Source organism: Pseudomonas sp. OVF7, from assembly GCF_030644265.1.
GTDB classification, from domain to species: Bacteria; Pseudomonadota; Gammaproteobacteria; order Pseudomonadales; family Pseudomonadaceae; genus Aquipseudomonas; species Aquipseudomonas gorinensis.
This window is the reverse complement of the sequence record NZ_CP128996.1, coordinates 3,601,528-3,716,870: the sequence shown is the minus strand read 5'-3', so window position 1 is coordinate 3,716,870 and position 115,343 is coordinate 3,601,528. Positions and strand designations below refer to the sequence as shown.

Below are 115,343 nucleotides of genomic sequence, written 5' to 3'. Positions count from 1 at the left end.
AGCGGTTGGCGACGCGCAAACGCGAGCAATTGCGAGGACAGCTTGGCACCGCGCTCCACCGCCGCAATGGCAGCGTTGACACGTCGCTGCACCTGGGGGTTTTCCGGCTCATGGCGGGCCAACAGGTGCAAATTGCCGGCGATCACTTGCAGCAGGTTATTGAAGTCGTGGGCCACGCCACCGGTCAGGCCGCCAATGGCTTCGAGTTTTTGCGACTGGCGCAGTTGCTCTTCGGCGACGGAGCGCGCCTGCACTTCGGCGGCAACGCGCTGCTCCAGGTTGTGGGTCAGCTCCTGGCGCAAGCGCTCGGAAATCACATGGGCGGTGGTCTCCACCACGATCGCCAAGACCCCGGCCGGCTGCTGGTCATCTCCGGCGACCGGACTGTAATACAGGTCCAGCCATACGTTTTCCGGCTGTCCGTTGCGCAGCAACACCAGCTCCTTGTTGTGATAGGACAAAGTGCCACCCGCCAGGCAAGTGTCCACGACATGCCGATTGAAGTCGGCGACTTCCGGCCAGCCCAGCTCCACCGGCGTGCCCAGCAAATACGGATGACGGCCACCGGCAAACACGGAATAGCTGTCGTTGTAGATCATGTAGCCGGCCGGCCCCCACAGCATCACCATGGGCACGGGCGACGCCAGCATCATCTGCACGGTGCAGGCCAGGCTGGTGGACCAGCGATCCAGCGGGCCCAGGTCGGTGTGCGACCAGTCGAAGGCACGGATTCGCTGGGCCATTTCACCGCCCCAGCCTTCACAGCCGTGGGTGTTGGATAAAAAAGGCATCGATAGGCTCTTGGTGCAGAGAAACATTGATCGGTGGTGCAGTTCCACTGATAAAAACTTGGAGCCTGACTGTAATAAATCGTTTCATTGCATATAGCTCATCCGTCGTGAACTGGGCAACTCCCCTCAGTGAAAATCCCGGCTGCGCACAGGAATGCCGTCCAACAGCGGCGTCAGGTCGGTCAGGCGCCCGGCGATCAGGTGCCGTACCTCGCCCACCGCTTCCCAGCGCCCGTCCACCTTGAGTAGCCGCGAATTCACCAAGGCTGCGCGCTGGCGTTCTGCCAGATCACGCCACACCACCACGTTCAGATTGCCGAACTCATCTTCCAGGGTGACGAAGGTCACGCCGCTGGCGGTGCCGGGGCGCTGGCGACCGGTCACCAGCCCGGCGACGCTGACATTGCGCCCATGCTCCACCGCCAGCAGTTCGTTCGAGCTGCGACAGCGCCGCTTGCGCAGCTCATCACGCAGCAACGCTAACGGATGGGGGCCGAGGGTGGTGCCGACCGTGACGTAATCGGCCTGCAAGTCCTCACCCACCGTGGGCACCGGCAACGCCACCCGCGCTTCATCGGGGCTGGGCAAGCCGGCAAATAACCCAAGTTGCTTGTGCACCCCCGCCACATCCCAGCGTGCCTGGTGCCGGTTGCCGGCCAACGCGCGCAAGGCACCGGCATCCGCCAGCAAGGCCTCGGCGCGGGCGTCCAGCCCGGCGCGTTCGTCGAGATCGGCCACATCGCTGAAGGCGCGGTGCTGGCGGGCCGCTTCGATACGCCGCCCATCCTCTTCGCGAAACCCGGAAATCATACGCAAGCCCAGGCGGATCGCCGGTTGCTGGCCGTCGATGGGTTCCAGGCTGCACTCCCAGTCACTGGCCTGCACGTCTACCGGACGAATCTGCAAGCGATGGCGGCGGGCGTCCTGCAGGATCTGGTCCGGGCTGTAGAACCCCATGGGCCAGCTGTTGATCAGCGCACAGGCGAACGCCGCCGGCTCATGGCATTTGAGCCAGCAACTGGCGTAGGTCAGCAAGGCGAAACTGGCCGCGTGGGACTCGGGGAACCCGTAGCTGCCAAAGCCCTTGATCTGCTCGAAGATCTGCGCGGCAAAGGCTTCGCTGTAGCCATTTTTCAGCATGCCGTTGCGCAGGCGCACTTGATGGGGTTCCAGCCCGCCGTGACGTTTCCAGGCGGCCATGGAACGGCGCAACTGGTCGGCCTCGCCGGGGGTATAGTCGGCGGCGACGATGGCGATTTGCATCACCTGCTCCTGGAACAGCGGCACGCCCAATGTTCGTTCCAACACCGTCTTGAGCTGCGGCGACGGGTAGGTGGTGGGCTCTTCTTTGTTACGCCGACGCAGGTACGGATGCACCATGCCGCCCTGGATCGGCCCAGGGCGCACGATGGCAACCTCGATCACCAGGTCATAAAAGTTCTGCGGCTTGAGCCGGGGCAACATCGACATTTGCGCCCGCGACTCGATCTGGAACACACCGATGGTGTCGGCCTTGCTGATCATTGCGTAGGTGGCCGGGTCTTCCTTGGGGATCGTCGCCAACGACAGGTCGCGGTGGCGATGGCGGCGCAGCAGGTCGAAACAACGGCGGATCGCGCTGAGCATGCCCAAGGCGAGGATATCCACCTTGAGCAGGCCAACGGCGTCGAGGTCATCCTTGTCCCACTGGATGATCGTGCGATCGGCCATGGCGGCATTTTCCACCGGCACCAACGTATCCAGCGGGTGTTCGGAAATCACGAAACCCCCGGGGTGCTGGGACAGGTGCCGGGGGAAGCCGATCAGTTGCCGGGTCAACGTAAGTACCCGGCGCAACGCTGGGCTTTCAGGGTCGAAACCACTTTCACGCAGGCGCTCCAGCGGCGGTGCCTCATCACTCCAGCGCCCGCAGCATTCGGCCAGGGCGTTGACTTGGTCGGGCGGCAACCCCAGGGCCTTGGCCACGTCGCGCACCGCGCCGGCTGCGTGGTAACTGCTGACCACCGCCGTGAGGGCCGCGCGCGTACGGCCATAGCGCTGGAACACGTATTGCAGCACTTCTTCGCGGCGTTCGTGTTCGAAGTCCACGTCGATGTCCGGCGGCTCATTGCGCTCCTTGGACAGGAAGCGCTCGAACAGCATGTTCATCAGGCTCGGGTTGATCTCGGTAATGCCTAAAGCAAAACACACCGCCGAGTTGGCCGCCGAGCCGCGCCCCTGGCACAGGATCGAACGGCTGCGGGCGAAGCGCACGATGTCATGCACCGTGAGGAAATAGCTTTCGTAGCCCAGCTCACTGATCAACTGCAGCTCGTGGTTGATCTGCTGCAAGGTCTTGGCGTCGACACCCTCTGGCCAGCGCTGGGCAATGCCTTCTTCGGTGAGGGTGCGCAGCCAGGTTTTCGCGCTTTGGCCTTCGGGCACCAGTTCGCGCGGGTATTGGTAGCGCAACTGGCCGAGGTCGAAGGTGCAGCGGCGGGCAATCGCCTGGGTTTCGTCAAGCAGGGCTTGCGGGTACAACGCGGCCAAGGCCTCCAGGCTGCGCAAATGCCGCTCGCCATTGGGGTGCAACCGCGTACCCGCTTCGGCCACCGGCACGTGATAGCGGATGGCGGTCATGGTGTCTTGCAGGGCGCGGCGGCCGCGCGCATGCATATGCACATCGCCGCAGGCCACTGCGGGAAGTTGCAGGCTGGCGGCCAGGTGCAGGCGTTGTTCCAGGAGGCGCGCATCGTCCTGGCCACAATGCAGATGCACCGCCAGCCACAGGCGCTCGGCGAAGGTGCGGCGCAACCATTGGATCGAGGCCTGGGTGTCGCTGTCTGCGGCGACCCATAGCGCCAGTAACCCAGGCAAGGGTTGCTCGAAGTCCTCTTGCAGCAGGCGATAGCGCCCCTTTTCCGCCCGCCGTCGGGCCAGGGTGATCAAACGGCACAAATGCTGGTAGCCGCTGAGGTTTTCCACCAGCAGCACCAGCTTCGGGCCGTTTTCGATGCGCATCTCGCTGCCGATAATCAACGGCAACTCCACCGCCTTAGCCGCCTGCCAGGCCCGCACGATACCCGCCAGGGTGCATTCGTCGGTGATCGCCAGCGCGCTGTAGCCCTGGCGCTTGGCCCGCTCGAACAACTCCAGCGCGCTGGAGGCGCCGCGTTGGAAACTGAAGTTGGACAGGCAGTGCAGTTCGGCGTAGCTCATGCTTGCAGCTCACGGTGGGAAGGTGGCGACAGCCTGCGGTGGTTCATGCGAACCAGCCTTGCAGCCACAACCCATCGTGTTGCCCCACGGTGCGGTAGGCCCAGCCTTGCTGGCCGGCGCGGGTCTGGATCAGGTAGTAGTCGCGACGGATATCGGCGCCATCCCACCAGCCGGATTCGATACGCTCCGGCCCCATCAAGACCTGCACGCCCTGCTCGGCCAGCAAGGTCGGTTCGTTGAGCAACCAGCCGGGGCGCTGCACCTTGTCCAGGCTTGGGCACGGGCGGCTGTCGGCGGCCGCTTGCCAGGCGCATTCGGGGCGGTGGTCGGCGTGAAAACGCAGGCCTTGCACCGCATCATCCCCCAGCCGTGCACGCAAGCGTTCGCGCAACTGCTCCCAGGGCAGGGTCTGCTGCGGGCGGTCGTCGAACAGGTCCTTGCGCTGCGGCACGAACACCGGCAGGTCCTGGGCCACCAGGCGAAAGCCGCGCACCGGTGACGTGACCTGCACGTGCTCGAGGCGACCGCGGGCCAGTTCGAAGAGCATCGCCGGCTCACGTTCGGCGCTGAGCAGGCCAACCTTGATCACGCTGTCCGGCGCCTGGGCGTGCTCCAGGTGCAGGTCAAAACGCTGTACGCCGCTGTCGCGGCCGCAGAGGAAAGCCGACAGGTCACCGGTCAGCCGGCGCAAGGGGAATAGCAACGCCTGGTGGGATTGCACGTCGAAGTTCAGCTCGATGCGTACATCGAAGCGGTCCGGCGGTTGATAGAACGCCAGAGCCAGCGGCCGGTATCCGCCAAGAGCATCCAGGTGCTTGAGCACGCTGGCCTCAAAGCGCCGCGCCAGGGTATGCCGGGGCAACGCCTGCACCTGGGCCAAGGTGCGCAGGCCCATGCGTGACAAGGCCATGGCGGCCTGCGGCTCGAGGCCGGCGCGGTCGATAGGCAACGGCGCCAGGGCCTGCATCAAGGCGTCATCGTCTACGGCCAACCCATCGTAGAGATTGGCCAGCACGCGCGCCGCCGCCGGGTTGGGCGCGGCGACGATGCGGTGACGAAAGCCCAGCTCGTTCAGTTCCTTGCGCAAGCGCGCTTCGAAACGCGGCCATGGCCCGAACAGCCCCAGGCTCGATTCGATTTCAAACAGCAGCGCGCGGGGGTAGAACACACTGACCTGGGAACTGAACTGGTAGGCCCAGGCCGCGAGAAACTGCTGCCAACGCTCGATCTCCACCGGGTCGTACTCGGCGCAGGCAAAACCCTTGGCCAGGGCCTGCGCCGCCGTCAGCGACTGGCCGGGGCGCAGGCCCAATGCACGGGCGGCCGCGTTGACGGTTTGCAACACGCGCCGCTGCGGCGTACCGGCCAGCAACGCCAAGGGCTGATCCGCCTCGGGATGCAGGCGCTGCACCCCGTCCAGCGCCAATTGCGGGAAGACAATACACACCCAGCGCATATCAACCTCAGTGCCCGGCCAGCGCAATCGGCGCCGGATGAGCAAGCCCGCCTCGACACTTGAGCACCCGCACTTGCGCGGGCTTGGCCTCCACGGCCAGGCGCAGGGCCGCAGGCGACGCATTGATCGCCTCGCTCAAGGCGCGCCAGGCAAACGCCAGGGTCTGCCCGGTTTCGGCCGCCACCTGCAAACGGCGCAATGCCCGGTCATCGGCCTTGCGCGGCCAGCACAACACGGCGCCGCAACTGCCGGAACGCAGGCACTGCTCCACCGCCCACAAGGCGTCGCGCTCTTCGGCCTGGACCACCGAAAGCTGACGCAAATCCACCCCGGCGTTCTGCCAGGCGTGGGGGTACGGCGTGTAGGGCGGCGCCACCAGCACAATGCGTTCCCCGGCGGCCGATAAGCGCGCCAGGGTGGGCAGCACCAGTTGCAACTCGCCCACACCGTCCTTGGCCATGAGGATTTCGCTCAGGGCCGACTCCGGCCAGCCGCCCGTGGGCAGCACCGCATCCAGCGCCGCCAGCCCCGTGGGGTGCACACTGGCCGGAGGCACGGCGGGCCGGCCCTTCCAGACGCGGCCGCCATTGAACAGCGAGTCCAGTGCTACGACGGCGCCCATCAGCCTTGCCTCACCAGGCCGCAGAACACCCCTTCGATAGCCAGGTCCTGGTCGGGGCCTACCACGATGGGTTGATACGCCGGGTTGCGGGGCAGCAGGCGGACATGGTCGCCGTGACGTTCGAAGCGTTTGATGGTGACTTCACCGTCCAGGCGCGCGACCACAATCTGGCCGTTCAACGCTTCGGCACTGCGGCGCACGCCGACCAGGTCACCGTCGAGGATGCCGTCTTCGATCATCGAATCGCCCTGGACCCGCAGCAGGTAATCCGGGGTTTTCGCAAAGGTGGCAGGGTCGAGTTGCAGGCGGTTGTGGACTTCGGCATCGGTGCCGATGGGCAAGCCTGCAGCGACTCGACCGAGAACGGGGACGTCCAGCCATTCGGGGCGGGCGGGTTGGTTGAGCAAGCGAATACCACGGGCCTGGTTGGGGTTGACCTCGATGAAGCCGGCTTCAGTCAGGGCCACCACATGTTTGCGTGCGACGCTGCGGGAGGCGAAGCCAAACGCCTCGGCGATCTCGGCGAGGCTGGGGGGTTGGCCTTGCTGCGCGATGCGGTCGCGGATGAAGGTCAGGATGGCGGTACGGCGGGGGGTCAGGTTTGTCATGGAGTACATTTGTACTCCTGTGGGAAATTTCTGACAATAGCCGGTAGTCGGGGGGAGTGTTAGTGGAGGCATCTGGTGGCTGACCCACTGCTATCGGGGGCAAGCCCCCTCCCACATTTTTTACCGAGTACACCAGGCACAACTCCGGTCGGCTTTCAGGCCGTCGTGCTTTGGCGCTTGATCTCAAATCGCCCCGTCAAACACGCTGGCCGAACGCATCCCCCTCACCAGCCCTCTTTCAACATCCGCAACTCCAAATGCTGCAGCAACATAATGGTCTTCCCATCCACAATCTCCCCCCTCGCCACCATCGCCAGCGCCCGCTCAAACCCCAGCTCCAGCACCTCGATATCCTCCCCCTCCTCTTCGAGCCCGCCGCCGGTCCCTACCCGATCCCCCGCCTGGTACTCACCGATAAAAAAGTGAATCCGCTCCGTCACCGACCCCGGGCTCATGAACGCTGCGTAGATCTTCTCTACGTGCCCCACCCGATACCCCGTCTCTTCCTCGGCTTCCAGGCGAATGCGCTCTTCTGGGCTGGCGTTGTCCAGCAACCCGGCCGCCGCCTCGATCAGGTAACCGTGGTAATCGTTGACGAAGGTGGGCATGCGGAACTGACGAATCAGCAGCACCGTGCGCTGTGTGCGGTTGTACAGCAGGATGGTCGCGCCATTGCCCCGGTCGTACACCTCGCGGGTCTGGGCCTGCCAGCTGCCATCCCGGCGGCGCAGGTCGAAGCTGTACTTCTTCAAAACATACCAATTGTCAGAGAGGGTCTCTTCGGCAGTGATGCGAACGGGACTGTTATCCATGGTCAGGCCTTAGCTCAAAGGAGCGTGAGCATGTCGTGATGGCAACACCAGCGTCAAGCGCGTCGCATACCGCTACAATCGCGCGCGGGGTGGGGATGGACTTTGTCGCGCTGCTCCTGGGCAATGGGGTATTGCTGCTCAGCGCGGCGATGACCTTTCGCACTTGCTGTCCCAGGCCGACCAGGCGCTGTACCTGGCCAAGGCGCGGGGGCGTAATCGGGTGCAAGTGGTCGAGACGGCCTGAGCACCATGCTGTAACACTTTGCAAGCAATCGCCCTTCGCGGCTGTCGAATTAATTCCTGTACCGACAAGCCTTCTGTTAAAAACCGTCCTTCACCTTTGCCTTGGAACCTTCGATGTCATCTCGTTTTATGTCGCGCCTGGGCCTACGCTGGTTTCCCCTGCTGTGCATGCTCCTGTTGATCGTAGGTTTACCCGTGGGCTGCTCGGTGCTGCAGCACAAGGAGCGCGAGCTGGTGTTTCGCATCGAGCCCGGTACCGCCAGTTGGTACAGCGGCTTGCCCAGGGCGGTGCAGGAATTCGAACTCAAGCCCACCCGTTTCAAATCAGGGCAGAACATTCATGGCTGGTGGTACCCGGCAGAGCACAAGGATGCTCCGGCGATCCTGTACCTGCACGGCGTGCGCTGGAACCTCACCGGGCAGTTGTTTCGCATCGAGCAATTACATGCGTTGGGCTTCTCGGTGCTGGCTATCGACTATCGCGGTTTTGGCCAGAGCCACGGTGACCTGCCTTCGGAAACCACGGTGTACGAGGACGCGCGCATTGCGTGGGAACGCTTCCAGGTGTTGCAACCCGACCCGAACAAACGCCTGATCTACGGGCACTCCCTGGGTGGCGCGGTGGCGATCGACCTGGCGGCCGAGCTGGGCAGGCAAACGCCGCTGCCGGTGCGCGGGCTGGTGGTCGAGTCCACCTTCACCTCCCTGGCGGATGTGGCCACGGCCGTGGCGAACACGTCGTTGCCCGTGCGCTGGTTGCTCTCGCAGAAATTCGACTCCATCGACAAGATTGCCGACATCCATATGCCGCTGCTGGTGGTCCATGGCCTGGACGATCGCTACGTGCCCCCGCGTTTCAGCCAGCAACTATTTGACGCGGCCCAAGAGCCCAAACGGTTGCTGCTGGTGCCCGGCGCCAGCCATAACAACAGCATGAGCCTGGCCGGCCGCAGCTATCGCCAGGCGCTGGACAACCTGATGCGGGCGAAGATGCCGGCACAGGTTGTCACCCACGCCACAGGGCGCAATAACGAGTCATAAAAAAGGTTTTCGGCACTGGGTTCGCGCGAGCCTGTCAAGCGCAAACCCAGCCCATGCTGGCCCTCGCCACAAGTTGATCAAATATTAACCTTGGGTTAAATCGCCAACCCTGCCGGGCCCCGGCAAAGTTATCCACAGAGATACCCACGGTTTTCGTGGACAACTCTTTTCACTTTTTTATGATTTTTTTGCGCAGCCTACCCCTTCGGGAAAGGACCCTGGCAGCAGAATCTCGCGATTCACATCGCGTATATCGTTATACCCGCACAGCGCCATCGACACGTCCAACTCACGGGCAATGATGTCCAGTGCCTTGGTCACCCCCGCTTCGCCCATGGCGCCCAAGCCATACAAATGCGGACGACCGATCATGGTGCCCTTGGCGCCCAAGGCGATCGCCTTGAGCACGTCCTGACCGGAACGAATGCCGCCGTCGAGCCACACTTCAATGCGCTCGCCCACCGCGTCGACAATCGCCGGCAACTGGCTGATGCTCGATGGAGCCCCGTCCAGCTGGCGCCCGCCGTGGTTGCTCACCACCAGCGCATCGGCGCCGGAATTGGCGGCCAGGCGCGCATCTTCCACATCGAGGATGCCCTTGATAATCAACTTGCCGCCCCAGCACTTCTTGATCCATTCCACGTCGTCCCAACTCAGGCGCGGGTCGAATTGCTGGGCGGTCCACGACGACAGCGAACTCATGTCCGCCACACCCTTCACATGCCCCACGATATTGCCGAAGCCATGGCGCTTGGTACCGAGCATGCCCATCACCCAGCGCGGCTTGGTCATCATGTTGAGGATATTTGGCAGGGTCAGCTTGGGCGGTGCCGACAGACCGTTGACCAGGTCCTTGTGGCGTTGCCCGAGTATCTGCAGGTCCAGGGTCAACACCAGCGCATCCACGCCGGCCGCCTTGGCGCGCTCGATCAATTGCTCGATAAACCCACGGTCGCGCATCACATACAACTGGAACCAGAACGGTTGGCCGACCTGTTCGGCGATGTCTTCCAGGGAGCAGATGCTCATGGTCGACAGGGTATAGCGCAAGCCAAAAGCGGCCGCAGCGCGGGCGGTGAGAATCTCGCCATCGGCATGCTGCATGCCGGCCAGGCCAGTGGGCGCCAGGGCGACCGGCATGGCCATGTCCTGGCCGATCATGGTGGCGCGGATCGAGCGCTCATCGATGTTGCGCGCCACACGCTGGCGGAATTTGATGCGGGCAAAATCGCTTTCATTGGCCCGGTAGGTGCTCTCAGTCCAGGAGCCGGAATCGGCGTAGTCGTAAAACATCCTGGGGACACGTTTCTGCGCCAGCTTGCGTAAGTCTTCGATGGTTGTGATCAACGACATCGGGGTCACCTCTCCCTGAACTGAACGTCGAGAGTAACCGCCCATCGCCCGCGCAACCAGCCATTGCGTTTATATCGACAGGCGACTAATCTCGCACAAACCCGCAAAAAGACGCACAAACATGCACAACACCCATCAAGCCGTTGACCTGCCTTCGTTGCGCAAACAAAAGATCCTGTTATTGCTGGAACGTGACGGCAAAGTCACGGCCTCCGACTTGGTGGAACACTTTGCCGTCTCCCACGACACCATCCGCCGTGACCTCGGCGAACTGGCCGCGGCCGGCCTGTTGCAACGCGTGCACGGCGGCGCCCTGCCCCGGCCCAAGGACAGCGGCAAGGACTTCTTCACCCGTGTCGGCGAGACCAACGAGGCCAAGCACCACCTGGCGCAACTGGCGGCCGATCGTGTGGAAGACGGCCAGATCGTGCTGTTCGATTCCGGCTCCACCACACTGCGCATCGCCCAGGCCTTGCCGCACTCGATCCGCCTGACCGTGGTCACCCCGTCACCGATGATCGCCATCGCCCTGGCCGATCATCCCCAGGTGAAAATCATCCTCGCCGGCGGCCAACTCAACCCTGCGACCTTGTCCACCAGCGGCCAGGAAACCGTGCGCCTGATCCAGGGCATCAAGGCCGACCTGCTGTTTACCGGGGTGTGCGCGCTGCATCCGCAGGTCGGCATCAGCTCGCTGCATTTTGATGAAGTGGCGGTCAAGCAAGCGTTGCTCGACAGCGCGTCCCATGTGGTGGCGGTGACCATGGCGGACAAACTCGGTGCCGTGGAACCTTTTGTGGTGGCGCCGTGCAACCGTATCCATACGCTGATTACCGAATGGCACGTGCCGGGTATCGAGGCGTATGAGCAGCTAGGGCTGGAAGTGATACGGGTCGAGGTCGAGTAGGAACAGGGGCACCCAATAGCACGGTGGCGAACGGGCCGTTGTGGCGAGCGGGCTTGCCCCGCGTTGGGCTGCGCAGCAGCCCCAAAAAACTGCCCCGGAGCTGCCTGGCACACTGCAGCGCTCTTATTGGGGCTGCTTCGCAGCCCAACGCGGGGCAAGCCCTAATGCCGTTCAGTTAAGGCTTTTTTGTAGGGGCGAGCTTGCTCGCGAAGAACTTACAGGCGCCGCGTTCATTCAGGAAACACGCGTTATCGTTGACGTTTTTCGCGAGCAAGAACTAGGCGTCCCCCTCGCTCCTACAGAAGGCGATGTACGCTTAACTGAATGGCATTAGGGCAAGCCCGCTCGCCACAGGTTACTGTTTGCGCTGCTCCGGCATCTCCCGCTTGGGCCCGAACATCGCCCAGGCAATCAGCCCCAGCAGCGGCACGAAAATCAGAATGACCAGCCACAGCCCCTTGGTCTCCCAGCCACTGGTACTGCGCAATACGATATTGATCGCCCACAATTCCAACAGCAGCAGAATCACCGCCAACGCGATCCAGATATATTCAATTTGCATGGTTCACCTCCTGAGGTCCATGCATTAGGTCAAGCATCTACCCCGAGGGTTCCATCGGATTTCGTGCAGCCGCTCACGCCCAACGGTTATGGCGCACTGGAGCCCCCCTGACCCAACCTCCGCTCCCTTCTTACTGGAAATGCCAAACGCTCAGGACGACCGGGTGTCCCTGCAGGCGTAAACCCAGTTGGCAATCTTCCAGTGCCTGGCCACCGAGAACTTCAAACACCGGAAAGTCAGGGACGGTGTAATGCAACCCGCTGAGGGCCCGACCATGCAAGCTGCACGATAAGCCGACGCATAAAACATACTCAACTAACTGATTAATAAGAAAATTTACCAATCAGCCATATTGGTACAGCTGATGCAATATCCCACTGGACGAGGCGCGCATGTCGACGCGCCCGAGCGCTATCCGTGAGGTTTCAACATGAATGCCATTGACCTTCTCAAGGCTGACCATGAACGCGTCAAAGCACTGCTGACTCAACTGAGCGAATCCACCGAGCGTGGCGTCAAGAAGCGCACCGAATTGCTGGCCAAACTGGAGATGGAAATCAGCCTGCACACCAAGCTGGAGGAAGAAATTCTGTACCCGGCCTTCCGTAAAGCCGGTGGCAAGGAACAGGACATCATGTACCACGAAGCCAAGGAAGAGCACCGCACAGTCGATGCCCTGGTATTGCCCGACCTGAAACAGACCGAGCCTTCCACCACTGAGTTTTCCGGCCGCGTCAAAGTGGTCAAGGAGCTGCTGGAGCACCATATCGAAGAAGAGGAAACCGAGATGTTCCCTCAAGCGAAGAAGCTGTTGGGCAAAGCTGTCCTCGAGGAGCTAGGCGCCGAAATGGAAGCCATGAAAGCCGCCTACAAAAAGTCGATGCAGACTAAACCCCTCGCAGCCTGAGCGCTGTGGCCCCTGACGGCTCGTCCGCGGCGGCGGGCTCCGGGGTAACGCCCCAATCGCCATGTTCGTACCAGTCATCACCGATCATCTCGGCCGGGTGCATGGTACGGTCGGCACCGTTGCCGCAGGCCAGGTCGGTGGCGGCGCAATAGCGGTCGCACCCCCAGCAGATGCGCTCGGGGTGCTTGGGGTGCAGTGGAAAAGGCTTGGCCATGACGAGGTTCCCTACCGGCGAACGATAGGTCCAACCTACGCCGATCACAGGTGCCTGGCCTTGACCGATATCAAGCCTGGCCAACATGAAATATCATCGAAACTTGACAAGAATCATTATTATTTACCCCTGACCTTCCTAGACTCGGGCTCTCTCCCCTCACCCGTCAGGAAGTCTCCATGCGTATCCCTTCTGCACTGCCCCTCATCCTGCTGTTGTCCACTTCTGCGGCGTTCGCCAAGGAATATCCCATCGGCGAACCGCAACACTGCCCAGGGCTGGAAATCGGCGCGGTGTACCTGCAACCCATCGAGATGGCCCCCGCCGGCATGATGCGCGCCACCGCCGATTCCGACGTGCACCTGGAGGCCGATGTACGCGCCACGGCGGACAACGCCCAAGGCTTCCAGGAAGGCAGTTTCGTGCCCTACCTGAACCTGTCGTTCTCCCTGAAAAAACAAGGCAGCGAGACGCCGATCAACGGCGACTTCCACGCCATGGTCGCCAATGACGGGCCGCACTATGGCGACAACGTCAAGCTGCAAGGCCCTGGCAAATACACCCTCACCTTCAGCGTATTGCCGCCCACCGGCCACCACTCCCTGGGCCGCCACACCGACAAGGAAACCGGCGTCGCGCCCTGGTTCGAACGCTGCGAAGTGCATTACGAATTTGTCTACGCCGGTATCGGCAAAAAAGGCGGCTACTGATGCGCCGCGCCCTGCTGCTGGGCAGCGTGCTGCTGAGCGGCACAGCCCTGGCGGCGCCGTTGCCCACGTATGAACTGAGCCTGCAAGACGGCCATTTCGACCCGCCGCAATTGGTGGTCAAGGCCGATGAGCGCTTCAAGATCGTGCTCAACAACATCGGCCAAGGCCCGGCCGAATTCGAAAGCACGCCGTTGCGGGTGGAGAAGGTGCTGTCCCCTGGCGTGACCACCTTTGTGGTCATCCATCCGCTCAAGCCGGGGGTGTACCCGTTCTTCGACGAATTCAACCCACAGTTGCCCGAAGGCAGCATCCTCGCGCAATAGGAGCCGTTGATGAATCAATCGATGTTTATCGTCTGGCGTGAAAGCGTCGAGGCGTTGTTGGTGATCGGCATTCTTCAGGTGTGGATCAGCCGCCAGGCCGAACACTCACGCCTGGCGCGTTTCCTGTGGGCCGGGGTGTTGCTCGGGCTGCTGTGCTCCGCCGGGTTGGCCGGCTTGATGCTGTGGGCCGGCGAAGCCATGAGCGGCTCCCAGGGTGAATGGGCACAAGCGGCGCTGACGTTACTGGCCAGCGGCTTGATGGTGCAGATGGTGTTCTGGATGCATCGCCACGGCGCCACGCTCAAACACAGCCTGGTGCGCGAAGCCGATCAGCGCCTGGCCCGCCAGGGTGGTTGGGGGGTGCTGTTGTTGGCGCTGTTGGCAGTCAGCCGTGAAGGCAGTGAAACCGTGGTGTTTTTGTATGGCGCCGGGGCGCGCCTTAACGGTCCGGCACTGAGCCTGTTCGCCATCGGCGGCCTGTTGGGCCTGGTACTGGCGGGCCTGACGGTGGTGCTGCTGCGGGGCAGTCGACGCTTTATCTCCTGGTCGCTGTTTTTTGCCCTCAGCGAAGCACTGCTGTTGCTATTGGGTGGGGCCTTGCTGGTGGCCGCCGTGGACCGTATCAGCGGACAACTGCTGGGCATGGACCTGCCCGAATGGGTGTATGGCGCCTTCGGTGAAAGCCGCTGGGACAGCAGCGCCCTGCTCAGCGACAGCCACGGCCTGGGGTCGCTGCTGGCCGATTTTGCCGGCTACCGTGCCGCGCCGAGCCTGGTTACCGTGCTGGTGCTGCTCGGCTATTGGCTGTGGGTCGGCAACGGCCTGCGTCGCTCGCGGCCAGCGGCATGACCTGGCTGCAGCGCCTGGGCGATGGCATGCGGCGCCATGGGCGGTTAATCCGTACCGTGCAATGGCTGGTGGTGCTGGTTTACGCCGTGCTGTTGGTGTTGCCGGCGCTGCTGCCCTTGCCGGGCAGCCAGGCGCGCCTGGTGAACAACCTGACACTGCTCGCGCAATTTATCTTCTGGGGCCTCTGGTGGCCGTTCGTGTTGCTGTCGATGGTGCTGTTCGGGCGCCTGTGGTGCGGGGTGCTTTGCCCAGAAGGTTCGTTGAGCGAATGGGCCAGCCAGCACGGGCGCGGCCTGGGCATTCCGCGCTGGGTGCGCTGGAGCGGCTGGCCGACGCTGGGCTTTTGCCTGACGACCCTGTATGGCCAGTTGATCAGTGTGTATGACTACGCCCAGGCCGCCTTGCTGATCCTCGGCGGCTCGACCCTGGCGGCCATGGTCGTCGGCCTGTTGTTCGTGCGCGGTAAACGCGTGTGGTGCCGTTACCTGTGCCCGGTCAGCGGCGTCTTCGCCCTGCTCGCCCGCCTGGCGCCGGTGCATTTCGCGGTGGATGAGCAACGCTGGAAGGCCAACACCGCACCGCGCCTGCCGCTGCCCAACTGCGCGCCGCTGCTGGATATCCGCCGCTTGCAAGGGGCCAGCGAGTGCCATGCCTGTGGCCGTTGCAGCGGACAACGCGGGGCCGTGCAATTGATCGCCCGGTCGTGCAATACGGAGATCCTTCAGGCACCTCGCCAACCCGGCTCGGCATGGGATGCGCGCCTGTTGTTGTTTGGCGTGATCGGCCTGGCAATGGGGGCGTTTCAATGGACGGTCAGCCCATGGTTTATCGCGCTCAAGCAAACCCTGGCGACGTGGCTGGTGAGTCATGACTGGCTGTGGCCCCTGCAAGACACTGCGCCCTGGTGGCTGCTCACTCACTACCCGCAACTCAATGACAGCTTCAGCTGGCTCGATGGCCTGTGCATCGTGCTGTACCTGTGTGGCAGCGCACTGTTGTTCGGTGGTGGCTGCTGGCTGCTGCTGCGCCTGGCTACCTGGGTGGCGGGGGATCGCGCACTGTTTCGGCCCTTGGCGCTGACACTGACGCCCCTCGGTGGTGCGGGGTTGTTCCTGGGGTTGTCGGCGACCACGGTGAAGTTGCTGCGTTATGAGGGGTTGGGGTTGGGTTGGGTGCAGTCGGCGCGGGCGGTGTTGCTGGTTGGGGCGGTTGGGTGGTGCTTGTGGTTGGGGTGGCGGCAGCTTCGGGGGTTGGGGGTGTTACGTGGGGGGGCTTGGTTTTTGTGGTGTTGAGTAATGGGTTGGTGGGGGTTGGGTGGTGGTTGCAGTTTTGGGGGTGGGGTTGATTGGGGGGCGGGTCTGGGTCCGTGTACATATCCGTTGCTGCGGTAACGGCGGCTGGCGGGTTGGGGTACATATCCGTTGCTGCGGGAATGGCCACTGGCGGTTCCGCCCTTACGGCGGGTCACTTTTGGAAAAGAGCCCCAAAAGTAACCAAAAGGGCTCCTGCCCCACCACTCGGCACCTCGCCTAGGCTCGGTGTGCCCTCACTCCGGCTTGAATCCGTGGGCCGCCGTCATGGGCCATCCCTGGCCCAGGACGGCTAACCCGGCGTCCTGCCGGGTTACCCACGGATTCAAGCCTGCGTTCGGCCAGCGTGGTTTAACGGGGCGCCTAAGATCAAGATCAAAAGCCAGAGCAAAAGCAGAGCAAAACCAGGCGAAGGTCTACCTGACCTATGGATATCTCTGACTTATGGAGATCCAAATGTGGGAGGGGGCTTGCCCCCGATAGCGCCGGGTCAGTTAACAAATAAGTGACTGAACTCCCTCATCGGGGGCAAGCCCCCTCCCACACTTAACCGAGTACACCAAGCACAACTCCGGTCGGTTCCAAGGCAGCAAAAGACAGAGCAAAAGCAGGCCAAGGTCTACCTGACCTATGGAGATCTCTGACCTGTGGAGATCCAATTGTGGGAGGGGCGGTGCGACGATTCGACTTGCCCCCGATGGCGCCGGGTCAGTTAACAAATAAGTGACTGACACGCCCTCATCGGGGGCAAGCCCCCTCCCACATTTTTTACCGAGTACACCAGACCCGACACCGGTCGGCTCTATGGCTGCCGCGCTTTGGCTTTTGATCTAAGCCACCCCGTTAAACCTTGAACCGCGCCACGGTCTGATGCAGCGCTCCGGCCATCCCTGCCAGGTCATGCCCCGCGGTTTCCGTATGCAAGGCCCCCTGCAATACCTGCTGCGACAAATTCCGAATCCCCACCAGGTTCCGATCCACTTCTCGCGCCACCAGCGCCTGTTCTTCAGTGGCGCTGGCAATCATCAAGTTGCGCTCGTTGATCTGCGAAATCGACCGGGTAATCTCCGCCAACGCCTCTCCCGACCGCTGGGCCACACCCAAGGTTGCCTGTACCCGCTCGCTGCTGCTGTGCATGGCGGCCACGGCGTGTTCGGTGTCCTGGCGGATATTGCCAATCATCTGTTCGATCTCCTGGGTCGAAGACTGGGTGCGATGGGCCAGTGCGCGCACTTCATCGGCCACCACTGCAAACCCGCGTCCGGCATCGCCGGCCCGGGCGGCTTCGATAGCGGCGTTCAGCGCCAGCAAATTGGTCTGGTCGGCAATGCTGCGGATCACTTCCAGCACACCGCTGATGTCTTGCACGCGGCCAGCCAGTTGCTGGATACGCTCCGAGGTTTCCACCACGCCGGTGGCCAGGGTGTTGATCGACGCCACGGTTTCCTGCACCTGGGCCTGCCCGCGCTGGGCGGTCTGCTCCGACAGGTGCGAGGCTTCGCTGGTGCTCACGGCATTGCGCGCCACTTCGTCGACGGCGGCGGTCATTTCATTGACCGCCGTGGCAGCCTGTTCGATTTCCTGGCCCTGCAGCTGCAAGCTGCTGCTGGTCTGGCTACTGACCGCGCTCAACTCTTCCGACGAGCTGGCCACGCCGTCCACCGACACGGCGATGTGCCGGACCATCTGGTTCAGACTCTGCTGCATCAGGTGCAGGTTGCGCATCACGCTGCCGTCGGCACTGTTGCCCAGCGGTACCTCGATGGTCAGATCACCGTTGGCGATATGCTTGAGCACCCGTGCCACCTCGTCCGGCTCGCCGCCCAATGGCCGGGTGACGCTACGGGTGACGATCACGGCGGCGGCCACCACCAGGGTCAGGCACAGCAGGAACAGCCCGATCATCGTGCGACGCGCGTCGTCATACAGGGTTTGCGCCGCCTGCTCACGCTCGGTGAACAGCCGGCCTTGCATGGCCATCAACGCATCGAGGCTCTTGAACACGTCCAGCTCGGCCGGCATCACCTGCTGTTTGAGCTGGGCCAGGCCCTGTTCGCGGGCACCCTGCTTGATCAGCGCCTGCACCTGGGTGAAGGCCGCCACGTAGGCTTCGCGATGGGATTTCAAGGTGGCATAGGCGGCCTTGCCTTCGGCGGTATCGAACAGCGGCTCCAGGGTTGCGAAGGCCTGGGTAATGCGCTCGCGCGTCGTGCCGATAGAGGCCTGCGCCTGTTGGTTATCCTGGTCGATCAGCAGGTCACGGGTGTTGCGGCCGTTGTCACGCACGCCGGTGGCAATCACCATGATCGGCGCGATGCGAGGCCAGTCCTGTTGTACGATTTGTTCGGATTGCTGCTTGAGCGTTGCCAGGTCGTGCAAGGCATAAAACACCAGACCGACCAGGGCCAACGGCGCGATCGCGAAGCCGATGACAATGCGTTGCGCCGTGGTTAACTGCTTCATTCCATTATTCCTTGATGAAAGCCTGCCCAAAACGGACAGCATCTTTAAAAATCCTGACGGGGGTGATCGGTCACCCTCGCAATACAAATGCCGGGAACAACTCCCGCAAACGGCCCCACAACTCTGGCAACGCCATCTGTACGGAGACACTGGGCAGTTGCGCATCGAGCATCGTCGCCGTGCGCACCATCTGCACGGCAAAGCGCTTGACACCATTGGCTTGCAAACGCTGGGCCAGCAGCAGCAACCGGGGTGGGTCAATCAGGTGCCAATGCACCGTGGTGCGGCATTCATAATCCACGCCACTGGCCAGCAAGGTGTCCAGGCTGCGCCAGTTGGCGGCACCGCTGCCCTTGACCTGGGTGATCAATTGGCAGTCCTCGGCCAGGGCCTTCACATCGAAGCCCACCCAGTCGGCATGGCGCAACGCATTGGCGAAGCCCGCCGGCTTGATCCCGGCACTGTGCAGGCCGACCCGAAAGCCCATCGCGCGCACTTCATCCATGGCCGCCGGCAAGCCTTCCTGCAAGGTCGGTTCACCGCCGCTGAACACCACCGCGTCCAACAGGTCCTGGCGCCGCTGCAAAAACAACAACACCCGGCGCCAATCGATCTCGGCGCTACCGCGCGGTGCGATCAGGTCCGGGTTGTGGCAGTAACGACAGCGCCAGGCACAGCCCTGGCAAAACAGCACACAGGCGAGCATGCCGGGGTAGTCGAGGGTGGTCAGGGGCACCATGCCCCCGACCCGTAGCGCTCGACTCATTGGCGCCCGGCCAGGGCGGCCGTTTCAGTGAAGTGCACACGCTCTTTGTGCTCGGACTGTTTGCCAGGGTTGAACGCCGACACCGGCCGGTGGTAACCCATCACTCGGGTCCAGACTTCGCAGCGCTGACGTTGTGGCTGGGATGCTTGCATGGTGGAGCTCCTTGCGAGTTGATAAATCGGTTCAAGAACGGGCCGCGAGCGCGAGGACTTCATCGCACTTGGGGCAGAACTCATGTTCGCCGGCGAGGTAGCCGTGGACCGGGCAGATCGAAAAGGTCGGGGTCACCGTCAAGTACGGCAGGCGGAAACGCCCCAAGGCTTTGCGCACCAGTTGCTTGCACGCCTGGGCCGAGGAAATCTGCTCGGCCATGTACAGGTGCAACACGGTGCCGCCGGTGTATTTGCATTGCAGTTCGTCTTGCAGCTCCAGGGCTTCGAAAGGGTCTTCGGTAAAGCCAACCGGCAACTGCGACGAGTTGGTGTAGTACGGTGCGTCCACGCTGCCGGCTTGCAGAATGTCCGGGTAGCGCTTGCGGTCTTCCTTGGCGAAACGGTAGGTGGTGCCTTCGGCCGGCGTGGCTTCGAGGTTGTAGAGGTGGCCGGTCTCTTCCTGGAAGCGCAGCAAGGTGGCGCGCACGTGGTCGAGCAACTTGAGCGCGAACGCACGGCCTTCAGCGGTGTGCATACCCTGCTCGTCCCCGGTGAAGTTGCGCAGCATCTCGTGCATGCCATTGAGGCCGATGGTGGAGAAGTGATTGCGCAAGGTGCCCAGGTAGCGCTTGGTATAGGGGTACAGCCCGGCATCCATATGGTGCTGGATCACCTTGCGCTTGACCTCCAGGCTTTCCATCGCCATGTCCATCAGGCTGTCCAGGCGTTGCAGCAAGCCAGAGGTGTCGCCCTTGAACAGGTAACCCAGGCGCGCGCAGTTGATCGTCACCACGCCCAGGCTGCCGGTCTGCTCCGCCGAACCGAACAACCCACCGCCGCGTTTGAGCAGCTCGCGCACGTCCAGTTGCAGGCGGCAGCACATCGAGCGCACCTGGTTGGGCTGCATATCAGAATTGAGGAAATTCTGGAAATACGGCAGGCCATAGCGCGCAGTCATCTCGAACAGACGGTCGGCGTTCTCGCTGTCCCAGGGGAAATCGTGGGTGATGTTGTAGGTGGGGATCGGGAAGGTGAACACCCGGCCCTTGGCATCGCCGGCCTGCATCACTTCGATGTAGGCCCGGTTGATCAGCTCCATTTCCGTTTGCAGATCGCCATAGGCGAACGGCATTTCCTCACCGCCGATCACCGGCACCTGCTCACGCAAATCTTCCGGGCATACCCAGTCGAAGGTCAGGTTGGTAAACGGCGTCTGGGTGCCCCAGCGCGACGGCACGTTGAGGTTGTAGATGAACTCCTGCACCGCCTGGCGCACTTCGGGGTAGCTCAGTTGGTCCTTGCGCACATAGGGCGCCAGGTACGTATCGAATGAACTGAACGCCTGGGCGCCGGCCCATTCGTTTTGCAGGGTGCCGAGGAAATTGACCATCTGCCCCAGGGCGCTGCTCAAGTGCTTGGGCGGCCCGGCTTCGACACGCCCCGGCACGCCGTTGAGGCCCTCGTGCAGCAGCGAGCGCAACGACCAGCCGGCACAATAGCCGGCGAGCATGTCCAGATCATGGATATGCAGGTCCGCCTCACGGTGGGCGCGGCCGATCTGCTGGCTGTAGACCTCGTCCAGCCAATAGTTGGCGGTGACCTTGCCCGACACGTTCAACACCAGCCCACCGAGGGAATAGCCTTGGTTGGCATTGGCCTGCACGCGCCAGTCTTCACGGTCGAGGTATTCGTTCATCGAGGTGGCGACTTCCACCAGGGTCTTGCGGTCGCGGCGCAGGCGGCCGTGTTGTTCGCGGTAGACGATATAGGCGCGCATCGACAGGAAGTAGCCGGCGTCCATCAGCACGCGTTCGACGCTGTCCTGGATCTGTTCGACATCCAGCTGTTCGATACCCCTGAGGCGGGCCAGGACGGCACCCAATAACAGGTCGACATCGGCGGCTTGGTACTCGCCGGTAGCGGTGCCGGCGGCGATCAGCGCCTGACGGATTTTTTCGGCATCGAAGGGGACCAGGCTGCCGTCGCGTTTGTGTAGGCGGGTGCTGACCAGCGGGGTGAGCGTGTTTTGCATTTCCGGGCTCCAGACACTACATATAGATGCTTTTAGATCGATAGACACAATATGCAGTGAGATTACGGAGAATGGGGTGGATTTCCCTTGATCGGGGTCAAGGTTTTTTGATTGGGGGCATATCCGTTTTTTCGGTAACGGCGGCTTAGGGTTCCGCTCTTACAGCGGGTCACTTTGGAAAAGAGCCGGAATGCCGGCCCAGCCCAAAGTAACCAAAGGGCTCTTGCCCCAACACTCGGTGCCTCGCCTAGACTCGGCAAGCCTGCGTTCGGCCAGCGTGTTTGACGGGGCGCCTAAGATCAAGATCAAAAACCAAAGCAAAGCCAGACCGAAATTTACCTGATGTATGCGGATCCAAATGTGGGAGGGGGCTTGCCCCCGATAGCGCCGGGTCAGTTAACAAATAAGTGACTGACACGCCCTCATCGGGGGCAAGCCCTAATGCCGTTCAGTTAAGGCTTTTTTGTAGGAGCGAGCTTGCTCGCGAAGAACTCACAGGCGCCGCGTTCACTCAGGAAACACGCGTTATCGTTGACGTTTTTCGCGAGCAAGCTCGCTCCTACAGAAGGCGATGTACGCTTAACTGAACGGCATTAGGGCAAGCCCCCTCCCACCTTTTTACCGAGTACACCAGCCACAACACCGGTCGGCTCTAAGGCCGCCGCGCTTTGGCTTTTGATCTTCGGCGCCCCGTCAAACACGCTGGCCGAACGCAGGCTTTGGAGCGTGGGTAACCCGGCAGGACGCCGGGTTAGCCGCACTGGGCCAAGGATGGCCCATTGCGGCGGCCCACGCTCCAAAGCCGGAGTGAGGGCACACCGAGCCTAGGCGAGGTGCCGAGTGTTGGGGCGAAGCGTTTTTGGTTACTTTTGGCGCTCTTCCAAAAGTGACCCGCTGTAAGAGCGGAACCCTAAGCCGCCGTTACCGAAGAAACGGATATGTACTCAGTACCACACCTCCCCTCACCCCCCACTCATATTCATAAACCGCACCACCTGCACCTCCCCCGCCCCCGTGAAATCATGGCGCAGCGGCTTGCCTTTCAAGCCCTTGTGCAACGCCGCGATCAAGGGCCCGTCATCCAGCGGATAGCGCCGCAGCAAAGCGCGAAAATCCAGCGCATCCTCCTGCCCCAGACACAACAGCAACTGCCCCTCCACCGTCATCCGTACCCGATTACAACTCCCACAAAAATTATGCGAATTAGGCGAAATAAACCCCACCCGGGTCCCCGGATGCCCCGCCAACCGCACATACCGCGCGGGGCCTCCGCTGTTCTCGGTGCTATCAATCAACCCATGCTCACGGGCAATCACCGCTCGCACTTCATCACTGGAGCAGAACGTCTCGCCCCGCGAGCGCCCCACATCCCCCAGGGGCATTTCCTCGATAAAACTGATGTCGATGCCCTGGTCGATGGCGAACTGCACCAGCGCCGGCACTTCGTCGAAGTTGCGTCCCTTCATCACCACGCAATTGAGCTTGACCCGTTCGAACCCCGCTTGGCTGGCCGCCTTGATCCCCGCGAGCACCTGCTGCAAGTCGCCATTGCGGGTAATCGCACGAAACCGCGCGTCATCCAGACTGTCGAGGCTGATGTTCATGCGCTTGACCCCGGCCTCCACCAACGGCTGTGCGAGTCGCGCCAGCTGCGAGCCGTTGCTGGTCATCACCAGTTCACGCAAGCCCGGCAGTGCCGCGATGTTGCGGCACAGCCCGACAATGCCCGGGCGGATCAACGGTTCGCCACCGGTGAGGCGGATCTTGCGCACGCCTTGGCGGACAAACAGCGACGCCAGGCGTTCCAGCTCTTCCAGGGTCAACACCTGCTGGCGCGGCAGGAACGTCATGGTTTTGGCCATGCAATACACACAGCGAAAATCACAGCGGTCGGTCACCGACAAGCGCAGGTAATCGATCGAACGGCCCACCCCATCCACCAGGCTCATGTCACTGCACCAACGGCGAGTCGGCGCCCTGCAGCGCGATGCCGCGGATGTCCGCCGCGCCGATCAGGGTTTGCAGATACTGCACCAATGCCTTCTGCCACACGCCCTGCTGCAACTGGGTGCGGATCGCGACCGCCACCGCTTCATACGGCAGCGGCTGGCCTTCGATACGTTGGTCGACACTGATCACATGCCAGCCATAACGACTCTCCAGCGGCTTGCCGGCCAGGCCCGGGGCCAGGGTGAACAGCTGGCGCTCCAGTTCGGGCACGGTTTGCCCCTTGCTCACCTGGCCCAACGAACCACCCTGGGCCTTGGACGGGCACGCCGAATACTTGAGGGCCAGCTCGGCAAATTGGCCAGGCTGCTCTTCCAGGGTCAGCAACAGGATTTCCGCCTGGGTGTGCGCCAGGCGGCGTGCGTCGGCATCGTCCGGCGCGCATTCAAGCAGAATGTGCCGCACTGCCAGCAGCGGCGCGCTGTGAAAACGCCCGCGGTTGTTCTCGAAGTAGCGCACACAGGTGGCCTCGTCACACTCAGGCACCTTGACCTCGCGCTCCAGCAACAGGCGCGTGGCCGCTTCTTCTTCGTTCTCGCCGGCGGCGATCTCCACCGCCAGGCCCAGCTCGGCGATCCGCTGCTGCAACAGCTCGCGGATCACCAGTGCACGGGCGGCCAGGTACACCGCTTCTTCGCGACTTTCAGCCGGGTGATATTGCAATTCCAGGGCCATGGCCTCAGGCGTGACTGGCACGCCGTTGACGCTGACGATCGGCCATTCCTGTTCACTGCTGGCGATCAGTTCCGGCGCCTTGAGCTCCTCGAACGAAGCCTGGGCCGCCACCTCGGCAATCACCGGTTCCTTGACCGACGAGCCGCAACCACCGCTGCCGCCATTCCCGCCACCACATCCGCATCCTGTAGTCATGACGTTCTCCTCAATACTTCTGCCGCACGATTTGATAACGACGCCCCAGGTACCAGATCGGCGCGCTGACCATGTGCACCAAGCGGGTAAACGGGAACAGCACGAACAGGGTCAAGCCCAACGCCACATGCGCCTTGTAGATCAGGCTGACCGGCTCGATCGAAGCCGCCGCGTCCATCGGCCGCAACAGCACCACGTTCTGCGCCCAGTCGGCGAGCATCACCATCACCGAACCGTCCATATGCCCGGTGGAGGCGACAATGGTCAGCAAGCCAAGCACCAACTGCGCGAGCAACACCAGCAGGATCAGGATGTCCGACGGGCTTGACGTGGCCCGTACACGCGGGTCACCCAGGCGACGCTTGACCAGCATCAGCAGGCCCACCAGGCACAGCAGGCCGAAGAAGCCACCGGAGACCATCGCCAGCAACTGCTTGTGCTCGGTGCTGATCACATGGTGATAGACCGACGCCGGGGTCAACAGGCCGACAAAATGCCCGGCCAGCACGAACAGCACGCCAATGTGGAAGAAGTTGCTCGCCACGCGCATGCCACGGTTGTTGAGCATCTGGCTGGAGCCGGCCTTCCAGGTGTACTGCGACAGGTCGAACCGCGCCCAGCTGCCCAACAGGCAGATCGCCAGGGCGACATAGGGATAGATCCCGAATACCAGCAAATTCCACTTAGACATTACCCACCTCCCCGGCCGGCGCTGTGGCCCGCCCTTCTTGCTGAAAATCCACCCAGTGCAACGGCACCGCGCTTTCTTCGCGGGCCTTGCCTGGTGCGCTGGGCATCGAACTGCAACGGTCCTGCTGCTCGGCCTGCATGAAGTCCACCGCTTCCTCTTCCCAGATTTTATCCAGGGCTTCGAGGGAGTCGTCACGCGGTTCGGCGGCGACCTGGGCACGCAGTTCGGCCACGGCCTGGTGCGGCTCGGCGCCGGCAATCTGCAACAGCGCACGGAAGCAACTGGCATAGCCGCTCTCGCGCTCTTCCAGCCGCGCGGCGAGCAAGGCCAACAGGTGCGCCACATCCGCCAGGCCCTCGCGGGCCTCGATGTCTTCACGGGTGGAGAGGAACTCCAGGTACAACGGGATGTAGTCCGGCAGCTCCTTGACACCGATGGCAAACCCGGCCTCTTCGTACTGGGCCATCATGTCGACCATGGCCTGGCCGCGGTCGCGGGACTCGCCATGCACGTGCTCGAACAACAGCAACGACAGCGAACGCCCCCGGCCAAACAGCGCACCGTAGTGTTCCTGACCGTCCATCAAGTCATTGGCGCAGATCAGCTCCAGCAACTCGAACAATGCGCCGCGCTGCTTGGGGCTGATTTCCCGCGATTCGATGATCGCCTGTTCCAGTTCGTCGCGGCCGTTCACCAGGGTGTCGGTGGGGTAGTCCAGCAGCAACGAAATCACTTTAAGAATGCGCATGCTCAGTCCTCCCAGATTTGTACGGTTTTCAGCACATCGCGGCGGTTGGCCTTCTTGGCGCCGAACATGTTGGTGTCGGAGCTGCCGCTGCAACCGCTGCCAAAGCTGAAACCACAGCCGGAGCGCTCGGCGAACGCATCGCTCATGGCGTCTTCACGGTGCGCACTCGGCACCACAAAGCGGTCTTCGTAGTTGGCGATCGCCAGGTAGCGGTACATCTCTTCCACCTGTTCCACGCTCAGGCCGACGTCTTCGAGCACTTGCAGGTCCTGCACGCCGTCGACTTGCTGGGAGCGTTTGTAGGCACGCATCGCCAACAGGCGCTTGAGCGCACGCTTGACCGGTTTCTCATCGCCCGCGGTGAGCAGGTTGGCCAGGTAACGCAGCGGAATGCGCAGGCTGTCGACATCCGGGATCACCCCGTTCATGCCCACGGTGCCAGCCGCCGCGGCGTTCTGGATCGGCGACAGCGGCGGCACGTACCAGACCATCGGCAAGGTGCGGTATTCCGGGTGCAGCGGCAGCGCGAGTTTCCAATCCACGGCCATTTTGTACACCGGCGAACGCTGGGCCGAGTCGATCACCGACTGCGGCACGCCATCGGCCAGGGCCTGGCGAATCACCGCCGGGTCATTCGGGTCGAGGAAGATTTCCAGCTGTTTCTCGTAGAGGTCCTGCTCATTGGCCGTGCTCGCCACTTCGCTGATGCGGTCGGCGTCGTACAACAGCACGCCGAGGTAGCGAATCCGCCCCACACAGGTTTCGGCGCACACGGTCGGCATACCGGCTTCGATACGCGGGTAGCAGAAGATGCACTTCTCGGACTTGCCGCTCTTCCAGTTGAAGTAGATCTTCTTGTACGGGCAGCCGCTGATGCACATGCGCCAGCCCCGGCACTTTTCCTGGTCGATCAGCACGATGCCGTCTTCTTCACGCTTGTAGATCGCGCCACTCGGGCACGACGCCGCGCACGCCGGGTTGAGGCAGTGCTCGCACAGGCGCGGCAGGTACATCATGAAGGTGTTTTCGTACTCGCCATAAATGTCGGCCTGGATCTGGTCGAAGTTCTTGTCCTTGCGGCGCTTGGCGAATTCGGTGCCGAGGATTTCCTCCCAGTTGGGGCCCCACTCGATCTTTTCCATACGCTTGCCGGACACCAGCGAACGCGGGCGTGCGGTCGGCTGGTGCTCGCCCAACGGTGCGGTGTGCAGGTGCTGATAGTCGAAATCGAACGGTTCGTAGTAGTCGTCCAGGCTCGGCAGGTCGGGGTTGGCGAAGATGTTCGCCAACACGCGGAACTTGCCGCCAATGCGTGGGTTGATCGAGCCGTTGGCGTTGCGAATCCAGCCGCCCTTCCACTTGTCCTGGTTTTCCCATTCTTTCGGGTAGCCGATACCGGGTTTGGATTCAACGTTGTTGAACCAGGCGTACTCCATGCCTTCACGGCTGGTCCACACGTTTTTGCAGGTGATGGAACAGGTGTGGCAACCGATGCATTTGTCCAGGTTGAGGACCATGCCGATCTGTGAGCGAATCTTCATCTCAGTTCTCCTCGATATCAGTCGGCAATGGGCGCGGCAGGTCATTGCCGGTGGAGCCATCGAGCCAGTCGACCTTGGCCATCTTGCGCACCACGACGAACTCGTCGCGGTTGCAACCGACCGTGCCGTAATAGTTGAAACCGTAGGCCTGCTGGGCATAGCCGCCGATCATGTGGGTCGGCTTGAGCACCACGCGGGTCACCGAGTTGTGGTGGCCGCCACGGGTCTTGGTGGTTTCCGAACCGGGCACGTTCACGATGCGTTCCTGGGCGTGGTACATCATCACCATGCCTTCCTTCACGCGCTGGCTGACCACCGCACGGGCAGTCAAGGCGCCGTTGACGTTGAAGCATTCGATCCAGTCGTTGTCCTCGATGCCGGCGCGCTTGGCGTCGATCTCCGAGAGCCACACAATCGGTCCGCCACGGCTCAGGGTGAGCATCAGCAGGTTGTCGCTGTAGGTGCTGTGGATGCCCCATTTCTGGTGCGGGGTGATCCAGTTCAGCACGATCTCGGTCTCGCCGTTGCTGCGCTTGCCCTTCACGCCTTCGATGGTGCGGGTGTTGACCGGTGGCCGGTAGCTCATCAACTGCTCGCCGAACGCCTGCATCCACGGGTGATCCTGGTAGAACTGCTGGCGGCCGGTGATGGTGCGCCATGGGATGTTTTCGTGGACGTTGGTGTAGCCGGCGTTATAGCTCACGTGTTCGTCTTCAAGGCCGGACCAGGTCGGGCTGGAGATGATCTTGCGTGGCTGCGCCTGGATGTCGCGGAAGCGAATCGCTTCGTGGGCCTTGGAGATCGCCAGGTGGCTGTGGTCGATGCCGGTGAACTCCGACAGCGCGGCCCAGGCTTTCACGGCGACCTTGCCGTTGGTTTCCGGGGCCAGGGACAGGATCACCTCGGCGGCGTCGATGGCGGTGTCGATCTTCGGCCGACCGTGGCTGATGCCCGCGTCGTTTTCGTGGTGGTTGAGTTCACCGAGGAACTCGACTTCCTCGTCGGTGTTCCAGTTGATGCCCTTGCCGCCGTTGCCGAGTTTTTCCAGCATCGGGCCCAGGGACGAGAACTGCTTGTAGATGTTTGGGTAGTCGCGTTCCACCACCGCCATGTTCGGCGCGTTCTTGCCCGGCACCGGCGCCACACCGGCGCTTTTCCAGTCGGTGCCGCCAAATGGCTGGGCCAGTTCGCCGACGCTGTCGTGCATCAACGGTACGGTGACCAGGTCTTGTTCCACGCCCAGGTGGCCGACCGACATGGCCGAGAACGCCTTGGCGATGCCCTTGTAGATTTCCCAGTCGGAGCGCGACTCCCACGCCGGGTCGATGGCGGCCGACAACGGGTGGATGAACGGGTGCATGTCCGAGGTGTTCATGTCGTCTTTTTCGTACCAGGTGGCGGTCGGCAAGACGATGTCGGAATACACGCAGGTGGAGGACATGCGGAAGTCCAGGGTGGTCACCAGGTCGAGCTTGCCGATGGCGCCGTCTTCGACCCATTCGGCCTCGGTGGGCTTGCATTCGGTGCTGTGGCCGATGTCTTCGTTCATCACCCCGTTCTTGGTGCCCAGCAGGTACTTGAGCATGTACTCATGGCCCTTGCCCGACGAGCCGAGCAGGTTGGAGCGCCAGATAAACATGTTGCGTGGGAAGTTCACCGGGCTGTCCGGCTGTTCGCAGGCAAAGCGCAGGCTGCCGTCCTGCCAGGATTGGACCACGTAGTCTTTCGGCGTCATGCCGGCGGCAGCCGCCTCACGGCAGATGTGCAGCGGGTTGGTGTTGAGCTGCGGCGCACTCGGCAACCAGCCGGCGCGTTCGGCGCGGATGTTGTAGTCCAGGGCGTGTTCCGGGAACTGCGATTTATCGGCCAGAGGCGAGAGCACATCGTGCATGCTCATCTTCTCGTGGCGCCATTGCGAGCTGTGGCCGTAGAAGAAGCTGGTGCCGTTCATCTGGCGTGGCGGGCGGTTCCAGTCCAGGCCGAAGGCCAGGGGCAGCCAACCGCATTGCGGGCGCAGTTTTTCCTGGCCTACGTAGTGGGCCCAGCCGCCGCCGGTCTGGCCGACGCAACCGCAGAGCATGAGCATGTTGATCAGCCCGCGGTAGTTCATGTCCATGTGGTACCAGTGGTTCATCGCCGCGCCGACGATGATCATCGAGCGCCCCTTGGTCTTGTCGGCGTTGTCGGCGAACTCACGGGCGATCTGGATGGCTTTCTCGCGGCTGACGCCGGTGATCGCTTCCTGCCACGCCGGGGTGCCCGGCACGCTGGCGTCGTCGTAGTCCTTGGCCACGTTCTGGCCGCCCAGGCCACGGTCGATGGCCAGGTTGGCGGCGGACAAGTCGAACACCGTCGCCACTTTGGCCACGCTGCCGTCGGCCAGGGTCACGCTGTGCACCGGCACGCGGCGGAACTGCACGGCATCGCCGGCCACGTGCTGGAAGTGTTCGTGGGCTTCGCCGGCAAAATACGGGAACGCCACTTCGGCGACGTCGTCACCGATCAGGCTGAGTTTCAGGTCGATGGCACGGCCTTCACCGCCTTCCTTCGCGAGGATGTTCCACTTGCCCTTCTCGCCCCAGCGGTAGCCGATGGAACCTTGTGGCGAGACCAGTTCGCCGCTTTCGTCGAGGGCGATGGTTTTCCATTCCGGGTTGTTGTCCTGGCCGAGGTTGCCGGTCAGGTCCGAGGCCCGCAGGAAGCGGTCAGGCTGGAAGCCGGCGCCGGGGGCAAAACCGGTCATCGGCTTGAGCATCACCAGCACCGGCAAGTCGGTGAAGCGCTTGGCGTAGTCGGTGAAGTAGGCGCTCGGTTTGTCCAGGTGAAATTCCTTGAAGATCACATGGTTGAAGGCCTGGGCCAACGCGGCGTCGGTGCCCTGCTTGGGGTTGAGCCACAGGTCGGTGAGCTTGGCCACTTCCGAATAGTCGGGGGTGATGGCCACGGTCTTGGTGCCCTTGTAACGCACCTCGGTGAAGAAGTGCGCATCCGGGGTACGGGTCTGCGGGACGTTGGAACCCCAGGCGATGATGTAGTTGGAGTTGTACCAATCGGCCGATTCCGGCACGTCGGTCTGCTCGCCCCAGACCATCGGCGAGGCCGGTGGCAAGTCGCAGTACCAGTCGTAGAAGCTCAGGCACACGCCGCCGATCAGCGACAGGTAACGCGAACCCGCCGCGTAGCTGACCATGGACATGGCCGGGATCGGCGAGAAACCGACGATGCGGTCCGGGCCGTATTGCTTGATGGTGTAGACGTTGGAGGCAGCGATGATCTCGTTGACCTCCTCCCAGTTCGAGCGAATGAAACCGCCCATGCCGCGCTTGCTCTTGTACGAGTCGGCCTTGACCTTGTCCTCGACAATGCTCGCCCACGCCTCGACCGGTGGCAGGGTCAGGCGCGCTTCACGCCATAGCTTCAGCAACGGCTTGCGGATCTTCGGGTACTTGAGGCGGTTGGCGCTGTAGATGTACCAGCTGTAGCTGGCACCCCGCGGGCAGCCGCGCGGCTCATGGTTGGGCAAGTCGTTGCGGGTGCGCGGGTAGTCGGTCTGCTGGGTTTCCCAGGTGATCAGGCCGTTCTTCACGTAGATCTTCCACGAGCAGGAGCCGGTGCAGTTCACGCCGTGGGTGGAGCGTACGATCTTGTCGTACTGCCAGCGCGAGCGATAGACGTTCTCCCAGTCGCGGGACTCCTTGCGGGTCTCGCCGTGACCCTCGGAGAATTCGTTTTGCTTACGGTTGAAGAACCGCAGTTGATCCAGCAAGTGACTCATGATGTTTTCCTCATCAGGCGTGCCGTGGGGTACGTTGCCCCGGCGAATTCGTGGTCGATCAGCAAGGAGTGGCGCAACCTTTGCGGGCGTACCACCACCAGGTCACGACAATGCAGCTCAGGTAGAAACCGACAAACATGTAGAAGGCCATCGCCGGGCTGCCGGTGGCGGCCATCGAGGTGCCGAAGGATTTGGGAATGAAGAACGCACCGAAGGCGCCCATGGCTGAACTGAAGCCGAGTACGGCGGCGGATTCCTTGCCGGCATCTTTGAGCGCTTGCTCGCGTTCGGCGGCGGATTTACCGGCGCTGGCCTTTTCGTGCTGGGTGCGGAAGATCACCGGGATCATGCGGAAGGTGGAGCCATTGCCCACGCCGGTGGTGATGAACAGCAGCATGAACATGCCGAGGAAGCCATAGAAGCTGCCGCCCTGGCCGTTTTCGGGCAGGAAGTGCAACACGCCGAACACCATCACGATCATCAGCACGAAGTTCCACAAGGTCACCCGTGCACCGCCCAACTTGTCCGCCAGCCAGCCGCCCAATGGGCGTACCAGTGCGCCGACCAGAGGCCCGAGGAAGGCGAATTTCAGCGCTACCACATCGGGGAACGAAGTCTTGATCAGCAGGGGGAACGCCGCCGAAAAGCCGATGAACGAACCGAAGGTGGCCAGGTACAACCAGCACATCAGCCAGTTGTGCTTGCGCTTGAAGATCACCGCCTGCTCGCTGAACGAGGCACGGGCGCTGGACAGGTCATTCATGCCGAACCAGGCCGCCACGGTGACGGTGAGGATAAACGGCACCCAGATAAAACCGGCGTTCTGCAGCCAGAGTTGACTGCCATCCGGCAAGGTTTGCGGTTGCCCGCCGACCAGGCCGAACACGCCGAAAGTGATCACCAGCGGCACGCAGAACTGCATCACCGACACCCCAAGGTTGCCGAGGCCGGCGTTCAGGCCCAGGGCCGTGCCCTGCTGCGACTTGGGGTAGAAGAAGCTGATGTTGGACATGCTCGAGGCGAAGTTGCCGCCGCCGAAACCGCACAGCAACGCGATCAGTACGAACACGCTGTAGGGGGTGTTGGGGTCTTGCACCGCAAAGCCCATCCACAGCGATGGCAGCAGCAGCGACGCGGTGCTCAGGGCGGTCCAGCGGCGGCCGCCGAAGATCGGCACCATGAACGAGTAGAACACCCGCAAGGTCGCGCCGGACAGGCCCGGCAACGCCGCCAGCCAGAACAACTGGTCAGTGGTGAACGTAAAGCCGATGGCGTTCAGGCGCACGATCACCGTGCTCCACACCATCCACACGGCGAAGGCCAGCAACAGCGCAGGGATCGAGATCCACAGGTTGCGGGTGGCGGTCTTCTTGCCGCTGGCGCCCCAGAACGCGGGGTCTTCAGGGCGCCAGTCGTGGATCACCGGCCCCGAGCCGGGCTTTTGCGCGATGGACATGTTCATTCTCCTTGGAGACGTTGGGCGGTTTTGCCCAAAAGCGGTTGCTTGCGCATTTCGCTGAAGTACATCCAGGTCAGGGACACCCAGACCACGCCGTACATCAACATGAAGCAGGACGAGCGCACGCCGGTGAGGTCCACCAGGGCGCCAAACAGAATCGGCAGTACAAAGCCCCCCAGCCCACCGGCCAGGCCGACGATGCCGGACACCGCGCCCATGTTCTGCGGGTAGTCATTGGCGATGTACTTGAATACGGAGGCCTTGCCGAACGCGAAGGCGATGCCCATCACGAACAGCAGCACGGTGAACAGGGTGGCGTTGAGGCCAATATGGAAATCCAGGGGGCCGTTGACGGTCTGCACCTGCAATTGGGTCTGCGGGTAGCTGAGCAGGAACAGGCAGATCCAGCTCACCCACAACACCCACCAGGTCACGCTTTGCGCGCCCCAGCGATCCGACATCCAACCGCCCACCGCACGCAGCACGCCACCGGGCAGCGAGAAACACGCGGCCAGCAGTGCGGCGCTTTGCAGGCTGAAACCGTATTCCTGCACGTAGTACTTGGTCATCCATAGCGCCAGGGCCACGTAGCCGCCGAACACAATCGAGTAGTACTGGCAGTAGCGCCACACGGCCGGGTCTTTCAGGCACAGCAACTGCTGGCGCAGGGTCGCGCCGCCGGCACTGCGGTGCGCCTTGTTTTCGCTGGTGAGAAACCAGAACAGCAGCGCGGTGATAAACAGGATTGCGCCGAACACCTTGGGCACCAGGTGCCAGGTGCCGAGGGCGATCAGCGCCGGGGCCAGAAACTTGGTGACAGCGGCGCCCGCGTTGCCGGCGCCAAATACCCCCATGGCGAAGCCCTGGTTGTCCTTGTCGAACCATTTGGCAACGTAGGCGATGCCCACCGAGAACGAGCCACCGGCCAGGCCGACGAACAGGCCCAGGACCAGGAACTGCCAATAGGCGGTGGCGTAAGTGATCAGGTACAGCGGCAACACACACGCGAGCATCAGCAGGAAGAACACAATGCGCCCGCCGAAACGGTCAGTCAGCAGGCCCAGCGGCAGGCGCACCAGGGAACCGGTCAACACCGGCGTGGCGGCCAACAGGCCGAACTGGGTTTCGTTGAGTTGCAACAGCTCTTTGATGGGGACGCCCAACACGGCGAACATCATCCACACCATAAAGCAGACGGTGAAAGCCAGTGTGCTCATGCCCAGCACCAGGCCTTGTCTTATACGGGGTTGAGTCACGGTACGCGCTCCAGAAAGTGATTCCATGAGCGCAGGTTAGGGGCGGCCCCCCCTTGGAACTTGACGCAGATCAACGTCCGCCTGGGGGGTATCGGGCTATGCTGGCCCCACCTACCTCTAAGGAGGTAGTTCGAACAACAAGAGAAAGTCTTTATTTATCAATGGATTGGTCTCTTGTGCCGGTGTTTTCCCGTGGGAGGGTTTGCCGGCAATTCTTTAGAGGTAGTGCGCCAGGGATTGCGGTGTTCCAGCCCTTTTTGCCCTTTTTGGTGCCGCCATGCAGACGTCCCCCCTCCTTCGATTACGCCGCCGTGTTTAGCTGGCTGCGCAGTTCCCTGCCCGCCCGCGCCGGCCTGGCCGTGATCCTGATCGCGATCCTCGCGCTCGCCAGTTCCTTGAGTGCCGGCTTGATCGCCTGGTTCAGCCAGGGCGACGCCGCCGCGATCAATACCGCAGGCTCGGTGCGCATGGAGACCTACCACCTGAGCTGGAAGCTCGCCGCCGGCGCACCGGCCGACGAGATCGACAGCATTACCCAAAGCCTGCAAGGGCGTCTCGATAGCCAGTCGCTCAAGGCCGTGCTCGAAGACGGCCCGCGCAGTGCGTTGTTGCAAAGCTACCAACAGATCCAGCAACGCTGGCACGACGACCTGCGCCCGGCCCTGGCACGGGGTGACGCCGCCCTGTTCCAGGCCAGCGCACCGGGGTTCGTCGAGCAATTGAATCAATTCGTCAGCCTGTTGCAGCAACAGAGCGAACACAAACAAGGCTGGCAACAAGGCATCCAGGGCCTGGCGCTGTTCAGCACCCTGATCATCCTGTTGATCGGCCTGTATGAACTGCAATACGGCGTGGTCAACCCCTTGCAGGAGCTGGTGCAGGCCACCCGGCGCTTTCGCGACGGCGACTTCAAGACCCGGGTCAACCACCGTTCCGAGGATGAACTGGGGCAACTGGCCCTGAGCTTCAACACCATGGCCGAAACCATCGAAGCCTCCCACCGCACCCTGGAAAGCCAGGTGCGCCTCAAGACCCTCAACCTGCAACAGGCCAACGCCGCCCTCGAGTTGCTCTACCAGAGCAGCCGCAGCCTGGCCACGCGCCTGGCGAATGCCGAGGGCCTGGATGAACTGATCCGACGCTTCCAGAAGCGCCTGCCAGGGCTGCGCCTGTCGCTGTGCCTGCAAGGCCACTTCCTCGCACCGGCCCAGCAGATGCTCGCCCTGCATGGCGGCGACAGCCGCAACGTCTGCGCCATCGGCGACTGCGCGACTTGCCAGAAACACAAGGTCGCGCCGCCCCAGGTGTTCAGCATCAGCAACCAGGGCTCGGAACTGGGCGAACTCAAGGCCCACTTCATCGACGGCCATGCGCCCCAGGACTGGGAGAAACAACTGATCCAGGCCCTGGCCAACCTGATCGGCACCTCACTGTCCCTCAAGCGCCAGCGCGAGCAGGACCACCGCTTGCTGCTGCTCGACGAACGCACCATCATCGCCCGCGAACTGCACGACTCCCTGGCCCAGGCGCTGTCGTACATGAAGCTGCAAGTCAGCCGCATGCAAACCCTGATCCGCCGCGGCGAACCGGTGGAGACCCTGGCCACCGTCACCGCCGAGCTGCGCGACGGCCTGAACAATGCCTACCGGCAACTGCGTGAGTTGCTCACCACCTTTCGCCTGCAAATCCACGATGCCGGGCTGGTGCAGGAACTGCAGGACACCGCTGAAGAGTTTTCCCGGCGCGGCGAATTCCAGGTCCACCTGCACGTCGACGCCCTGGCCTTCCAGCTATCGGCCAGTGAGCAGATCCACTTGCTGCAAATCACCCGCGAAGCCCTGTCCAATTGCCTGCGCCACGCCCATGCGCAAAACGCCTGGCTGCAACTGCGCCAGGAGGGCGAGACCGTCAGCCTGTGCATCGAAGACGACGGTCGTGGCTTTTGCGGCGACGTCGATCAACGTGAACACCACGGCCTGACCATCATGGACGAGCGCGCACGCAGCCTGCACGGCCAACTCGACATCAGCCCACGCGAGCCCCAGGGCACGCGCGTGCAATTGCGTTTTCACCCGGAATTCCTCGGGCAACCTCTACAAGGCACCCACGCATGAACACACCCACTCGCCACCGCATCCTGCTAGTCGACGACCACCCGATGATGCGCCACGGCATGCGCCAGATGCTGGAACTGGAAGACGACTTGCAGGTAGTCGGCGAGGCCGGTAATGGCCAGGAAGCCCTGGACCAGATCGACACGCTGCAACCGGACCTGGTGCTGCTGGACAACAACATGCCGCAAATGAACGGCCTGGAAACCCTGCGCCGCCTGCGGGCCATGAACTATGCGGGCAAGGTGTTGCTGTTTACGGTGTCCGACGCTGAAGACGATATTCGCGATGCCCTGCGCCTGGATGCCAACGGGTACCTGCTCAAGGACATGGAGCCGGAGTTGGTCGTCCAGTTCATCCGCGATGCCTTGCAGGGTGCCTTGGTGATCAGCCCTGGGTTGACGCGGGTCCTGGCCCAGGCCCTGCGCTCGCCGCAACCCCATGCGGCGGTGGAGTTGACCGAGCGGGAGCGGCAGGTGTTGAAGACGATTGCCAGTGGGCATAGCAACAAGGTGATCGGGCATAAGTTGGGGATTACCGAGGGGACGGTGAAGGTGCATGTGAAGAATTTGCTGCATAAGTTGGGGTTGCGGTCGCGGGTGGAGGCGGCGGTTTGGGCGATGGAGCATTTGCGGCAGGCGGGGTGAGGTTTTTTTGGGGTGGGGTTGAGTACATATCCGTTATTTAGGTGACGGCCACTGGCGGTTCCGCCCTTACGGCGGGTCACTTTTGGAAAAGAGCCCCAACGTAACCAAAGGGCTCTTGCCCCACCACTCGGCACCTCGCCTAGGCTCGGTGTGCCCTCACTCCGGCTTGAATCCGTGGGCCGCCGTCATGGGCCATCCCTGGCCCAGGACGGCTAACCCGGCGTCCTGCCGGGTTACCCACGGATTCAAGCCTGCGTTCGGCCAGCGTGGTTTAACGGGGCGCCTAAGATCAAGATCAAAAGCCAGAGCAAAGCCAGAGCAAAGCCAGAGCAAAGCCAGAGCAAAAGCAGAATGAGGTCTACCTGACCTATGGAGATCTCTGACCTGTGGAGAACCAAATGTGGGAGGGGGCTTGCCCCCGATAGCGCCGGGTCAGTTAACAAATAAGTGGCTGACACGCCCTCATCGGGGGCAAGCCCCCTCCCACATTTTTTACCGAGTACACCAGGCACAACACCGGTCGGGTCTAAGGCAGCAAAAGACAGCGCAAAACCAGGCCGAGGTCTACCTGACCTATGGAGATCTCTGACCTGTGGAGATCCAAATGTGGGAGGGGGCTTGCCCGCGATAGCGCCGGGTCAGTCAACAAATAAGTGACTGACACGCCCTCATCGGGGGCAAGCCCCCTCCCACATTTTTTACCGAGTACACCAGCTACAACACCGGTCGGCTCTAAGGCCGCCGCGCTTTGGCTTTTGATCTTCGGCGCCCCGTTAAACCACGCTGGCCGAACGCAGGCTTTGGAGCGTGGGTAACCCGGCAGGACGCCGGGTTAGCCGTCCTGGGCCAGGGATGGCCCATGACGGCGGCCCACGCTCCAAAGCCGGAGTGAGGGCACACCGAGCCTAAGCGAGGTGCCGAGTGGTGGGGCAAGAGCCCTTTGGTTACTTTGGGGCTCTTTTCCAAAGTGACCCGCCGTAAGGGCGGAACCGCCAGCCGCCGTTACCGCAGCAACGGATATGTACCCGATCTAATCCAAAAAAAATGGTCGGCCCAAAGGCCGCCATCGGGGCAAGCCCCCTCCCACACTTAACCGAGTACACCAGCCACAACTCCGGTCGGTTCCAGGACCGCAAAAGCCAGAACAAAACCAAACCGAAATTTACCTGATGGATGCAGATCCAAATGTGGGAGGGGGCTTGCCCCGATACAGTGGATCAGCCACAGGTGCATCAACTGACACGCCCACATAGGCTCACAACCCCCGCAAGAGGTACCCCCACAGAGGCATATCAACCCCGCGCCAAGCCCCCTACGCTACCCCATTGCGGAGGCCCAAACATGCTCACCCATCCCCACATTGTCCTCACCCTGCGTCGCCATCACCTGTTCAGCCAGCTCCCGGAAAAAACCTTCCAGGACGTCTGTACCCTGGCCAGCCTGAAGCGCCTGCCCAACCACACGCCACTCATGCACCAGGGCGATGCCGCAGACCGTTTTTTCCTGCTGGTCAGCGGTCAAATCAAGCTGCACCGTGTCACGGGTGAAGGCCAGGAACACCTGGTGGAAGTCATCCAGCCCGGCCAGACCTTTGCCGAAGCCCTGCTGTTCACCCAGGCCAAGGCCTATCCGGTGAGCGCCACCGCGCTCAAGGACAGCGTGCTGGTCAGCATCGAAGGCCAGCATTACCGCCGCGCCCTGGAGGACCAGCCAAAAATCTGCCTGGCGATCCTGGCGAGCATGAGCATCCACCTGCACCAACGCCTCAAGGACATCGACACCCTGACCCTGGCCAATGCCAGTCGCCGGGTGATCAATTTCCTGTTCCAGGAGCGCGATGCCGTCAGCGGCGAGGTGGTCTTGCAAGTGCCTAAGCGCTTGGTGGCGTCGAAGCTGGGTATCCAGCCGGAGACCTTTTCAAGGATCCTGCACCGGCTGGTGGAAGGTGGGATGATCGAGGTGCAGCGGCGTACCATTCGGATCGTGTGTGAAGAGCAACTGATGAGCTACCAGGCCGGCTGATTCAATGGCCGCTGTGGGCCATGCCCGCTGGCTGTTGCAATAGTGCCAGGTCGATCTCGGCAAAGCGCAACACGTGCCCGCCGGTGTCCGCCGCGACCTTCTGCGCCTTGGCCTCATCGGCAAACGAGGCCAGCACCACGCCCATTGCCCCCTTGAGCCCGGTGCCGATCACGTAAAAGGCGCTGCGGGCGTCGATCAGGTGCATGTCATTGGGCGAGTCCCACGGGCTGCGGCCCATGTCGTGCACATACAGCTTGGCGTCGTCACGGTGGTTCTCCGGTTGCAGCCACCAGCCGAGCATTTCGGCGGTGGAGCAGAATTTCTTCACCGCGCCCCGCTCCACCACCTGCCCCTTGGGCCCGGGGAATTCGTTGATAACCATGCCGCACACGTGGCACTCATCGTTGGGATGAAATGCCACCGGCGCGTCACTGAAACTCGACGCCTGTTCCTTATCGCACGCCGTCAGCAGCAAACCGACCAGCAAGGCCGTCAGTACCCGTGTCTTGAAACCCATATCACTTACTCCAGCCGTCAAAAAAATCGTCAAGCGCCGCGGCGCAGAAACATCCCATAGGCCAGCGCCAACGGCCCGGCCACCCAGGCCAACAAACACGCCCACAGGGCCTGCGGCGGTACGTCGAGGTCCGTGCCCAGGGCCATGACCCCGATGGACTGTGTGCCCGTGCCGAAGCCGGACAGGTTGATCAGCCGATACACGTCGGTAGGGTTGAGCAGCAACAGCCAGGGCAACCCCTGCGGGTTTAACTGGCCCTTGCCGACCACCAGCAGGGCCAGCAGCGCCAGGTCGAACACCAGCACAAAGAAAAACCACACGCCCAGGGCCAGGCCGGCAGCCGTGGATTTTTCCGCGCAACGGCTGCTCAGGGCATAGGCCAGGCCGAGAAACACCCAGCCCAATAACGTCGAGGTCAGCATGAAACGGCCAAACGCCCAGAGAAGCACGCCGAGTTCGACGTCATCCACCAGCAGCGCGATGGCAAGCATCGCGCAGCCAAACCCGAGCACCGTGGCCAATGCCAGGATCAGCCCGTGGCCGACAAACTTGCCCAGCAGGATCTGCCCGCGTCCCAGGGGATAGGTGAGCAACAGCAACAAGGTGCCGCTTTCGTCCTCGCCGACGATGGCGTCATAAGCCAGCAACAACGCAATCAGCGGCATCAAGAAGGTCGCCAGGCTGGCCAGGCTCGCGATGGTCGCGGCAATCGAGGTGAAGCCCAGTTGCCCGGCGGCGGCGGCCCCCAGCCACGCAATACCGATGGCCAGCACCGCGAACAACAGGCTGATCGCCAACAGCCAACGGTTGCGCAGGCCGTCGCAGAACTCTTTGCGCGCCATGTTCCAGACCGGGCTCATAACGCCGCCTCCTGTTCCGTGATCTGGTGGCTGTTCATGTAATGGCGGTAAAGGTCTTCGAGGGAAGGCGTGAGGATTTCCACATCACTGGGGCTGTCCTCGGCCAGCAACTGGCGCAGCAGTTCCACCTTGCTGCCGTTGCACGCCGCCACTTGCAGCCCTTCGTCGCCCCAGGGCCGGGTCACATGGCCGGCAGCGCTCCAGCGTTGTTGCAGCACCTCGACACGCTGCAAACCGCTGCCGCGGATCAGCGTCGGCAAGCCGGCCTCGGCACGCAGTTGTGCCAGGCTGCCCAGCGCCAACAGGCGGCCCTGGGTGAGGATCGCGGCGCGGTTGATATGCGCTTCGACCCCCGGCAGCACGTGGGAACACAGAATGATGCTGGTCCCCGCGGCGCGCAGGCGGTCGAGCAGGCGATACAGGTCTTGGGTCGCGAACGGATCGAGACCCACGGTAGGCTCGTCGAGCAGCAACAGGCGCGGCTCGCCGAGCAGGGCCTGGGCCAACCCCAGGCGCTGGCGCATGCCTTTGGAATAGGTCTTGACCCGTCGCGTGGCGGCCGCTGTCAGGCCGACGTCCTCCAGCAGGCTGTCGACCTGATGCATCGGCGCGCCCTTGAGCCGGGCAAAGTGGCGCAGGGTCTCCACGCCACTGAGCTGCGGGTAGAACGTGACGTTTTCCGGCAGGTAACCGAGCCAGCGGCGCACGTGGGGATCACTCGGTGCACGGCCGAACACCCGCACCTGGCCGGCACTGGCGCGCAGCAGGCCGAGGACCAGTTTCATCGCAGTGGTCTTGCCCGCGCCGTTATGCCCGAACAGCCCCAGCACTTCGCCGGGGGCCAGGTTCAGGTTCAGGCCGTGCAGCACCGTGGCACGTCCATAGCGTTGGCTGACGCCGTCGATCTCGACCAAGTTCATCAGGCAGGTTCCTTATGTGAGGGGGCTTGCATCAGGGGGTGGCTGTCCATCACCCCCGGCGACTTCATCACCGGGAACGCGCGTTGCACCCAACGCAGCAACTCGATGCCGGGGCTGTTGAGCAACAGGCGCACCTGGGGGTAGAGCCAGAGCAGGCGGTCGACGTTGTCATTGGGCTCGTAGGCCACGTCACCCAGGCCATCGCCGTTGCGGTCCCAGCCCAGGTAGTCGCTCCAGTAGTTGCCCCGCCCGTCCGCCGACCATTCTTGCAAGCGGCTGGCGACGTACTTGACCTGACGCTGGTTGTCGACAAACGCGTTGCCGGCAATGCGGTTGTCTTCTGAGCCGGCGGTGAGGTGAATGCCCACTGCGCTGCGCGCGAAGCGGTTGCCTTCAATGCGGTTGAACAGCGAGTTATAGATAAACAGCGCCTTGCCTTCGCCGCCGGCAATCATGGTGTCGCCGGTGGAGCCGTCGCGCACATCGGTAACGACGTTGTCCTGCAAGGTGGAATAAGTGATGTAGTTCATCAGGATGCCGTAGTTCTGGTCCTGTTCGGAGCGGTTGCCGGTCACCGTCAGTTGGCGGCTTTGCATCAAGGCATAGCCGGTGCGTGTGCGGCGGGTGGTGTTGCCCAGTACCCGGTTGTCGTTGGAGAACATGTAGTGGATGCCGTAGCGCAGGTCTTGCAAGGTGTTGCCTTGCAGCAGGTTGCCGTTGGAGGTGTCGATGTAGATGCCATCGCGGGTCTCGCGCACCTGGTTATCGATGACCCGAGCGCCGTGCACGGCGTACAGGTGGATGCCGTTGCCACGGTCCTGGGAGCGGATCGAGGGGTCGCCCTGGATGCGGTTGTCGAGCAGGCTGACGTCCGCGGTGCCGTCGACCCAGATGCCAAAGCCCGGGCCCTGCAGGCGATTGCCGCGCACCTTGGCGCGTTGGGCGTCGGCCTGGATGAAGATGCCGGCGTTCATGGCGGTGAGGTCACGCCCCCAATCCAGGAAGGTGCAGCCCTCGACGCTGACATCCGGCGCGCCGATGAGCAGGCCGTTGCCCTGCCCTTCAGCCTGGAACACGGCGCCGGGCGCGCAGGTCAATTGCAGCGGTTGGTCGATGTGGAACGCGCCCCGGTATTCGCCGGCCGGCAGGCGCCAGCGGTTGGGGCCGTCGGCTTGCAGGGGCAAGTCGGTGATGGGACGTACGGCAGCGTTCACCCCGAACGAGAGCAGTGCGAGCCCTATCAAGGTGATGAGTGATCGAGCCACAGTGATGTCCTTAAACTGAATGCAGTCCAATGTGGGAGGGGCGGTGCGACGATTCGACTTGCTCCCGATGGCGGTGAATCAGCCACGGATGCATCAACGGATACACCCCCATCGGAGCAAGCCCCCCTCCCACCTTTGTCCTGCGGTGTGCCTTGGTCAGGCGTGCTCGACCTTCATCCGCCCCACCATCTCCATATGCAGGGCATGGCAGAACCAACTGCAGTAGTACCAATGCAGCCCCGGCTTATCGGCGATGAAGGTGATGGAGGAAGTCTGCTGTGGGCTGATCTCCATGCTCACGCCGTGGTTGACCATGACAAAGCCATGGGTCACGTCCTCGATCATGTCGATATTGGTGATGGTCACGGTGACTTCATTGCCCTGCTTGACGGTGAATTCCCCCAGGCCGTAGGCCGGGGCCATTGAGGTCATGTACACACGCACCTTGTTGCCGTCGCGAATCACCCTGTTGTCGGTTTCCAGCTTGATCCCGTCCTTGGCGGCGATGGCCACGGTTTCGGCAAAGAATGGATCGTTGCGGTCCCAGATGGTCCTGGTCTTGATCTGGTCGCGGCGCGCCATCACGCAGTCATGGGGTTCGGCAAAGGCCGGGCCGTCGTGGACCAGTTTCATCTCGTCGCCGGAGATGTCGATCAACTGGTCGTTCTCCGGGTGCAACGGGCCGGTGGGCAGGAAGCGGTCCTTGGAGAACTTGCTCAGCACCACCAGCCACTGGCCGTCGGCGTCGCGGGTTTCGGTCAGCGACGCATGGTTGTGGCCCGGCTGATACTGCACATCGAGCTTCTGCTTGATGTAGTTGACCTTCTCGCCGCCGTAGGCGCGGATGGCTTCGGCGATGTTCCACTTGACCACCTGGCTGTCGATAAACAGCGTGGTGTAGGCAAAGCCGCGCCCATCGTAAGTGGTGTGCAGCGGGCCCAGGCCCAGTTCCGGCTCACCGACCACCACACCGCGCGGGTCGGCGATCTTGCCGCTGAACAGGTCGTCGAGCTTGTCGATGGCAATGATGGTGCAGGTGGGCGACAGCTTGCCGTTGGCGATGAAGTACTTGCCATCCGGCGAGGTGTTGCAGCCGTGGGGGTTCTTTGGCACCGGGATGTAACGGGTGAACTCGCTGTCCTTGCCGTCCTCGGATTTGCGCCCGTCCACCACCGGCACCTTGGCGCCGTCCACACTGATGAACTTGCCGGCCTTGATCGCCGCTTCGATGCGCGGAATGTTGAACACCACCACCCAGTCGCGCTCGTTGCGCATCATGCCGGCGAGGTCAGTGGCCTTTTCCGAGTTGTAGCAGGTGGCGGCTGCGTATTTGCCGGTGTAGTCCATATCGGCATTATCGAGGTTGCCGTCGACGATCACCTGGAAGGCCATTTCCATTTTCTCGGCGTCGATGGCGTTGAACATGGTGAAGGCGTTGCGGTCTTTCAGGTCGAAATTCTTGCCGTCATTGGGGTGCGGAATGATGAACTCGGCGTTGCAGAACACGTACTTGGTGTAGGGCACTTTTTGCAGGCGCAGGCCGTGGATGGCCTGGGCATTCGGTACGGTGAGGATCTTGTCGCACTTCATGATATCCAGGCGGATACGCGCCACCCGGGTGTTGGCCTTGTCGTTGATGAACAGGTACTTGCCGTCGTACTTGCCGTCGGTGGTGGACAGGTGCGGGTGGTGGCAATCGCCGTTGGCGTACTTGGCGCCCTCCCCCAGGATGCGCTTGCTCTCGTTGGTCAGGCCCCAACCGGTGGCCGAGTCGATATTGAACACCGGGATACGCATCAGCTCGCGCATCGATGGAATGCCCAACACCCGCACTTCGCCCTGGTGGCCGCCACTCCAGAAGCCGTAGTAGTCGTCCAACTGACCGGGCTCCACATGGATTTTCGACTTGGCATCCTTGGCCGCCGCGGCAAAGGATTCACGCGTGAACACCGCGCTGCCAAGGGCCGAAGCCCCGGCCAATACTGCCCCGGTCACCGCCCCCGTACCGAGGAAACTGCGCCGGGTCAGGCCGTCATGGTTGTCGTCTGTATCGTTCATGGGTCGCTCCTTCAAGGGTTGGGATTTATCTGCACTACGGGAATCTGTACGGGGGCCGCCTTGTTGCGCTTCTTGCGCTTGTTGATCAGCGGCGGGCACTTGTTTTCGTTGTGCCAGGTCATCTGGCAGTCGAGGCAGTAGTGGCATTCATTGGCGTTGATATGGCCGTCCGGGTGGATGGCCTGGATCTCACATTCCTTGGCGCACAGCTGGCAGGGGTTGCCGCATTCCTGGCGGCGCTTGAGCCAGTCGAACAAGCGGAATTTGCTCGGGATCGCCAGGGCGGCGCCGAGGGGGCACAGGTAACGGCAGTAGACTTTGCGCGTGAACAGGTTGATCACCAGCAATGCCACGGCGTAGAGCACGAACCACCACTGGCGGTCGAACTTGAGGGTGATGGCGGTCTTGAACGGCTCCACTTCGGCAAAACGTTCGGCGGTGGCCATGGACTCCAGCGACAGGCCGAACAGCACCAGCAGGATCAGGTACTTGATCGCCCATAGCCGCTCATGCACCGCGAAGGGCAATTCGAACTGGCGGATCTTCAGGCGGCGGGCGGCTTCGTTGAGCAGTTCTTGCAAGGCGCCGAATGGGCACAACCAGCCACAGAACACGCCGCGTCCCCACAGCAGGATACTGGCGGCGGTGAACACCCAGAGCATGAAGATCAGCGGGTCGGTGAGGAACAGTTCCCAGCGAAAGTCCTGGGCCAGTGCATGCACGAAGGTCAGCACATTGACCACCGACAGCTGCCCCAACGCGTACCAACCGATAAACCCCACGGTAAATACCAGGTAGCCGCGACGCAGCCAGTGCAATAGACGCGGGCGACGCGCCAGGCTGTCTTGCAGGAACAGGATCACTGTGAGCAGCACCAACGCAACACCGAGCACCAGCACCTGGGTTTGTTTCTGGTACCAGATGCTCAGCCACAACGGGCGGTTGGCTTCATCGATCGCCGCTTGTTCCTCGGCGGTGGGCGGTAGCCGTTCCAGGTATTGTTCCGGCAGCTGGTAAGGCAATTCGAAGCTGCTGAAGGTGCCACTGACCGGCCCGGTCTGGCGCCGCACCAGCAACTCCAGGGTCCAGGGCGAACCGGGGTCGAACGCCGCCTGTGCCCGCACAATAAACACCGACATCTCGGTGAAGTCCGGCATGCCCGCGGCGTAGGCATCATCGATGCGCCGGTGGTCGAGGTCGCGAAAGCTGATCACATTGCCGAACTGGCGCAACTGCACCCGATCGAAAATACCGCCTCGCACATAACCCGAGCCCTTGAACGAAAACAGCCCACGGCCCAGCACGGCGATGGCCTGTTCACCCGGCTTGAGCGCCTGCATCAACGTGGCGTAGTGCGCATCCCCCAACAGGTTGCGGCCGATACTCGACGGGTTGATGTCGGCCACATAGAGATCGATGAAAGTCTCATCGCCAGCCTCCCCCGCTTCGGCGGCGGTGTCCTTGAAGGCGGCGTCAACCTGGCCACGGGTCAAGAGCAGGCGGCGAATCGCGCCATTGCCGGTCAACTGCTCCCAGGTGGCGGGGGCAAATTGATCGGTGCGGATCAGCGCGGCTTTCTGTGGGGTCGCGGCCTTGCCGTCGATCAACTTGAGCGAGACCGCCACTTCATGGGCCGCGCGCATGACCACTTCGTTGACCACCATCGCGGTGACCGTGGCGCCGGCAATCGCATCCACCGTCACGGCCTTGGGGTCACTGGAGCGCCCCACCACGACGCGTTGACGCACGTCGACGCCGGCATAGTGGCCGGTGAAGTCGTGGAGTTTGACCTCGGGGATGCCGATCAACAGGATGGGTTCGTGGTGTTCCAGTACGTAGGCGTCACGGATGATGCCGGCGGTGTCGAGGATCACCTGGGTATTGATGGGTTTGCCTGAGTAGGCGGGGATCGCCATCACATCCAGGCTCTGGAATACGTAGCCGATGGGGGTGTTGGCTTGGGTGATGGTGCGGACGTTGAACTTGCCTTCGGGGGCGGAGACGGCGTCGTGCTGGGGGAAGGTTTTGTCGATGCGTTGCTGTTCGATCGCGCCGTAGGGTTGGGCGTGGGCGCTGGTGAAGAGGATGAGCAGCACCGACATGACCAGCCAGTGGAGTGTCAGGTGCGAGGAGCGGGCCATGGGATCCCTTTGTTGACGACGCTGAAGATGGGACCGATGGTAGGTGCGGTGATGGCGGGTAGCCCTTGATTGAAATCAAGTTGGTCAGAGGGGGGTGATTGGGGGTGGCGGTTGGGGGTTCCGTGTACATATCCGTTTCTGCGGTAACGGCCACTGGTGGGTTGGGGTACATATCCGTTGCTGCGGGAATGGCCACTGGTGGGTTGGGGTACATATCCGTTGCTGCGGGAATGGCCACTGGTGGGTTGGGGTACATATCCGTTGCTGCGGGAATGGCCACTGGCGGTTCCGCTCTTACAGCGGGTTACTTTTGGAAAAGAGCCCCAAAAGTAACCAAAAGGGCTCTTGCCCCACCACTCGGCACCTCGCCTAGGCTCGGTGTGCCCGAACGAAGGCTTGAATCCGTGGGCCGCCGTCATGGGCCATCCCTGGCCCAGGACGGCTAACCCGGCGTCCTGCCGGGTTACCCACGGATTCAAGCCTGCGTTCGGCCAGCGTGGTTTAACGGGGCGCCTAAGATCAAGATCAAAAGCCAGAGCAAAAGCAGAGCAAAAGCAGAGCAAAAGCAGAGCAAAAGCAGAATGAGGTCTACCTGACTTATGGAGATATCTGACCTGTGGAGATCCAAATGTGGGAGGGGGCTTGCCCCCGATGGCGCTGGGTCAGTTAACAAATAAGTGACTGACACTCCCTCATCGGGGGCAAGCCCCCTCCCACATTTCCAACCGAGTACACCAGCCACAACACCGGTCGGCTCTAAGGCCGCCGCGCTTTGGCTTTTGATCTTCGGCGCCCCGTTAAACCACGCTGGCCGAACGCAGGCTTTGGAGCGTGGGTAACCCGGCAGGACGCCGGGTTAGCCGTCCTGGGCCAGGGATGGCCCATGACGGCGGCCCACGCTCCAAAGCCGGAGTGAGGGCACACCGAGCCTAGGCGAGGTGCCGAGTGGTGGGGCAGGAGCCCTTTTGGTTACTTTTGGGGCTCTTTTCCAAAAGTGACCCGCCGGAAGGGCGGAACCGCCAGTGGCCGTTACCGCAACAACGGATATGTCCCCACCCCCCCCCCTCAAACCACAACCCCCCGCCCCGCCCGCTCAAGATTCCGCCACAACCAAGGCGGCAACACATCCGGATCCAGGCTGTCGATCAAATTCTTCAACCCCAACCCCAACTCCGTATCCCCCTCAATCACCAACCGGCGCCGAAAAAACAACGTATCCGGATCTTCCTGCCGGCTGGCGAGCAACAAGAACTCGCGCCAGTTACCACTGATGCTCACCTGCGCCTCGGCCTTTTGCGCAATACGCAATCCATCGCGCCCCAAGGTCAGGTACCAGCACAACCCCAGGTCAGGAATACGCAGACACATCCAGCGTCCGCGCAGCAGGTCAAACCCACCGTCGCGCAAAGGCTCGGCCAGGCAGCGGTTAAGGGCTTGCTGCAAGACCAGGCGCTGCACGCCAAACGGTACGCGACGGATCAATGGAAACAATTGGTCGGCGCCTTTGAGCAGCCATTGTTTACGACTCAGCACAGCCCCACCTCCTCAACCCGCAACATGCCCGCCTGGCCGTGCCAGTAGCCGTTGCAACCATCGACATACAGCGGCGGCGTAGCCCCCTGGCGCACCTGGTCGAAGGCTCGCACCACCTCGACCATGCCCTCGGCTCGCGGGCTCAGGCGCAACAGATCGGCACCACTGGTCACCAGGCCGGGGTAATCGGCCAGCAGGTTGGTCACGTCGGCCGACATGGTCTGGATACCGTTCAAGGTGAACAGCGCCTGCCCTTCCTGGCTGGTCAGCGCCATGCCGTCGGGGTAGTTGATGCAGCAGAACTGGCAGTCATCCTTGGGCCGGTTTTCGGCACGGGCGGTGAAGCAGCGCGCCGAATACGCCAGGGGCAAGTGGCCGTAGGCGAAGATTTCCACTTCGGGCAACGGCCGGCCCAATTCGCGTACCTGCTCCAGCACATCGGCGATCAAGCCCTGGGAGCATTCCACCGGCGGCACCCAGCGTTGCATGCCTGCATCGAGCAGTTGCACCAGGGCGTGGCCGTTGTAGAGGTTAAGCGCCGGGCCGCCGACAAAGGGCAATTTGCGCTCGATCAACATCTGCACCGCCCCCATGTCGTTGGCTTCCACCAACAGTTCGCCGTTGTCGCACAGGCGGCGCAGGCTCGACAGTTCGGAGGCGGCTTCGATCAAGGTCAGGCTCGATAACACGATCTGCGCCGAGCTGTACGTTTGCAGTTCCCGGCCCAGGCCCAACCAATGATCCAGGGTGAACGCGCGGCGTTTGGCGCACACGGTTTCGCCCAGGTAAATCACGTCCAGGGGCAAGCCGGCCATGTCTGAATAGAAGCGCCCCAGGTGTTCCTTATCCCAATAAAACAGCACCGGTCCCAGGCTGAGTTTCATCTGTGTCTCCTCACTGCCACGCACGATGGTAGGCGCCGAGCGTGGTCTGGCTGCCTTCGGATAACCCGGCCAGCACCTGGCGCCACTGGTCCTTGACCACAAAACTGGCAGGCGCATTGCGGTGGGCGTCCAGCGCGGCGCGCCAGACCCGGGTGACTTGTTCCACATAGGCCGGGCTGCGTTGCCGGCCTTCGATCTTGACCGCTTCGACGCCGATGGCGGTGAGCTCCGGTACCAGGTCGAGGGTGTCGAGGCTGGTGGGTTCTTCGAGGGCATGGAAGCGCTTGCCGCCCACCAGGAAGCGGCCCTTGCACAGGGTCGGGTAGCCGGCGGGTTCGTCCCGGGTGTAGCGGTCGATCAGCACTTCGCTCAGGCGCGCGCTCAAGCCGTCGGCGTCCTCGCTCCAGCGCACGGCCTTGGCCGGCGAACACACGCCGCAGAGGTTGGGCGACTCGCCGGTGATGTAGGACGACAGGTGGCAACGCCCCTCGGCCATGATGCACAGGCTGCCGAAACCGAACACTTCGATCGGCACCGGGCTGCTCGCCGCCACTTGCTTGACCTGGGCCAGGGACAGCACGCGGGGCAACACCGCGCGACGAATGCCGTAGCGTTCGGCATAGAATTTCAGCGCCGCCGCATGGGTGGCCGAGCCCTGTACCGACAGGTGCAAGGCCATCTGCGGATGGTGCCGGCTGGCGTAGTCGAGTACCCCGGGGTCGGCGGCGATCAGCGCATCCACGCCGTGGTCTGCCGCGCGGTCGACAGCGCGCTGCCAACGCGCCCAGATCTTCGGTTGTGGGTACGTATTGACCGCCACGTACAGCTTGCGCTGGTGCTGGCGAATAAAGGCGACGGCACCGTCGAATTGTTTGTCGTCCATGTTCAGCCCGGCGAAGTGCCGGGCATTGGTGTCATCGCGAAAACCGACATACACCGCATCGGCGCCTTGGCGCACCGCGGCTTTGAGCGCAGGCAGGTTGCCTGCGGGGCAGACCAGTTGCATGGGGGTTCCTCACAAAAATTCAGCGAAAGACAGAAATGGCACCGGTGCATCCCTGGGCACCTGATGCTCGCGCTCGATGATCACCAGGCCATCGGCCCAACAGGCGGCGGTGAGCATCGCCGAGCTTTGCTGGGGGTGCAGCACCGCGCGCAATTGCCCATCCTCGCCGGGGCTCAGGCGCGCGCGCAGGTATTGGCGGCGCTTGTTGGGCTGGAGCCATTCAAAATCGGCCGGCACCTGGATCGGTACCGGCAGCACCCGCGCCACACCTTGGGCGCGCAACAGGAACGGACGCACCACCACCAACGCTGTGATCAACGCCGCCGACGGGTTGCCGGGCAAACCCAGCCATGGCTTGCCCGCCACCTCGCCAAACGCCAGGGGCTTGCCGGGCTGGATCGCCAGGCGCCAGAAGTCCACGCGGCCGAGTTCTTCGATGGCCTGCTTGAGGTGGTCCTCCTCCCCCACCGATACACCGGCAGACGTCAACAGCACGTCGCATTCGGAGGACGCCAGGGCCAGTGCATCGCGGCTGGCGGCCAGTTCGTCGGCCATCACGCCGTAGTCGAGCACGTCCACGCCCCAGCCGCGCAGCAACGCGGCCAGGGCATATCGGTTGCTGTTGTAGATCTGCCCAGGCACCAGTGCCTCACCCGGCTCGCGCAGTTCATTGCCGCTGCTGAGCAGGCACACCCGCAGCGGGCGGTAGACTTTCAGGCGCGGGATGCCGGCCGATGCGAGCAAGCCGATGTCCTGGGCACGCAGGCGCTTGCCCACGGCGACCAGGGTCTGGCCGCGTCGCAACTCTTCGCCCTGCTTGCGCACATGCTCACCCAGGCGCACCGGTGGGCACCAGATACGCTGGCCGTAAAGGCGGCAGCGTTCCTGGGGCACCACCGTGTCGGCACCGGCCGGTACCGGCGCACCGGTAAAGATGCGCACCGCCTGCCCGGCCAGCACCTTCGCCGTGCTGTGCTGGCCAGCGGCAATGCGCCCGGCGAGCATCAGGTAGCCCCCCTCTGCCGGTACGTCCTCGGCGCGCAGGGCGTAGCCATCCATGGCGCTGTTGTCGAACCCGGGCAGGTCCAGGGGCGAGAACAGTTCCTCGGCGACCACCCGCCCCAGGGCGTGCTCCAGGTCGATTACCTGAGTGCCCGGCGGTGGCGGTGCCTGGGCCAGCAGCGTGGCGATGGCCTCGTCCACCGGCATCAGGTGGCCGCTGTCGCACACCGAAACGCTCACGAACGCGACTCGCAGGCTTGCAGGATCTGCTCGGGCTGGGGCTTGAGGTGCGGCACGAAGTTGCACGGGCCGGTGCGGCTGTCCAACTGGCCCGCGAGGATCTGATCCCAGGCGGTACGGCACGCGCCCGGCGAACCCGGCATGCAGCACACCAGCACGCCGTTGCTGATGCCGGCCAACGCACGGGATTGCAAGGTGGAGGTGCCGATTTCGACCAGGGACACCTGGCGGAACAACTCGCCGAAGCCCTCCACGTGTTTGTCCAGCAGCGGCAGCACCGCTTGGGGCGTGTTGTCACGGGCGGTGAAGCCGGTGCCGCCGGTCATCAGCACCACTTGCACATCAGGGTCGGCGATCCACAGGGAGACCTGCGCACGAATCTGGTAGATATCGTCGATCACCAGGCCACGGTCGACCAGCACATGCCCGGCACCTTGCAGGCGGTCCACCAGGGTCTGCCCGGAGGTGTCGGTGTCGAGGGTGCGGGTGTCGCTGATGGTCAGCACGGCGATGTTCAGGGGGATGAAATGACGTTGTTTCAAATGGGCCATGATCAAGGCTCCAGGCGTAAAGAAAGTGGCTGTCAGCCTGCGCCGCAATGGGCGCAGGGCCTATTCCTCCAAGGAGGTATCTCGTTCAGGGGGCCAGGCGCGTGCGCTGCCACGTCCCGGCGTGCAAGCGGTAATCGAGGCGGTCGTGCAGGCGGTCAGGGCGGCCTTGCCAGAACTCGATGCGCTGCGGTTGCAGGCGGTAGCCGCCCCAATGCTCAGGGCGCGGCGGTTGCTGCCCGGCGAAACGCTCGGTGACGTCGCGCAAGCGGCTTTCCAGCTCGCTGCGATGGCTAAGGGGCTGGCTTTGCGGCGAGGCCCAGGCCCCCAACTGACTGGCGGCCGGACGCGCATCAAAATAATCGTCCGACAGCTGCGCATCCGCCCGCACCACCGGGCCTTCGATACGCACCTGCCGCTCCAGCCCCGGCCAGAAAAACGTCATGGCCGCATGGGGATTACTCGCCAACTCCTCCCCCTTGGCACTCTGGTAATGGCCGAAAAAGAAAAAACCCTCAGCGCTGAAACCCTTGAGCAACAGAATGCGGCAATGGGCATGGCCCTGACTGTCCACGGTGGCCAACGCCATACTATTGGCCTCGACCGGAGGCACTTCGGTTTTACGCGCCTGATCCAACCACTGGCCAAACAGCACTAAAGGATCGTCCTGCGCCAAGTCATCACGCAAGCCATAAAGGGTGTAGTTGCGGCGCAATTGCGCAAGAGACAAAGGCATGACGCAGTCCTCCAGAAAGTTCGCCACAGTGTGAGAACTACCGCGCATTTATCCCTTGACCACGATCAACATTCACCCGTGGCATGACGCCGCATGCGGTTACTTGGGCATGGGGTTCTACAGCTGATCGTATTGTTGCGGTTACTCTGGCTCTGCCTTTCCTTTGCTTTGCTTTTGCTCTGGCTTTGCTCTGGCTTTTGATCTTGATCTTAGACGCCCCGTTAAACCACGCTGGCCGAACGCAGGCTTGAATCCGTGGGTAACCCGGCAGGACGCCGGGTTAGCCGTCCTGGGCCAGGGATGGCCCATGACGGCGGCCCACGGATTCAAGCCTGGGTTCGGGCACACCGAGCCTAGGCGAGGTGCCGAGTGGTGGGGCAAGAGCCCTTTTGGTTACTTTTGGGGCTCTTTTCCAAAAGTGACCCGCTGTAAGAGCGGAACCCTAAGTGGCCGTTACCGCAGCAATGGATATGTACCCATTCCAACCCAACATCCTGGTCGGCCCAGAGGCCGCCATCGGGGGCAAGTCGAATCGTCGCACCGCCCCTCCCACATTTGATCTCCATACATGAGGTAGATATCAGTCTGCTCTGGCTCTGGTTCTTGATCTCAGGCACCGCCCCTCCCCCATACCCCCAAACTACTTGAGCCCCAACCGCCGCGCCAACTTATGCAAATTACTCGAATCCACCCCCAACAAACGCGCCGCACTCGCCCAATTACCACCGCAATGCTCCAGAGCCTGACGAATCTTATGACGCTGACACTCATCCACCGCCACCGCCAACGGCTGGAACACCTCACCGCCCAACACCGCCGGTTCAAGCACCGGCATGGCATCGCCCAGCCCCAGCCACTGCGGCTCCAGGCTCATGAACGGACGGCTGCCGCCCCGACACAACAGCTTTAACGCCGCACGGCTGATCACATGCTCCAACTCACGCACATTGCCCGGCCAGGCATAGCCCAGCAGGGCCTGGCGCGCCGCCGGGGGCAGGCACAAACCGCGCAGCCCCAGGCGCGCACGGTTGAGCTCAACGAAGTGCTCGGCCAGCAACAGAATGTCATCGCCACGTTCGCGCAGCGGTGGGATCGCCACCGGATACACCGAAAGCCGGTGATACAGATCGGCGCGAAAAAGGCCGTCGCGCACGCGGTCCGGCAGATGGCGGTTGGTGGCGGCGATGATCCGCACATCCACATGCAAAGGCCGGTCGGCCCCCAGGCGCTGGATCTCGCCGTTTTGCAGGGTACGCAGCAACTTGGCCTGAATGTTCAAGGGCAACTCGCCCACCTCGTCGAGAAACAGCGTGCCGCCATTGGCGACATCGAAACGCCCGGCGCGGTCGTGGCTGGCGCCGGAGAACGCGCCCTTGACGTGACCGAACAACTCACTCTCGGCCAACGCCTCCGGCAGCGCCGCGCAGTTGACCTGCACCAGCGGCCGGTGGCAGCGCCGCGATTGGTGATGCAGGCGCTGGGCAAACAGCTCCTTGCCGACGCCCGTCTCACCGAGCAACAGCACCGGCAACTCGGTCTGCGCCAGTACCGCCAACTCATCGAGCAATTGCCGCAGCACCTGACTGTGCCCAAGGATGGCGTCGGGCGGCAGGGTCGCATCGACCCTGATGGGGTTCGCATTACCCTGGCATAGGGTGGTCATGATCACCTCACCTCACAATAAAGCCTTATTTATCAATGGTTTTTCAGTTGGCACGGCGCCTGCAACCACCGGCACATACCGCTATCCCAATGAGGAAACCCGATGAGCCTGAGCGACTGGAACACCCAACCCCAGGATCAATTGATCGACCATCTACTGGCCCGCTACCACGCCCGGCATCGCGAACAACTGCCGGAGCTGATTCGTCTGGCCAGTCGTGTCGAACAGGTCCATGGCCACCATCTGCAATGCCCCAACGGCCTCGCGGACCTGCTGCGCGATATCCAGCAGGAACTGGAAAACCACATGCTCAAGGAGGAACAGGTGCTGTTCCCGATGCTGCAGATGGGCATGGGCGCGCAGGCGGCCATGCCGATCCAGGTGATGCGGCATGAGCATGACCAGCACGGCGAGGCGCTGGAACAGCTGTTGAGCCTCACCGATCGCATCACCGCACCGCCGAGCGCCTGTGGGACCTGGCGCAGTTTGTACAGCCAGTTGACGACCTTTCATGACGACCTGCGCGAGCATATCCACCTGGAGAACGAGGTATTGTTTGCCCGGGCACTGAGCCCCGTGGCCTGATCAGCGCAGCATCAGCTTGGCCAGGATCACGATCACCACCATATGCACCAGGATGCTGCGACGAATCCACGTCGCACGCCTGGGGCTCAGGCGCTGATGGCTCAGCAGGTACGCCAGCCACAGGTAATGGCCGATGATGCTCAGGGCCAGCACGATTTTCAGGCTCAGTAGTGCGGCAAAGTGGCTGCCCCAGGGCACGCTCAACACCCCTCGGTAGTGCCAGGCCAGGCCGATGCCGGCGCCGTACAGCAGCACCACCACGCCATGCAGCACCTGGCGTGAGCGCCGCGCGATAGCATGATCGGAGGTGAACTGGGCCGACCAGGCCAGTTCCTCACGGGCGCTGTGCCAGATCACGACTTCGAAAAACAGCGTGCCGATAAAGGCAATCGCCGCCAACAGATGCACGATCAACAAGGTGGAATAGAGCACGACGTTCTCCTAGCCTGGATGCCCATCGACCCGTGCTTGCCACAGCATCGGCCCGTAACGCCACAGATACAGGCCGAGCCCGACGCTCCAGCACAGCCCGGCCAGCCACAGCGCAGCCAGGGGCCAGAGCAGCACCAGCGCCACTCGGCTCACGCAGGCCAGGTTGAGCAGCACAAACGCCAGGGTCATCCCGGCCGGCGGCTGCAAGGCGCGGCCGGTGTGGCCGAGGCTGACGCGGGCGATCATGGCCAGGATCAAGCCGGCCATGGCGCCAATGGTCAATGCATGCACCGCCAGGCTGGGGTTGAATGGCGCACCGAAATGCCACAGCGCCATGCCCAGGCAGGCGACCGCTAGCCAGGCATACGCCAGGTGCAACGACCAGAGCAGCGGCGCGCGCCACAGGCCCCGGTCATGCCAGCGCACCAGGCGCAGCAGGTGCCCAAGCCCGAGGCCGGCGAACAGCAGGCCGATCCACAGGTTGGCCGATAGCGCCGGCCCTGCCCCATAGAGCACCGCGACCAGCATCGAACCGCCCAGCAACACGCGGTCCAGCCACGGCCAGGGCTTGACCGCCTCGACCCGGCCCAGGCCGCGCTGGGTGAAGAACGGAATCACCCGCCCGCCGATCAGGCCCATCATCGCCGCCACCAGCCACAGCCCGGTCAACACCGCCTGGCGTTGCAGGCCCAGGTCATTGCGCAACAAGCCATACAGCGACAGCGCATCGGCCACGGTCAGCAGCGCCAGCACCAGCACAATCGGGTAATTGCGTTTCTGGCGGACCTGCCACAGGGTCCAGCCCATCACCGCCGCCACTGCCAGGGGGAACGTCAGCTCCAGCACCGCCAGCAGCGGCCAATGCAGGTTGAACAACCAGCCCAGGCGGGCCGCCAGCCATAGCCCGGCGAGCAGCGCCAAGGCATTGCCACTGATGCCCGGGCGACCGGTCCAGGTCTGCACTGCCGTCAGCAGGAACCCGGCGATGATCGCCAGGCCGAAGCCAAACAACAGTTCATGCCGGTGCCAGGCCAGCCAGCCACCGGCCGGTTGCCAACTGCCGAACTGGCCGCCGAGGGCCAGCAGCCACACGGGGATCGCCAGCACCGCCAACACGCAGGCACCGAGGAAAAATGGCCGGAACGCCAAGCGGAACAACGGGGTAATCGACATAGCCTTGCGCCGATCGAGCACTTGCATAACACGGTCTCCCTTCAGGACTGCGGCAATGTTGCGCCGATGGGCGTGCGTTGCCCTTGTCGTAGATCAAGTCGCAACGGCAGCTCAACGCTTACGCTTGCGCTCACTGTAGGAGCGAGCTTGCTCGCGAAGAACGTTAACGATGACACGGGCATCCTGATTAAACGCGGTGTCTGTGGGTTTTTCGCGAGCAAGCTCGCTCCTACAACACCTTTAGCGTGCTTTGGAGCCATGATGAAAAACGCCTATGTCCCCCTCGCCTGGTTTGTGATCCTCGGTTCCATGCTGGCGGCGGCCAGCAGCCTTTCGCTGGTGCTGGTGTGAACGCCCCGCTGACGCTCAAGGAGCCGGGCATGGTGCTGCATCGCGTGCATCACCAGATCCTGCGCAGCCACCACCTGTTCGAACCGTTGAACGAGGAGGAACTCGACGTGTTGATGGGCAGCAGCCAATTGCTCAGTGTCGACAAGGGTGAGCCGCTGTTCCGCCAGGGCGAACCGGCCGATGCGTTTTACTTTGTGATTGCCGGCGCGGTGAAGATCTACCGCCTGACCCCGGACGGCCAGGAGAAGGTCTTCGAAGTCATCGGCGAGCGCCAGACCTTCGCCGAAGCCATGATGCTGATGGACACCCCCAACTATGTGGCCTGCGCCGAAGCCGTGTGCCCCACCCAGTTGTATCGCCTGTCCAACGCCACCTACATGCGCCTGCTGCAGAGCAACAGCCGCCTGACCTTCGCCCTGCTCGGCAAGTTGTGCGTGCGCCTGCACCAGCGCGTCAACGAGATCGAAACCCTCTCGCTGAAAAACGCCACCCACCGCGTGGTGCGTTACCTGCTGACCCAGCTGATGCACTTGCACAGCACTGACAGCCGCTTCGAATTGCCCATGGCCAAGCAATTGATCGCCGGGCATTTGTCGATCCAGCCGGAGACGTTTTCGCGGATTATCCGCCGCCTGATCGACGAAAAGATCATCACCCAGGACGGTCGCCAGATCGCCATCCTCGATCGCCTGCGCCTGGAGCAGTTCGAGTGAAAACTTGCCTGTACTGTCAGCAGCGCCATGCCGACGCACGCCAGGAGTGTGGGCGCTGCGGCATGGCACTGCCCGCTTCCAACACTCATGTACAAGCACGCCGGTTGCGGCGTTTCCAGTGGTTCTGCCTGGGCCTGGCGCTGTTTTGCATCGCAATGTTCTTCTGGTTGCCGCGCACCTTCTACTGACCTTCAGTCAACTGCCGATACAGCTGCGGCAGGCGCAACGGCAGTTGTTGCGGCTGGCGGATCAGGGTGTAGCCATGGGCGCCGAACATGTAGGGCAAGTAATCGCCGGCCTGTTTGTCGATCGTGATGCAGAACGGCACCAGGCCCTGGCGCCGCGCCTCTACCACGGCCTGGCGCGTGTCTTCGACGCCATAGCGCCCCTCATACAGGTCCAGGTCATTGGGTTTGCCATCGGTGAGCAGCAACAATAACTTGCGCCGCTGCTTGCAAGCGCCCAACAGTTGGGTGGCCTGGCGAATCGCGGCGCCCATGCGCGTGTAATAACCCGGCTTGAGCGCCTGGATGCAGCCACGGGTACGATCATCATAGGCTTGCGCGAACGTCTTGAGCGGGTGCAGGCGCACATGCTGGCGGCGCAGGGACGAGAAACCATACAGCGCAAACGCATCCCCCAGCCCGGCCAGGCTCTCGCCAAACAGCAACAGGCTGTCGCGGATGACGTCGATGACCTTTTGCTCGTCGTTCAAATGCGCATCGGTGGACATCGACAGGTCCGCCAGCAACAGGCACGCCAGGTCGCGTCGGGTGTGCCGCTGATCCTGGTACAAGCCCCGCTCGACGCAGTCGCCATGCTGGCGCTGCACATGGAAGTCCACCCAAGCCTGCAGGTCGAGTTCCGCGCCCTGGGGTTGCTGGCGCAGCCATTGGCGGTCGGTACGCAGCTGCTGGAACTGGCGACGCAAGCGCTGGGCCGGGCCACGCAGCCGCGCGGGCAAGGGTTGCGGCGCATCGGCACGCGGCTGCATCAGTTGCAGGTTGACGAAGCCCTCCTGCAAGCGTTGCTGACGGTAGTCCCACTCGGGCAACTTGATGCCTTCGCCGAGGGGGATGTCATCCACGTCGGCCGGCGGCAGGTCGAGGTGCAGCTTGAGACCGCCACTTTTGCGCACGCGCTGGCGCGACAGGCTCAGTTGGTCCAAGTCTTCGGCGACACGGGCGGCGTCGGGGTCCTCGCTCTCGTCGGCCCAGCGATCGAGGTCGACGTGTTCGCTCCAACTGAACAGGTTTTCCAGGCGCACCACCAGCAGCCCGCCGTCGCGGCTGTGGTCATCCACGCGGCTGGCGCGTTTGGGTGCGCCCTGTTGCTCGCCGGCCGGCGTGGCCAGGTCGTCGCCCTCGTCATCCAGGCCCACGGTCTGGGGCGTGTCCAGGTGCAACGGCGGGTACAGCCATAAGGGCAGCGGCCAGGCGGCGCGCTCACTGCGCGGTAACTGGCGCACGCTGCCGGGTTCGCGCAGGGCCTTGCGCAGGGCTTTTTCCAGGGCGGCCTCGCCGGGCGTGAGGCTGGCGGGGTCGGGGCGCAATACCAGATGGGCCTCCACCAGGCGCTGATAGCTGGCCAGCATCGCCGGGTAGCGTTGCAGCACCAACCAGGTCCAGCGTTGGTTGTCACGGGCCCAGTGGGTCATCGGCCCTGCATGCGCGGCCAGCAAGGCCAGCCAGCGGTACAACTCCAGGTTCAGCGCAACCGTGGGATACACCGCCAGGCTCGACGGCAGGCGCAGGCGGTTGCCATCGCAGGAGGCCAGTGGCGCCTGCTTGCAGGTACCGGCGATGCGCATCAGCAGGTTGCGGCGCAGCAGCAAGTCACGCTCGCTGGCGGCTTCCAGGGCGATCCCGCTGGCCCCGCCCAGGGCGCGAAACAGCATCGCCAGGCTCCGCTGGCGGTCGACCAGCTCGACCCGTGCCGCCGGGAAATCGGCACTGGCGCGGCGGGTGATAAAGCGATGCCAGGCACTGCCGACCCACTCTTCCAGCTCAAGGGTAAAGGCCATGGGGTTGGCTCCAACTAGTGGGGATGGGACGGGCACACCGCGATCCAAATGAGGGAGAGGGCATTGCCTCAATGCCAGTCAGTCAGGCTTTTTGTAGGAGCGAGCTTGCTCGCGAAGAACCTCAACGATAACGCGTGTTTCCTGAATCAACGCGGCGCCTGTGAGTTTTTCGCGAGCAAGCTCGCTCCTACAAAAAGCCTTGACTGGCTGGCGTTAGGGCAATGCCCCCTTCCACATCTGGACCGCGTTACCTTCAGTAGACGATCGGCACCGGTGCGCCCGCCATGCGGGCGCGTTGCCGGAAACTGAACAGGTAGCAAAGCAACCCGATCAGGAAGCCCACCCCACTGACCAACCGCGCCCAGAACAGCCCCTGCAAGTGCTCCACCGTGGCCATGAACGGCAAGGCCACTCCGTCCACCTGCCAGCGTTGCAACCAGACCTGCACGGCCCCGGCGGCGGTGAGGAACAGGGTGATCATCACCATGGACAACACCATCAGCCAGAACCCCCAGATCTCAAGCGTCTGCGAACGTGCGTCCGGCGCTTCACCGATACCCCGCAGGCGTGGCATGGCGTAGCTGATCAGCGTCATCACGATCATCGCGTAGGCCCCGAAGAACGCCAGGTGCCCGTGGGCCGCGGTGAGTTGAGTGCCGTGGGTGTAGAAGTTGACCGGTGCCAGGGTGTGCAGGAAACCCCATACGCCCGCGCCGAAGAACGCCGTGACCGTGGTGCCCTTGGCCCACAACGTGGCCGCGCGGTTGGGATGCTGGCGCCGACGCTGCTTGACCATGGTGAAGGCGAACATCACCATCGCCAGGAACGGCAGCGGCTCCAGGGCCGAGAAGATCGAACCGACCCACAGCCACACCTCGGGCGCACCGATCCAGAAGAAGTGGTGACCGGTACCGATAATCCCGGTGATCAGGGCCATGGCGATGATCACGTACAGCCATTTCTCCACCACTTCGCGGTCGACGCCGGTGACCTTGATCAGCACGAAAGCCAGCATCGAGCCCATGATCAGCTCCCACACGCCTTCGACCCAAAGATGCACCACCCACCACCAGTAGAACTTGTCCCGCGCCAGGTTGCCGGGGTTGTAGAACGAGAACAGGAAGAACACCGCCAGGCCGATCAGCCCGGTCATCATCACCATGCTGACGGTGGTCTTGCGCCCCTTGAGCAGGGTCATGCCGATGTTGTACAGGAAGCCCAGGCACACCACGACGATGCCCATCTTGGTAATGGTCGGTTGCTCCAGGAACTCACGGCCCATGGTCGGCAACAGCTCGTTATGGGTGAGCTTGGCCAACGCCGCGTACGGCACCAGCAGGTAGCCGAGGATAGTCAACACCCCGGCGGCGGCAAACACCCAGAACAGTACGATCGCCAGTTTCGGGCTGTGCAGCTCACGGTCAGCCTCCTCGGGCACCAGGTAATACGCCGCGCCCATAAAGCCGAACAGCAGCCAGACGATCAGCAGGTTGGTGTGGACCATCCGCGCCACGTTGAAGGGGATCAACGGGAACAGAAAGTCACCGACCACGTATTGCAGGCCCATGATCAAACCGAACAGCACCTGGCCGAGAAACAGGATCAGGGCGAACACAAAGTACGGTTTGGCCACGGCCTGGGATTGGAATTTCAGGTATGGATTGGCACTGCGCATGGCTCAGCCCTCCTTGTTCGGTGGCCAGTTATTGGTATTGATCTTCGAGCTCCATTTGAGGAACTCGGCCATATCGTCCACCTCCTGGTCACTGAGATTGAATTGCGGCATGGCCCGCCGCCCCGGTACACCCAGGGGTTGCATCTTCATCCAGGCATGCAGGAACGGCTTGAACCCCTCCTCCCCGCCCCGGCGCTTGAACACATTGCCCAGCTCCGGCGCGAAATAAGCGCCCTCGCCCAACAGGGTGTGGCAGCCGACGCAGTTGTTGCGCTCCCAGACGCTCTTGCCACGTACGACGGAATCGGTGAGCAGGTCCTGATTGCTGCGGGAGGGAAAGGTTTGTTCGGTGTGGTAGGTCAGGGCCAGGAAAATCAGGAAGAAGAACACGCTTCCTCCGAAGTAGATATTCCTGGCCATGCCCTTGGTGAAGGTCTCTGACATGGTCGCTTCCTCATTGCTTGGCCAGGGGATGATAGGGAGGCGTGGGGGGAAAACCGCTTGATGGCGATCAAGAAATGTTGATGGTTTTGGTCGGGTATAGGGTTTGGGGGATAGTTGTTGCTGTGGTCGTGGCGGCTGGGGGGGGGCGTGTACATATCCGTTTCTGCGGTAATGGCGGCTGGGGGGGCCGTGTACATATCCGTTTCTGTGGTAACGGCGGCTGGGGGGCCGTGTACATATCCGTTTCTGCGGTAACGGCGGCTGGCGGTTCCGCCCTTACGGCGGGTCACTTTTGGAAAAGAGCCCCAAAAGTAACCAAAAGGGCTCTTGCCCCACCACTCGGCACCTCGCTTAGGCTCGGTGTGCCCTCACTCCGGCTTGAATCCGTGGGCCGCCGTCATGGGCCATCCCTGGCCCAGGACGGCTAACCCGGCGTCCTGCCGGGTTACCCACGGATTCAAGCCTGCGTTCGGCCAGCGTGGTTTAACGGGGCGCCTAAGATCAAGATCAAAAGCCAGAGCCAAAGCCAGAGCCAAAGCCAGAGCCAGAGCCAGAGCCAGAGCCAGAGCCAGAGCCAGAGCAAAGCCAGAGCAAAGCCAGAGCAAAAGCAGAATGAGGTCTACCTGACCTATGGAGATCTCTGACCTGTGGAGATCCAAATGTGGGAGGGGGCTTGCCCCCGATGGCGCCGGGTCAGTCAACAAATAAGTGACTGACACTCCCTCATCGGGGGCAAGCCCCCTCCCACATTCTCAACCGAGTACACCAGCTACAACACCGGTCGGCTCTAAGGCCGCCGCGCTTTGGCTTTTGATCTTCGGCGCCCCGTTAAACCACGCTGGCCGAACGCAGGCTTTGGAGCGTGGGTAACCCGGCAGGACGCCGGGTTAGCCGTCCTGGGCCAGGGATGGCCCATGACGGCGGCCCACGCTCCAAAGCCTGCGTTCGGGCACACCGAGCCTAGGCGAGGTGCCGAGTGGTGGGGCACAGACCTTTTGGTTACTTTTGGCTGGGCCGGCATCCCGGGCGTTTGCCAAAAGTGACCCGCTGTAAGAGCGGAACCGCCAGTCGCCGTTACCGCAGAAATGGATATGTACTCAGTCAACCAGCCCATGTACTCATCACCACAGCAACCAATATCCCCCCCACTATCACCACCCCCCACCCCACCATCGCCAAACGCCACCCCCAAGGCCCATGCCGCAATTCCATAAACCCATCCACAATCACCCAGCCCTTCACCACCGCCAACCCCAGCACCACTCCCCACAGCCCAGACGCGCCAGTCAAGACCGTACCAACACTCAGCGCCACCAACACCGCCCAACACACCACCACTCCCAGGGAACCTCCCATCCGCACCTCACCCAATCACATAGACCAACGGAAACAACACCACCCACACCAAATCCACCATGTGCCAATACAGCACCCCAGACTCCACCCCACTCAAGCCAGTGCCCGGATAAGCCCGCCGCCAACAACCCACCGCCACCCACCCGAGAATCACCATCCCCAGCAGCACATGCAGAAAATGAAACCCGGTCAGAATCCAATACAAGGTGAAGAAGGTGCTGTGCTCCAGCCCCAGCCCGGCAGCGGCCAGGTGGGCGTACTCGCCGAGTTTGATCCCCACGTACACCAGTGCCACCAGCAACGCGCCCACCAACAACGCGCCGCCCTCGCGCGAGCGCCCCAGACGTACGCGCTGCACAGCCAACGCCGCGAACAAGCCCGTGGTCAGCAGGCTCAAGGTCATCGCCAATCCCGTCGAGGTATCCAGCTGCGCGCGCCCGTCAGCAAACACCTCGGGCTTGAGTACCTGGGTCACGGCGAATGCCAGGATCAGAATCGCAAACACCGACAGCTCAGCGAGGATAAAAAACCACATCGCCAGGTCACCTGGCAGCCGGCGCGGTTCAGGCGAAGTGCACATCCACCACGTCCATCAGCGCAGCCACGGTGAGGGGATCATCGCTCAGCGGTTCCGCCAGGCAGGCCAGGCACGCCTCGCGCGGGTTCATGCCGGCGCCGATCAGGCGTGCGGTGAAGATCAACAGGCGTGTGGACGCGACTTCTTCCAGGTCGTGCTGATCGAGGCGACGCAATGCCTGGCCAAGACGCACGATCTGGGCGGCGAGCGCTGCGTCCACGCCTGCCTCACGGGCGACGATGCGTTCCTCGTCGGCCACTGGCGGGTAGCCGAAACGCAAAGCGACGAAGCGCTGGCGCGTGCTGGGTTTCATGCCCTTGAGCAGGTTCTGGTAACCAGGGTTGTACGACACCACCAGCATGAACGACGACGGTGCCTTGAGCACTTCGCCGGTGCGTTCCAGGTAGAGCTCGCGACGCTCGTCGGCAATCGGGTGCAGCACCACGGCGGTGTCCTGGCGCGCCTCGACCACTTCGTCGAGGTAGCAGATACCGCCTTCGCGTACGGCGCGGGTCAGCGGGCCGTCCTGCCACCAGGTGCCATTGGCGCCGATCAGGTGGCGGCCGAGCAAGTCGGCGGCGCTCAGGTCGTCGTGGCAGGCCACGGTGTACAGCGGCAGGTTCAGGCGGTGCGCCATGTGCTGTACGAAACGGGTCTTGCCACAGCCGGTCGGGCCTTTGATCAGCACCGGCATGCGGTGGCGCCAGGCGTGTTCGAACAGCGGCTGTTCGTTATGCAGCGGTTGGTAGAAGGGCTCGGTCATCACGCGTACTCACAACGGGTTCGACTGCCACGCTAAGGGCCCCTGCGACAACCTGGCAAGCACGCGCACCGGCAAACTTGATCGCCGTCAAGCGAACATTGCGACGCGACACCCTAGTCTTGCCGGGCACTAAGAACCTGCGCTCTACCCTGCCTTCGCCGGGCATCGCAAAGGTCTTGCCTGAGGAGAAATGGAATGCTGACTCGCAACAGAAAAACCTGGGTATTGAGCCTCGCCAGCTTGAGCTGCGCCCTGGCCCTGGCCCTGCCGATCACGGCCCATGGCGACGCGGCGGCAGGCGTGGTGAAAACCACCGGCGCCCCCGATATGAGCCAGGCTGACTTCGACGCCTCCAAGCAGATTTACTTCGAGCGCTGCGCCGGTTGCCATGGGGTATTGCGCAAAGGCGCCACCGGCAAGCCGCTGACACCGGATATCACCCAGGCCCGTGGCCAGGCGTACCTGGAAGCGCTGATCACCTACGGCTCTCCCGCCGGCATGCCGAACTGGGGCACCTCCAACGCGCTGACCAAGGCGCAGATCAGCACCATGGCCACCTTCATCCAGCACACTGCGCCCACCCCGCCGGAATGGGGCATGGCCGAAACCCTCAAGACCTGGAAAGTGCTGGTCAAACCGGAAGACCGTCCGAAAAAACAACTGAATAAACTCAACCTGCAAAACCTGTTTTCGGTGACCTTGCGCGACGACGGCAAGATCGCCCTGGTGGACGGTGACACCAAGCAGATCATCAAGCTGATCGACACCGGCTACGCCGTGCATATCTCGCGTATCTCGGCTTCCGGTCGCTACCTGCTGGTGATCGGCCGCGACGCCAAGATCGACATGATCGACCTGTGGCCGCTGGAGCCCACCAAAGTCGCCGAGATCAAGGTGGGCATCGAGGCCCGCTCGGTGGAGACCTCCAAGTTCAAGGGCTATGAGGACAAGTACGCGATTGCCGGTTCCTACTGGCCGCCGCAGTTCACCATCATGGACGGTGAAACCCTGGAGCCCAAGCAGATCGTGTCCACCCGCGGCATGACCGTGGACAAGCAGGAATATCACCCCGAGCCGCGCGTGGCGGCGATCATTGCCTCCCACGAATGGCCGGAATTCATCGTCAACATCAAGGAAACCGGCAAGGTGATGCTGGTCAATTACCAGGACATCAAGAACCTCACCATCACCACCATCGACGCCGCGCCGTTCCTGCATGACGGCGGCTGGGACAGCACGCACCGCTACTTCATGACGGCGGCGAACAACTCCAACAAGGTCGCGGTGATCGACTCCAAGGAGCGCAAGCTCACCGCCCTGGTGGACGTCGGCAAGACCCCGCACCCCGGCCGTGGCGCCAACTTCAACCACCCCAAATTCGGGCCGGTATGGGCCACCAGCCACTTGGGCGACGGCGGTATTTCGGTGATCGGCACCGACCCGGTCAAGCACCCGCAATATGCCTGGAAACAGGTGGAATCCCTCAAGGGCCAGGGCGGCGGTTCGCTGTTTATCAAGACCCACCCCAACTCCCATCACCTGTACGTCGACACCACCCTCAACCCTGACGCCAAGCTCAGCCAATCGGTCGCCGTGTTCGATATCAACCAGCTGGACAAAGGCTACACCGTGCTGCCGATTGCCGAGTATTCCGGGATCAAGCAAGGCGCCCTGCGCGTTGTGCAACCGGAATACAACAAGGCGGGCGATGAGGTGTGGTTCTCGGTATGGAACGGCCAGACCGAAGAGTCGGCGCTGGTGGTGATCGATGACAAGACCCTCAAGCTCAAGCAGGTGATCAAGGACAAGCGCCTGATCACCCCGACCGGAAAATTCAACGTCTACAACACCCAACACGACATTTATTGAGCCCCATCAACACGAGATCATCCAATGAAAAATACTCTCCTCGCACTGCTGGCGTGCACGGCGGCCATCGGCCTGCAACCGGCGCTGGCGCAAGACGGCCACGACCTGTTCAACAGCAAGCCCTGTGTGGGTTGCCACACCATCGACAGCAAACTGGTGGGGCCGGCCTTGAAGGATGTCGCGGCCAAGAATGCCGGGGTGAAAGACGCCGCCGCGACCCTGGCCAGCCACATCAAGAACGGCACCCAGGGCAACTGGGGGCCGATTCCGATGCCGCCGAACCAGGTCACCGATGACGAAGCCAAGGTGTTGGCCGATTGGGTCCTGACCTTGAAATAACCACAAGGAGCACGTCATGCACGCATCGATAATCGGTACCGCCATGGCGTTGTTCCTGCTGATGCCCGCGCGGGCAGCGGCCACCCCGGACGCTGCCCGCCTTGAACACCTGCTGACCCAGGACTGCGGCGCCTGCCATGGCCTGCACCTGACCGGTGGCCTGGGCCCGCCCCTCACCCCCCAGGCCCTCGCCGACCACAGCCGCGACAGCCTGATCGCCACTGTCACCTACGGCCGCCCTGCCCGCGCCATGCCCGGCTGGGGCCCACTGCTCAGTGCCGGCGATATCGCCTGGCTGGTCGACCGCCTCTTGCAAGGAAGCCCCGCACCATGATGCGTCCCGCCCTGTTATCCCTGTGCCTGTTGCTCGGCGCCTGCACTCAGCCCACGTTGCGCGGCAGTGGCGACCTGGGCCTGGTGATCGAACGTGCCAGCGGCAGCGTGCAGATCATCGAAAGCACCGGCATGACCGAACTGGCGCGCATCGAGGGGCTGGGCGACCTGTCCCATGCCTCGGCGGTGTTTTCCCGCGACCAGCGTTTCGCCTATGTGTTTGCCCGCGACGGCGGTTTGACCAAGGTCGACCTGCTGACCCAGCGTATCGAGCGGCGCATCGTCCAGGGCGGCAACAGCATTGGTGGCGCCATCAGCCAGGATGGCCGCCTGATCGCCGTGTCCAACTATGTACCGGGCGGGGTCAAGGTGTTCGACGCCGACACCTTGCAACAGGTCGCGGATATCCCCGCCACCGCCCTGCCCGACGGCAAGCGCTCACGGGTGGTGGGCCTGGTGGATGCGCCCGGCCAACGCTTCGTGTTCAGCCTGTTCGACACGGGCGAAATCTGGAGCGCTGACTTCAGCCACGGCAACGCGCCGCGCATCACCCGCTTCAAGGACATCGGCGAGCAACCCTATGACGCGCTGATCACCGCCGATGGCCGCTACTACATGGCCGGGCTGTTCGGTGAAGACGGCATGGCCCAGCTCGACCTGTGGCACCCCGAGCGCGGCGTACAGCGCGTGCTCAAGGACTACGGACGCGGCCAGGCCAAACTGCCGGTCTACAAGATGCCCCACCTGGAAGGCTGGGCCGTCGCCGACAACCAGGCCTTCGTACCCGCCGTGGGTCGCCACCAGGTGCTGGTGATGGACGCGCGCACCTGGCAGCAAACCGCCGCGATCGCGGTGGCCGGCCAACCGATTTTTGTCACCGCGCGCCCCGACGGGCGCCAGCTGTGGGTCAACTTCGCCTACCCGGATAACGACCGGGTGCAGGTGCTCGACAGCGAGACCCACCAGGTGGTCGCCGACCTGCGCCCTGGCCCCGGTGTGCTGCATATGGAATTCAGCGGGCGTGGCGAGCAACTGTGGCTGTCGGTACGCGACGGCGAACAGGTGCAAGTGTGGGACCCGTACCGCCTGACCCTGCTGAAGACATTGCCGGCCCTGAGTCCCAGCGGCATTTTCTTCAGCCTCCGTGCGCAAAAAATGGGGTATTGAGATGGACCTTGATCGGCTCAGCCAACAATTGATCGAACGCTTCCAACACGGCATGCCTCTGTGTGCCGAGCCCTACCGGGAAATGGCCCAGGTGTTGGGTTGCCGCGAGGCCGAGGTGATGGCGTGCCTGCAACGCCTGGAACTGGCCGGCGCCCTGTCGCGCATCGGCCCGGTGTTCGAGCACACCCGCGCGGGGGCCAGCACCCTGGCGGCGCTGGCGGTACCCGTCGAACGCCTGGAGCAGGTGGCCCTGCGGATCAACCAATATCCGGAGGTCAACCACAACTATGCCCGCGACCATCACTACAACCTGTGGTTCGTGCTGACCGGGCCGCACCGCCAGCACCTGGAGCAAATCCTTGATGAGCTGGAGAAAGACACCGGCCTCACCCCGCTGGATTTGCCGATGCTCACCGCCTACCGCATCGACCTCGGGTTTTCCCTGGGAGAACACCCGTGATCACGCCGCTGACCCAGGAACAAATGCTCGACCTGCGCCAGTGCCTGGAGCGCGGTTTGCCTATCGTCACGCGGCCTTATGAAGACCTCGCCGAACAGATCGGCGCCCATCACGACCAGGTGCTGCAACAGATGCAGCAATGGCGCGACCAGGGCTTGTTTCGCCGCGTCGGCCTGGTGCTCAACCACCGCGCCCTGGGGTATGTGGCCAACGCGATGCTGGTGCTGGATGTGCCGGATGCGCTGGTCGATGAAGTCGGCCAGCGCCTGGGCCGCGCGCCGGGGGTGAACCTGTGTTACCAGCGCCCCCGGCGCCTGCCGCAGTGGCGCTACAACCTGTTCTGCATGGTCCACGGCCGCGAGCACCGCGCGGTCGAGGCGCAGATTCACGCGCTGCTGGAGCAGCAGCTGCTCAGCGACCTGCCCTATCAACTGCTGTTCAGCACGCGCGCCTTCAAGCAATGCGGCGGACGTTTTGCCCCACCCCCTTCGCAGGTATGGGCCCATGGATGATCTTGACCGACGCCTGATCAATCGCCTGCAACTCGGCTTGCCGCTGGTGCGCGAACCTTGGCAGCAGGTGGCCGCCGAACTGCACAGCCGCCCCGATGAAGTGCTCGACCGCCTGCATGATTTGCTCGAAGACGGCGTGCTCACGCGCTTCGGCCCGATGTTCGATATCGAGCGCCTCGGCGGCGCCTTCACCCTGGCCGCGCTGGCCGTACCCGAGGCGCGCTTTGACGCCGTCGCCGAGCAGCTCAACGCCCTGCCCCAGGTCGCCCACAACTACCGCCGCGAGCACCGCTGGAACATGTGGTTCGTGCTCGCCTGCGCCACCGAGACGGAGTTGGCCGCCACCCTGTCGCGCATCGAGGCCCTGACCGGGTTGTCGGTGCTCAACCTGCCGAAGGAGCACACCTACCATGTCGGTCTGTATTTCCCGGTCTGATACCCCCCTGGCCCTGCGCCTGGTCGCCCTCACCCAAGGCGGCCTGCCGCTGGTGGAAGACCCGTGGGCCTGGCTCGCCGAGCAGTTGGGCATCAGCGTCGAATCGACCCTCGACCTGCTCAAGCGCCTGCAGGCCGAAGGCGCGATCCGACGTATCGCGGCGGTGCCCAACCACTATCGCCTGGGCTATCGGCATAACGGCATGACGGTCTGGGACGTACTCGACACGCAACTGCCGCGCCTGGGTCAACTGCTCGGTGCGCAGCCGTTTGTCAGCCATTGCTACCGGCGTCCGCGCCGCCCCGGCTGGCCCTACAACCTGTTCGCCATGGTGCATGGGCGCAGCCGTGAGGAAATCGACAGCTACCGCGAACACCTGCGGTTCCTGCTGGGGGATGCCTGCCGCGCCGACGAGATGCTGGTGAGCAGCCGCATCCTGAAAAAAACCGGCCTGCGCCTGCCGCCGGCCCACTCGTAGGAGCGCCCCATGCTGCGGATCAGTCAGTACTTGCGTACCCTCGCCGGCCAATGCCCGCCACCCCGTACATCGCCGCCCGGCAGCGATCGGCCGCCGGTGGTGATCTGGAACCTGCTGCGGCGCTGTAACCTCACCTGCAAACACTGTTACGCCACCAGCGCCGACAGTGTGTTCCGCAATGAACTGGACACCCCGGCGGCCCTTCAGGTCATCGATGATCTGCAGGCCGCCGGGGTGCGTGTGTTGATCCTGTCCGGCGGCGAACCCATGCTGCGCGAGGACCTGTTCCAGCTCAGCGCCTATGCCCGCGACAAAGGTTTTTTCGTGGCGCTGTCGACGAACGGCACGTTGATCGATGAGCACACTATCCAGCAGGTTGCCGACGCGCAGTTCGACTATGTGGGCATCAGCATCGATGGCCTGGAGGCGACCCACGACGCCTTTCGCCAATTGCACGGCAGTTTCCAGCGCTCGATGCACGCCATCCGCCTGTGCCGCGAGGCCGGGATTCGCGTGGGCCTGCGCACCACCCTGACCCAGGACAACCACGCGCAGTTGCCGCAGCTGCTGGCGCTGATGCGCACGTACGATGTGCAGAAGTTCTACCTGTCGCACCTCAACTACAGCGGGCGTGGCAAGCGCAGCCGCCAGTTGGACGCGCACCGGCAGATGAGCCGCGAGGCCATGCGGTTGATTTTCCAACAGGCCTGGAGCGATATCGAAAACGGTATCGACAGTGACTTCGTCAGCGGCAACAACGACGCCGACGCCGTGCTGTTGCTGCAATGGGTCCACCAGCATCTGCCCCAACACTACCCCCAGCTGGAGCACCTGCTGCACAACTGGGGCGGCAATGCCTCCGGCAGCGGCATCGCCAATATCGACAACACGGGCGAGGTGCACCCCGACACCTACTGGTGGCAGCACTCGGTGGGCAATGTGCGCAACACCACCTTCCGCCAACTCTGGCTGGACCAGCCCGACCCGTTGCTGCTGCGCCTGCGCGAACACCCGCGTGCCATCGGTGGGCGTTGTGCCGAGTGCCATTGGTTGCCGATCTGCAACGGCAATACGCGCACCCGCGCCTGGGCCGACGGCGACCTCTGGGGCCCGGACCCCGGCTGCCACCTCAGTGACGCCGAGATCGCCCAGCGGCCCTCCCCCTGATCCCTGGCGCGACCACCCGGTGACACAACCGGGGGCGCTGCCTACCTGATGAAGAACCAAGGACGTCTCATGCACACTTCAACCGCCCTACCTGCCAGTTTGCACAGCCCCTTCCACCCCGGCGAAGTCGCGTTGGTGGGCGCCGGCCCCGGTGACCCGCGCCTGTTGACCCTGCGTGCCTGGAGCTTGTTGATGCAGGCCGATGCCGTGGTGTTCGACCGCCTGGTCAGCGCCGAGCTGCTGAGCCTGATCCCGCTGACCTGCGCGCGCCACTATGTGGGCAAGGCCAGCGGCTGTCACAGCCTGCCCCAGGACCAGCTCAACGAACTGCTCGCCGACCTGGCCGACCAGGGGCAACGGGTCGTGCGCCTCAAGGGCGGCGACCCCTTTATCTTCGGGCGCGGTGCCGAAGAGCTGGAATACCTGCTGGCGCGGGGCATTCCTTGCCAGGTGGTGCCGGGTATTACCGCGGCGTCCGGGTGCAGCGCCTATGCCGGCATCCCGTTGACCCACCGCGACCTGGTCAACTCCTGCCGCTTCGTCACCGGGCACCTGCAACGCGACGGTGCCTTGAAATTGCCCTGGGCCAGCCTGGCAGAGCCGAGCCAGACGCTGGTGTTCTACATGGGCCTGTCCAATCTGGCGCTGATCGCCGAACACCTGGTTGCGGCGGGTTTACCGGGGGACACACCCGCGGCGCTGATCAGCAATGGTGCCCGCGCCGACCAGCACGTGGCCCGTGGCACCCTGCGCCAGTTACCGACCCTGGCCGCCGACTGCGAGCCCGGGGTGCCGACCCTGACCGTGATTGGCCATGTGGTCAACCTGTTCGCCGACACCGCCCTGCACTTCCCCGCCAGCCTGACCCCGGCCCGTGAAGCGGTGGCGGTATGAAACGCCTGCTGCTGGTGCCGCTGCTCTGGGCCTCGGCCGCCCACGGAACGCCGGCCGAGGACTACCAACGCCTCTGCGCAGGCTGCCACGGCCTCAACCGCATCGGCGCCAGCGGCCCGGCGTTGCTCCCGGAAAGCCTGGGGCGGATCAAGCCGGAGGAAGTGCGCAAGGTCATCGAACAAGGCCGCCCCGCCAGCCAGATGGCCGCGTTCGCGCCACAGCTGAGTGCGGCACAGATCGACGGCCTGGCGAGCTTGCTGCAACAGCCGCCCGATTCGCCGGTGAGCTGGGATGAGCAGGCTATCCGTAGCAGCCACACGGTATTGGCGGATGTGAGCCGCTTGCCCACCACACCGCAACATCACGCCGACCCGCTCAACCTGTTCGTGGTGGTGGAGTCGGGCGACCATCACATCGACATTCTCGACGGTGACACCTTTACCGTGCTGGACCGCTTCCCCACCCATTTTGCGGTGCACGGCGGGCCAAAATTCTCCCCCGACGGGCGTTTTGTGTACTTCGCCTCGCGCGACGGCTGGATCAGCCAATATGACCTGCACAACCTCAAGCTGATCGCCGAAATCCGCGTCGGGCTCAATACCCGCAACCTGGCGGTGAGCAAGGACGGGCGCTGGGTGCTGGCGGGCAACTACCTGCCGGGCAACCTGGTGCTGCTGGATGCGCGCGACCTGTCCCTGGTCAAGACGCTGGACACAGCCTCCCGCGTCAGCGCGGTCTACACCGCGCCGCCGCGCAACAGCTTTATCGTGGCGCTCAAGGACGTGAACGAAGTCTGGGAGTTGTCCTATGCCGCCGCCCAGCCCAGCTTCGAACCCCGGCGCATCCAGGCCCAGGACGTGCTCGATGACTTTTCTTTCTCCCCGGATTACCGTCAACTGGTGGCCACCTCACGCAAAGCCGGGGGCGGCCAGGTGATTGACCTGGACAGCGGTCGGGTGGTCACCGATATCCCGCTGTCCGGCATGCCGCACCTGGGTTCGGGAACGTATTGGCAACGCAATGGCCAGTGGGTATTTGCCACGCCGAATATCAGCAAGGGGCAAATCTCGGTGATCGACCTCAAGACCTGGACGCTGATCAAACAGATCCCCACCCTCGGGCCAGGCTTTTTCATGCGCAGCCATGTGAACTCGCGCTATGTGTGGAGCGACGTGTTCTTCGGGCCGGACAACGATGCGATCCACCTGATCGACAAGCAGACCCTGGAGATCGCCCACACCCTGCGACCGATGCCAGGCAAGACCGCGGCCCATGTGGAATTCACCCGGGATGGCCGCTACCTGCTGCTGAGTATCTGGGCCACCGACGGCGCGTTGATCGTGTATGACAGCCAGACGCTGAAGGAGATCAAGCGCATCCCGATGAACAAACCTTCGGGCAAGTACAACGTGGGGAACAAGGTGGAGTTTGCCGAAGGCACATCACATTGAGCCATGGTGTTCAAAGACTGCCTCCTCCCACACTTAACCGAGTACAGCAGGCACAACTTCGGTCGGTTCCAGGGCCGCAAAAACCAGAACAAAAGCAGACTCAGGTCTACCTGATAGATACAGATCCAAATGTGGGAGGGGCGGTGCGACGATTCGACTTGCCCCCGATGGCGCCGGGTCAGTTAACCAATAAGTGACTGACACTCCCTCATCGGGGGCAAGCCCCCTCCCACATTTTTTACCGAGTACACCGGGCACAACTCTGGTCGGCTCCAAGGCAGCCAAAGCCAGAGCAAAAGCAGACTCAGATCGACCTGATGGATGCAGGCCCAAATGTGGGAGGGGGCTTGCCCCCGATAGCGCCGGGTCAGTTAATAAATAAGTGACTGACACTCCCTCATCGGGGGCAAGCCCCCTCCCACATTTTTTATCGAGTACACCAGGCACAACTCCGATCGCCGCGACAGCACTTAGCTCAAACCGTGCGGGAGAACTGGCCTTTGTGTGCGCCGCCGAGGTAGGCGTCGAAGGCCATGGCTACGCTGCGCACCATCAATTGGCCCTTGGGCAACAGTTGCAGTGCATCGTGCTGGATCAGCAACAGCCCATCTTCCACCTGCTCATCCAGTTGTGTCATGGCCTCGGCAAAATACTCGTTGAACCGAATGCCATGGGCGGCTTCGACCCGGGCGAAATCGACGCGGCCGTCACACATCAGGCCATTGATCACCTCGCGGCGCAGCACGTCATCGGGGTTGAGCCGATAACCGCGCTGTACCGGGAGCATGCCCGCATCGATTCGCGCGTAGTACTGGGACAGTTCCTTGACGCTCTGGCTGTAGCTGTCACCCACCTTGCCGATGGCCGATACACCCAGGCCGATCAGGTCGCAATCGGCATGGGTGGAGTAGCCCTGGAAGTTGCGTTGCAGGCTGCCATTGGCGCGGGCCAATGCCAGCTCATCGTCGGGCAAGGCAAAATGGTCCATGCCGATGTAGACGTAACCGGCCTCGGTAAGGCGACGGATGGTCAGTTCCAACAGTTCCAGCTTGCGCGTCGGGGGTGGCATGTCTTCGGGGCGGATCATGCGCTGGGCGCGGATCTGGCTGGGCAGGTGCGCGTAGCTGTAGGCCGCCACCCGGTCAGGGCGCAGGGCGATCAGTTTGCTCAGGGTCACATCGAAACTGGCCACGGTTTGCAGGGGCAAGCCGTAGATCAGGTCGACACTCACGGACTTGAAGCGCGCCTCGCGGGCCGCCGCCACCAGTTGCACGATCTGCGCTTCGCTTTGCTGGCGATTGACCGCTGCCTGCACGTCGGGGTCGAAGTCCTGAACGCCGAAGCTCAGGCGATTGAAACCCAGGCGACGCAGGGTGTCGATCCGTTCGACGCTGATGGTGCGTGGGTCCACCTCTATGGAGAACTCATGGGCGTCACTGTCATCCAGGGTGAAATGTTGCCCCAGGCAGTCCATCAGCTCAGCCAGTTGCGCGTCGTCCAGGTAGGTCGGCGTACCGCCCCCCAGGTGCAACTGGGTCAAGCGCCGGGAGCGCTCGAACAACGCGCCTTGCATCTGGATCTCGCGCTTGAGGTAGCCCAGGTACTCCACGGCGCGGTGGGTCTTGCGCGTGATGATCTTGTGGCAGCCGCAGTAGTAGCAAAGGCTCTGGCAGAACGGGATATGGATATACACCGATAACGCCTTGGGCGCGGCCACCCGGTGGCTGGCGCGCACCGCCTGGTGATAGTCATCCAGGGCAAAGGCACTGTTGAATTGCGGTGCGGTGGGGTACGAGGTGTAGCGCGGCCCGGGTCGGTCGTATTTGTGTACCAGGGCGCGGTCGAATTCAAAGGCTGTCATGGTCGATCACCTCGTCGTTGGCACTGACCGGGGTAGCGAGCACGGCGCGTTCGAACAAGGCGCAGATGCCATCCACGTGCGGCAGGCCGGCCGGCAGCAGCCAAATGAATGTCGGCGACAGCTCGATCAGGCCGTCGCGGTGCAAGGCTTCCAGCAACGGCCACAGGTTGGCGAAATAGCGCGCGAACACCAGGCCGTAGCGATGCTCCACCGCGCGGATATCCAACTCAAGGTCACAGGCCAGGCGTTCGGCGACGTGCAGGCGCACCGGGTCGGCGGTCTCGCGAAACCAGCCGCGGCTCGTGGCGAGCTGGCCATTACCCAACTGTTCGCGGTACTGGCGAGGATCGGTGGTGTTCTGCGCACACAAGGTGTCGATCTGGCTGATGGCGCCCAGGCCGAAACCAACATGGTCGCAATAACCGTGCAGGGTAAAACCTTCGCAGTTACGGCTCAGGCGCCCGCGCTCCTGGGCCTGCTTGAGGTCATCGTCGGCGCGGGCGAACTGGCCCAGGCCGATGTAGTGATAGCCCGCGGCGGCCAGGTGCTCAAAGCTGCTGCGGCGCATGGCGCTCTTGTCTGCCTCGCTGCAGAACGGCTGGAGGCGCTGGGCTTGATAGCGTGAAGGCGCGTGGGCGTAATCGAACACCTGCAAGCGGTCCGGCTCCAGGGTGATCAGGCTGGCGAGTTTCTGCTCGAAACTCGCCGGGGTCTGCCAGGCATGCCCATAACCGAGGTCGATGTTGACCGAGCGAAAACCGAAGGTGCGCGCCGCATCGACCAACGATTCGATGGGCGCCGGGTCCTGGTACCGCGCCTGGGGCAAAGGCCCTTCGCGATTGGCGTCCGGCACGCCGATGCTGGCGTGGTTGAAGCCCAGCTCGCGCAGCAGGCCCATGGTGGCCCAGTCCATGTGCCAAGGGTCGAGGTCGATGCGGTAGTCACCCCGGTCGTGGTCGAGGAAGTTGAAGCGCTCATGCAACTGCGCCATCAACGCTTGCAACTGCGCCAGCGCCGGGGTGGTGCCGCGCAGGTGAAAGTGATCAACCGGCTGGCGCGCGCCGAGCTGGCAACCCATCAGTTGGATTTCCTGGGTCAGGCTGTGCAGGTAGTCATCGCCGAGGTCGCTCGCCGGCCAGTGCAGGTTCAACGCCAGCGGCCGTTGGCGCTGGCGGCTGTCACGCAAGGCGCGCAACAGGTCCAGGGAGCCGACACCGGCATGGAAGCGCCGGGTGTCCGTCTGGCAGGCCAGGTCCAACACGCCTTGATCGTGACGAAAGCGGGAGGGATGAAGGTGGGTGCGCATGACAGACTCCGGTACGGGCGACGGTGACCCATTGTCCGGTGCGACCTGGTTGCGCACCTTGATATGCATCAAGGTCGCAGGCCCGTACGTCTACCAGCTCAGGTAAAACATACTCTTGGCCAGCAGCACGATCGCGACCATGTGCGCGAACAGGCTCAGATGCACCCCGCGGCTATAGCGTGCACTGACGGTGCCCAGGCGCATCCGCGCCATCGTCACCAGAAAGTGCAGGAGCACACTGGCGGCCAGGATCAGCTTGAGGGTCAGCAATGTGCCAAAGGCAGACGCCAACGGTGCCGACAGCACCGGCAGGTAACGCAGCCAGACCATGCCGAGCCCGGCACCGAACAGCACCAAGAGCACCCACGGCATCAACACCCGGGCGCGCCGGGCGACACCCTGCTCCACCAGCACCATCACCCGAATCGGCAGGTGCCGGTGCAGGTGCCCCAGGATCAGCACCTCGAAAAACACCGTGCCGATAAAGATCAGCGCGGCGAACAGGTGGGCCAATAGCAACAGGAGGTAAAGCATGGAGGCCTCGCAGAGGGACCGGCCGTGGGGAGCCCAGTGTGCGCGAGGGTGAATGACACGGCCTTGATACCGATCAAGCGTTGCGCCTGCGTGCCGCCCCCGCCTACATCAGCGGGATGCTGTAGCTGACGATCAGGCGCGTCTCATCCTTGTCGGGTGTGTCATTGCCGCGCAATACCGCGCTGCGCCAGGTCAGGCCAAGGCCTTTGAACGTCCCCACGGGGATCACGTAGTCGACGCGCAAATCGCGCTCCCACTCACTGTTGTCGCGACGCGCCGCGCGGATGTTGCTGCCGTGGATATAGGTCACGCTCGACTTCAGCCCCGGAATGCCCAGGCCGGTAAAGTCGTAGGTGTAGTTGCCCACCGTGGCCTGTTCGCCGGCATTGACGAACTTCAGCGACTGGGCGTTGGTGATCAGGTACAGCGAACGACCCTGGCCCTGGTTGATATGGGGAAAATCACTTTCGCCAGTGGTCTTTTGATAGCCCAGGCCCACGGAGTGCCCGTGCAAGCCATAGGTCACCATTGCGCTCCACAGGCGGTTGTCGACCTTGCCGGAATTGACGCCCGCCCCGTAGTACCCCGAACTGACATAGCCTTCGCCACGCCCGGCGGCACTGGCATTCTTGCCGTCGGCCGTGCTGTAGAAATAGCGCAGGTCGGTCTTGAGCTGCCCCACCGGCAACTGCCAGTTATGGATCAGGCCCAGGAAGTGCTGCTGGTAAAAATTCTCCAGGCTGGCGTAGTAGTACTGCACTTGCAGTTGTTTGCTGACGGCGTAATCCGCCCCGCCGTAGTAGAACTGGTTGCTGAACTTGCCCTTGGCCGGGTCATTGGCCCCGGCGATGGACATGCCCTGACCGTTGCTGGAGTTGCGGTCCAGCACCTGCTCCATTTTACCGGCGACCAGGTTGAAGTCCTTGAGGTCCTTGGAGTCGACCTGATAGCCACGGAAGGTCTGCGGCAACAGCCGGCCGTCTTCGGTCGTCAGCACGGGCAACTTGGGCAGCAGCGTGCCGGCCTTGAACTGGGTCTGTGAGATACGCATCTTGCCGGTGGCGCCGGTCTTGCTGAAGTCGTTGGCGGCCTTGCCATCGGACAGTGGGAATACGCTGCCGGGGGTGTTGTCTTCACCGGCCTTGCCGGCGCGGCCCGAGGCATCCAGGCGCAGGCCGTACATGGCTTGCAGGTCAAGGCCCAAGCCTACTGGCCCGTCGGTAAAACCGGACTGGTAGTTGAACATGAACGCCTGGCCCCACTCCTTATCGGAGGGCGCCTTGGCGTTACGGGTGTCCTGGTTGTAATAGAAGTTGCGCAGGTCGAGGGTGGCTTTGCTGTCATCGATAAAACCCGATGCAGCAGCCTGTTGCGCCGCGCCGAGGGAAACGGCGAGCGCCAGGCAAGTGGTGTGTTTCATGAAGGCTCCGGGAAGTCATTGAGGCAACCCCGTCACAGCCCAACCCTGTTCTTTGTCGCTCGGGCGGTGCTGCATCCAACGGGTGCGCGCACGGTATAGCGTTGGGCGGCGGGGAAATAGCCGCTAAAACCGTCAATCACTTTTTCCGTTTACGTAACAATCCAACCCTCCCGCATTGATCGAGCCCCCCGCCTGAAGCCAGTGGCGCCCTGGCAGGCCGGGCCCGCTCCTCAGGGCACCGGCAACCACGCGCTGAAACCCTTCGGCGACATCAGCGGGCACCAGGCAAAGTCCCACGGCAGGGGCGCCAGCACGGGCGCTTCGCAGCCGACGTGCGCGGAGCCTTTGCAGTCGAACACGCGCACGCCTTGCCAGCCCAGGACCACGCCCTGGGCCTGGCTGTCATCCGTGTTGATCCAGCACGCCGCAGCCGCCGCCATGAAGGTTTCGATGGGCTCTTCATCAATCTGCCCGCGGTACGCCGAACCCAGCAGCCAGCGGCAGACATTCAGGTGCCACGTCCAGTCCTGGGGAGGCTGGTTGTGATACGCCCAGGTCATGAAGCTGCGAAACAGGTTCAGCCCCTCCGGCGGGTCGAGCTTGAGCAGCGCCGGGCAGATGTCGAACACGGTGTGCCAATACGGCAACAGGCGTGCATCCAGGTGCACGAAACAGCGGGCATTGCTTGGGTATTCAGGCCGCAAGGGTTCAGCACGCAGGCGACGCGATGCCTTGCTGACCAGGCGGCTGGCGCCTGCAGGCAGGTGATGATTCATGAAACGCACTCACAGTCGTGACGATCGAACGCCCCCTGTTCACAGGAGGCCCAAGGCATACGTCAGAAGGCGGGAGAGGCGCGGGGGTTGGCCGAGGGCCAGGAATAACGCGGCGGCGCCTTGTTGCGCCGCTCATGGGCCGGGCGCGGGGCTTGCCCGAGGCCCAGTAGCCAGGCGAGGCCGATCAGGAACACCAGGGCGACGGTGACAGCGTTGCACACCGGGCAGGCAAAGTAGTTCGAGATGTTGCTGGAAGACGGCGCGCCCAGCCCTTTGTCGGAAAGTGGCGCCGGTTTGCCGTCCACCCCACAGAACGCGCCACCGATCCCATTGAGCTGCTGGCCCATCATCTGGCCATGGCCCAAACCGCACGCGAACAGGTTCATCAGCACGCAGAAGTACAGGGTCCAGACAATCAGGGAACGGTCGGGGCGGCTCAATTTCATGGCGGCGACTCTACCACCAGCGCCGCAAAAGGATGAAGCGCGGCATGCCCCTGTGGCAGAACGTCGCAGATTACGCGGGCTGGCCAGGGTTGGTAGACTTGGCGCCCTCCTCGTTTACTCCTATTCAAAGCCTGCCGAGTTGACTTAGCGCAATGCGGGCGTTTCACAGGATGCACCGTTGATGAGTACGTTATTCACCCGCCGCAAGGTCCTGACCGGCATGGGCCTGTTGGGTCTGGGCCTGCTGGCCGGTTGTGACAACAGCCCCAAGTTGAACTTCAAGTACGGCAAGGACTTGAGCGACAAGATCATGGGCCGCACCTTCAAGCTCAAGAACACCGAGGGCGACACCGTCACCCTCAGTTCCTACCGTGGCCTGATGCCGGTGGTGTTCTTCGGTTTCACCCAGTGCCCGGCCGTGTGCCCGACCACCCTCGCCCGCGCCGCCCAGGCCAAGAAGCTGATGGGCCGCGACGGCGAGATCATGCAGGTGATCTTCATCACCCTCGACCCGGAACGCGACACGCCCGAGATTCTCGACAAATACGTCAAGGCCTTCGACCCCAGCTTCGAAGCGCTCTACGGCACCCCGGAAGAAATCGCCGTGGCCGCCAAGGAGTTCGGGATTTTTTATGAAAAGATCCCGGCCGGCGACACCTACACCCTGTCCCACACGGCCACCAGTTTCGTGTTCGACACCCGTGGCAACCTGCGCCTGGGCCTGCAGGCATCCCTTACCGCTAAAGAGTGCGCAGAAGACCTGCTCACCGTCATGGAGGTCTGCTAATGACTGCCGTTCAACACCTCAAGCGCTTCACCTTTGGCCTGACCCTGCTGGGCCTCGCCGCCCATGCCAGCGCCCAGGTGCAAGTCACCGACGCCTGGGTACGCGCCACCGTGCCGGGCCAACCGTCCAGCGGCGCGTTCATGACCGTGACCGCCGACAGCGACAGCAAGCTGCTCAGCGTGGCCTCGCCGGTGGCCAAGGACGTGCAGATCCATGAGATGAGCATGAAGGACGACGTGATGCGCATGGGCCCGGTGGACTCGGTGGCCCTGCCGGCGGGCCAGGCGGTCAAGCTCGACCCGGACGGTTACCACGTGATGCTGATGGGCCTGACCGGGCAGATCAAGGAAGGCGACCAGGTGCCGCTGACCTTGACGGTGCAGAATGCCAAGGGCGAGAAGCAGACCGTCGAGGTCCAGGCCAAGGCGCGTGGGCTGGATGGCATGGACCATAGCAAGATGCATTGATGGGTTCAGCGGGGTCCATCCGGCTTAGCGCACCTCGCAATCAACGTTATTCGATTTGCTGGCGTTGGCCGTGGAGCCCTGCGACCCCGTGGATGGGTTGAATGCGGGCGGTAGGGTGAACGAAATACCGGGGTTATTCGGCAAGACCGCAGGAGGTTCCCTAAAGCTCGACGTGAACCCGAACTGGCCAGCCTTGAAACCCTGCGTACCGCCCTCGTTAGTCAAATTGATCAGACCGTCGAGCACGTGCACGTATAAACCGGGTGGCAGCACTGACGTAGCCTTTTGCACCACTGCCGCAAGCGATGCCTTTCCTTGCGCCGCCCATGACTCGACCGATGCCAGCACATTGGCCAGGCGATAAACATAGCGCGCCGAAACCGCAGCGACGAAGGCGCTGTAAGAGTCGTCAGCGTGTCCGGCCGACGCGGCCAACCCCATGGCCAGGCTTTTCACCCGCGACGAAGCTCGCGTCGCCACCCCTGCCGTCGGCTGGTAATACACCTCCACGCTGGCCGATTGCAGGTTGATACGGCCTCGGGGCGTCATCAACGTCGAGCGATCCTGGCTGCGCTTACCGAGCAACCCACTGTCCGAGCGTAACCCGCCCTGTTTCAGGGTGAACACCGCCGCATCGGCGCCAGGCATATTCACGTCGTAGGCAAACGCGTCCACGCTGAGCACGGTACCCGGTTGCAGGGTCAACAGGCTGTCATCGCGCAGGCGCACTTGCGCATAGCCCTTGCCCTGGGTCGACAAGGTATCGCCGACTTCCACCAACGACTGCTCACCCAGTACGCGCAGGCTGCCGTCGAGCTTCTTGACGAACAACGGCCCGCTCAGATGCGTCACCACACCGGCCTGCGGGGCGGCCTGAACCCAGGTCGCTGCACTCAGCAGCGCCAGCAACAGCCACGCGTTAATTGCAGTACAGCTTTTTAGCGGGTTCATGTTTATTGCCCTGATCAGTGGAAGCGTCTGTATTGCCTTCCGCCTTGTTAGCGGGTAGCGAGGGGCCCCGGCTTTTTTCAGCCGGAATACCGGAGGAGGCAGTGTCCATAACGCTGGAGGACGACCGGTTCACGGTCTTGATGACCTCATTCGTTGCCATTTGCACCGGGTTGTTCGGCTCGCTCGCCGTGGGTGGCGACAGCACCTGGCACAACGCCGAGTTCGGCGCCAACGTACAAATATCGGCGCTGGGCGGCACTGTGACAGGCTTCGGGGGCTCGACAGGCGGCCGGTCGACGTCAGTGATCGTCAAGCGCCCGCCAGCGGTGGGCACGCCCTCGGTAAACACCCGCCCGCTGCCGCTGGCCGTGCCGGCGCCGTCATGGTTGGCGGCCAGGGTGATATCTCCGCTGAACCGGATCAGCGAATTGACATGAATGTCGTTACCCGCCTGCGCCGTGAGGCCGACACCGCTGTTGGTGTTGTTGACCCCCGTGTAGAACGTGATGTCGTGGGTGGCTTGCAACAACACATTGGAGGTCGCGTTGGACAGCAGGTCGGCATCGATTTCACTGTCGGCGCCCGGTGCATTGGCGAAAGCCGACACATCGCCCAGTGAAGCCGAAGGGCCGGACAGGAACGAGGTAACCAGGATATTCGCCGGGTCCAGCTGCCAGAAGCCCGCCGTGCCGAGGGCCGCACGTGTGTCGACCCGCGCGCCGGCCACATCCAGGAAATGCCCGGACGTCTCGACAAGGCCGCCGTTGCCCGAGGCCGCGCCGCCGCGAGCCGACAGCGTGCCATGGACCCGCGTCGTGTCATTGCCCCATACGATGATCTTGCCGCCATCGCCGCTGGCCAGGGCGTCGGCGGAAATCCGCGCGTCCTGGCTCACATAACTGTGTTTGGCGTTCAGGATGGCCGGATTCTTGCCTTGGTAGTCACCGCCAATCAGCACACGGCCACCGCCGCGCTGGCCGCTGGCATCGATGCGCGCATTGCCCATCACACCGACCTGCTCGCCCAGCACGTGTATGTCACCGCCCCCCCCGACGCCCGTGGCGGTGGTGCTGCTACCGGCTTCGAGCAAGGTGGTACGGCTGGACTTGAGCACCACCTTGCCGTTGGCGCCGACCACGGCACTGTTGGCGTTCAGGGTGCCGCGCTGGTTGACCAGTGCACCGTAGATACCGATGGTGCCGCCTTGGGCAATCACGGTGCCCAGGTTCAGCGCCTGGTCCTTTTCCGCCGACACCACCACGTGCATGCCCGGATTAGTGGAGTCCACCAACTGCACCGAGTGCCCCGCCGCCAGCACCGTCTCGCCCTGGGGCGTGGTGATGATGCCGGTGTTGTTCACATCCGGCGCGATCAGGTACACCTGGCCCCCCGACGGCGTGGTAATCGCGCCCTGGTTGCTGACCTGGCCAGCCGGCCCGTCAGCGGAGAAACGCCGGTTGCCCGAGAGGAAGTCCGCGTTGGAAATCGCCAGGCTCGACGCCACCAGGCCGCCGACATCGATCTGCGCCCCGGCACCGAACACGATGCCGTTGGGGTTGATCAGAAACACCCGCCCGTTGGACTGCAAGGTACCGAGGATCACGCTGGGGTCCTGGCCGGTGATACGGTTGAGCACGCTGCTGTTGCTGCTCTGTTGTACAAACCGCACCAGCTCGCCCTGGGCGATGGAGAAGCTCGACCAGTTGATGATTGCATTGGGGCTGTTGGTGACGGTCAGGGTGTTGCCATCCTGGGTAAACGTCACCTGGCCGTTGACGATCACCGGGTTGACCGGGGCCGCCATCGCACTGGTCGCCATCGCCATCGCCAGGGACAGCGCCATCAAGGTAGGTTTGATTGTCATGGCACCCTCAAAAGGCCAGGCTGAGACGGACGTGCAGGCGATCATCGCCGCGCTGGGTATCACTGGCTTCGGCGTGCAAGGCATGGCCGTAATCCATTTGCAGATTGAGGTTGCGTCGGTAGATCAGGCGCACACCCAGGCCTGCGCTGCTCAGGCTGATGTGTTCGAACTCACCGGGCAGCGCGTTGTTACGCGTCAGGTAGCCGGCGTCGTAGAACGCCAGGGCGCGGCACTGCCAACTGCCCCCCAGGCACAACGGCGGCGTGTAGGCTTCGAGGTTGCCGACCACACCCGAGTCGTTGCTCACCTCGCGCTCACGGAAGCCACGCACCGACGCCGCGCCGCCGGCGCCAAATTGCTCGCCGGGCACCAGGGCATCCTTGGTGTACTGGCCGTTCAACGCCGCGCGCAACTGCCAGGCGGCCGGCAGGATCTGCGTGAGGCTCGTGGCAAAGCGCAATGCCGTGTAGTCATCCCGTGCATGGGCACGCGCCAGGTCGAAATCACTCTGTTGGCCCTTGGACCCGCCGGGGATGTTGTGCAACAGCGACAGGCCGATATTCGCGTCGCCATCCAGGCGCACCCAGGTGCCTTGGTAACCCAGGCTGAGGGGGTGCACGGTGATGTCGTTGCCCAGTTGCACATCGAACAGCTCCAGGCTGCTTTTATAGGCCTTGTAGTCGATGCCATAGACCAGCTTGGATTGGTAATTACCCACCGTCGCCAGGTTGTGGTTGTAGCGCGTGCCGAAGATCGTGCCGCGGCCGCTGACGGCCAGGTCGAAGATGCCCGCCGTCACCGTACCGCTGTCGACATCCGAGTAACTGGTGAAAAAGTCCAGGGAGTCGCCCAGCACATACAGCGGCAGGTGGTAGCCCAGGCCGTAGACACTGACACGCTCGGGCTTCTCCACGGTGGTGGTGTATTGCAGGCTCATCACCTGGTCGCGCCCGAACATATTGGCGTTCTGCAACACGGCACCGACGTAGGTGCGCCCGGTTTCCTTGGAGCCACTGTTGTCCAGGTTCAGCGCAGCGCTCCATGGCGACTCATCGCTGACTTGCACGTCGGCGTCCACCGTATCGGCGGCCGCACCAGTCTTGAGTTTCATCACGGTCTGCTTGGCCGGGTTTTCGTTGGCCAGCTTGAGGCTCTTGGACACCGCCGCCAGGTCAGGCGAGGTGCCCTCTTGCAGCGCCGACAGCGACTGGCGCACGTTGGCCGTGCTGAAATGCTGGTTGCCGGCGACCGTCACCTGGCCAATCCGCACTTGCACCACGTCCAGCACCACCACACCACCGTTCAACTCCTGCTCAGGCAGGTCGATGCGCACCAGTGGATAGCCTTGTCGGTGGAAGACGTCTTCAAGCGCCTCCTGGGCCTTGGCCACATCGCTGAAATCGCGCTGGGCCCCCACGAACGGCGCCACACTCTGCGCCAGTGCATCGGCGGGCAGCAGCGTATTACCGCGCACCTCAAAGCGGGTGATATCGAAGCGTGGCGACAACGGCTCGCTATCAGCGGCCACTGCGAACGAGGTGCACACCGCCAATGAGGCGGGCACCAGCAACAGGATGAAACGGTCAATCATGGGTTGGCCCTTAGGCAGCGTGAGGTTTAAACGTCTTACGCTGCGTTAAGTGCCAGCAGGGGGTGGGCCCCGGCGCAGAGTGTAGCCACTACATTGCCACTGCGATAGAGAGAGTCCCCATGTTTTCGAGGGGTTTGCAGGCTTAATCCACAATAAACAGCTTGGCCCCAGTGGCGGTGGATGAACGATGCCCTTCCATGTCATTGCCCACCTGGTAACTCATCCCGGCCGTCAGCGTGAACTGGCGGCCGTCTTCCAACTCCGTGTGCAACTCGCCTTCGAGGCACAGCAGCACATGCCCGCGCCAGCACCAGTGATCGGCCAGGTAGCCGGGGCTGTATTCGACCCAGCGCACGCGGGTGGTGCCGAAGTGGCGGGTGCGCCATACCGCATTGCCGGTAACACCGGGGTGAAGTTCGGGTTCGACAGTGGACCAGTCGGTGGTGCCAAACGGGACAGCAGTGAGTTCCATGGTGGGCTCGGTCGTCAGTTAACGTGGCTCGACCCTATCCAACTGACACCCGGCGCGATAGACACAGATCGCGGGCTTTTGTGGGATACAGGCGCGGGTACTTGTCATCCCGCCGCGCCGGTTTGCTTGGATGCACGCCAACTGCAACCCCGATGGCGAGTGGTAGACCGCCTGGTCCTGCCCCCACGTAACTTCATGCATTTTCATTGCCCGACCGGGTGAATGAGTAACGGTCGATATCGGTACGTAATTGCCAGCCCTGGCCTTGCCAATACTGGGCCGCAGGGGTGTTGGTCTTGAATACATCCAGGTGGCATTTGTGGATGCCCAGTGCCTCCAGTGCGTTGAGGCAGCGCTGGGTCAACGCCTGCGCGATGCCCTGGCGTCGATAGGCCGGCAGCACCAGCAGATGTTGCAGGTAACCGCGACGCCCATCATGGCCGCACATCACACAGCCGATCAACCGGCCTTCGCGTTCAGCGACAAAGCTCAGCCCGGGGTTGCGCGCCAGATAGCGCTCGGTGGCCTCGCGGGAGTCGGCCTCACGCAGGGAGATGCCGGGCGTGTCTTGCATCAACGCAAGGACGGCGGCGTAGTCGGAGGGCGTCATGGTGCGGATGGTGTGCATGGTGCAAAACCTTTTGGGATCGGGCGTGCTCATGATGGCGACAGGTGAGATAGGACGCTACCGGCTCGAATAAAACATTTCGAGCGGATACCGCCCTCCCCGGACAACAATACCGCTGGCCGGGCACGGTGCTGAAAGGTCGGCTTTCGGCCTTTTCAGCTCAGGCAGTCATCGCTCAGCATCAACCCGCACAAATCTTCTAAACGTCCTGTTCAAAAGCACGGTAATTTAGTCGCCCGCACAGTTCAAAGCTGAACCCTACATCTGGAGCCTTCCGTGGATAAACGCAACTGGATTGAGCTGTCCCAGGATGCCGATACCGGGATTGAATCGATTCGTGCCCATTTTCAGGGGCATGCCTACGATCCGCACTGGCATGACAGTTTTCTGGTGGGGGTCACCGAACAAGGGGTGCAGCAGTTCAATTGCCGACGCGTGCGCCATCTTAGTACGCCGGGCAAGGTATTCATGCTGGAGCCGGGGGAAATCCACGATGGGCATGCGCCGACCGAGGAAGGGTTTACCTATTCCATGCTCTACCTTGATCCGCACTGGCTTGAACGGGAGTTGCATGGGTTGTTCGAGCACGCGCCGGCCAACAGTCAACCGGGCTTTGCCGACACCCTGAGCCAGGAGCCGGGCTTGGCCACTGCCGTTTATCAAGCCTTCCACGTGCTCCATGAGGGTGACTTGCGCATCGTGCGCCAGAGCGCCATCGATACCTTGTTGGGGTCGCTCACTTGCCACCTTGATTGGCGCAAGCGGCGGGCCTTCGACCCGCGTCTGCCGTTGGTGGCCCAGGACGCGCGTGACTATCTGCATGCCCATGTCTACGAGGACATTGGGCTGGATGATCTGGCTCAAGCCTGTGGGGTTGATCGCTTTCGCCTGACGCGGGCCTTCAAGGCAGCCTTTGGGCTGGCGCCTCATGCTTATCTGATCCAGCTGCGTCTGGCCAAGGCGCGGCAGTTGCTGGCGCGGGGCGAGTCGCCGGCGCAGGTGGCCAGTGCGCTCGGATTCTCCGATCAAAGCCATATGGGGCGCTGGTTCCGCCGTGCCTACCAGCTCACGCCAGCGGACTACCGTAAGCGCTGCTCAAACCTTCCAGACTGAATCCAGCCGACCCGCGACCATGGGCTCCTATCTGATCAAGGAGTCCATGCCATGTCTTTTCCGCTGTTCTTTTCTGCGTCTCCGATGCGTCCTCAGGGAGCCTGAGCCATGGAGTCGCTGCTGCCTTTCCTGCTGTTTGCGTTCGTGGCCTCGATCACCCCGGGGCCAACCAATATTCTGGTGCTGAGCCACAGTTCGCGGTGGGGGCTGGGCGCTACGCTGCCGATCATTTTTGGCGCATGCGTGGCGGCGGCGCTGATTGTGTTTGCAGTCGGGCTTGGCGTGGGCGAGACGCTGCTGCGGTTTCCCCGCGTGCAGCAGGCGATGGCCTGGGTCGGGGTGCTCTGGTTGAGTTGGCTGGCCTGGCAGATCTTTCAAAGCGCGCCGCCGTCCCTGAACCCGCCCCCGCGCGACGAGGGCCTGAGCGTGTTCGGTGCCGCCACCCTGCAATTGCTCAACCCCAAAGTCTGGATGATGGCGGTGGCGGTGACGAGCGTGTTTGCCGGTGGCGGCGACAAGACCATGCGGCTGGTGGTGTTGTCGCTGGTGTTTCTGTCGGTATCCTTGCCGTGCATGACCCTGTGGGCATTGCTCGGCGTAGGCAGTGCTCGGTTTTTTGGTTCACCACAGGCGTTCAAACACGTGAACTATGCACTGGCTTTTTTGCTGCTGGTGTCGGCCTGGTTGACGGTGCTGGTGTAGGTCCAGAAATGGGGACGGATCTGTTTTCTCTCCTTGGCTGCCTTCTCGGGAGTGGCCGAACAATCATCGCCTGGCAACCCTCCTGAAGGTACAAAACGTTTGAAGCGGGTAGAGAAAGCGCTGTATTGACAGAATGCCCACACAGCCAGATATTTGATGACTTTTGAGCACCAATAAATCATGAGTTTCGACGGTCGCATGCTCGCTAACATCAGTGTTCTGGCTGCCATCGTGCATAGCGGCAGCTTTGCGCGGGCTGCCGAAGCTTTAGGCATGTCGCCCTCAGGGGTCAGCCGTGCGGTGACTCGCCTGGAATCGAGTATTGGCATTCGCTTGTTTGACCGGACGACGCGCTCAGTCACCCTGACAGATGAAGGTCGGCAGCTCTACGCGCAAATCAGCCCCCTGCTGGCTGGCATTGGTGATGCCGTCACGCTCGCGACCGGCGCATCCACGGCGGTGCAAGGGCGTTTGCGGGTCAATGTCGATGCATTCTTTGCAGGCCGAATGCTCGCGCCTCACATCGACAAGTTTTTGCAGCGCCATCCTAACCTTGAACTCGAACTCACCGTCCGCGATCAGCTCGGCGACCTGGTCGCCGAAGGTTTCGATATCGCGGTGCGGTTCGGTCAGCCACCTTCATCATCGTTGGTGGCCCGCAGGCTGCTCGACACGCGAACGGTCACCGTGGCCTCCCCTGACTACCTCAAGCGACGTGGCCGCCCAAATACACCTGGCGATCTGGCAGGACACTCATGTATCCAGATGAAAAGCGCCATGACGGGCCTGCCATTGGATTGGGAGTATGGGTCTGCAGGCGAGAAGATCACCCTGCGTACCAGCGGCCGCTTGCTGGTGAATGAGTCCAGCACACTTATCGCGGCCTGCGTTGGCGGTGCAGGCGTGGCGCGGGTCAAGGCCAGTGGGGTCAAGGACCTGCTGGCCGACAACAGCCTGGTTGAGATACTTCAAGATTGGCAGGGGGAGAGCTTTCACCTGTACGCGCTCTACCCCTCTCGCCACCTGCCTCCTGCAAAGGTCAGCGCATTCATCGATTTCGTGACAGAGGTATTGGATCTGTCCGAACCTGCGGCGCACAGCTATCGGGCTCGTTCTACAGCCCGAGTCAAGGTGGTTACAGACGTCGGTTGAGAATACGACGGCGAGCCCGCCAATTCATGACTTAAGGTCATCACTCAGTTGACTCGATGGCTATTCTGTCATCATGCAGGCTTCGATAATCTGCCCCCGTCAGATCGCTGCTGCACATGGATGTACGTAGATGCAGTGGCGCATCCCCTTCGGACTCATTGATGGCAGGTCAATCATGTACGCAATCACTGGAATCACCGGCAAGGTCGGCGGCGCACTTGCCCGTGCTCTGCTGGAAAACAAGCAACCCGTTCGCGCCGTGATGCGCGACGCTCACAAAGCTGAATCGTGGGAAGCGTTCGGTTGCGAGATCGCCATTGCAGAAATGGACAACGCCGCCGCACTGACGCGGGCATTTGAAGGCGCCCAAGGTGTGTTCATCCTGCCACCGTCGGATTTTGATCCCGAACCGCACTTCCCCGAGGCCAAAGCGGTGATTGCGGCAGTGAGCGAGGCCATCGCAACGGCGCAGCCACAGCGAGTCGTCTGTCTTTCGACCATCGGTGCCCAAGCCGTGAACACCAACCTGCTAACCCAACGCACGCTCATGGAACAAGCCCTGAGCAAGCTTGATGTTCCCGTGACGTTCCTGCGCCCTGGTTGGTTCATGGAGAATGCCTTGTGGGACGTGGCCACGGCACGAGATGAGGGGGTGATCCACAGCTTCCTGCAACCACTCGATAAAACAGTGCCCATGATCGCAACAGCGGACGTCGGCCGGACGGCCGCTGCACTCATCCAGCAATCCTGGCACGGCCAGCGCATTGTCGAACTGGAGGGGCAGCACGTGAGCCCTGAAGACATTGCCGCTACATTCAGCCTGATACTGGGCCGTTCTGTTCAAGCTCAGGCAGTGCCGAGAGAGACTTGGGACAACCTCTTTCGCGCACAAGGGATGCAGCACCCGCTGGCTCGAATCCGCATGCTCGATGGTTTCAATGAGGGGTGGATCTCGTTTGAGGGCGGCAATATCGAACGAATTCAGGGCAGTGTTTCGCTAGTTGCCGTGTTGACCCAGCTGGTGAACCTTGGCACTTGACCGTGACACTTATCTGATATGGCGTGGCTTACGACCTCCTGGCATCAGGTGCTTTAAGGTCGAACAACAGCTCATGGGTTGCGCGATCAAAATGCTCGATAAGGAAATCCAGCAATACACGCACGCGGGGAACCCGGTAACGACTGCCGTGTAATAACGCGTAGACGCCGGCCTCTCGGACACAAAAGTCAGGCAACAGGACTTTCAGTCGCCCCGCACGGATATCGGCTGCGGCATCCCAAATGGTCTTACGTGCGATGCCATGCCCGGCCAATGCCCACGCGCGCGCGAGTGCGCCATCATTTGTTTCCCATGCCTGGCTCATGGGTACGGTGTGGTTCCATTCCTGCCCGTCCACCACTAAGTGAAAGGTGTTCAATGGGCCTGCGGAAGTCACCAGCACGATGAACTTGTGGTCAACCAAGTCAGCAGGGGTCTGGGGTTCACCGTATCGCGCCAGATAGTCAGGCGAAGCGCACAGTACTCGCCAGTTGGGCGCCAACTGCCTGGCGATCATCGAGCTTTCATGGGGCTGTCCAAACCGGATTGCCAGATCGACATCGTCCTGCACCAGGTTCGACACCGAATCCGACAACGTCAGCGCGATGTACAGTTCTGGGTGCAATGAACTGAATGCCTCAAGCCAGTCATTCAAAAGATTGCGGCCAAAATCGGCAGACGCGGATATCCGTACCTTGCCACGCACCTCTGTTTGACTGGCTTGAAGCCCCGCTTCCGCCTCATCGATAGCCCGCAATGCGACCCAGCACTGCTGCAAATAAAACCGACCTTCTTCCGTGAGGCGCAACTGACGCGTTGTGCGATCAAACAACTTGGTGCGCAACGCCGCCTCAAGCTTGATAAGGCGCGCGCTGGCCGCGGCTGGCGACAGCGCCAGTTTGCGTCCTGCGGCAGACAAGCTGCCGAGTGCGGCCGCCTCGACAAACAAACGCATATCACCCAATCGGTCAGTGGCCATATTCAATTCAAATTTGATAGTTCATCAAATGGTAGGCCAATTATCAAATCAGTGGCAATTCACCACACTCATGCCTCCCCTCCCGTTGAACACAGGTCATGACCGGCAAATCACACTTTGAAAATGGCTCTTTCACGACTTCAGGTAATACCGAATACCTCACTACCGGGCGTCTCCCACTGGGGGCCCTGTTGGCGCTGACAATGGGGAGCTTTATCGCCACCGCCAACGAAACGGTACCAGCAGGACTGTTGCCTCAAATCGCCGAGGCATTTGGTGTGTCGCAAGCGTGGGCCGGTCAGATGGTGACACTCTGTGCACTGGGCTCAGGGTTGGCGGCTATTCCCTTGACGCTCGCGTTGCAGGGTTGGCGTCGGCGCTGGGTGCTATTACTGGCCGTCGGGGTGTTTTGCGCCTGTAATGCGGTGACCGCCCTGTCGCCCTGGTTTTCATTGACACTGGCTGCTCGCTTCATGGTGGGTATTGCAACCGGTCTGGCCTGGAGCCTGCTGGCCGGCTACGCCAGACGGTTGGTCATCCCACAACTGCACGGTCGCGCTATGGCGCTGGCCATGCTCGGCATCCCTTTGGCACTTGCCCTGGGCGTACCGCTGGGTGCCTGGCTCGGCAAGCTGCTGGGATGGCGTTGCGTATTCGGCACGCTCTCAGGATTCAGCCTTTTGCTGATGGCCTGGATATATCTGAAAGTGCCTGATTATCCCGGACAACGCTCCGATCAACGCCTGCCGCTACGCAAGGTCTTGCAAACCCCGGGGGTGCGGCCCGTGCTGGCGGTGGTCATGCTATGGATACTGGCCCATTACACCCTCTATACCTATATTGCTGCGTTCCTGGCTTCTGTTGGATTGGCCGATCAGGTAGATCGGGGCCTCCTTTTATTCGGTATGGCGGCCTTGTTCGGTCTATGGATGATCGGCACGCTGATTGATGGCAGGCTTCGGAGCCTGGTATTGCTCAGCCTGACAGCATTCACCCTGGTTGCGTTTGCCCTTGGGCTGGATGGCCTGCCCGCGAGTGCGATCTATATCAGCATCGTCTTATGGGGGATGAGCTTCGGTGGTGCGCCAACCTTATTGCAAACCGCCTTGGCTGATGTTGCCGGTGACGGCGCGGATATTGCGCAATCAATGCTGGTCACCGTCTTTAACCTGGCGTTTGCAGGCAGTGGTGTGATCGGCGGCGTTCTCTTGGAAACCTGGGGAGCAAGCGCTATTCCCTGGGTAGCGTTGGCGTTGCTGCTGCCGGGGCTGCTGATTGTCTCGATAGCCAAGAGGCATGCTTTCAGGCGTTAGCTATTGCTGAAGCGTTGAGGATTTACCCAGGTGGGCAGAGATGGCCATTGAGGTTTCATTTGATTTGGCCTCGATGCTCACCTTGGTTTGAGGGCGATCCCTTCAATGAACTCCCGCGCTTACCCTCGTGATGACTGCACGTGAACGGTTTCTGCCGATTAAGGCGGTTAACCATGGGTCGATTTCTGCACGCTGTGAAAGGCTGCCTTCCGGCCAAGAGCTGCCACTCAGCTCGCCGTTCAGACCGTTCTACACGTTAACCAGGCCCCCCAGAAAAGACTGCTGAAAAAACGGGTAGCGTCCCCAAAACCCGCATCATGCAAAAGCTTCTGAACAGCCGCCTCAGAATGTGGAGGGTCAGCGCCTTGAAGAATTTTCCCAAGTTTGACTTTCACTTCATCCGGACTGGCTCCGTGCTGCCGCCAACGTTGCCCCCAGGCGGCGAGGAGCAACGGCTGGCTGGCATAGGCATATTGATTGCCGGCGACAATCAGCGGAGCCCCCGGTTTCAGACGAGCCCGAATGGATCGCAGAATGTCTCCCTTGGCATCATCCCCATCGAGATGATGGAGTACACCGATCAACGTGGCTGCGTCGTAGGACTCATCTGCGACCAAGTCTTCAACGTGCCCAAGGTGCACGTCCGTTCTTTCAAGCATGTTGTTGACGGCTAACTGCTGTTTCGCGGTTTCCAGCATCGATTCAGATGGATCAACGGCGGTGAAGCGCCAGCCTGGCTCAAGCCTGGCCATCGCGATGATCTCCTGCGCCGTACCGCCAGCGCCAACTACCAGTATTTTTGCCGAGCGCCTATTTCCAAGGCTTGCCGCGAGCATGCACGCCACCAGGTCCTGACAGGCGTCATAACCTGCCAGTGCGATACGGCTCTGTCGTCCGTATTCACTAGCCCGAGCATGATCAAACTTTTCAACTGAGTTAATGGGTGATTTCAAGGCGGTTCTCCCTGTCCTTGAATCAACTTAGGCCATAAAGAGCGATAATAAAAATTCATTAATTTTATGAGCTACATTCCCACAAGGAATGCCAGCGCGCTCAGGTATCGTCCAAGCGACAGTCAGCCAAGGGGCGGAGCAGTCGTTCGCGACAGGTAACAATCGGCCAAAAGCGGTCATCACGGCCCTACAAAAACTGGAACGACTCGCTGCACCGAACACTGTTCTTAGAAATAGAGAAATTCGAGAGCGGAGAATGGGGCGTGCAGCGGGTGATCCTCGCCCGGAATTTGCCGGGAACTCTGCGCAATCGGGAGCTGGCGCAGCCAGCCAGGGAGATTGCCATCGAAACCGGCCTGGAGCACCGCCCGAAGTCGGATGGGCTGCGCGTGGCCGGCATCTACTGGCGTCGCGTCATGCTCGGCCAGTAGGCGTGGGGTTCTCGCTGGTGTGGTGGAAGCCGGCGATCGGGCAACGGTTAGAGCAGCAGCTCGCCGAGACGGTGCGCGGCAGCAGAGTTTCATCGAAAATCGGACGCCAGCGGGGGACCATCAGTGAGATGGCTTTCCATCCTTTGAGAGCAGTTCTCTTGCCATTTCGATTGCCTGCTCACGTGAAGCAGCAAGAAGCAGAGGGTAACCCCAGAACTTGGCAAAAACGACCGCAAATGCCTTGTAACCAAGACGTTTTGCGGAGTGGGTTTCAACCAGGATCATTGCCAGAACCAACTTTCGCAATTCAATCTTGTGCTTTTTCATCCAGAGCGCGGTGCGCTTCTTTTCTTCCGGCGAGTGCTCATGGTCTTCTGCAGGTACGGTATCGGTCAAAAGTACGAAGGGTTCCCCGCGCTGCAAATTGGCCTCGAATTCGTCGAAGTCCTTCTGGTGATCATGTCCGGGTTCTTGCGTAAGGTTCATCCAGACCAATGGGAAGTCAGAACTATTCATCGACATGGCCGTTTCCTTTGCTTTTGATGCAACGCCAGGTGGCCGCAATGGCGAATACACCGGGTAACGTAATGAAGAACGCTGCCGAAAAGGCAACGTGCCAACCGTCGCGCAACCCGTCGGAGATTCCCCCGAGGGTATTCAGGACGACAAGCAGACTGCCGAGGACCAGGGCAACCCCCTGAGCCTTACGCGTTCCGATCAGTGCGAGAAGCACCGTCACGATCCAAGACCCATAGAATGCCGAAAACATCCAAAGCACATCGGGCTCAAAAGTAATCGCCGGTGTCGCTCCGTGCGCTCTCACAAAGTCGTTTACATAGAAAAATAACTGGAAGGTGACAAAAAGTACGGCACCAGCGGCTGTCGTCAACCAGAACAAGGCCACTTTGTTTGGGTTGTTCATGGCCGGGTCTTGGGCGGGTTGTAGAGTAGGTTGAAGGGACATAGGAGCTTTCTCGATAATCAATGGCTGTTGTATGCCTGGGGATTTCTAACGGCTGAAGCGTTCGCCTGCGGTAAATCAATACCTATAGTCCAGCGTCACCATCAAGTTGCGCGGTGCGCCGTAACCTACGGTGTCAAAATCGCCCTTCTGCAACGCGTACTTCTTATCGAACACGTTGTTGACGTTGACTGCCGCGGTGATCTTCTTCGTGATGGCGTAGCGCCCTAAAAGTGATACCAGGGCATATGAACCCTGTTCCCCGCCCAGCGAACTGGTGCCGGTGTTGGGTGCCTGGTAGAAGCGGCTTTGCCATTTGACGCCTGCGCCTAGCGTCAACTTGCTCCACCCTCCGGGCAATTGGTAGGTGCTGAAGAGCTGGGCCGTGGTGCGCGGTATTTGTGAATTCAAGCGGACGCCATTGCCATCTTGCGCAGTGAAATGGGCGATACCTGCATAGATGTTCCAACCACGCGCCAGCTCGCCCTGCAAGTCCAGCTCGATCCCGCGCGACTTCGTCCCATCCGCGCCTATGTAGGCTTGCGCACCACCTGGCGTATAGGTGCCTGCGACCATCTGTGCAGCGTTATCCAGCTCGGTATGGAACAAGGCTACCGACGCATTCAGACGCCCGTCCATGTAGGCGCCTTTAAGGCCGATTTCCTTGGTTTTTCCCTTTGACGGCGTGAGCACGTTGCCCTTGCTGTCGCGATAGTCGGTTTGCGGATTGAATATGCCCGTGTAGCTCACGTAGGCCGAATAGGTCTTGTCGATGTCGTAGACCAAGCCGGCATACGGGGTGAATTCACTGCTCTTCTTGTAGTGCAACGACGAGCCACCGACGACATCGTCGATTTCGTAGTTGCTGAAGCGGCCGCCGACAATGAGTTTCAGAGGCTCGGCCAGCGAGAACCGGGCTGCGCTATAGACACCACTCTGCTTGATTCGAGTGCGGGTCGGTATCGAAGGCATGGCATCGAAGTTGGGGCGGGGATAGGCTGGGCTCAGTTCATAGACATTGACCGGCGTAAAGCCTGGATAAAACGGAGCGATATCCTCCTGGCTGGCGGTGCGGCGCGAACTCGTCGCCCCCACCACCAGGTCATGCTGGCGGCCAAGCAGTTCGAAGGGGCCGCTCGCCATCACGTCGAAGGTGTTTTGACGGCTGCGACCTTCGGACGCCAGTGCCACCGGAAGAGCCCCGTTGGGAAAGGAGCCCAGTCCCGTGGCGCGATCGGGGCGGCCGACCAGGCCGAGCAGTTCGGCATCGAATTCCGTGCGGTATTGATTAGCGACGGCCCGGAGATTCCAGCCGTTGTCAAAGCGGTGCTCGATCTCGGCAAACGCCGTCTTAAGGGTGTTGTCCCAATGGCTCCAGTTCTGCGCGTAGTTTTTGGAGCGTGAATACTCCGCCTGCGTGCCGTCGCTGAACCATAGCGGTAAACCACCCCAGGTCGAGCCCTTCGGCGTGATGTCCTGGTAGTCATAGCCCAGGCTCACCGTCGTGTCGGGTGTCAGATCTGCCTCGATGATGCCGTAGAACGCCTTCCTCTGTGGCTTGTACCCATCGAGGTACGAGTTTCCTTCCTGGGACGTCCCGACCATGCGGGCGCGGATACGGCCATCCTCGGTCAACGGAGTCGATACGTCGGCCATTTCCCGGTGGGTATCCCAGCTCCCCGCTCCGAGCGAGGCGGACGCCGAGAATTCACGGGTCGGTCGTTTGCGCACCAGGTTGATGGCGGCCGAGGGATTGCCGGTGCCGGTCAGCAATCCGGAGCCGCCCCGCACTACCTCGATACGATCATAGAACGAGGTATCGATAGAACCGATGCCGCTTCCATTGACGATGTTGCCGAGGACGGTGGGTATGCCGTCGTACTGGACGTTGTTGATCAAGAAACCACGCGAGTAGAAACTCGTCCGCTCGCTGTCGGACTGGTATGAAGAGACGCCCGTGGTGTTCTCCAGCACGCCCTGAACCGAATTCAATTGCTGGTCGTCCATGCGCTGGCGGGTGATCACCGTCACCGACTGCGGTGTTTCCCGCAGCGACAGCGGCAGGTGCGTCGCCGCCGACGTCTGGCCCGTGGTGTAGGAGCCAGTACCTTCGGTGGTCGCCGTATCCATGGGGCCCGTTATGGTGATGGCCGGCAAGGCTATCTCGTCTTGAGACGTCCCCCCTGCCCTGGTTTGAATCTGCCGTGGCTCGGCGGCAAATGCGCCCTGCGCGCTAATGAGAACTGCCGCCGCAACTGCCGAGCCCAGCACGGTGCGGGGCGCGCTCCTGATTGCGCCCTTGTACGAACCATCCAGATGAGGATGGCCAGCGGGCTCTGCGCGCCTATCAATTGGCCAACGGGACTTCCCAACAGTTGCAATGATGAACATCAACAATACTCATTTGTATTTAGATGTTTCATTTAACAATAGGCACAGAGGGGAGTGATGGCGAAACCAGGCCAGATTGTTATTCAGTTAGGCCAAGCGTGATTTCATTTTGGCGTGCGGATGGTTTTCATTGAAGACCGGGGGTTGCGTGAGCACCTACAGTCGCTGGCATCCGAGGAGGGTTTTGTTCTCGACGAGGAGTTAGCTTTCACCATCACCACGACGTTGCAAAATGTCGGCAACTCCGCAAGGAAGGACCATCGGCGACGGAAGGCGGCCGGTGGTCCCGAGTCAAGAGTCTGATGCATCAGGGAGAGATTTCATTGGGGAGCATGATGCCGGGCACGGAAGCGAGCTCTGCGCCGCCGATGCGATCCGATAGGTATCGTGCCGGAGGTTTGCCCACGGCCTTGCGGAACATGGTTACGAACCCGCTGGCGTTTTCGTACCCCAGCTCTATTGCCACCGTTTGCACGCTTTCACCCTTGGTCAAACGTTGAAGCGCAAGGATCACATGCAGTTGCCGACGCCAGCGCCCAAAGCTCATTCCAATTTCATGCAGCAAAAGACGGCTCATGCTTCGCTCGCTCATACCAATTCGAGTAGCCCAGTCGGCCTTCGACGTCTTGTCCGTGGGGTCGGCCAGCATCATTTCCACGAGGCGGCGTAATCGGGAATCACGCGGCATGGGCAGATGCAAGTCTTCCACGGGGGCCGCCACCAACTCATCGAGCAATGCGGCAATTAACCGGTCTTCTCGCCCCCCCTGCGCATATAACTCAGGAAAACCGGCCACCTTCAGTAGCAACTCACGTAGCAATGGCGATACCGAAATCGTGCAACAGGTTTTCGGAAGGTCCGGTGCTGCGTCTGGCTCAACGAACAGGCAATAGCATTCCGTTTCACCCGCCCCCCGCGCCGCGTGAGGCAAGTCTCCCGGTATCCATATGGCGCACTGCGGCGGCACGATCCAGACACCGTCTTCAATTTCGCAGTTGAGGATGCCGCGTAGGGAATAGATCAGCTGCGCCTTGCGGTGCTGATGCCTCGCATTTTCCCAGTCCTTTGTTACCGATGTGGCACTCAAGGCCACGACGGGGCGCGAAATGCTGTCGACGTCCCAAGGCACAGTTAGATCGGTGATCGCAATGCTAGACATGTTGTCTTGTAGAGCCCTAATGGAAGATGTGGATTTGGCCTAAACGGAAAATACTATGACCAACTTGCTCAATCACATCTAGCATTTCTTCCGCTTGGGGGCTTGGCTCCTCTTGGAATATGTTCGCGGGGCCTGAAAGAGTTTCAGCGACAGTGACGGTCTATTGAAGGTGCTTAACCCGTTGCTGCTTTGTCAGTGGGTTGATTTGAGGTTTTTTGCTTGAGGCAGGCGCGCCTATCCTGTGGCGGGTGGCCCTTGAGATGTAAGTTTGGCCATGTGGTCTTCACGATTGAACGAATAAAACAGCCTATCCTGCCCACTCCATAACTCTCCCATCATGCTGCGTACTCTCCCGCTGGCCGATGGGCAGATTTTGTCTCAGACCAATCAGGAGAGCTACTTTTGCAAAAGGACAGTTCAACCTCGGCCTGATGTAAAAAGCAATTCGCCGAGAGAAGTTTCGTGTGCCTTGATTCCCGAATGTGGATGAAGAAGACTCCATCCATTATCTGATGGTCGAACCAACGACCGAAGTTGTCGAAGTGGAATTACGTTTGAGCATGGGGCCGACGATGCAGGGAAAAACGTTCGAAATAGTGCAAATAGATCAAATCCACGAAATTGTTTCGCCAACCGTAGAGTCACTTTTACAGCCGTTAGGGTTCGAAGTTCAGGGCCCGCTGTCCTGGCTGCGTAGCGTCAATGCTCCCATTCGCCAACTCTTTCGCCTTGAGCAGCGCAAAGGCGGCGCGCTGGCGCCGTCATGGGCTCTGTCACTGGACTTCGTTCCCCATCTTTCCGGCAATGAAATCAAATGGCACAGGACGTCAAAATCAGCACGACCTGATCTGACTTTCGATGTGCGAGATCGAGCGTTTGATATCTCATACAGCTACGGACTTGATGTCATAGCAACCAGCGCTCCCAATATCCTCCGGGCTGCCATTCCAAAAGCTGAATCGTTTTGGAACGAGGCTCGTTCGATAGCCGACCTGCCTGGTGCTTTCGAGCGGGTCAAGCAGCATTTGTCGACGGGTGGCCTGGGTTTCTACAACTACATACAACATCCTCTTGCATACGCGTTTGTATTGGCCATGAACGGCAAGCCCGACACAGCCGAAGAAGAGTTTCAACGCTATTCACAGCGTCTTTCAGAGGCGGCTCAAAAAAAACTCCGCAAGCTATTCATTGATGCAGGCGGTCACCTTGGCTAAGCGAGTACGACTTTTTCAACAGAATCGGCCAAAAGCAGTCGGTCGAGGAGGATACAGAAAAGCCAGTTGCTCAAGCGTGTCGTTCGCCAGCGTGGACCCGCTTAGGCGCTGCGAGCCTAGCTAAAATATGCCCGCCGGCCGAAAACTGCGAAAGGTCGACGAACGTGTCTACAACTGTTCGCAGGCCCATTTTTAACAACTCGAGAGTTGAACCGTTAACGGGTTTGAATCTTTCATATAAGCCCCCTCTTTAGCGCTTGAGTCGTAAAGATATCGACAGACGCGCCGATACTTCAAAAGGATTCTCGGTCACTGCACACTGTTTTGGCGATGAGCAAGGAACACAACACATGTCTATTCGTCAAAACGCACTCAAAGCATCAGACGTGACCCTTTGCGGTATGGTGCTCCTGGCTGGGGTGGCCATTACGTTCTTGGTGCTGATACTGTTCTTAGGATCAGAGCAGCGTACAGTTAGCGTCGCTTTTCAACTTGAAATCGACGAAAGATTCAGTCGACTGCAGCGACGCTTTAATACTCAGGAATTGAAACTGGACGTGGTGAGGCGCTTCTTTGTCAACGCCGACGATGTCACTGAAAAGGAATTTATTGGGTTCGTTACGCCTCTCGTTGGAGAGGACGAAGCCTATAGCTGGGTACCCCGGATTCTCGAGAAGGATCTCCAAGCGTTTCGCGCTAAAGCGCTTCTCAACGGCACCAGTGACTTTTCATATCATGAAATCAATCCCGTCACCGGCGAAAGAGTCCCCCTCACCCGTCGGCCGGAACACTGGATATTGCTCTATTTATTGAAGCGCGATGACGTAACGATCATACCTGGCATGGACGTCATGAGTCGTCCGGGGCGCCAGGCCTTGATGAGCAAGGCACGAGAAACACGTCAAATAGTGGTGTCGGAACCGTTGAAAATGACCAATGGACAGGCGGGAATTTTCTTTGTCGCACCTGTATTCCAGGAGTCCTCTGAGGTTCCGTTGAACGATGATGATTTGCAGGGTTTCGTGGTCTCCACCGTACGCCTGGCTTCTTTGATGGAACAAGGGATTCCGTTGCCAAGTCTGCAACGACTGAACGTGACGCTTTCATTAATCGACCCGCAGCATCAAGGGGAAATCATCTATCAGAGTGAGGTCACCGCTGCCCCTTCAGCGCTTTATGCGCAGCGGCTGCTGAAAGTTGCCGACCAAAATTACTTAGTCCAGTTCAGACCCAGCTCAACCTTTCTAGTCGCCAACAGCTACACACTGTCTATTAGCCTGTTTTTTGTGTTCGGAATGGGGTTGACGCTGCTATTGACCTTGATGGTGTACTTACTGATTACGCAGCGCGCCCGTGCGCTCTCGCTGGTTGATGAGCGCACGCGCGACTTGCATTTATTGAACATTACCGATCACCTGACCGGTGTCTACAACCGCCGACACTTCGAAGAGTTGATGGAGCGCCTGCTCGTCGAGGCTATCGCGCAACACCGTCCTCTGTCGCTGATCACGTTTGACGTCGATCACTTCAAACAAATTAACGACCGCTGGGGCCATCAGTGTGGTGATAACGTTCTGAAGTCGTTATGCACACAAATATGTTCAGCTACGCGCAAAACCGATCTGCTGTGCAGAACTGGCGGAGAAGAATTTGCTCTGATTTGCCCGGATACTGAGCTGAACGATACAAGGCTGCTCGCAGAAAAGCTTCGCACCCTGATAAGTACCGTGCCGTTTGAAGATATTGGACAGGTGACTTGTAGCTTCGGTGTTGCAACATGGATTCCATTAGAATCGTTTGACTCCTTCATTCGGCGGGCCGATACCGCGATGTACAGTGCTAAATCAAATGGTAGAGATCAAGTCCAACTTGCAGATATGAATTAGATGGGCTACCCGGATGTCACTGCGCAAACGCCGAAACTCAGCAGAAAAGGAACGGCGTTGTTTGGTCATCTGACACCTCGATCTGGCGAGCATTTTCGCCTAAATGGGTGTCCGGTTTCATTAGACCACTACCGTCGACGGGTGGCCTGGGTTTCTACAACTACATACAACATCCTCTTGCATACGCGTTTGTATTGGCCATGAACGGCAAGCCCGACACAGCCGAAGAAGAGTTTCAACGCTATTCACAGCGTCTTTCAGAGGCGGCTCGAAAAAAACTCCGCAAGCTATTCATTGATGCAGGCGGTCACCTTGGCTAAGCGAGTACGACTTTTTCAATAGCATCAGCGGACATTCGTCTTCAGCATCTCGACGCCAGAATTAAAATGTTTGCCCGAACCAAGTGCGACTTCTTCAGGGAGTCATAAACCTATACCGCGTGACGCGATCCCTTCGACTATCTACACTGCCGCAGACATCAAAACCTTTGGCGCGACCGGGGCAGCACGCATGGACCTTCAACATCGCAACAACGTAAAAGTAATGGGCGATGGTCCTTCAACGCTGATCTTTTCCCATGGTTTCGGATGCGATCAGTCCATGTGGCGTTATCTCGCCGAAGGTTTCACCGATCGCTTTACAGTTGTCCTGTATGACCTCGTCGGAGCGGGTGAGTCGGACCTCGAAGCCTATGATCGGGAAAAGTACAACTCACTGGCCGGGTACGCCCGGGACCTGAATGAAATCATCGACCATTACGCCCGTGGGCCGGTGATCGTTGTCGGCCATTCCGTCAGCAGCATGATCGGTACCCTGGCTGACCGCCAAGCGCCCGGAAGCATTGCTGCCCATATAATGATCGGCCCTTCACCCTGCTATATCGACACCGACGACTATGTCGGTGGTTTCAAGCTGGAGGACATCCACTCGCTGCTCGACATACTCGACAGCAACTACCTTGGCTGGTCCAGCACCATGGCCCCGGTGATCATGGGCACACCAGGGCAACCGGCACTGAGCGAAGAGCTGACGAACAGTTTTTGCCGCACCGAGCCCGATATCGCCAAGCAATTTGCACGAGTGACGTTCATGTCCGACAACCGCCAGGACATCGTCGGGCTGGCGACACCCACGCTGATCCTGCAATCCACCGACGACCTGATCGCCCCCCTCGCCGTGGGTGACTACCTGCACGCTGTGCTGCCCAACAGTACGCTCTGCCTGGTGGCCAACGTCGGCCATTGCCCACACATGAGCGCGCCCAGTGCATGCTCCGAAGCTATGGAGAACTTCCTGTCACCCTGGATACGCGAACATGTCAACTGACCAGCCGTTGCTACCCGATAATCAGATGCTGTTCGATGAAGCCCCCTGCGGGTTGGTGGTAACGAAGGAAGACGGCACGATTCTTCGCAGCAACCAGACGTTTAGCCATTCGATCGGCCTGGACGCCCAGGCACTCATCGGGCGGCGTTTTCAGGACCTGCTGACCATGGGCGGGCGCATCTTCCATCAAACGCATTGGTCGCCGCTGATGCAGATGCAAGGATCCGTCGCCGAAGTAAAACTCGATCTGGTTCACCATGACAAACACATCGTGACCATGTTGCTCAACGGCGTCCGACGCGAGCACGCCAGCTGTGCGTTTTATGAGCTGGCGCTCTTTGGCACCAAAGATCGCGACAAGTACGAGCGCGAGTTGCTCAACGCACGAAAAGTCGCCGAAGACCTGCTGCGCGAAAAAACCGCCGCCGAATCGGCCCTCAGGCAGGCCCAAGCCGAGCTTAAAAGCGCCTACGAAGAAGCACAGCTTCGCGCCTCGTTCGCCGAACAAATGGTGGCCATCGTCAGTCACGATCTGAAAAATCCGCTGACGGCTATCAAAATGGCCTCTGGCATCCTTGCCCGAGAAGAACGCACCACTCGAGAAAGCAAAATGCTGGGCCACATCAGCCAGTCGGTAAACCGTGCCGAACGCATGATTGCCGACCTGCTGGACCTGGCATTGGCCAGGGTTGGGCAAGGCATCACGCTTAGCCCTTCAACCGTGGATTTGCACGCCTTCGTTGGCGCCAGCGTCGATGAATTGCGTATGACATTCCCCGAAGCCACGTTGGTGCATCAGACTGTGGGGACAGGCAACGCCTGGCTGGATGCGGACCGGGTGCAGCAAATCATTGGCAATCTGGTGGCTAACAGCGTGGCTTATGGTGATTTACAACATTCGATCACGATCACTTCACGCGTTGAACAGGATCACGCCGTTGTATCGGTAAAAAACCAGGGGCCGGTTATTCCCGACTCGTTGATGGACGTTTTGTTTGAGCCAATGATTCGGGGTGCAAAGACCGGCACCGATTCGCGCAGCGTGGGGCTTGGACTCTTTATCGTTCGAGAGATCGTCAGGGCGCATAACGGTGTCGTATCGGTGAATTCAACGCCAGAGAGTGGCACCACCTTTACCGCGACATTTCCGATGGTTTGATACAGCTCATCCGCCTCAATTTCTTCTCGTATCGCCGTTACCTTTAACGGGTGGTTTTCTGCACGTAGCGACGGGCAGAAAACGGCCAGAAGCTGCCACTCAAAGCGACTCGATAACTCCCACCCAAGCGTGCATCATCATGCTCACCACGATCCCGCCCTGGCAGCGAAGCCGTAGGTGCAGAACCTGCCCGCTCACAAAAACAAGCATTTTGAAATGGAAGTCATCTCATGTTCGAACGTAACAAACTGGTTCCGGAGTTAATGGTCACCAACCTGGATAGCAGCCTGGCTTTTTGGGTTTCTCTTCTGGGGTTCAAAGTAGCTTATCAACGTTCGGATGACGGATTTGCGTACCTTGATTTGAATGGTGCTCAAGTAATGCTTGAGCAGATTGATCCGGACGCGGGTCAATGGCTGACTGCGCCATTGACCAAACCGTTTGGAAGAGGCATCAACCTACAGATTGATGTTGAGGCTGTCGCACCCATCATCCAAAAACTTGTTCAGGCTGGATTTCCACTCTATCGAGAATGCAAAGACACCTGGTATCGGGCTGACAAAATAGAAGTAGGTCAGCGCGAATTCATCGTCCAGGATCCCGATGGTTATCTCGTAAGGTTGGTAGAGCGGTTGGGTGAGAGACCGGCTTGCTCAATCTGAACCTAAGCCAAGCCGACCGTCAGCTTTGGGTCTTTTTCAGCCGGTCGCGACAGGCAAAAATCGGCCAGGAGCAGACATTCGAGACAGGCTAGCTATGGGCTATTTTCGGAGTTTGTTGATGGGGCTGGGGGGCTCCCTTGTCTCATTCTCCAAGGTCCCTCTCTAGGAGCCCTCCAACGCCAGTCGTCGCTTCGGCGTAGCTAGGCTGGCTGATAACGCCCTTTTTTCAGCGCAAAAGGGCCAGCGTGAAAGTGGCTGCACAAACAGCGGCCATCCTATACCAGGCCCGGTCGGCTTATTGCCCAGCCTGGCTGACAGGGGTAACGCTGCGGGTGTGATAATCGCCCGACGAGTCCTGGATGCAGTAATTCGGGGACATCGGTTTTTCCTCGCCGGCTTTCAACTCAACCACCTCATTGCGGCACGTTGTCTGGAATGTTTGCGACTGGAATGCCTGCCGGACTTCATAGTCGGCGCCTGCGCGTGGCACGAAACTGACGGGTGCTGATGAGCAACTGGACCCGGATGTGACGAACGCCACAAACACGATCAGCGGCTGCCCGGCCGGGACCACACGTTCATCGAAGTACCTGCGCGTCTCATCGATCTTCGCGCTGACCGGGGAGGCCGGCATGCCGATGACATTGTTCTGGTAGTCGGAAGGCCACATGCCGAAGATATCCATGCTCTGACCGCTGGGCTCGATACGCGAAGGATTCCATCCTTGCGGCCGCTCGCGGGCGGCCAGCGCTTTTCTGTAAGTGTCGTTGAAATACTGTTCGCAACTTTGGCCGGATACGAAACCTGCGTATGCCCCTTGCCCGCTGATCAGGCGGATGCGCGCCGTACTGGCGGGGTCGTACTTGGCCATCTCGGCCGGGTTCTGGACATCGGTTTTCTTGAAGGTGCAGCCGCCGACAGCCAACGGCACGATGAGCAACAGCCCCAGGCGTGCGATGACAGTGCCCAAGCCGGTATGAATTGATGAGCGCTTGCTGGCGTCCTGCTTCATTATTTTCTCCCTGTTAGTGGCGCAACCTTGGTGATGGCGGGGTTTGGGCAGGCGTTTGCTTTCAAAGTTCGCGGGTTCGCATTGGATTGGGGCAAAGAAAGCATGGCGGCGGCCCTCTCTCTCCCGAAGTGTCGCGCGTACAGTCTACCCTGTTATGCTGATTCAGCAATCCGGCGTATAGATAAGATGCTATACGGCATTAAGTGACAGGAATGTCGGCTAATTGATAGTTAGGGAAAACTGAGTATGCGTCGCTTAATAGCCAATGGGTTTGTGTTTTTCAGCACTGCGATACTCTGTTCCGGCTGCACATCTTATTCGTCCCAGCCGACAATCAACGAACCCGCTGAACCCGAAACACAAGAAATCATCTCCAGCTTCAGTTACGCAATAAACTCCCCATGGAAAGACAGTCGCTTCGGCAAGGACGCATACTCAGCGACACTCAAAGTTATTCCCGATGCACAGGATACGGGCACCAGCCTTGCCGCCCCGACCCTGCCGGAATTAGAAATAAAGATCTCGGAGTTCTCATCTGGCGGCGCTTGCGGACAAGATTACTTGGCGGGCCTGAGTCTGGGTTTGATCCCCAGTTGGTGTACGCGGACAAACCTTTTCAAGTTCAATTTTATATTGAATAAGGATCAGCGCTTTTGCAGGCAGAAAACCTACTCGATAAACGCCACGTCGTTTTCACATCTCACGATGATTCCGTTTGCACTATTCAATACGGACAATCAGCCATTGACGCTCTATCAGGCGGCGCTTAAAGATTTTCTTCGGATAGGTCAATGTGCGACGCGTTGAGATGCATGTTAACAGGCTTTGTTTTGCGGCTACGAGGGACTCATTCCAGGCGTTGGGACGTTCAAAATTTATCTCTGGTGAGCGGCAGCGTTTGGCCGATCTCTGCCTGTCGCAAGGGCCGTAATAGAGAGCGGGTGCCCAGACATTCAAACCATACGAGTAGATAATCGACTGCTACTTCAGCCATTTCCAGTGCGTATGAACAACGAATCTTCCCAACGCGAATCTACCGGCAGTGCAGCATATAACCTTGCGCAGGCCCACGGTGCCCGGCCCATGTCCGTTGATGGTTATCATCAAACGGTAGAACTGTGCGGTCGCGTCGCCTGCGGCTGGCTGTTCCGCTACAGGATCATTTGCAGCCTGGACATCCCAGCGCATGACCAAGAGTCATTCGCTGGCGCTGTAGGTTGCTTGGTTGCTGACGACGGAGAGATACGTGATCTCTCAGGTCCGATGTTCATGGACATGCTTCATATGCTGGCATAGCTCGCGGAACCACCTTGACCGAACTCTGACGTTCACTATGTATGGGTGGGAGTCGACCCAGAGCTGCCGGTGGCGACAGGCAGTCATCGGCCGATTCTGTTGAAAAAGTCGGCTTTTTCAGAACACAGCAGGATGGGCCCGTGAAAGCGCCTCTTCAGCACGTTTCTACGTGAAATCTCAGCCTGAAAGCTCTGCGGACATTCAAGATTTCAAACTCCGACGCGTACTTTGATGCCTCAAAAACTGCCGCCGACTTTTTCAACAGAATCGGCCAAAAGCAGTCACGCCGAATGCCTACGAAGTCAGGGGCGATTCAGGTGCCGCCGAAACATAAAAACTGTATGCCCGATAGTCACATCCTCCATGGAACCTTCCCAAAAAATGATGTCAATTTGATAGCTCGTTACAACAACAAGATCATCTTGGATCAGTCAGCGTCAGGCTATTTCCTGACACCTTATGGAGAGAGTGATGAGAGCTATCATTGCGATGTTATTGATGTTGAGTACCTACGCCCATGCTGGTTGCGGCAACATCAATGACAGCGATCAACGCGCTTATTGCGAAGCCAGAACCAATGGCCAAAGCTGCGGCAATATTCGCGACAACGACCTTCGGGCCAGTTGCTCGGCGGAAATGAACGGTCAAAGCTGCGGCAACATCCGTGACAGCGATCTACGCGCTTATTGCGAGGCCAAAACCAATGGCCAAAGCTGCGGCAATATTCGCGACAACGACCTTCGGGCCAGTTGCTCGGCGGAAATGAACGGTCAAAGCTGCGGCAACATCCGTGATAGCGATCAACGCGCTTATTGCGAGGCCAAAACCAATGGCCAAAGCTGCGGCAACATTAAAGACAGCAACTTGCGTAACGAGTGTGATGCCATAAAGCGTTGATCTCCGAGTCACGCGGGACCAGCCGCTCTTCATCGACGCTGGACCCGCGCACTTGAACTCGTCAGTTGTTAAAGCGCCTGACGATTTCTTATCCTCGTGGCCACCTCTGCCCAATCGATACCGAAGTTCAGATGTACCTCACCACCTGTACGCCTTGGGTCCAGGTTGTGTGAAAACGGGCTGGATGCAGTTAACTGAACGCTATGCAAACAGATTCCATCTCTACCAACGCATTTTCACAAGCACCTACGAGATCTCGCACGCAGTAAAGTCTCCATCCCTTACCCGATCCCCACTTGGCAGCGACTGTTTCAAGCAGAAACTCTTCCTCCTGCGTTGGCCGAGCCCAATCATCGTGCCCGATCTCAGCGATCAGTTGCGCTTGGTAGCCCCGTAAAAATGGAAGCAAGCTTTTCGCTTGTTCGACATCTATGAGGACAAAGTCTGCTGTATCGAGTTGCTGTTTAACATTCTCGACCAGTTCGTAAGCCTGCAATGGGAGTGCATCTAACACTGCCTCCAAGGCTGATCCCGATTTGTCGGCACTTTGGAACGTACCGCAAATGATGTTCCCTCCCGCCATATCCTTTTCCCTGTCGTGACTTCGAAGCCTAGATTAGGCACCTCGCGATAAAGTTTCTATCGTCAATGCCTTTGGCCGAAAGCGTTTCCGGAGGATAAAAATTGGGGTCACACCACGATTTTTAAGTGTATGTAAGTGTGGTCTGCCCCCTGATTCACTGAGGGGACGGGACGTTTCAATCTTTTCTTACCTGTTTGAGCCAGTTCCAGAAAGGGTCACTGGATTCATGCGCGTCCATGCTTGTTGTGCTTGGGATGAGATCTGATGCGCGTGCTGGGACGCTGAGGCCAAGCGTGTGTTCCACGTAGTCACGCAATGCCTTGGGTGGTGCTGGGTAGTCATCATCTGTGTATTGCTGCTCCCGCAGCTCGGCGGGCGTTCTCGTAAACTCCTCTGGCCAGCAGTGCTCGTTGTAACCGATAGCCAGTAAGCGAATCAGGTCTTCCGTACCATTGGTCAAGACGCAGAGCATGTCTGATCCCGAGCCCGAGCCAAGATGGACGATTCGCTGCTGATCGTGGTCGTCCAGCCACAACCCTGCCCACGATCCATCGCCCCCCGTCCTGAGGAATATTGAGAGCCGCTCGTTTACTCTGGGATCTTCGCAGGCCGTCCATCGAGCAGTATCGGCGGAGTCCGGAACGTGAAAGGCGGTGATAGCGCTGTTGTTGTATTCAGGTTCGGGATGCAAGGTCATGTAGCGGCCCCCGGTCCTATAGTGACGGACGCAGCCGAGTGCTTCCAGAAACTCCATGGTCTGTCGCAATACCGGAGGTACCGGATTCCTTGCCGGGAAGGCGGCTACCAATTCGTCGATGAAGTTCATGTCTTTCCTAATCATTGTCTTTAACGAGCATCGTAAATGAAGCAGGATTGGCTCACGTTTCGTAAGCAATGACGTAGCGGTTACCGCAGCGCTTGATATGAGCAAAGCCAAGCGAGCCCAAGTGCATGCCAGCAACCATCAAGTTGTCTGAACTGGCAACATCCAGCACTCTCGTTCGCGTGGCCGCCGATAGCAGCGGGTCCTGGTCGAATGCAATCGTGACATCGGGGCGGGCAATCTGAATCTGAGGAAAGTGAACGATATCGCCCCACACCAGCAGGTTGCCCACCCCGGACTCGAAGCAGTATCCGCAGTGCCCGACGGTATGCCCAGGCAACGGCATCGCGCTGATGCCTGGCAATACATCATTGACGGTGAACGGGCGCAGGTTTTTCCGGTACCGCTCGAACACCCTTCGTGCAAACAGGAAGTTACCACGGGCGCGTTCACTGGCCTGGCCAAGATGGCCATCGTCCTCCCAGAACATTAGCTCTCGCTCGTGCACAACCAACTCAGCATTGACGAACGCCATCTCTCCCACTGCGTTCAACAAGCCACCGATGTGGTCGGGGTGCGCGTGGGTCAGCAGAATCGTGTCTATTTCGCCGGGCTTCACGCCAGCCACTGCAAGATTGGCCAGTAACTCGCCGCCCCATTGTTTGAAGCCTCCGGCCCCGGCGTCGATCAGAATCGTGCGACCACGCCCACGCACCAGATAACAATTGATATGGATTGAGGCAGGATTGCTGATCCCGGCGGCTAACTGAAGCCGGGCCGCTTCCGTAGGTGTGATGTTGGCTAGAAAATCCAGGCTAGCACCCAGGTAGCCGTCGCTGATGGCTGTGATTGAATAATCGCCAATTTGCTGGCTGGGGAGTCTCCCACGAGGTAGGTCTACGTGACTCATGACTGTAACTGCGCAGTCATTGCACGATAGACATTCAGTCCCGGCAGATCGATGGCCCTGGCCTGAGCGCAATCCAGTTTGGCCAGCCAGCGGTGTGCAGGGGCACTGTCCAAAGCAACGGCGTGTAGCGCTATAGGTGTAAGGCCTGACTCAATCAATACTTGAGGGCCTTGTTCACTGACCAACAGGAATTCGTCCGCGCCCACGGCAACTGCCCGGTCCAGGCCGGCGTAGAGGTTGCGTCTCCAATCAGTGATGTGCGACTGCCAACGGGAAAAGTTGCCGCCCCCTTTTTGGCGGTACTCATCGCTCTGCAATACGGCCAGCGTGTCGACTGAATGCAGGGCCAAGTAGGCCGGACAATCGCCGCTCAAGGCTTTGAATCGCTGTGAGGAGCTAAAACCACTCACCGAGATCAACGCGGGCAGTTTTTCCAGGCTGTAAAACGCATTCCACTCGGCTTCGCTGGCGGGATCGGCGTAGTTGCATTCGACTGTGTAAATCATCATGGCACTTCACTTATTGATGTTTCATCATGCTAGCGGCACGCCAATCAGCCATAAAACGACTTTTCGGCACCCATCAGTGACTAAACATCAAGGTCGGTGCTTTGACTTGAACCAGGAAAGCCCATGCGTCGAAAGCTCCCGAGTAACGCTGCCTTGATAGCCTTTGAAACAGCAGCCCGCCATGGCAGTTTTGCCCGTGCCGCAAACGAGTTGGCCCTGACCGAAGGCGCCATCAGTCGGCAGATAGGCCGCCTGGAAGCCTTTCTCGGCGTCACCCTATTCGAGCGCGTTGGCAACCGCGTACGGCTCTTACCTAATGGTGAGCGCTACGCTGCCCAAGTGCGCGAACTCCTCGACCGACTCGACAGGGACAGCCAGTACCTGATGGGACAGCCCAGCGACGGCGCAAGCCTTGATATCGCCGTCAGCCCAACGTTTGCCCTGCGCTGGCTAATTCCCAGGCTGTCTGGCTTTTGCGCGCAACACCCGAATATCTGCGTGCACCTGTCGGAACGCATGGAGCCATTCGTACTTGCCGGGAGTGGCTTTGATGCCGCCATCCATTTTGAGCATCCAGCCTGGACAGGCATGCACACGCATCGCCTGTTGAACGAAGTATTAATTCCGGTTTGTCACCCTGCTCTCCTGAATCCCGGTGAGCAGGCAACGGCTCTGGATTCACTGCCGCGATTACACCGACGACAGAACCCGGATGCGTGGCAGCGCTATGCCCAGGAAACCGGGATTGTCCTGAGCAACCCAGCGATGGGCGCGCGCTACGATTTGCACGCGATGTTGATCGAGGCCGCACTGGCGGGACTCGGCGTGGCACTCGTACCGCGCCTGTACGTGGAAGCAGAGTTGGCGCAAGGCCGGCTGGTTGCGCCATGGCCCCAGGAGAAGAACATCGCCAAGACGTTTTGCCTCGTGTTACCCGAACCCCTTGAGCTAAGCCGCGCTCCCATCCAGGCCTTTGCGCATTGGCTGTTGGAGCAAGCGCAGGTGAAATAGAGGCATACACATATCGAGTCCGAAAGCGGTCTCGTGGCGACTGCGCTTGCTTGCCGATCCGGTCGCCAAGGTGACGATTACCAATCGATAACTTTCGCAAGCAAGCGCAAGGCCTTACCAGTTGTAACTCAACGACCCGGTCACATTTCGGCGATACCCGTATTTGCAGCTGTCGCCGGTGTAGCCACACTGAGAAACATAGGTTTCGTCGGTCAGGTTGGACGCATTGAGTGCGAGCTTCGCCCCTGCATAGGATGAAGACAGCTTGCCCAGATCGTAGCTTAGGCTGGCGTCAAACAGCGTGTAGTGGGGAATGCCTTCGCTGTTTTGCGAGTCGATATAGCTGGGGCCGACATAGCGTACCCCTCCTCCTATCGCCAAGCCCGCTAGCGCACCACTCTGAACGGTGTATTGCGACCACAGCGAGGCCAGTTGTTCAGGGGTATTGCCAGGTTGATTGCCTTTTTCATCGGCGGTATTGCTGCGGGTAATTTCAAGGTGTGAATAGCTGTAGTTGGCCATCAACTCCAGAGCATCGGACAACTGCGCCTTGCTTTCCAGTTCGATACCACGCGACTGGATTTCTCCGGTCGCCACCGAGAAACGATTGTTGGCGGGATCGGCAGTCAGTACGTTTTGCCGCGTCAGGTCGAACAGCGAGACGGTCACATAGCTGTCACTCCCCTTGGGCTGGAATTTGATCCCGACTTCGTACTGGCGACCGGTTTCGGGTTCGAAGGCACTGCCGTCACGCGCCACCGCCGTGATGTTAGGGAAAAACGACTCGGAATAGCTCGCATAGGGCGCCACGCCGTTGTCTGCCAGGTACATCACCCCGGTCCGCCACGTGAAGGCGTGATCGCGCTGCTTGAGGTCTGCCGCCGTATCGGTGGCGTAATGGATCGTTTTCGAGCGTGCCCAGTCTTGGCGACCACCGAGATTGAAGACCCAGTGGTCGTCAAATTTGAGCTGTTCCGAGAGATACACACCCACCTGGTCAAGCTGGCGACGCTGGTTGATGTCGTAGAAGGCGTCCAGGTCGCTGTAGTCCTGGTGATAGACCGGCGCATAGATATCCAGTGGATCAACCACGTTGCCGCCCCCCAACTGGTTGGTGCTGGCGTGCTGCAAATCGATCCCGACCAAGGTTGTATGTTCGAAACGGCCGACGTTCCACTGGGCTTGGAAGTGGTTATCGAGCAGCGCATTCTTCACCTCTTCGTGGCCCAGATAACCGAAGCGGCCCACTGTGCGCTGGTCGTCATCCAGGCCATATTGGTAAATCGTGCGCTGTTCCTGATAGGAACGGCTGTAACGGGCGTTTTGGCGGAATGTCCAGATATCATTGAGGTGATGCTCAAACTGATACCCCAGTGACCACTGTTCTACGTCATATTTGTCGAAGTCAGGGTCGCCGACAAAACGATCCGTGGCGATCCGTCCGTAACGCGAGCTGTCGAGGGTGCCTACCCGTGGCAAGGCGTAGTAGCCCAGCACATTGCGGTCTTTTTGAAATGACGCCAGAACCGTCAGCGAGGTGTCTTCCGAGGGCCGCCAACTGATTGCCGGGGCGATGAATTGACGGTCATCACGGGCGTAGTCGATTTGCGTACCGCTCTCTCGCCACAGCCCGGTGAGGCGATAACTCAAGACGCCATCATCGCTAAGCGGCCCGCCGAAGTCCGCCGCCAATTGCTTGCGATCAAAACTGCCTGCCTGCACCACCAGTTCATGAAGCGGCTCATCGGTGGGACGCTTGCTGATCACGTTGACCATGCCGCCCGGTGAGCTTTGACCGTAGAGCACCGACGATGGCCCGCGCAGGACTTCCACTCGCTCCAGTCCATAGACTTCACCCACGGCACGGCTCTGGTTGGCAAAGCTGTACTGGCGCAGGCCATCACGATAGATCCCACCGCCCGTTGTCGCGTCAAAGCCACGAATACTGATCGTGTCGCGCCGGGTATCGACGCCGTTGGCTTCACCATTGACCCCCGCCGTGTAGCGCAGCACCTGCCCGATGCTTTGTGGCTGCTGAGCATCGATCTGCTTACGGGTGACCACGCTGATCGATTGAGGCGTTTCCATGATCGACGTATCGGTCTTGTTGGCACTCATGGTTCGGCTGGCGACCAGACCATCGTTGCGGCCCAGCGAGGTGTCGTACGCAGTGCCACTGATTGCGGTCGGCGCCAACTCCAGCACGTCGCTGCTGCTCGGTACCAGCAGCAGGCTACCGTCATCCTGGCGCTGATAGGTCAGCCCCGAGCCGAGCAAGAGCTGCGTCAAGCCGGCCTCAGTACTGAAATCGCCTTGCAGCCCCTGGGTATTCTTGCCAGCCGTCAGCGTTGAGCTGCCCGCCATGGTGATCCCCGCCTGTGCGCCAAACCGTGACAGCGCGGCATCCAGGGGGCCTGCGTCGATGCTGTAATGCTGCGAACTACCGGCGGCAAAGACAGGAAGGCTGCAAAGCGGTTGCACGCTGAGCAACAACAGTCCAAGCGTACGGGCACGCAGGGCGCGGGAAGGTGAAGTCATACGGGGCTCCTAAGGGGTTAAGACCCACCTCTGGCGGGTGGGTGATCCCTATAGGCCAAGCGAGTTTGAAAAAACTATCGCGCAGCGGGAAAAATAATTCAGGCGGGTACGATCGAGACCCAATAGCGGGTCATGCGCTCGATACGCACCGGCAGCGTGCGAGCGACCAGCGTCAATGCTGCATCGGTGTCATCCAGCGAAAAACTGCCGGTGAGGCGTAACCCTGACACCTGCTCATGGCAACGTAAAACACCGGGACGGTAACGCGAGAGCTCCGCCACCAGGGCATCCAGGCGCAGGCGATCCGCCGGCAGCACTCCGCGCAACCAAGCCTGGGAGACCAGGAGATCGGCGCGGTTTGGCACGCCAATCCCGAAGCGGTCCACGCGTGCCTGCCATCCAGCCTCGAACGAGGATGGCGCTTGTTGACCTCGTGAGTGCACCTGCACCTGGCCTTCCAGTACCGTCACCTGTGTGCCCTGCCGATCATGGCGCACCTGCAAATACGCGTCGCGACTCTGCAGGATCGCGTCCGGTGTGATCAGTTGCAGCGAGCGCGACTCTGCCCGAACACGCAAGGCCAACTCACCCTCGATCATCTGGATGCGCCGCACTTGGTCAGTAAAATCCAGGTTCACGGCGCTGGCCGTGTTCAGCCACAGCGAGCTGCCATCAACCAGGGTCCACTGGTGACGCTCGCCCGTTCCTGTGCGGTAGTTCGCCAGTGCGGCGCGCACCGGCGTGGAGCCCGCGCCTTGCCAGGCAACCCCGCCAACCGCCCCCAGGATCAACAGGCGCTTGAGTACCTGCCGACGTTTCTGCATGTCCGGCCCGGCCGATTCCAGTGCCCTGCGCGCGGTGGCATCGCGCAAAAGATTTGCGCCAGGCTGCTGCAACAACGGCAAGCTGGCGACACGTTGCCAGGCATGTTCATGCTCATCGCTCGCCTCGCGCCAACACCGCAATGCCTCCAGATCAGGCGCATTCATCAGCCCGGACTGCATCCTGACAAGCCAATCAATGGCGGTATCGCGCACCTGCGGACTAATGTCGGACCTCATTCGAAACGGCTCGCATAGCAAACACTGAAGGCTTTACCCATGGCCCTTTGCACTTGAGCCACGGTCAGCCCCAACTGCGCGGCGATCTGTGGATACGTCAGGCCGTCGAGCTGAGACATGAAGAAAACCTGTCGTATGCGCGC

Annotated in this window: 104 protein-coding genes and 4 pseudogenes (2 of these 108 only partly in view); 41 read left to right on the top strand and 67 right to left on the bottom strand. The window is 61.4% G+C overall.

Annotated elements, in window-relative coordinates; translation table 11 throughout:
* The 6 genes from QU606_RS17060 to QU606_RS17035 form a co-directional block, all read right to left on the bottom strand.
* Positions 1-791, bottom strand: the 5' portion of a protein-coding gene (locus QU606_RS17060; RefSeq protein ID WP_069076374.1) for an ATP-binding protein. Its footprint begins 925 nt before the window's first position; the window shows 791 of its 1,716 coding nt (coding positions 1-791); it begins with the start codon at positions 789-791; its stop codon lies off the left edge, out of view.
* Positions 792-917: 126 nt separating this feature from the next.
* Entirely contained in the window at positions 918-3,989 is a 3,072-nt protein-coding gene (locus QU606_RS17055; protein WP_069076375.1) for an error-prone DNA polymerase, read from the bottom strand.
* A gap of 43 nt (positions 3,990-4,032) precedes the next feature.
* Complete coding sequence (locus QU606_RS17050) at positions 4,033-5,445, bottom strand: DNA polymerase Y family protein (protein WP_069076376.1); 1,413 nt, start codon at positions 5,443-5,445, stop codon at positions 4,033-4,035.
* Between the two features lie 7 nt (positions 5,446-5,452).
* Entirely contained in the window at positions 5,453-6,067 is a 615-nt protein-coding gene (imuA, locus tag QU606_RS17045) for a translesion DNA synthesis-associated protein ImuA (protein WP_024075054.1), read from the bottom strand.
* A complete protein-coding gene (gene lexA / locus QU606_RS17040; protein WP_024075053.1) occupies positions 6,067-6,684 on the bottom strand; it encodes a transcriptional repressor LexA in 618 nt (205 codons plus the stop codon). The genes imuA and lexA overlap by 1 nt, the downstream gene beginning before the upstream one ends.
* Before the next feature lie 215 nt (positions 6,685-6,899).
* Positions 6,900-7,487, bottom strand: coding sequence for an NUDIX domain-containing protein (locus QU606_RS17035; protein WP_024075052.1), 588 nt, complete (start codon positions 7,485-7,487; stop codon positions 6,900-6,902).
* Positions 7,488-7,844: 357 nt separating this feature from the next.
* Here QU606_RS17035 and QU606_RS17030 point away from each other — a divergent pair, with 357 nt between their 5' ends.
* Positions 7,845-8,771: an alpha/beta hydrolase gene (locus QU606_RS17030; RefSeq protein ID WP_024075050.1), complete on the top strand. Its 927-nt coding sequence runs from the start codon at positions 7,845-7,847 to the stop codon at positions 8,769-8,771.
* A gap of 177 nt (positions 8,772-8,948) precedes the next feature.
* On the opposite strand, the gene QU606_RS17025 is transcribed toward QU606_RS17030, so the two are convergent.
* Positions 8,949-10,124 carry an alpha-hydroxy acid oxidase gene (locus QU606_RS17025; protein ID WP_304997235.1) on the bottom strand — a complete coding sequence of 392 codons (1,176 nt, stop codon included), beginning with the start codon at positions 10,122-10,124 and terminating at the stop codon, positions 8,949-8,951.
* A 121-nt stretch (positions 10,125-10,245) separates the two neighbouring features.
* Here QU606_RS17025 and QU606_RS17020 point away from each other — a divergent pair, with 121 nt between their 5' ends.
* Positions 10,246-11,031, top strand: coding sequence for a DeoR/GlpR family DNA-binding transcription regulator (locus tag QU606_RS17020; RefSeq protein WP_069076378.1), 786 nt, complete (start codon positions 10,246-10,248; stop codon positions 11,029-11,031).
* 355 nt (positions 11,032-11,386) lie between these two features.
* On the opposite strand, the gene QU606_RS17015 is transcribed toward QU606_RS17020, so the two are convergent.
* The gene (locus QU606_RS17015; RefSeq protein WP_069076380.1) at positions 11,387-11,593 is read right to left on the bottom strand and encodes a PLD nuclease N-terminal domain-containing protein; all 207 of its coding nucleotides are present in this window, start codon (positions 11,591-11,593) and stop codon (positions 11,387-11,389) included.
* Positions 11,594-12,023: 430 nt separating this feature from the next.
* Between QU606_RS17015 and QU606_RS17010 the strand changes: the two genes are divergently transcribed.
* Positions 12,024-12,500 carry a hemerythrin domain-containing protein gene (locus QU606_RS17010; protein WP_024075046.1) on the top strand — a complete coding sequence of 159 codons (477 nt, stop codon included), beginning with the start codon at positions 12,024-12,026 and terminating at the stop codon, positions 12,498-12,500.
* Here the strand turns inward: QU606_RS17010 and QU606_RS17005 are convergent.
* The gene (locus tag QU606_RS17005; protein WP_168233112.1) at positions 12,481-12,714 is read right to left on the bottom strand and encodes a DUF3079 domain-containing protein; all 234 of its coding nucleotides are present in this window, start codon (positions 12,712-12,714) and stop codon (positions 12,481-12,483) included. The genes QU606_RS17010 and QU606_RS17005 overlap by 20 nt on opposite strands.
* 179 nt (positions 12,715-12,893) lie before the next feature.
* Here QU606_RS17005 and QU606_RS17000 point away from each other — a divergent pair, with 179 nt between their 5' ends.
* From QU606_RS17000 to QU606_RS16985, 4 genes and pseudogenes are all read left to right on the top strand, one after another.
* Positions 12,894-13,424: an iron transporter gene (locus QU606_RS17000; RefSeq protein WP_102625767.1), complete on the top strand. Its 531-nt coding sequence runs from the start codon at positions 12,894-12,896 to the stop codon at positions 13,422-13,424.
* Positions 13,424-13,747 carry a cupredoxin domain-containing protein gene (locus QU606_RS16995; RefSeq protein WP_168233113.1) on the top strand — a complete coding sequence of 108 codons (324 nt, stop codon included), beginning with the start codon at positions 13,424-13,426 and terminating at the stop codon, positions 13,745-13,747. Before QU606_RS17000 ends, QU606_RS16995 begins: the two co-directional genes overlap by 1 nt.
* Before the next feature lie 9 nt (positions 13,748-13,756).
* Positions 13,757-14,596 carry an FTR1 family protein gene (locus tag QU606_RS16990; RefSeq protein ID WP_024075042.1) on the top strand — a complete coding sequence of 280 codons (840 nt, stop codon included), beginning with the start codon at positions 13,757-13,759 and terminating at the stop codon, positions 14,594-14,596.
* Positions 14,593-15,941: pseudogene (locus QU606_RS16985) on the top strand (4Fe-4S binding protein). The gene QU606_RS16990 and the pseudogene QU606_RS16985 overlap by 4 nt, the downstream one beginning before the upstream one ends.
* An 808-nt stretch (positions 15,942-16,749) precedes the next feature.
* On the opposite strand, the gene QU606_RS16980 reads toward QU606_RS16985, so the two are convergent.
* The 12 genes from QU606_RS16980 to QU606_RS16925 form a co-directional block, all read right to left on the bottom strand.
* Positions 16,750-18,369 (bottom strand): methyl-accepting chemotaxis protein, encoded by a 1,620-nt coding sequence (locus QU606_RS16980; protein ID WP_277378258.1) that lies wholly within the window; start codon positions 18,367-18,369, stop codon positions 16,750-16,752.
* 70 nt (positions 18,370-18,439) lie between these two features.
* Positions 18,440-19,135, bottom strand: a complete 696-nt coding sequence (locus QU606_RS16975; RefSeq protein ID WP_024075038.1) for an anaerobic ribonucleoside-triphosphate reductase activating protein — start codon at positions 19,133-19,135, stop codon at positions 18,440-18,442.
* Positions 19,132-19,287 (bottom strand): anaerobic ribonucleoside-triphosphate reductase, encoded by a 156-nt coding sequence (gene nrdD / locus QU606_RS16970; RefSeq protein ID WP_024075037.1) that lies wholly within the window; start codon positions 19,285-19,287, stop codon positions 19,132-19,134. The genes QU606_RS16975 and nrdD overlap by 4 nt, the downstream gene beginning before the upstream one ends.
* Positions 19,288-19,318: 31 nt before the next feature.
* Positions 19,319-21,319 carry a ribonucleoside triphosphate reductase gene (locus tag QU606_RS16965; protein ID WP_024075036.1) on the bottom strand — a complete coding sequence of 667 codons (2,001 nt, stop codon included), beginning with the start codon at positions 21,317-21,319 and terminating at the stop codon, positions 19,319-19,321.
* Positions 21,320-22,281: 962 nt separating this feature from the next.
* The gene (gene moaA, locus QU606_RS16960) at positions 22,282-23,268 is read right to left on the bottom strand and encodes a GTP 3',8-cyclase MoaA (protein WP_304997234.1); all 987 of its coding nucleotides are present in this window, start codon (positions 23,266-23,268) and stop codon (positions 22,282-22,284) included.
* A 1-nt stretch (position 23,269) separates the two neighbouring features.
* Positions 23,270-24,196, bottom strand: a complete 927-nt coding sequence (locus QU606_RS16955) for a peptidylprolyl isomerase (protein ID WP_304997233.1) — start codon at positions 24,194-24,196, stop codon at positions 23,270-23,272.
* A 10-nt stretch (positions 24,197-24,206) separates the two neighbouring features.
* Positions 24,207-24,887: a respiratory nitrate reductase subunit gamma gene (gene narI, locus QU606_RS16950; protein WP_024075033.1), complete on the bottom strand. Its 681-nt coding sequence runs from the start codon at positions 24,885-24,887 to the stop codon at positions 24,207-24,209.
* Positions 24,880-25,635: a nitrate reductase molybdenum cofactor assembly chaperone gene (narJ, locus tag QU606_RS16945; protein ID WP_150055660.1), complete on the bottom strand. Its 756-nt coding sequence runs from the start codon at positions 25,633-25,635 to the stop codon at positions 24,880-24,882. The genes narI and narJ overlap by 8 nt, the downstream gene beginning before the upstream one ends.
* Before the next feature lie 2 nt (positions 25,636-25,637).
* Entirely contained in the window at positions 25,638-27,176 is a 1,539-nt protein-coding gene (narH, locus tag QU606_RS16940) for a nitrate reductase subunit beta (protein ID WP_024075031.1), read from the bottom strand.
* A 1-nt stretch (position 27,177) separates the two neighbouring features.
* Entirely contained in the window at positions 27,178-30,951 is a 3,774-nt protein-coding gene (locus QU606_RS16935) for a nitrate reductase subunit alpha (protein WP_024075030.1), read from the bottom strand.
* A gap of 58 nt (positions 30,952-31,009) precedes the next feature.
* Complete coding sequence (locus tag QU606_RS16930; protein WP_024075029.1) at positions 31,010-32,407, bottom strand: NarK family nitrate/nitrite MFS transporter; 1,398 nt, start codon at positions 32,405-32,407, stop codon at positions 31,010-31,012.
* A 2-nt stretch (positions 32,408-32,409) separates the two neighbouring features.
* Positions 32,410-33,666: a nitrate/nitrite transporter gene (locus QU606_RS16925; protein ID WP_024075028.1), complete on the bottom strand. Its 1,257-nt coding sequence runs from the start codon at positions 33,664-33,666 to the stop codon at positions 32,410-32,412.
* A gap of 311 nt (positions 33,667-33,977) precedes the next feature.
* On the opposite strand from QU606_RS16925, the gene QU606_RS16920 reads away from it, so the two are divergent.
* From QU606_RS16920 to QU606_RS16910, 3 genes are all read left to right on the top strand, one after another.
* Complete coding sequence (locus QU606_RS16920) at positions 33,978-35,780, top strand: HAMP domain-containing protein (protein WP_041161181.1); 1,803 nt, start codon at positions 33,978-33,980, stop codon at positions 35,778-35,780.
* On the top strand, positions 35,777-36,424 hold the full coding sequence (gene narL, locus QU606_RS16915; RefSeq protein WP_024075026.1) for a two-component system response regulator NarL: 648 nt from the start codon (positions 35,777-35,779) through the stop codon (positions 36,422-36,424). Before QU606_RS16920 ends, narL begins: the two co-directional genes overlap by 4 nt.
* 1,341 nt (positions 36,425-37,765) lie before the next feature.
* Entirely contained in the window at positions 37,766-38,446 is a 681-nt protein-coding gene (locus tag QU606_RS16910) for a Crp/Fnr family transcriptional regulator (protein WP_024075025.1), read from the top strand.
* Between the two features lies 1 nt (position 38,447).
* Here QU606_RS16910 and QU606_RS16905 read toward each other — a convergent pair whose 3' ends face one another.
* The 13 genes and pseudogenes from QU606_RS16905 to QU606_RS16845 form a co-directional block, all read right to left on the bottom strand.
* Positions 38,448-38,963 carry a nitrous oxide reductase accessory protein NosL gene (locus QU606_RS16905; RefSeq protein ID WP_193690548.1) on the bottom strand — a complete coding sequence of 172 codons (516 nt, stop codon included), beginning with the start codon at positions 38,961-38,963 and terminating at the stop codon, positions 38,448-38,450.
* A 29-nt stretch (positions 38,964-38,992) separates the two neighbouring features.
* Positions 38,993-39,823 (bottom strand): ABC transporter permease, encoded by an 831-nt coding sequence (locus QU606_RS16900; RefSeq protein WP_304997232.1) that lies wholly within the window; start codon positions 39,821-39,823, stop codon positions 38,993-38,995.
* Positions 39,820-40,743, bottom strand: a complete 924-nt coding sequence (locus tag QU606_RS16895; protein ID WP_304997231.1) for an ABC transporter ATP-binding protein — start codon at positions 40,741-40,743, stop codon at positions 39,820-39,822. The genes QU606_RS16900 and QU606_RS16895 overlap by 4 nt, the downstream gene beginning before the upstream one ends.
* Positions 40,743-42,008, bottom strand: a complete 1,266-nt coding sequence (locus QU606_RS16890) for a nitrous oxide reductase family maturation protein NosD (RefSeq protein ID WP_370531072.1) — start codon at positions 42,006-42,008, stop codon at positions 40,743-40,745. The genes QU606_RS16895 and QU606_RS16890 overlap by 1 nt, the downstream gene beginning before the upstream one ends.
* 156 nt (positions 42,009-42,164) lie before the next feature.
* On the bottom strand, positions 42,165-44,066 hold the full coding sequence (nosZ, locus tag QU606_RS16885) for a TAT-dependent nitrous-oxide reductase (protein ID WP_102625716.1): 1,902 nt from the start codon (positions 44,064-44,066) through the stop codon (positions 42,165-42,167).
* A gap of 11 nt (positions 44,067-44,077) precedes the next feature.
* A complete protein-coding gene (nosR, locus tag QU606_RS16880) occupies positions 44,078-46,207 on the bottom strand; it encodes a transcriptional regulator NosR (protein WP_304997230.1) in 2,130 nt (709 codons plus the stop codon).
* Between the two features lie 1,065 nt (positions 46,208-47,272).
* The gene (locus tag QU606_RS16875; protein ID WP_024075018.1) at positions 47,273-47,740 is read right to left on the bottom strand and encodes an SCP2 domain-containing protein; all 468 of its coding nucleotides are present in this window, start codon (positions 47,738-47,740) and stop codon (positions 47,273-47,275) included.
* A complete protein-coding gene (locus QU606_RS16870) occupies positions 47,734-48,624 on the bottom strand; it encodes a U32 family peptidase (protein WP_150293713.1) in 891 nt (296 codons plus the stop codon). Before QU606_RS16870 ends, QU606_RS16875 begins: the two co-directional genes overlap by 7 nt.
* A 10-nt stretch (positions 48,625-48,634) precedes the next feature.
* Positions 48,635-49,630 (bottom strand): peptidase U32 family protein, encoded by a 996-nt coding sequence (locus QU606_RS16865; RefSeq protein WP_069076596.1) that lies wholly within the window; start codon positions 49,628-49,630, stop codon positions 48,635-48,637.
* Between the two features lie 9 nt (positions 49,631-49,639).
* Positions 49,640-50,872, bottom strand: a complete 1,233-nt coding sequence (glp, locus tag QU606_RS16860) for a gephyrin-like molybdotransferase Glp (RefSeq protein WP_102625638.1) — start codon at positions 50,870-50,872, stop codon at positions 49,640-49,642.
* Positions 50,869-51,423: a molybdenum cofactor biosynthesis protein B gene (moaB, locus tag QU606_RS16855; protein WP_069076594.1), complete on the bottom strand. Its 555-nt coding sequence runs from the start codon at positions 51,421-51,423 to the stop codon at positions 50,869-50,871. The genes glp and moaB overlap by 4 nt, the downstream gene beginning before the upstream one ends.
* Before the next feature lie 85 nt (positions 51,424-51,508).
* On the bottom strand, positions 51,509-52,156 hold the full coding sequence (gene pdxH, locus QU606_RS16850) for a pyridoxamine 5'-phosphate oxidase (RefSeq protein WP_024075013.1): 648 nt from the start codon (positions 52,154-52,156) through the stop codon (positions 51,509-51,511).
* A gap of 640 nt (positions 52,157-52,796) precedes the next feature.
* A pseudogene (locus tag QU606_RS16845) lies at positions 52,797-53,759 on the bottom strand (sigma 54-interacting transcriptional regulator); the annotation flags it as partial.
* 174 nt (positions 53,760-53,933) lie between these two features.
* Between QU606_RS16845 and QU606_RS16840 the strand changes: the two are divergent.
* Positions 53,934-54,404 (top strand): annotated as a pseudogene (locus QU606_RS16840) (hemerythrin domain-containing protein); the annotation flags it as partial.
* Here QU606_RS16840 and QU606_RS16835 read toward each other — a convergent pair.
* Together QU606_RS16835 and QU606_RS16830 are read right to left on the bottom strand one after the other, a co-directional pair.
* Positions 54,405-54,836: a membrane protein gene (locus tag QU606_RS16835; RefSeq protein ID WP_024075009.1), complete on the bottom strand. Its 432-nt coding sequence runs from the start codon at positions 54,834-54,836 to the stop codon at positions 54,405-54,407.
* 9 nt (positions 54,837-54,845) lie between these two features.
* Positions 54,846-56,036 (bottom strand): NnrS family protein, encoded by a 1,191-nt coding sequence (locus tag QU606_RS16830; protein ID WP_304997229.1) that lies wholly within the window; start codon positions 56,034-56,036, stop codon positions 54,846-54,848.
* Positions 56,037-56,156: 120 nt separating this feature from the next.
* Here QU606_RS16830 and QU606_RS16825 point away from each other — a divergent pair, with 120 nt between their 5' ends.
* Genes QU606_RS16825 through QU606_RS16815 form a run of 3 tightly spaced genes read left to right on the top strand, consistent with a single transcriptional unit; the run spans position 56,157 to position 57,261 of the window.
* Positions 56,157-56,360, top strand: a complete 204-nt coding sequence (locus QU606_RS16825) for a hypothetical protein (RefSeq protein ID WP_024075007.1) — start codon at positions 56,157-56,159, stop codon at positions 56,358-56,360.
* 29 nt (positions 56,361-56,389) lie between these two features.
* Complete coding sequence (locus QU606_RS16820; protein WP_041160915.1) at positions 56,390-57,073, top strand: Crp/Fnr family transcriptional regulator; 684 nt, start codon at positions 56,390-56,392, stop codon at positions 57,071-57,073.
* Positions 57,070-57,261, top strand: a complete 192-nt coding sequence (locus tag QU606_RS16815; RefSeq protein ID WP_024075005.1) for a hypothetical protein — start codon at positions 57,070-57,072, stop codon at positions 57,259-57,261. The genes QU606_RS16820 and QU606_RS16815 overlap by 4 nt, the downstream gene beginning before the upstream one ends.
* On the opposite strand, the gene QU606_RS16810 is transcribed toward QU606_RS16815, so the two are convergent.
* The 6 genes from QU606_RS16810 to QU606_RS16785 all read right to left on the bottom strand — a co-directional run bounded on the left by QU606_RS16810 (position 57,255) and on the right by QU606_RS16785 (position 63,911).
* Positions 57,255-59,096, bottom strand: coding sequence for a nitric oxide reductase activation protein NorD (locus QU606_RS16810; RefSeq protein WP_102625633.1), 1,842 nt, complete (start codon positions 59,094-59,096; stop codon positions 57,255-57,257). The two genes, QU606_RS16815 and QU606_RS16810, sit on opposite strands and share 7 nt — an antisense overlap.
* Before the next feature lie 253 nt (positions 59,097-59,349).
* Positions 59,350-60,771, bottom strand: coding sequence for a cbb3-type cytochrome c oxidase subunit I (locus QU606_RS16805; RefSeq protein ID WP_024075003.1), 1,422 nt, complete (start codon positions 60,769-60,771; stop codon positions 59,350-59,352).
* Between the two features lie 3 nt (positions 60,772-60,774).
* The gene (locus QU606_RS16800; RefSeq protein WP_024075002.1) at positions 60,775-61,215 is read right to left on the bottom strand and encodes a cytochrome c; all 441 of its coding nucleotides are present in this window, start codon (positions 61,213-61,215) and stop codon (positions 60,775-60,777) included.
* 1,101 nt (positions 61,216-62,316) lie between these two features.
* Positions 62,317-62,571 (bottom strand): cytochrome C oxidase subunit IV family protein, encoded by a 255-nt coding sequence (locus tag QU606_RS16795; RefSeq protein WP_024075001.1) that lies wholly within the window; start codon positions 62,569-62,571, stop codon positions 62,317-62,319.
* Positions 62,572-62,578: 7 nt separating this feature from the next.
* Positions 62,579-63,151, bottom strand: coding sequence for a cytochrome c oxidase subunit 3 family protein (locus tag QU606_RS16790; RefSeq protein WP_024075000.1), 573 nt, complete (start codon positions 63,149-63,151; stop codon positions 62,579-62,581).
* A complete protein-coding gene (locus QU606_RS16785; protein WP_069076382.1) occupies positions 63,135-63,911 on the bottom strand; it encodes a CbbQ/NirQ/NorQ/GpvN family protein in 777 nt (258 codons plus the stop codon). The genes QU606_RS16790 and QU606_RS16785 overlap by 17 nt, the downstream gene beginning before the upstream one ends.
* 327 nt (positions 63,912-64,238) lie before the next feature.
* On the opposite strand from QU606_RS16785, the gene nirS reads away from it, so the two are divergent.
* From nirS to QU606_RS16730, 11 genes are all read left to right on the top strand, one after another.
* Positions 64,239-65,780, top strand: coding sequence for a nitrite reductase (gene nirS, locus QU606_RS16780; RefSeq protein WP_223817869.1), 1,542 nt, complete (start codon positions 64,239-64,241; stop codon positions 65,778-65,780).
* Between the two features lie 24 nt (positions 65,781-65,804).
* Complete coding sequence (locus QU606_RS16775; RefSeq protein WP_024074997.1) at positions 65,805-66,119, top strand: c-type cytochrome; 315 nt, start codon at positions 65,805-65,807, stop codon at positions 66,117-66,119.
* 16 nt (positions 66,120-66,135) lie between these two features.
* Positions 66,136-66,453 carry a cytochrome c gene (locus QU606_RS16770; protein ID WP_102625676.1) on the top strand — a complete coding sequence of 106 codons (318 nt, stop codon included), beginning with the start codon at positions 66,136-66,138 and terminating at the stop codon, positions 66,451-66,453.
* Positions 66,450-67,619, top strand: coding sequence for a cytochrome D1 domain-containing protein (locus QU606_RS16765; RefSeq protein WP_024074995.1), 1,170 nt, complete (start codon positions 66,450-66,452; stop codon positions 67,617-67,619). The genes QU606_RS16770 and QU606_RS16765 overlap by 4 nt, the downstream gene beginning before the upstream one ends.
* Before the next feature lies 1 nt (position 67,620).
* Positions 67,621-68,079 carry an Lrp/AsnC family transcriptional regulator gene (locus QU606_RS16760; RefSeq protein ID WP_024074994.1) on the top strand — a complete coding sequence of 153 codons (459 nt, stop codon included), beginning with the start codon at positions 67,621-67,623 and terminating at the stop codon, positions 68,077-68,079.
* Complete coding sequence (locus QU606_RS16755; RefSeq protein ID WP_150055272.1) at positions 68,076-68,591, top strand: Lrp/AsnC family transcriptional regulator; 516 nt, start codon at positions 68,076-68,078, stop codon at positions 68,589-68,591. Before QU606_RS16760 ends, QU606_RS16755 begins: the two co-directional genes overlap by 4 nt.
* Positions 68,584-69,027: an Lrp/AsnC family transcriptional regulator gene (locus QU606_RS16750; protein WP_304997227.1), complete on the top strand. Its 444-nt coding sequence runs from the start codon at positions 68,584-68,586 to the stop codon at positions 69,025-69,027. Before QU606_RS16755 ends, QU606_RS16750 begins: the two co-directional genes overlap by 8 nt.
* A complete protein-coding gene (locus QU606_RS16745) occupies positions 69,002-69,505 on the top strand; it encodes an Lrp/AsnC family transcriptional regulator (RefSeq protein ID WP_150055271.1) in 504 nt (167 codons plus the stop codon). The genes QU606_RS16750 and QU606_RS16745 overlap by 26 nt, the downstream gene beginning before the upstream one ends.
* Before the next feature lie 9 nt (positions 69,506-69,514).
* On the top strand, positions 69,515-70,672 hold the full coding sequence (gene nirJ / locus QU606_RS16740; protein WP_102625673.1) for a heme d1 biosynthesis radical SAM protein NirJ: 1,158 nt from the start codon (positions 69,515-69,517) through the stop codon (positions 70,670-70,672).
* 69 nt (positions 70,673-70,741) lie between these two features.
* Positions 70,742-71,566, top strand: a complete 825-nt coding sequence (cobA, locus tag QU606_RS16735; protein WP_024074989.1) for a uroporphyrinogen-III C-methyltransferase — start codon at positions 70,742-70,744, stop codon at positions 71,564-71,566.
* Positions 71,563-73,017 carry a nitrite reductase gene (locus QU606_RS16730; protein ID WP_102625672.1) on the top strand — a complete coding sequence of 485 codons (1,455 nt, stop codon included), beginning with the start codon at positions 71,563-71,565 and terminating at the stop codon, positions 73,015-73,017. Before cobA ends, QU606_RS16730 begins: the two co-directional genes overlap by 4 nt.
* 475 nt (positions 73,018-73,492) lie before the next feature.
* On the opposite strand, the gene hemN is transcribed toward QU606_RS16730, so the two are convergent.
* The 6 genes from hemN to QU606_RS16700 form a co-directional block, all read right to left on the bottom strand.
* Positions 73,493-74,878: an oxygen-independent coproporphyrinogen III oxidase gene (gene hemN / locus QU606_RS16725; protein WP_024074987.1), complete on the bottom strand. Its 1,386-nt coding sequence runs from the start codon at positions 74,876-74,878 to the stop codon at positions 73,493-73,495.
* On the bottom strand, positions 74,865-76,184 hold the full coding sequence (locus QU606_RS16720) for a coproporphyrinogen III oxidase (protein WP_024074986.1): 1,320 nt from the start codon (positions 76,182-76,184) through the stop codon (positions 74,865-74,867). Before QU606_RS16720 ends, hemN begins: the two co-directional genes overlap by 14 nt.
* A gap of 90 nt (positions 76,185-76,274) precedes the next feature.
* Positions 76,275-76,718, bottom strand: a complete 444-nt coding sequence (locus QU606_RS16715) for a membrane protein (protein WP_024074985.1) — start codon at positions 76,716-76,718, stop codon at positions 76,275-76,277.
* Positions 76,719-76,821: 103 nt separating this feature from the next.
* Positions 76,822-78,138: an OprD family outer membrane porin gene (locus QU606_RS16710; protein WP_069076387.1), complete on the bottom strand. Its 1,317-nt coding sequence runs from the start codon at positions 78,136-78,138 to the stop codon at positions 76,822-76,824.
* 230 nt (positions 78,139-78,368) lie between these two features.
* Positions 78,369-78,914, bottom strand: coding sequence for a putative natural product biosynthesis protein (locus tag QU606_RS16705; protein WP_069076388.1), 546 nt, complete (start codon positions 78,912-78,914; stop codon positions 78,369-78,371).
* 62 nt (positions 78,915-78,976) lie between these two features.
* The gene (locus tag QU606_RS16700) at positions 78,977-79,360 is read right to left on the bottom strand and encodes a DUF2946 domain-containing protein (protein WP_024074982.1); all 384 of its coding nucleotides are present in this window, start codon (positions 79,358-79,360) and stop codon (positions 78,977-78,979) included.
* Positions 79,361-79,541: 181 nt separating this feature from the next.
* Here QU606_RS16700 and QU606_RS16695 point away from each other — a divergent pair, with 181 nt between their 5' ends.
* A complete protein-coding gene (locus QU606_RS16695) occupies positions 79,542-80,147 on the top strand; it encodes an SCO family protein (RefSeq protein WP_024074981.1) in 606 nt (201 codons plus the stop codon).
* Positions 80,147-80,614: a copper chaperone PCu(A)C gene (locus QU606_RS16690; protein ID WP_150053790.1), complete on the top strand. Its 468-nt coding sequence runs from the start codon at positions 80,147-80,149 to the stop codon at positions 80,612-80,614. The genes QU606_RS16695 and QU606_RS16690 overlap by 1 nt, the downstream gene beginning before the upstream one ends.
* A gap of 24 nt (positions 80,615-80,638) precedes the next feature.
* Here QU606_RS16690 and QU606_RS16685 read toward each other — a convergent pair whose 3' ends face one another.
* The 5 genes from QU606_RS16685 to QU606_RS16665 form a co-directional block, all read right to left on the bottom strand.
* Entirely contained in the window at positions 80,639-81,565 is a 927-nt protein-coding gene (locus QU606_RS16685) for a hypothetical protein (protein ID WP_304997226.1), read from the bottom strand.
* The gene (locus QU606_RS16680; protein ID WP_304997224.1) at positions 81,534-83,429 is read right to left on the bottom strand and encodes a filamentous hemagglutinin N-terminal domain-containing protein; all 1,896 of its coding nucleotides are present in this window, start codon (positions 83,427-83,429) and stop codon (positions 81,534-81,536) included. The genes QU606_RS16685 and QU606_RS16680 overlap by 32 nt, the downstream gene beginning before the upstream one ends.
* Before the next feature lie 7 nt (positions 83,430-83,436).
* Entirely contained in the window at positions 83,437-85,020 is a 1,584-nt protein-coding gene (locus QU606_RS16675) for a ShlB/FhaC/HecB family hemolysin secretion/activation protein (RefSeq protein WP_193690539.1), read from the bottom strand.
* A 142-nt stretch (positions 85,021-85,162) separates the two neighbouring features.
* Complete coding sequence (locus QU606_RS16670) at positions 85,163-85,492, bottom strand: DHCW motif cupin fold protein (protein ID WP_069076393.1); 330 nt, start codon at positions 85,490-85,492, stop codon at positions 85,163-85,165.
* Between the two features lie 193 nt (positions 85,493-85,685).
* On the bottom strand, positions 85,686-86,120 hold the full coding sequence (locus QU606_RS16665) for a GNAT family N-acetyltransferase (RefSeq protein WP_024074975.1): 435 nt from the start codon (positions 86,118-86,120) through the stop codon (positions 85,686-85,688).
* Positions 86,121-86,396: 276 nt separating this feature from the next.
* On the opposite strand from QU606_RS16665, the gene QU606_RS16660 reads away from it, so the two are divergent.
* From QU606_RS16660 to QU606_RS16645, 4 genes are all read left to right on the top strand, one after another.
* Complete coding sequence (locus QU606_RS16660; protein WP_304997223.1) at positions 86,397-87,233, top strand: AraC family transcriptional regulator; 837 nt, start codon at positions 86,397-86,399, stop codon at positions 87,231-87,233.
* A gap of 108 nt (positions 87,234-87,341) precedes the next feature.
* Positions 87,342-87,935 carry a LysE family translocator gene (locus tag QU606_RS16655; RefSeq protein WP_304997222.1) on the top strand — a complete coding sequence of 198 codons (594 nt, stop codon included), beginning with the start codon at positions 87,342-87,344 and terminating at the stop codon, positions 87,933-87,935.
* A 180-nt stretch (positions 87,936-88,115) separates the two neighbouring features.
* Complete coding sequence (locus tag QU606_RS16650; RefSeq protein WP_024074972.1) at positions 88,116-89,087, top strand: LysR family transcriptional regulator; 972 nt, start codon at positions 88,116-88,118, stop codon at positions 89,085-89,087.
* A 175-nt stretch (positions 89,088-89,262) separates the two neighbouring features.
* On the top strand, positions 89,263-90,126 hold the full coding sequence (locus QU606_RS16645) for an NmrA family NAD(P)-binding protein (RefSeq protein ID WP_304998627.1): 864 nt from the start codon (positions 89,263-89,265) through the stop codon (positions 90,124-90,126).
* 28 nt (positions 90,127-90,154) lie between these two features.
* Here the strand turns inward: QU606_RS16645 and QU606_RS16640 are convergent, their stop codons facing one another.
* Positions 90,155-91,105 (bottom strand): LysR family transcriptional regulator, encoded by a 951-nt coding sequence (locus tag QU606_RS16640; RefSeq protein ID WP_304997221.1) that lies wholly within the window; start codon positions 91,103-91,105, stop codon positions 90,155-90,157.
* 98 nt (positions 91,106-91,203) lie between these two features.
* Between QU606_RS16640 and QU606_RS16635 the strand changes: the two genes are divergently transcribed.
* Positions 91,204-92,418, top strand: coding sequence for an MFS transporter (locus tag QU606_RS16635; RefSeq protein WP_304997220.1), 1,215 nt, complete (start codon positions 91,204-91,206; stop codon positions 92,416-92,418).
* A gap of 239 nt (positions 92,419-92,657) precedes the next feature.
* Here QU606_RS16635 and QU606_RS16630 read toward each other — a convergent pair whose 3' ends face one another.
* Positions 92,658-93,371, bottom strand: a complete 714-nt coding sequence (locus tag QU606_RS16630) for a class I SAM-dependent methyltransferase (RefSeq protein ID WP_150293665.1) — start codon at positions 93,369-93,371, stop codon at positions 92,658-92,660.
* A 266-nt stretch (positions 93,372-93,637) separates the two neighbouring features.
* On the opposite strand from QU606_RS16630, the pseudogene QU606_RS16625 reads away from it, so the two are divergent.
* Positions 93,638-93,918, top strand: a pseudogene (locus QU606_RS16625) (DUF3363 domain-containing protein); the annotation flags it as partial.
* Between the two features lie 4 nt (positions 93,919-93,922).
* Here the strand turns inward: QU606_RS16625 and QU606_RS16620 are convergent.
* The 4 genes from QU606_RS16620 to QU606_RS16605 form a co-directional block, all read right to left on the bottom strand.
* Positions 93,923-94,324: a hypothetical protein gene (locus tag QU606_RS16620; RefSeq protein WP_304997219.1), complete on the bottom strand. Its 402-nt coding sequence runs from the start codon at positions 94,322-94,324 to the stop codon at positions 93,923-93,925.
* On the bottom strand, positions 94,311-94,724 hold the full coding sequence (locus QU606_RS16615; protein WP_223817798.1) for a hypothetical protein: 414 nt from the start codon (positions 94,722-94,724) through the stop codon (positions 94,311-94,313). The genes QU606_RS16620 and QU606_RS16615 overlap by 14 nt, the downstream gene beginning before the upstream one ends.
* A gap of 117 nt (positions 94,725-94,841) precedes the next feature.
* Positions 94,842-97,154, bottom strand: coding sequence for a TonB-dependent siderophore receptor (locus tag QU606_RS16610; RefSeq protein WP_304997218.1), 2,313 nt, complete (start codon positions 97,152-97,154; stop codon positions 94,842-94,844).
* Positions 97,155-97,461: 307 nt separating this feature from the next.
* Positions 97,462-98,313, bottom strand: coding sequence for a helix-turn-helix transcriptional regulator (locus QU606_RS16605; protein WP_024074962.1), 852 nt, complete (start codon positions 98,311-98,313; stop codon positions 97,462-97,464).
* 482 nt (positions 98,314-98,795) lie between these two features.
* On the opposite strand from QU606_RS16605, the gene QU606_RS16600 reads away from it, so the two are divergent.
* The 5 genes from QU606_RS16600 (at position 98,796) to QU606_RS16580 (ending at position 104,560) form a co-directional block, all read left to right on the top strand.
* Positions 98,796-99,527, top strand: a complete 732-nt coding sequence (locus QU606_RS16600) for a hypothetical protein (protein WP_304997217.1) — start codon at positions 98,796-98,798, stop codon at positions 99,525-99,527.
* A gap of 350 nt (positions 99,528-99,877) precedes the next feature.
* Positions 99,878-101,413: a diguanylate cyclase gene (locus QU606_RS16595; RefSeq protein WP_102624787.1), complete on the top strand. Its 1,536-nt coding sequence runs from the start codon at positions 99,878-99,880 to the stop codon at positions 101,411-101,413.
* Positions 101,414-101,923: 510 nt separating this feature from the next.
* Positions 101,924-102,739 carry an alpha/beta fold hydrolase gene (locus QU606_RS16590; protein ID WP_304997216.1) on the top strand — a complete coding sequence of 272 codons (816 nt, stop codon included), beginning with the start codon at positions 101,924-101,926 and terminating at the stop codon, positions 102,737-102,739.
* Positions 102,729-103,898, top strand: coding sequence for a PAS domain-containing sensor histidine kinase (locus QU606_RS16585; protein WP_304997215.1), 1,170 nt, complete (start codon positions 102,729-102,731; stop codon positions 103,896-103,898). Before QU606_RS16590 ends, QU606_RS16585 begins: the two co-directional genes overlap by 11 nt.
* A 230-nt stretch (positions 103,899-104,128) precedes the next feature.
* The gene (locus QU606_RS16580) at positions 104,129-104,560 is read left to right on the top strand and encodes a VOC family protein (RefSeq protein ID WP_032885277.1); all 432 of its coding nucleotides are present in this window, start codon (positions 104,129-104,131) and stop codon (positions 104,558-104,560) included.
* A gap of 295 nt (positions 104,561-104,855) precedes the next feature.
* Here the strand turns inward: QU606_RS16580 and QU606_RS16575 are convergent, their stop codons facing one another.
* Complete coding sequence (locus QU606_RS16575; RefSeq protein WP_069076405.1) at positions 104,856-105,572, bottom strand: hypothetical protein; 717 nt, start codon at positions 105,570-105,572, stop codon at positions 104,856-104,858.
* Positions 105,573-105,818: 246 nt separating this feature from the next.
* Here QU606_RS16575 and QU606_RS16570 point away from each other — a divergent pair, with 246 nt between their 5' ends.
* Entirely contained in the window at positions 105,819-106,379 is a 561-nt protein-coding gene (locus QU606_RS16570) for a hypothetical protein (RefSeq protein ID WP_304997214.1), read from the top strand.
* 960 nt (positions 106,380-107,339) lie between these two features.
* Positions 107,340-107,765, top strand: coding sequence for a hypothetical protein (locus QU606_RS16565; RefSeq protein WP_277378279.1), 426 nt, complete (start codon positions 107,340-107,342; stop codon positions 107,763-107,765).
* A gap of 190 nt (positions 107,766-107,955) precedes the next feature.
* Here the strand turns inward: QU606_RS16565 and QU606_RS16560 are convergent, their stop codons facing one another.
* From QU606_RS16560 to QU606_RS16545, 4 genes are all read right to left on the bottom strand, one after another.
* Positions 107,956-108,348: a hypothetical protein gene (locus QU606_RS16560; RefSeq protein WP_168233542.1), complete on the bottom strand. Its 393-nt coding sequence runs from the start codon at positions 108,346-108,348 to the stop codon at positions 107,956-107,958.
* Positions 108,349-108,523: 175 nt separating this feature from the next.
* Positions 108,524-109,174: a hypothetical protein gene (locus tag QU606_RS16555; protein ID WP_168233543.1), complete on the bottom strand. Its 651-nt coding sequence runs from the start codon at positions 109,172-109,174 to the stop codon at positions 108,524-108,526.
* 52 nt (positions 109,175-109,226) lie between these two features.
* A complete protein-coding gene (locus QU606_RS16550) occupies positions 109,227-110,081 on the bottom strand; it encodes an MBL fold metallo-hydrolase (RefSeq protein WP_024074949.1) in 855 nt (284 codons plus the stop codon).
* Entirely contained in the window at positions 110,078-110,587 is a 510-nt protein-coding gene (locus QU606_RS16545) for a sugar ABC transporter (protein WP_370531120.1), read from the bottom strand. Before QU606_RS16545 ends, QU606_RS16550 begins: the two co-directional genes overlap by 4 nt.
* Before the next feature lie 126 nt (positions 110,588-110,713).
* On the opposite strand from QU606_RS16545, the gene QU606_RS16540 reads away from it, so the two are divergent.
* Positions 110,714-111,601 (top strand): LysR substrate-binding domain-containing protein, encoded by an 888-nt coding sequence (locus QU606_RS16540; RefSeq protein WP_069076410.1) that lies wholly within the window; start codon positions 110,714-110,716, stop codon positions 111,599-111,601.
* 114 nt (positions 111,602-111,715) lie between these two features.
* Here QU606_RS16540 and QU606_RS16535 read toward each other — a convergent pair whose 3' ends face one another.
* From QU606_RS16535 to QU606_RS16525, 3 genes are all read right to left on the bottom strand, one after another.
* Positions 111,716-114,139 (bottom strand): TonB-dependent siderophore receptor, encoded by a 2,424-nt coding sequence (locus QU606_RS16535; RefSeq protein ID WP_304997212.1) that lies wholly within the window; start codon positions 114,137-114,139, stop codon positions 111,716-111,718.
* 98 nt (positions 114,140-114,237) lie between these two features.
* Positions 114,238-115,200, bottom strand: coding sequence for a FecR domain-containing protein (locus QU606_RS16530; protein WP_041160911.1), 963 nt, complete (start codon positions 115,198-115,200; stop codon positions 114,238-114,240).
* Positions 115,197-115,343: the end of a sigma-70 family RNA polymerase sigma factor gene (locus QU606_RS16525; protein ID WP_024074944.1), read on the bottom strand. Its footprint extends 360 nt past the window's final position; 147 of the gene's 507 nt are visible here — the last part of the coding sequence; its start codon lies off the right edge, out of view; its stop codon occupies positions 115,197-115,199. The genes QU606_RS16530 and QU606_RS16525 overlap by 4 nt, the downstream gene beginning before the upstream one ends.

Coding starts and splice junctions, on each gene's coding strand:
- QU606_RS17005 (WP_168233112.1), bottom strand. CDS start 12,714: ATGGCCAAGCCTTTTCCACTGCACCCCAAGCACCCCGAGCGCATCTGC.
- QU606_RS16935 (WP_024075030.1), bottom strand. CDS start 30,951: ATGAGTCACTTGCTGGATCAACTGCGGTTCTTCAACCGTAAGCAAAAC.
- QU606_RS16695 (WP_024074981.1), top strand. CDS start 79,542: ATGAGTACGTTATTCACCCGCCGCAAGGTCCTGACCGGCATGGGCCTG.
- QU606_RS16965 (WP_024075036.1), bottom strand. CDS start 21,319: ATGCAAAACACGCTCACCCCGCTGGTCAGCACCCGCCTACACAAACGC.
- QU606_RS16610 (WP_304997218.1), bottom strand. CDS start 97,154: ATGTTCATCATTGCAACTGTTGGGAAGTCCCGTTGGCCAATTGATAGG.
- QU606_RS16710 (WP_069076387.1), bottom strand. CDS start 78,138: ATGAAACACACCACTTGCCTGGCGCTCGCCGTTTCCCTCGGCGCGGCG.
- QU606_RS17020 (WP_069076378.1), top strand. CDS start 10,246: ATGCACAACACCCATCAAGCCGTTGACCTGCCTTCGTTGCGCAAACAA.
- QU606_RS16975 (WP_024075038.1), bottom strand. CDS start 19,135: ATGAGTCGAGCGCTACGGGTCGGGGGCATGGTGCCCCTGACCACCCTC.
- QU606_RS16760 (WP_024074994.1), top strand. CDS start 67,621: ATGGACCTTGATCGGCTCAGCCAACAATTGATCGAACGCTTCCAACAC.
- QU606_RS16785 (WP_069076382.1), bottom strand. CDS start 63,911: ATGACCGAGCCCTTCTACCAACCGCTGCATAACGAACAGCCGCTGTTC.
- pdxH (WP_024075013.1), bottom strand. CDS start 52,156: ATGCCTTTGTCTCTTGCGCAATTGCGCCGCAACTACACCCTTTATGGC.
- QU606_RS16870 (WP_150293713.1), bottom strand. CDS start 48,624: ATGAAACTCAGCCTGGGACCGGTGCTGTTTTATTGGGATAAGGAACAC.
- QU606_RS16955 (WP_304997233.1), bottom strand. CDS start 24,196: ATGACTACAGGATGCGGATGTGGTGGCGGGAATGGCGGCAGCGGTGGT.
- QU606_RS16545 (WP_370531120.1), bottom strand. CDS start 110,587: ATGATTTACACAGTCGAATGCAACTACGCCGATCCCGCCAGCGAAGCC.
- QU606_RS17035 (WP_024075052.1), bottom strand. CDS start 7,487: ATGGATAACAGTCCCGTTCGCATCACTGCCGAAGAGACCCTCTCTGAC.
- QU606_RS17025 (WP_304997235.1), bottom strand. CDS start 10,124: ATGTCGTTGATCACAACCATCGAAGACTTACGCAAGCTGGCGCAGAAA.
- QU606_RS16990 (WP_024075042.1), top strand. CDS start 13,757: ATGAATCAATCGATGTTTATCGTCTGGCGTGAAAGCGTCGAGGCGTTG.
- QU606_RS16805 (WP_024075003.1), bottom strand. CDS start 60,771: ATGCGCAGTGCCAATCCATACCTGAAATTCCAATCCCAGGCCGTGGCC.
- nosR (WP_304997230.1), bottom strand. CDS start 46,207: ATGGCCCGCTCCTCGCACCTGACACTCCACTGGCTGGTCATGTCGGTG.
- QU606_RS16820 (WP_041160915.1), top strand. CDS start 56,390: ATGGTGCTGCATCGCGTGCATCACCAGATCCTGCGCAGCCACCACCTG.
- QU606_RS16905 (WP_193690548.1), bottom strand. CDS start 38,963: ATGGGTTTCAAGACACGGGTACTGACGGCCTTGCTGGTCGGTTTGCTG.
- QU606_RS16995 (WP_168233113.1), top strand. CDS start 13,424: ATGCGCCGCGCCCTGCTGCTGGGCAGCGTGCTGCTGAGCGGCACAGCC.
- QU606_RS16565 (WP_277378279.1), top strand. CDS start 107,340: ATGAGAGCTATCATTGCGATGTTATTGATGTTGAGTACCTACGCCCAT.
- QU606_RS16730 (WP_102625672.1), top strand. CDS start 71,563: ATGAAACGCCTGCTGCTGGTGCCGCTGCTCTGGGCCTCGGCCGCCCAC.
- QU606_RS16530 (WP_041160911.1), bottom strand. CDS start 115,200: ATGAGGTCCGACATTAGTCCGCAGGTGCGCGATACCGCCATTGATTGG.
- QU606_RS16680 (WP_304997224.1), bottom strand. CDS start 83,429: ATGACAATCAAACCTACCTTGATGGCGCTGTCCCTGGCGATGGCGATG.
- QU606_RS16810 (WP_102625633.1), bottom strand. CDS start 59,096: ATGGCCTTTACCCTTGAGCTGGAAGAGTGGGTCGGCAGTGCCTGGCAT.
- cobA (WP_024074989.1), top strand. CDS start 70,742: ATGCACACTTCAACCGCCCTACCTGCCAGTTTGCACAGCCCCTTCCAC.
- QU606_RS17000 (WP_102625767.1), top strand. CDS start 12,894: ATGCGTATCCCTTCTGCACTGCCCCTCATCCTGCTGTTGTCCACTTCT.
- QU606_RS16645 (WP_304998627.1), top strand. CDS start 89,263: ATGTACGCAATCACTGGAATCACCGGCAAGGTCGGCGGCGCACTTGCC.
- QU606_RS16775 (WP_024074997.1), top strand. CDS start 65,805: ATGAAAAATACTCTCCTCGCACTGCTGGCGTGCACGGCGGCCATCGGC.
- narH (WP_024075031.1), bottom strand. CDS start 27,176: ATGAAGATTCGCTCACAGATCGGCATGGTCCTCAACCTGGACAAATGC.
- QU606_RS16895 (WP_304997231.1), bottom strand. CDS start 40,743: ATGAACTTGGTCGAGATCGACGGCGTCAGCCAACGCTATGGACGTGCC.
- QU606_RS16765 (WP_024074995.1), top strand. CDS start 66,450: ATGATGCGTCCCGCCCTGTTATCCCTGTGCCTGTTGCTCGGCGCCTGC.
- QU606_RS16800 (WP_024075002.1), bottom strand. CDS start 61,215: ATGTCAGAGACCTTCACCAAGGGCATGGCCAGGAATATCTACTTCGGA.
- QU606_RS16605 (WP_024074962.1), bottom strand. CDS start 98,313: ATGTCTAGCATTGCGATCACCGATCTAACTGTGCCTTGGGACGTCGAC.
- moaA (WP_304997234.1), bottom strand. CDS start 23,268: ATGAGCCTGGTGGATGGGGTGGGCCGTTCGATCGATTACCTGCGCTTG.
- QU606_RS16670 (WP_069076393.1), bottom strand. CDS start 85,492: ATGGAACTCACTGCTGTCCCGTTTGGCACCACCGACTGGTCCACTGTC.
- QU606_RS16750 (WP_304997227.1), top strand. CDS start 68,584: ATGGATGATCTTGACCGACGCCTGATCAATCGCCTGCAACTCGGCTTG.
- QU606_RS16795 (WP_024075001.1), bottom strand. CDS start 62,571: ATGGGAGGTTCCCTGGGAGTGGTGGTGTGTTGGGCGGTGTTGGTGGCG.
- QU606_RS16555 (WP_168233543.1), bottom strand. CDS start 109,174: ATGAACTTCATCGACGAATTGGTAGCCGCCTTCCCGGCAAGGAATCCG.
- imuA (WP_024075054.1), bottom strand. CDS start 6,067: ATGGGCGCCGTCGTAGCACTGGACTCGCTGTTCAATGGCGGCCGCGTC.
- QU606_RS16900 (WP_304997232.1), bottom strand. CDS start 39,823: ATGAGCCCGGTCTGGAACATGGCGCGCAAAGAGTTCTGCGACGGCCTG.
- QU606_RS16585 (WP_304997215.1), top strand. CDS start 102,729: ATGTCAACTGACCAGCCGTTGCTACCCGATAATCAGATGCTGTTCGAT.
- QU606_RS16675 (WP_193690539.1), bottom strand. CDS start 85,020: ATGATTGACCGTTTCATCCTGTTGCTGGTGCCCGCCTCATTGGCGGTG.
- QU606_RS16690 (WP_150053790.1), top strand. CDS start 80,147: ATGACTGCCGTTCAACACCTCAAGCGCTTCACCTTTGGCCTGACCCTG.
- QU606_RS16790 (WP_024075000.1), bottom strand. CDS start 63,151: ATGTGCACTTCGCCTGAACCGCGCCGGCTGCCAGGTGACCTGGCGATG.
- QU606_RS16770 (WP_102625676.1), top strand. CDS start 66,136: ATGCACGCATCGATAATCGGTACCGCCATGGCGTTGTTCCTGCTGATG.
- QU606_RS17030 (WP_024075050.1), top strand. CDS start 7,845: ATGTCATCTCGTTTTATGTCGCGCCTGGGCCTACGCTGGTTTCCCCTG.
- nrdD (WP_024075037.1), bottom strand. CDS start 19,287: ATGCAAGCATCCCAGCCACAACGTCAGCGCTGCGAAGTCTGGACCCGA.
- QU606_RS16715 (WP_024074985.1), bottom strand. CDS start 76,718: ATGCTTTACCTCCTGTTGCTATTGGCCCACCTGTTCGCCGCGCTGATC.
- hemN (WP_024074987.1), bottom strand. CDS start 74,878: ATGACAGCCTTTGAATTCGACCGCGCCCTGGTACACAAATACGACCGA.
- lexA (WP_024075053.1), bottom strand. CDS start 6,684: ATGTACTCCATGACAAACCTGACCCCCCGCCGTACCGCCATCCTGACC.
- QU606_RS16540 (WP_069076410.1), top strand. CDS start 110,714: ATGCGTCGAAAGCTCCCGAGTAACGCTGCCTTGATAGCCTTTGAAACA.
- moaB (WP_069076594.1), bottom strand. CDS start 51,423: ATGGCCCATTTGAAACAACGTCATTTCATCCCCCTGAACATCGCCGTG.
- nirJ (WP_102625673.1), top strand. CDS start 69,515: ATGCTGCGGATCAGTCAGTACTTGCGTACCCTCGCCGGCCAATGCCCG.
- QU606_RS16620 (WP_304997219.1), bottom strand. CDS start 94,324: ATGTCGATGAATAGTTCTGACTTCCCATTGGTCTGGATGAACCTTACG.
- QU606_RS16550 (WP_024074949.1), bottom strand. CDS start 110,081: ATGAGTCACGTAGACCTACCTCGTGGGAGACTCCCCAGCCAGCAAATT.
- QU606_RS17010 (WP_024075046.1), top strand. CDS start 12,024: ATGAATGCCATTGACCTTCTCAAGGCTGACCATGAACGCGTCAAAGCA.
- QU606_RS16910 (WP_024075025.1), top strand. CDS start 37,766: ATGCTCACCCATCCCCACATTGTCCTCACCCTGCGTCGCCATCACCTG.
- QU606_RS16590 (WP_304997216.1), top strand. CDS start 101,924: ATGGACCTTCAACATCGCAACAACGTAAAAGTAATGGGCGATGGTCCT.
- QU606_RS16980 (WP_277378258.1), bottom strand. CDS start 18,369: ATGAAGCAGTTAACCACGGCGCAACGCATTGTCATCGGCTTCGCGATC.
- narI (WP_024075033.1), bottom strand. CDS start 24,887: ATGTCTAAGTGGAATTTGCTGGTATTCGGGATCTATCCCTATGTCGCC.
- QU606_RS16560 (WP_168233542.1), bottom strand. CDS start 108,348: ATGGCGGGAGGGAACATCATTTGCGGTACGTTCCAAAGTGCCGACAAA.
- QU606_RS17050 (WP_069076376.1), bottom strand. CDS start 5,445: ATGCGCTGGGTGTGTATTGTCTTCCCGCAATTGGCGCTGGACGGGGTG.
- QU606_RS16665 (WP_024074975.1), bottom strand. CDS start 86,120: ATGCACACCATCCGCACCATGACGCCCTCCGACTACGCCGCCGTCCTT.
- QU606_RS16655 (WP_304997222.1), top strand. CDS start 87,342: ATGGAGTCGCTGCTGCCTTTCCTGCTGTTTGCGTTCGTGGCCTCGATC.
- QU606_RS16650 (WP_024074972.1), top strand. CDS start 88,116: ATGAGTTTCGACGGTCGCATGCTCGCTAACATCAGTGTTCTGGCTGCC.
- QU606_RS16745 (WP_150055271.1), top strand. CDS start 69,002: ATGTCGGTCTGTATTTCCCGGTCTGATACCCCCCTGGCCCTGCGCCTG.
- QU606_RS16700 (WP_024074982.1), bottom strand. CDS start 79,360: ATGAAATTGAGCCGCCCCGACCGTTCCCTGATTGTCTGGACCCTGTAC.
- QU606_RS17055 (WP_069076375.1), bottom strand. CDS start 3,989: ATGAGCTACGCCGAACTGCACTGCCTGTCCAACTTCAGTTTCCAACGC.
- QU606_RS16640 (WP_304997221.1), bottom strand. CDS start 91,105: ATGGCCACTGACCGATTGGGTGATATGCGTTTGTTTGTCGAGGCGGCC.
- QU606_RS16635 (WP_304997220.1), top strand. CDS start 91,204: ATGACCGGCAAATCACACTTTGAAAATGGCTCTTTCACGACTTCAGGT.
- narJ (WP_150055660.1), bottom strand. CDS start 25,635: ATGCGCATTCTTAAAGTGATTTCGTTGCTGCTGGACTACCCCACCGAC.
- nirS (WP_223817869.1), top strand. CDS start 64,239: ATGAGCCAGGCTGACTTCGACGCCTCCAAGCAGATTTACTTCGAGCGC.
- QU606_RS16720 (WP_024074986.1), bottom strand. CDS start 76,184: ATGCGCACCCACCTTCATCCCTCCCGCTTTCGTCACGATCAAGGCGTG.
- QU606_RS16685 (WP_304997226.1), bottom strand. CDS start 81,565: ATGAACCCGCTAAAAAGCTGTACTGCAATTAACGCGTGGCTGTTGCTG.
- QU606_RS16575 (WP_069076405.1), bottom strand. CDS start 105,572: ATGAAGCAGGACGCCAGCAAGCGCTCATCAATTCATACCGGCTTGGGC.
- QU606_RS16580 (WP_032885277.1), top strand. CDS start 104,129: ATGTTCGAACGTAACAAACTGGTTCCGGAGTTAATGGTCACCAACCTG.
- QU606_RS16705 (WP_069076388.1), bottom strand. CDS start 78,914: ATGAATCATCACCTGCCTGCAGGCGCCAGCCGCCTGGTCAGCAAGGCA.
- QU606_RS16830 (WP_304997229.1), bottom strand. CDS start 56,036: ATGCAAGTGCTCGATCGGCGCAAGGCTATGTCGATTACCCCGTTGTTC.
- QU606_RS16595 (WP_102624787.1), top strand. CDS start 99,878: ATGTCTATTCGTCAAAACGCACTCAAAGCATCAGACGTGACCCTTTGC.
- narL (WP_024075026.1), top strand. CDS start 35,777: ATGAACACACCCACTCGCCACCGCATCCTGCTAGTCGACGACCACCCG.
- QU606_RS16535 (WP_304997212.1), bottom strand. CDS start 114,139: ATGACTTCACCTTCCCGCGCCCTGCGTGCCCGTACGCTTGGACTGTTG.
- QU606_RS16930 (WP_024075029.1), bottom strand. CDS start 32,407: ATGTCCATCGCGCAAAAGCCCGGCTCGGGGCCGGTGATCCACGACTGG.
- QU606_RS16865 (WP_069076596.1), bottom strand. CDS start 49,630: ATGCAACTGGTCTGCCCCGCAGGCAACCTGCCTGCGCTCAAAGCCGCG.
- nosZ (WP_102625716.1), bottom strand. CDS start 44,066: ATGAACGATACAGACGACAACCATGACGGCCTGACCCGGCGCAGTTTC.
- QU606_RS16570 (WP_304997214.1), top strand. CDS start 105,819: ATGCGTCGCTTAATAGCCAATGGGTTTGTGTTTTTCAGCACTGCGATA.
- QU606_RS16615 (WP_223817798.1), bottom strand. CDS start 94,724: ATGAACAACCCAAACAAAGTGGCCTTGTTCTGGTTGACGACAGCCGCT.
- QU606_RS17015 (WP_069076380.1), bottom strand. CDS start 11,593: ATGCAAATTGAATATATCTGGATCGCGTTGGCGGTGATTCTGCTGCTG.